General features: G+C 67.9%; 105 protein-coding genes and 3 pseudogenes (1 of these 108 running past the window's edge). 45 read left to right on the forward strand and 63 right to left on the reverse strand.

Features of this window, described 5'->3' with window-relative positions:
• The 3 genes from BST13_RS14790 to BST13_RS14800 form a co-directional block, all read right to left on the reverse strand.
• On the reverse strand, positions 1–1,794 hold a 1,794-nt coding region (locus BST13_RS14790; RefSeq protein ID WP_083164787.1), incomplete at its 3' end, for a DUF2207 domain-containing protein.
• 45 nt (positions 1,795–1,839) lie between these two features.
• Positions 1,840–3,840 (reverse strand): primosomal protein N', encoded by a 2,001-nt coding sequence (locus BST13_RS14795; RefSeq protein ID WP_083164788.1) that lies wholly within the window; start codon positions 3,838–3,840, stop codon positions 1,840–1,842.
• The gene (locus BST13_RS14800; protein WP_083164789.1) at positions 3,837–4,595 is read right to left on the reverse strand and encodes a lysoplasmalogenase; all 759 of its coding nucleotides are present in this window, start codon (positions 4,593–4,595) and stop codon (positions 3,837–3,839) included. The genes BST13_RS14795 and BST13_RS14800 overlap by 4 nt, the downstream gene beginning before the upstream one ends.
• On the opposite strand from BST13_RS14800, the gene BST13_RS14805 reads away from it, so the two are divergent.
• Both BST13_RS14805 and BST13_RS14810 read left to right on the forward strand, forming a co-directional pair.
• Entirely contained in the window at positions 4,558–5,508 is a 951-nt protein-coding gene (locus tag BST13_RS14805) for an alpha/beta hydrolase (RefSeq protein ID WP_083164790.1), read from the forward strand. The two genes, BST13_RS14800 and BST13_RS14805, sit on opposite strands and share 38 nt — an antisense overlap.
• 230 nt (positions 5,509–5,738) lie before the next feature.
• Complete coding sequence (locus BST13_RS14810; RefSeq protein ID WP_245839642.1) at positions 5,739–7,214, forward strand: flavin-containing monooxygenase; 1,476 nt, start codon at positions 5,739–5,741, stop codon at positions 7,212–7,214.
• A gap of 113 nt (positions 7,215–7,327) precedes the next feature.
• On the opposite strand, the gene BST13_RS14815 is transcribed toward BST13_RS14810, so the two are convergent.
• The 6 genes from BST13_RS14815 to mihF all read right to left on the reverse strand — a co-directional run bounded on the left by BST13_RS14815 (position 7,328) and on the right by mihF (position 11,970).
• The gene (locus BST13_RS14815) at positions 7,328–7,774 is read right to left on the reverse strand and encodes a hypothetical protein (protein ID WP_083164791.1); all 447 of its coding nucleotides are present in this window, start codon (positions 7,772–7,774) and stop codon (positions 7,328–7,330) included.
• Between the two features lie 238 nt (positions 7,775–8,012).
• Positions 8,013–9,212 carry a methionine adenosyltransferase gene (gene metK / locus BST13_RS14820; RefSeq protein ID WP_083164792.1) on the reverse strand — a complete coding sequence of 400 codons (1,200 nt, stop codon included), beginning with the start codon at positions 9,210–9,212 and terminating at the stop codon, positions 8,013–8,015.
• Between the two features lie 139 nt (positions 9,213–9,351).
• Complete coding sequence (coaBC, locus tag BST13_RS14825; RefSeq protein WP_083164793.1) at positions 9,352–10,599, reverse strand: bifunctional phosphopantothenoylcysteine decarboxylase/phosphopantothenate--cysteine ligase CoaBC; 1,248 nt, start codon at positions 10,597–10,599, stop codon at positions 9,352–9,354.
• Between the two features lie 50 nt (positions 10,600–10,649).
• Entirely contained in the window at positions 10,650–10,973 is a 324-nt protein-coding gene (gene rpoZ, locus BST13_RS14830; RefSeq protein ID WP_029372871.1) for a DNA-directed RNA polymerase subunit omega, read from the reverse strand.
• A gap of 87 nt (positions 10,974–11,060) precedes the next feature.
• Entirely contained in the window at positions 11,061–11,642 is a 582-nt protein-coding gene (gmk, locus tag BST13_RS14835) for a guanylate kinase (protein ID WP_083164794.1), read from the reverse strand.
• A 10-nt stretch (positions 11,643–11,652) separates the two neighbouring features.
• Entirely contained in the window at positions 11,653–11,970 is a 318-nt protein-coding gene (gene mihF / locus BST13_RS14840; RefSeq protein WP_003894434.1) for an integration host factor, actinobacterial type, read from the reverse strand.
• A 503-nt stretch (positions 11,971–12,473) separates the two neighbouring features.
• Here mihF and BST13_RS14845 point away from each other — a divergent pair.
• Together BST13_RS14845 and BST13_RS14850 are read left to right on the forward strand one after the other, a co-directional pair.
• A complete protein-coding gene (locus BST13_RS14845; protein WP_083164795.1) occupies positions 12,474–12,992 on the forward strand; it encodes a hypothetical protein in 519 nt (172 codons plus the stop codon).
• A gap of 115 nt (positions 12,993–13,107) precedes the next feature.
• Positions 13,108–14,172 (forward strand): DUF2330 domain-containing protein, encoded by a 1,065-nt coding sequence (locus BST13_RS14850; protein WP_245839638.1) that lies wholly within the window; start codon positions 13,108–13,110, stop codon positions 14,170–14,172.
• Here the strand turns inward: BST13_RS14850 and pyrF are convergent.
• From pyrF to BST13_RS14890, 8 genes are all read right to left on the reverse strand, one after another.
• On the reverse strand, positions 14,160–14,969 hold the full coding sequence (gene pyrF / locus BST13_RS14855; RefSeq protein WP_083164796.1) for an orotidine-5'-phosphate decarboxylase: 810 nt from the start codon (positions 14,967–14,969) through the stop codon (positions 14,160–14,162). The two genes, BST13_RS14850 and pyrF, sit on opposite strands and share 13 nt — an antisense overlap.
• The gene (gene carB / locus BST13_RS14860) at positions 14,966–18,307 is read right to left on the reverse strand and encodes a carbamoyl-phosphate synthase large subunit (RefSeq protein ID WP_083164797.1); all 3,342 of its coding nucleotides are present in this window, start codon (positions 18,305–18,307) and stop codon (positions 14,966–14,968) included. Before carB ends, pyrF begins: the two co-directional genes overlap by 4 nt.
• A 99-nt stretch (positions 18,308–18,406) precedes the next feature.
• Positions 18,407–19,561, reverse strand: a complete 1,155-nt coding sequence (gene carA, locus BST13_RS14865) for a glutamine-hydrolyzing carbamoyl-phosphate synthase small subunit (RefSeq protein ID WP_083164798.1) — start codon at positions 19,559–19,561, stop codon at positions 18,407–18,409.
• Entirely contained in the window at positions 19,558–20,058 is a 501-nt protein-coding gene (locus tag BST13_RS14870) for a PH-like domain-containing protein (RefSeq protein ID WP_083164799.1), read from the reverse strand. The genes carA and BST13_RS14870 overlap by 4 nt, the downstream gene beginning before the upstream one ends.
• Positions 20,055–21,368, reverse strand: a complete 1,314-nt coding sequence (locus tag BST13_RS14875) for a dihydroorotase (RefSeq protein ID WP_083164800.1) — start codon at positions 21,366–21,368, stop codon at positions 20,055–20,057. Before BST13_RS14875 ends, BST13_RS14870 begins: the two co-directional genes overlap by 4 nt.
• A complete protein-coding gene (locus BST13_RS14880; RefSeq protein ID WP_083164801.1) occupies positions 21,365–22,321 on the reverse strand; it encodes an aspartate carbamoyltransferase catalytic subunit in 957 nt (318 codons plus the stop codon). The genes BST13_RS14875 and BST13_RS14880 overlap by 4 nt, the downstream gene beginning before the upstream one ends.
• A gap of 16 nt (positions 22,322–22,337) precedes the next feature.
• Positions 22,338–22,895: a bifunctional pyr operon transcriptional regulator/uracil phosphoribosyltransferase PyrR gene (pyrR, locus tag BST13_RS14885; RefSeq protein WP_083164802.1), complete on the reverse strand. Its 558-nt coding sequence runs from the start codon at positions 22,893–22,895 to the stop codon at positions 22,338–22,340.
• 94 nt (positions 22,896–22,989) lie between these two features.
• Positions 22,990–24,333, reverse strand: a complete 1,344-nt coding sequence (locus tag BST13_RS14890) for an MFS transporter (RefSeq protein WP_083164803.1) — start codon at positions 24,331–24,333, stop codon at positions 22,990–22,992.
• 121 nt (positions 24,334–24,454) lie between these two features.
• Here BST13_RS14890 and BST13_RS14895 point away from each other — a divergent pair, with 121 nt between their 5' ends.
• Complete coding sequence (locus tag BST13_RS14895) at positions 24,455–25,669, forward strand: serine hydrolase domain-containing protein (protein ID WP_083164804.1); 1,215 nt, start codon at positions 24,455–24,457, stop codon at positions 25,667–25,669.
• 74 nt (positions 25,670–25,743) lie between these two features.
• Here the strand turns inward: BST13_RS14895 and BST13_RS14900 are convergent, their stop codons facing one another.
• Genes BST13_RS14900 through BST13_RS14925 form a run of 6 tightly spaced genes read right to left on the reverse strand, consistent with a single transcriptional unit; the run spans position 25,744 to position 32,453 of the window.
• Positions 25,744–28,443 carry a fumarate reductase/succinate dehydrogenase flavoprotein subunit gene (locus BST13_RS14900; protein WP_083164805.1) on the reverse strand — a complete coding sequence of 900 codons (2,700 nt, stop codon included), beginning with the start codon at positions 28,441–28,443 and terminating at the stop codon, positions 25,744–25,746.
• Positions 28,440–29,189: an ABC transporter ATP-binding protein gene (locus BST13_RS14905; RefSeq protein WP_083164806.1), complete on the reverse strand. Its 750-nt coding sequence runs from the start codon at positions 29,187–29,189 to the stop codon at positions 28,440–28,442. The genes BST13_RS14900 and BST13_RS14905 overlap by 4 nt, the downstream gene beginning before the upstream one ends.
• Positions 29,186–30,049, reverse strand: a complete 864-nt coding sequence (locus tag BST13_RS14910) for an ABC transporter permease (protein WP_083164807.1) — start codon at positions 30,047–30,049, stop codon at positions 29,186–29,188. The genes BST13_RS14905 and BST13_RS14910 overlap by 4 nt, the downstream gene beginning before the upstream one ends.
• Positions 30,046–31,464: an ABC transporter substrate-binding protein gene (locus BST13_RS14915; protein ID WP_083164808.1), complete on the reverse strand. Its 1,419-nt coding sequence runs from the start codon at positions 31,462–31,464 to the stop codon at positions 30,046–30,048. Before BST13_RS14915 ends, BST13_RS14910 begins: the two co-directional genes overlap by 4 nt.
• A 9-nt stretch (positions 31,465–31,473) precedes the next feature.
• On the reverse strand, positions 31,474–31,701 hold the full coding sequence (locus BST13_RS14920) for a 4Fe-4S dicluster domain-containing protein (protein ID WP_083164809.1): 228 nt from the start codon (positions 31,699–31,701) through the stop codon (positions 31,474–31,476).
• Entirely contained in the window at positions 31,698–32,453 is a 756-nt protein-coding gene (locus tag BST13_RS14925; protein WP_083164897.1) for a GntR family transcriptional regulator, read from the reverse strand. The genes BST13_RS14920 and BST13_RS14925 overlap by 4 nt, the downstream gene beginning before the upstream one ends.
• Before the next feature lie 231 nt (positions 32,454–32,684).
• On the opposite strand from BST13_RS14925, the gene BST13_RS14930 reads away from it, so the two are divergent.
• Positions 32,685–32,981, forward strand: a complete 297-nt coding sequence (locus tag BST13_RS14930; protein WP_095533558.1) for a hypothetical protein — start codon at positions 32,685–32,687, stop codon at positions 32,979–32,981.
• A gap of 185 nt (positions 32,982–33,166) precedes the next feature.
• Here the strand turns inward: BST13_RS14930 and nusB are convergent, their stop codons facing one another.
• Genes nusB through BST13_RS14945 form a run of 3 tightly spaced genes read right to left on the reverse strand, consistent with a single transcriptional unit; the run spans position 33,167 to position 35,339 of the window.
• Entirely contained in the window at positions 33,167–33,649 is a 483-nt protein-coding gene (nusB, locus tag BST13_RS14935) for a transcription antitermination factor NusB (RefSeq protein WP_083164810.1), read from the reverse strand.
• 14 nt (positions 33,650–33,663) lie between these two features.
• A complete protein-coding gene (gene efp / locus BST13_RS14940) occupies positions 33,664–34,227 on the reverse strand; it encodes an elongation factor P (protein ID WP_083164811.1) in 564 nt (187 codons plus the stop codon).
• Between the two features lie 26 nt (positions 34,228–34,253).
• Complete coding sequence (locus BST13_RS14945) at positions 34,254–35,339, reverse strand: M24 family metallopeptidase (RefSeq protein WP_083164812.1); 1,086 nt, start codon at positions 35,337–35,339, stop codon at positions 34,254–34,256.
• 33 nt (positions 35,340–35,372) lie between these two features.
• On the opposite strand from BST13_RS14945, the gene BST13_RS14950 reads away from it, so the two are divergent.
• A complete protein-coding gene (locus BST13_RS14950; protein ID WP_083164813.1) occupies positions 35,373–35,930 on the forward strand; it encodes a B-4DMT family transporter in 558 nt (185 codons plus the stop codon).
• A gap of 26 nt (positions 35,931–35,956) precedes the next feature.
• On the opposite strand, the gene aroB is transcribed toward BST13_RS14950, so the two are convergent.
• From aroB to aroC, 3 genes and pseudogenes are all read right to left on the reverse strand, one after another.
• On the reverse strand, positions 35,957–37,045 hold the full coding sequence (gene aroB, locus BST13_RS14955) for a 3-dehydroquinate synthase (RefSeq protein ID WP_083164814.1): 1,089 nt from the start codon (positions 37,043–37,045) through the stop codon (positions 35,957–35,959).
• A gap of 169 nt (positions 37,046–37,214) precedes the next feature.
• Positions 37,215–37,727: pseudogene (locus tag BST13_RS14960) on the reverse strand (shikimate kinase); the annotation flags it as partial.
• Positions 37,727–38,953, reverse strand: coding sequence for a chorismate synthase (gene aroC / locus BST13_RS14965; protein ID WP_083164899.1), 1,227 nt, complete (start codon positions 38,951–38,953; stop codon positions 37,727–37,729). The pseudogene BST13_RS14960 and the gene aroC, both read right to left, overlap by 1 nt.
• Positions 38,954–39,078: 125 nt before the next feature.
• Here aroC and BST13_RS14970 point away from each other — a divergent pair, with 125 nt between their 5' ends.
• Genes BST13_RS14970 through BST13_RS14985 form a run of 4 tightly spaced genes read left to right on the forward strand, consistent with a single transcriptional unit; the run spans position 39,079 to position 41,523 of the window.
• Positions 39,079–39,429, forward strand: coding sequence for a YciI family protein (locus BST13_RS14970; protein ID WP_083164816.1), 351 nt, complete (start codon positions 39,079–39,081; stop codon positions 39,427–39,429).
• The gene (locus tag BST13_RS14975; RefSeq protein ID WP_083164817.1) at positions 39,426–40,640 is read left to right on the forward strand and encodes an RNA polymerase sigma factor; all 1,215 of its coding nucleotides are present in this window, start codon (positions 39,426–39,428) and stop codon (positions 40,638–40,640) included. The genes BST13_RS14970 and BST13_RS14975 overlap by 4 nt, the downstream gene beginning before the upstream one ends.
• Positions 40,637–40,951 (forward strand): carboxymuconolactone decarboxylase family protein, encoded by a 315-nt coding sequence (locus BST13_RS14980; protein ID WP_083164818.1) that lies wholly within the window; start codon positions 40,637–40,639, stop codon positions 40,949–40,951. Before BST13_RS14975 ends, BST13_RS14980 begins: the two co-directional genes overlap by 4 nt.
• On the forward strand, positions 40,948–41,523 hold the full coding sequence (locus BST13_RS14985; RefSeq protein WP_083164819.1) for a carboxymuconolactone decarboxylase family protein: 576 nt from the start codon (positions 40,948–40,950) through the stop codon (positions 41,521–41,523). Before BST13_RS14980 ends, BST13_RS14985 begins: the two co-directional genes overlap by 4 nt.
• Positions 41,524–41,599: 76 nt before the next feature.
• Here BST13_RS14985 and BST13_RS14990 read toward each other — a convergent pair whose 3' ends face one another.
• From BST13_RS14990 to BST13_RS15015, 6 genes are all read right to left on the reverse strand, one after another.
• Positions 41,600–42,016: a prepilin peptidase gene (locus BST13_RS14990; RefSeq protein WP_425437020.1), complete on the reverse strand. Its 417-nt coding sequence runs from the start codon at positions 42,014–42,016 to the stop codon at positions 41,600–41,602.
• 515 nt (positions 42,017–42,531) lie between these two features.
• Entirely contained in the window at positions 42,532–43,359 is an 828-nt protein-coding gene (locus BST13_RS14995) for a shikimate dehydrogenase (RefSeq protein WP_083164821.1), read from the reverse strand.
• A 13-nt stretch (positions 43,360–43,372) separates the two neighbouring features.
• On the reverse strand, positions 43,373–44,620 hold the full coding sequence (locus tag BST13_RS15000) for an endolytic transglycosylase MltG (protein WP_083164822.1): 1,248 nt from the start codon (positions 44,618–44,620) through the stop codon (positions 43,373–43,375).
• The gene (gene ruvX, locus BST13_RS15005) at positions 44,613–45,143 is read right to left on the reverse strand and encodes a Holliday junction resolvase RuvX (protein WP_083164823.1); all 531 of its coding nucleotides are present in this window, start codon (positions 45,141–45,143) and stop codon (positions 44,613–44,615) included. Before ruvX ends, BST13_RS15000 begins: the two co-directional genes overlap by 8 nt.
• 4 nt (positions 45,144–45,147) lie before the next feature.
• A complete protein-coding gene (gene alaS / locus BST13_RS15010) occupies positions 45,148–47,838 on the reverse strand; it encodes an alanine--tRNA ligase (RefSeq protein WP_083164824.1) in 2,691 nt (896 codons plus the stop codon).
• 115 nt (positions 47,839–47,953) lie between these two features.
• Positions 47,954–48,343 (reverse strand): secondary thiamine-phosphate synthase enzyme YjbQ, encoded by a 390-nt coding sequence (locus BST13_RS15015; protein ID WP_211296096.1) that lies wholly within the window; start codon positions 48,341–48,343, stop codon positions 47,954–47,956.
• Positions 48,344–48,471: 128 nt separating this feature from the next.
• Between BST13_RS15015 and BST13_RS15020 the strand changes: the two genes are divergently transcribed.
• Both BST13_RS15020 and BST13_RS15025 read left to right on the forward strand, forming a co-directional pair.
• A complete protein-coding gene (locus BST13_RS15020; RefSeq protein ID WP_083164900.1) occupies positions 48,472–49,092 on the forward strand; it encodes an antibiotic biosynthesis monooxygenase in 621 nt (206 codons plus the stop codon).
• Positions 49,093–49,174: 82 nt separating this feature from the next.
• Complete coding sequence (locus BST13_RS15025; protein WP_083164826.1) at positions 49,175–49,480, forward strand: GlsB/YeaQ/YmgE family stress response membrane protein; 306 nt, start codon at positions 49,175–49,177, stop codon at positions 49,478–49,480.
• A gap of 8 nt (positions 49,481–49,488) precedes the next feature.
• Here BST13_RS15025 and BST13_RS15030 read toward each other — a convergent pair whose 3' ends face one another.
• The 4 genes from BST13_RS15030 to BST13_RS15045 form a co-directional block, all read right to left on the reverse strand.
• A complete protein-coding gene (locus BST13_RS15030; RefSeq protein ID WP_083164827.1) occupies positions 49,489–49,962 on the reverse strand; it encodes an SRPBCC family protein in 474 nt (157 codons plus the stop codon).
• Positions 49,959–50,309: an ArsR/SmtB family transcription factor gene (locus BST13_RS15035; RefSeq protein WP_083164828.1), complete on the reverse strand. Its 351-nt coding sequence runs from the start codon at positions 50,307–50,309 to the stop codon at positions 49,959–49,961. The genes BST13_RS15030 and BST13_RS15035 overlap by 4 nt, the downstream gene beginning before the upstream one ends.
• Positions 50,310–50,385: 76 nt before the next feature.
• Positions 50,386–51,720: a replication-associated recombination protein A gene (locus BST13_RS15040; RefSeq protein WP_083164829.1), complete on the reverse strand. Its 1,335-nt coding sequence runs from the start codon at positions 51,718–51,720 to the stop codon at positions 50,386–50,388.
• Positions 51,721–51,729: 9 nt separating this feature from the next.
• Positions 51,730–52,584 (reverse strand): DUF3097 domain-containing protein, encoded by an 855-nt coding sequence (locus BST13_RS15045; protein WP_083164830.1) that lies wholly within the window; start codon positions 52,582–52,584, stop codon positions 51,730–51,732.
• A 58-nt stretch (positions 52,585–52,642) separates the two neighbouring features.
• On the opposite strand from BST13_RS15045, the gene BST13_RS15050 reads away from it, so the two are divergent.
• The gene (locus BST13_RS15050; RefSeq protein WP_083164901.1) at positions 52,643–53,218 is read left to right on the forward strand and encodes a hypothetical protein; all 576 of its coding nucleotides are present in this window, start codon (positions 52,643–52,645) and stop codon (positions 53,216–53,218) included.
• A 7-nt stretch (positions 53,219–53,225) separates the two neighbouring features.
• Here BST13_RS15050 and BST13_RS15055 read toward each other — a convergent pair whose 3' ends face one another.
• From BST13_RS15055 to BST13_RS15075, 5 genes are all read right to left on the reverse strand, one after another.
• Entirely contained in the window at positions 53,226–53,588 is a 363-nt protein-coding gene (locus tag BST13_RS15055; protein WP_083164831.1) for a hypothetical protein, read from the reverse strand.
• A gap of 196 nt (positions 53,589–53,784) precedes the next feature.
• A complete protein-coding gene (locus BST13_RS15060; RefSeq protein ID WP_083164832.1) occupies positions 53,785–54,807 on the reverse strand; it encodes a zinc-binding metallopeptidase family protein in 1,023 nt (340 codons plus the stop codon).
• Entirely contained in the window at positions 54,800–55,714 is a 915-nt protein-coding gene (locus BST13_RS15065; RefSeq protein ID WP_083164833.1) for a transglutaminase family protein, read from the reverse strand. Before BST13_RS15065 ends, BST13_RS15060 begins: the two co-directional genes overlap by 8 nt.
• Entirely contained in the window at positions 55,711–58,386 is a 2,676-nt protein-coding gene (locus BST13_RS15070) for a circularly permuted type 2 ATP-grasp protein (RefSeq protein WP_083164834.1), read from the reverse strand. Before BST13_RS15070 ends, BST13_RS15065 begins: the two co-directional genes overlap by 4 nt.
• A complete protein-coding gene (locus BST13_RS15075; protein WP_083164902.1) occupies positions 58,386–61,784 on the reverse strand; it encodes a transglutaminase family protein in 3,399 nt (1,132 codons plus the stop codon). The genes BST13_RS15070 and BST13_RS15075 overlap by 1 nt, the downstream gene beginning before the upstream one ends.
• 158 nt (positions 61,785–61,942) lie before the next feature.
• Here BST13_RS15075 and BST13_RS15080 point away from each other — a divergent pair, with 158 nt between their 5' ends.
• Positions 61,943–62,707, forward strand: a complete 765-nt coding sequence (locus tag BST13_RS15080) for a GAP family protein (protein WP_083164835.1) — start codon at positions 61,943–61,945, stop codon at positions 62,705–62,707.
• Here the strand turns inward: BST13_RS15080 and BST13_RS15085 are convergent, their stop codons facing one another.
• Positions 62,708–63,652 (reverse strand): DUF389 domain-containing protein, encoded by a 945-nt coding sequence (locus BST13_RS15085; protein WP_083164836.1) that lies wholly within the window; start codon positions 63,650–63,652, stop codon positions 62,708–62,710.
• Positions 63,653–63,676: 24 nt separating this feature from the next.
• Here BST13_RS15085 and BST13_RS15090 point away from each other — a divergent pair, with 24 nt between their 5' ends.
• Complete coding sequence (locus BST13_RS15090; RefSeq protein ID WP_083164837.1) at positions 63,677–64,060, forward strand: MmcQ/YjbR family DNA-binding protein; 384 nt, start codon at positions 63,677–63,679, stop codon at positions 64,058–64,060.
• A 6-nt stretch (positions 64,061–64,066) separates the two neighbouring features.
• Here the strand turns inward: BST13_RS15090 and BST13_RS15095 are convergent, their stop codons facing one another.
• On the reverse strand, positions 64,067–64,537 hold the full coding sequence (locus tag BST13_RS15095) for a winged helix-turn-helix transcriptional regulator (RefSeq protein ID WP_083164838.1): 471 nt from the start codon (positions 64,535–64,537) through the stop codon (positions 64,067–64,069).
• Between the two features lie 95 nt (positions 64,538–64,632).
• Here BST13_RS15095 and BST13_RS15100 point away from each other — a divergent pair, with 95 nt between their 5' ends.
• Positions 64,633–65,817, forward strand: a complete 1,185-nt coding sequence (locus BST13_RS15100; protein ID WP_083164839.1) for a thiolase family protein — start codon at positions 64,633–64,635, stop codon at positions 65,815–65,817.
• A gap of 60 nt (positions 65,818–65,877) precedes the next feature.
• Here the strand turns inward: BST13_RS15100 and BST13_RS15105 are convergent, their stop codons facing one another.
• Both BST13_RS15105 and BST13_RS15110 read right to left on the reverse strand, forming a co-directional pair.
• Positions 65,878–67,506: a flavin-containing monooxygenase gene (locus tag BST13_RS15105; RefSeq protein WP_083164840.1), complete on the reverse strand. Its 1,629-nt coding sequence runs from the start codon at positions 67,504–67,506 to the stop codon at positions 65,878–65,880.
• 24 nt (positions 67,507–67,530) lie between these two features.
• Positions 67,531–68,448, reverse strand: coding sequence for an alpha/beta hydrolase (locus BST13_RS15110; RefSeq protein WP_245839639.1), 918 nt, complete (start codon positions 68,446–68,448; stop codon positions 67,531–67,533).
• 149 nt (positions 68,449–68,597) lie between these two features.
• Between BST13_RS15110 and BST13_RS15115 the strand changes: the two genes are divergently transcribed.
• Complete coding sequence (locus BST13_RS15115; RefSeq protein ID WP_083164842.1) at positions 68,598–69,329, forward strand: SDR family NAD(P)-dependent oxidoreductase; 732 nt, start codon at positions 68,598–68,600, stop codon at positions 69,327–69,329.
• Between the two features lie 3 nt (positions 69,330–69,332).
• On the opposite strand, the gene BST13_RS15120 is transcribed toward BST13_RS15115, so the two are convergent.
• Positions 69,333–71,081, reverse strand: a complete 1,749-nt coding sequence (locus BST13_RS15120) for a sigma-54-dependent Fis family transcriptional regulator (RefSeq protein ID WP_245839640.1) — start codon at positions 71,079–71,081, stop codon at positions 69,333–69,335.
• Between the two features lie 158 nt (positions 71,082–71,239).
• On the opposite strand from BST13_RS15120, the pseudogene BST13_RS15125 reads away from it, so the two are divergent.
• The 3 genes and pseudogenes from BST13_RS15125 (at position 71,240) to BST13_RS15135 (ending at position 74,942) form a co-directional block, all read left to right on the forward strand.
• Positions 71,240–72,736 (forward strand): annotated as a pseudogene (locus tag BST13_RS15125) (NAD-dependent succinate-semialdehyde dehydrogenase).
• A complete protein-coding gene (locus tag BST13_RS15130) occupies positions 72,733–74,001 on the forward strand; it encodes an iron-containing alcohol dehydrogenase (protein WP_083164843.1) in 1,269 nt (422 codons plus the stop codon). The pseudogene BST13_RS15125 and the gene BST13_RS15130 overlap by 4 nt, the downstream one beginning before the upstream one ends.
• Positions 74,001–74,942 (forward strand): 3-hydroxyacyl-CoA dehydrogenase, encoded by a 942-nt coding sequence (locus BST13_RS15135; RefSeq protein WP_095533559.1) that lies wholly within the window; start codon positions 74,001–74,003, stop codon positions 74,940–74,942. The genes BST13_RS15130 and BST13_RS15135 overlap by 1 nt, the downstream gene beginning before the upstream one ends.
• Here BST13_RS15135 and BST13_RS15140 read toward each other — a convergent pair.
• Together BST13_RS15140 and aspS are read right to left on the reverse strand one after the other, a co-directional pair.
• A complete protein-coding gene (locus BST13_RS15140; protein WP_083164845.1) occupies positions 74,939–75,388 on the reverse strand; it encodes a nitroreductase family deazaflavin-dependent oxidoreductase in 450 nt (149 codons plus the stop codon). The two genes, BST13_RS15135 and BST13_RS15140, sit on opposite strands and share 4 nt — an antisense overlap.
• Complete coding sequence (aspS, locus tag BST13_RS15145; RefSeq protein ID WP_083164846.1) at positions 75,385–77,160, reverse strand: aspartate--tRNA ligase; 1,776 nt, start codon at positions 77,158–77,160, stop codon at positions 75,385–75,387. Before aspS ends, BST13_RS15140 begins: the two co-directional genes overlap by 4 nt.
• A gap of 74 nt (positions 77,161–77,234) precedes the next feature.
• On the opposite strand from aspS, the gene BST13_RS15150 reads away from it, so the two are divergent.
• Positions 77,235–78,116 (forward strand): oxidoreductase, encoded by an 882-nt coding sequence (locus tag BST13_RS15150; RefSeq protein ID WP_083164904.1) that lies wholly within the window; start codon positions 77,235–77,237, stop codon positions 78,114–78,116.
• Positions 78,117–78,152: 36 nt separating this feature from the next.
• Positions 78,153–78,656, forward strand: coding sequence for an SRPBCC family protein (locus BST13_RS15155; protein ID WP_083164847.1), 504 nt, complete (start codon positions 78,153–78,155; stop codon positions 78,654–78,656).
• Here BST13_RS15155 and BST13_RS15160 read toward each other — a convergent pair.
• Complete coding sequence (locus BST13_RS15160; protein ID WP_083164848.1) at positions 78,653–80,155, reverse strand: carboxylesterase/lipase family protein; 1,503 nt, start codon at positions 80,153–80,155, stop codon at positions 78,653–78,655. The two genes, BST13_RS15155 and BST13_RS15160, sit on opposite strands and share 4 nt — an antisense overlap.
• 74 nt (positions 80,156–80,229) lie before the next feature.
• Here BST13_RS15160 and ypfJ point away from each other — a divergent pair, with 74 nt between their 5' ends.
• Genes ypfJ through BST13_RS15190 form a run of 6 tightly spaced genes read left to right on the forward strand, consistent with a single transcriptional unit; the run spans position 80,230 to position 86,298 of the window.
• Entirely contained in the window at positions 80,230–81,120 is an 891-nt protein-coding gene (gene ypfJ, locus BST13_RS15165) for a KPN_02809 family neutral zinc metallopeptidase (protein ID WP_083164849.1), read from the forward strand.
• Positions 81,113–82,756, forward strand: a complete 1,644-nt coding sequence (locus tag BST13_RS15170; protein ID WP_083164850.1) for a DUF885 domain-containing protein — start codon at positions 81,113–81,115, stop codon at positions 82,754–82,756. Before ypfJ ends, BST13_RS15170 begins: the two co-directional genes overlap by 8 nt.
• A complete protein-coding gene (locus tag BST13_RS15175) occupies positions 82,753–83,277 on the forward strand; it encodes a DinB family protein (RefSeq protein WP_083164851.1) in 525 nt (174 codons plus the stop codon). The genes BST13_RS15170 and BST13_RS15175 overlap by 4 nt, the downstream gene beginning before the upstream one ends.
• 32 nt (positions 83,278–83,309) lie before the next feature.
• On the forward strand, positions 83,310–83,900 hold the full coding sequence (locus BST13_RS15180) for a TetR/AcrR family transcriptional regulator (protein WP_083164852.1): 591 nt from the start codon (positions 83,310–83,312) through the stop codon (positions 83,898–83,900).
• A gap of 23 nt (positions 83,901–83,923) precedes the next feature.
• Positions 83,924–85,480 (forward strand): flavin-containing monooxygenase, encoded by a 1,557-nt coding sequence (locus tag BST13_RS15185; RefSeq protein ID WP_095533560.1) that lies wholly within the window; start codon positions 83,924–83,926, stop codon positions 85,478–85,480.
• On the forward strand, positions 85,477–86,298 hold the full coding sequence (locus BST13_RS15190; protein ID WP_083164854.1) for a mycofactocin-coupled SDR family oxidoreductase: 822 nt from the start codon (positions 85,477–85,479) through the stop codon (positions 86,296–86,298). The genes BST13_RS15185 and BST13_RS15190 overlap by 4 nt, the downstream gene beginning before the upstream one ends.
• Before the next feature lie 113 nt (positions 86,299–86,411).
• Here the strand turns inward: BST13_RS15190 and BST13_RS15195 are convergent, their stop codons facing one another.
• Both BST13_RS15195 and BST13_RS15200 read right to left on the reverse strand, forming a co-directional pair.
• Positions 86,412–87,254 (reverse strand): acyl-CoA thioesterase, encoded by an 843-nt coding sequence (locus tag BST13_RS15195; protein WP_211296097.1) that lies wholly within the window; start codon positions 87,252–87,254, stop codon positions 86,412–86,414.
• Between the two features lie 29 nt (positions 87,255–87,283).
• Positions 87,284–88,129, reverse strand: coding sequence for an LLM class flavin-dependent oxidoreductase (locus tag BST13_RS15200; protein WP_083164856.1), 846 nt, complete (start codon positions 88,127–88,129; stop codon positions 87,284–87,286).
• 270 nt (positions 88,130–88,399) lie between these two features.
• Between BST13_RS15200 and BST13_RS15205 the strand changes: the two genes are divergently transcribed.
• From BST13_RS15205 to BST13_RS15230, 6 genes and pseudogenes are all read left to right on the forward strand, one after another.
• A complete protein-coding gene (locus BST13_RS15205; protein WP_083164857.1) occupies positions 88,400–89,629 on the forward strand; it encodes an amidohydrolase family protein in 1,230 nt (409 codons plus the stop codon).
• A complete protein-coding gene (locus BST13_RS15210; RefSeq protein WP_083164858.1) occupies positions 89,629–90,825 on the forward strand; it encodes an acyl-CoA dehydrogenase family protein in 1,197 nt (398 codons plus the stop codon). Before BST13_RS15205 ends, BST13_RS15210 begins: the two co-directional genes overlap by 1 nt.
• Positions 90,822–92,075 (forward strand): acyl-CoA dehydrogenase family protein, encoded by a 1,254-nt coding sequence (locus BST13_RS15215; RefSeq protein ID WP_083164859.1) that lies wholly within the window; start codon positions 90,822–90,824, stop codon positions 92,073–92,075. Before BST13_RS15210 ends, BST13_RS15215 begins: the two co-directional genes overlap by 4 nt.
• A gap of 114 nt (positions 92,076–92,189) precedes the next feature.
• Positions 92,190–92,567 (forward strand): annotated as a pseudogene (locus BST13_RS15220) (SRPBCC family protein); the annotation flags it as partial.
• Positions 92,568–92,623: 56 nt separating this feature from the next.
• A complete protein-coding gene (locus BST13_RS15225) occupies positions 92,624–93,244 on the forward strand; it encodes a TetR/AcrR family transcriptional regulator (RefSeq protein ID WP_158087153.1) in 621 nt (206 codons plus the stop codon).
• Positions 93,231–94,124 carry a haloalkane dehalogenase gene (locus BST13_RS15230; protein WP_083164861.1) on the forward strand — a complete coding sequence of 298 codons (894 nt, stop codon included), beginning with the start codon at positions 93,231–93,233 and terminating at the stop codon, positions 94,122–94,124. The genes BST13_RS15225 and BST13_RS15230 overlap by 14 nt, the downstream gene beginning before the upstream one ends.
• A 13-nt stretch (positions 94,125–94,137) precedes the next feature.
• Here the strand turns inward: BST13_RS15230 and BST13_RS15235 are convergent, their stop codons facing one another.
• A complete protein-coding gene (locus BST13_RS15235; protein ID WP_083164905.1) occupies positions 94,138–95,151 on the reverse strand; it encodes an Rv2578c family radical SAM protein in 1,014 nt (337 codons plus the stop codon).
• Between the two features lie 54 nt (positions 95,152–95,205).
• The gene (locus BST13_RS15240; RefSeq protein WP_083164862.1) at positions 95,206–96,240 is read right to left on the reverse strand and encodes a LacI family DNA-binding transcriptional regulator; all 1,035 of its coding nucleotides are present in this window, start codon (positions 96,238–96,240) and stop codon (positions 95,206–95,208) included.
• Between the two features lie 167 nt (positions 96,241–96,407).
• On the opposite strand from BST13_RS15240, the gene BST13_RS15245 reads away from it, so the two are divergent.
• From BST13_RS15245 to BST13_RS15265, 5 genes are read left to right on the forward strand one after another with little or no spacing between them, the layout of a single operon-like run.
• A complete protein-coding gene (locus tag BST13_RS15245) occupies positions 96,408–97,319 on the forward strand; it encodes a nitrilase family protein (RefSeq protein ID WP_083164863.1) in 912 nt (303 codons plus the stop codon).
• A 9-nt stretch (positions 97,320–97,328) separates the two neighbouring features.
• Complete coding sequence (locus BST13_RS15250; protein WP_083164864.1) at positions 97,329–98,459, forward strand: hypothetical protein; 1,131 nt, start codon at positions 97,329–97,331, stop codon at positions 98,457–98,459.
• A 1-nt stretch (position 98,460) separates the two neighbouring features.
• Positions 98,461–99,807, forward strand: a complete 1,347-nt coding sequence (locus tag BST13_RS15255) for an amidase (RefSeq protein WP_083164865.1) — start codon at positions 98,461–98,463, stop codon at positions 99,805–99,807.
• On the forward strand, positions 99,804–101,444 hold the full coding sequence (locus BST13_RS15260) for a fumarate hydratase (protein ID WP_083164866.1): 1,641 nt from the start codon (positions 99,804–99,806) through the stop codon (positions 101,442–101,444). The genes BST13_RS15255 and BST13_RS15260 overlap by 4 nt, the downstream gene beginning before the upstream one ends.
• Positions 101,441–102,259: an alpha/beta fold hydrolase gene (locus tag BST13_RS15265; RefSeq protein ID WP_083164867.1), complete on the forward strand. Its 819-nt coding sequence runs from the start codon at positions 101,441–101,443 to the stop codon at positions 102,257–102,259. The genes BST13_RS15260 and BST13_RS15265 overlap by 4 nt, the downstream gene beginning before the upstream one ends.
• Positions 102,260–102,446: 187 nt before the next feature.
• Here BST13_RS15265 and BST13_RS15270 read toward each other — a convergent pair whose 3' ends face one another.
• Both BST13_RS15270 and BST13_RS15275 read right to left on the reverse strand, forming a co-directional pair.
• Complete coding sequence (locus BST13_RS15270) at positions 102,447–103,499, reverse strand: class I SAM-dependent methyltransferase (protein WP_083164868.1); 1,053 nt, start codon at positions 103,497–103,499, stop codon at positions 102,447–102,449.
• Positions 103,500–103,584: 85 nt separating this feature from the next.
• Positions 103,585–104,019: a hypothetical protein gene (locus tag BST13_RS15275; protein ID WP_201028371.1), complete on the reverse strand. Its 435-nt coding sequence runs from the start codon at positions 104,017–104,019 to the stop codon at positions 103,585–103,587.
• Positions 104,020–104,167: 148 nt separating this feature from the next.
• Here BST13_RS15275 and BST13_RS15280 point away from each other — a divergent pair, with 148 nt between their 5' ends.
• Positions 104,168–105,829 carry a purine-cytosine permease family protein gene (locus BST13_RS15280; RefSeq protein WP_083164869.1) on the forward strand — a complete coding sequence of 554 codons (1,662 nt, stop codon included), beginning with the start codon at positions 104,168–104,170 and terminating at the stop codon, positions 105,827–105,829.
• Between the two features lie 52 nt (positions 105,830–105,881).
• Here the strand turns inward: BST13_RS15280 and hisS are convergent, their stop codons facing one another.
• Together hisS and BST13_RS15290 are read right to left on the reverse strand one after the other, a co-directional pair.
• Positions 105,882–107,156, reverse strand: coding sequence for a histidine--tRNA ligase (gene hisS, locus BST13_RS15285; RefSeq protein WP_211296098.1), 1,275 nt, complete (start codon positions 107,154–107,156; stop codon positions 105,882–105,884).
• A gap of 5 nt (positions 107,157–107,161) precedes the next feature.
• The gene (locus tag BST13_RS15290; protein WP_083164906.1) at positions 107,162–107,827 is read right to left on the reverse strand and encodes an MBL fold metallo-hydrolase; all 666 of its coding nucleotides are present in this window, start codon (positions 107,825–107,827) and stop codon (positions 107,162–107,164) included.
• A 133-nt stretch (positions 107,828–107,960) separates the two neighbouring features.
• Here BST13_RS15290 and BST13_RS15295 point away from each other — a divergent pair, with 133 nt between their 5' ends.
• The 3 genes from BST13_RS15295 to BST13_RS15305 are packed head-to-tail and all read left to right on the forward strand — an operon-like array spanning position 107,961 to position 110,910.
• Positions 107,961–108,827: a peptidylprolyl isomerase gene (locus BST13_RS15295; RefSeq protein WP_083164871.1), complete on the forward strand. Its 867-nt coding sequence runs from the start codon at positions 107,961–107,963 to the stop codon at positions 108,825–108,827.
• A gap of 3 nt (positions 108,828–108,830) precedes the next feature.
• Positions 108,831–109,847, forward strand: coding sequence for a peptidylprolyl isomerase (locus BST13_RS15300; protein ID WP_083164872.1), 1,017 nt, complete (start codon positions 108,831–108,833; stop codon positions 109,845–109,847).
• 4 nt (positions 109,848–109,851) lie between these two features.
• The gene (locus BST13_RS15305) at positions 109,852–110,910 is read left to right on the forward strand and encodes a SecDF P1 head subdomain-containing protein (protein ID WP_083164873.1); all 1,059 of its coding nucleotides are present in this window, start codon (positions 109,852–109,854) and stop codon (positions 110,908–110,910) included.
• Here the strand turns inward: BST13_RS15305 and BST13_RS15310 are convergent.
• On the reverse strand, positions 110,891–112,324 hold the full coding sequence (locus BST13_RS15310) for a cytosine permease (RefSeq protein WP_083164874.1): 1,434 nt from the start codon (positions 112,322–112,324) through the stop codon (positions 110,891–110,893). The genes BST13_RS15305 and BST13_RS15310 overlap by 20 nt on opposite strands.
• Before the next feature lie 108 nt (positions 112,325–112,432).
• On the opposite strand from BST13_RS15310, the gene BST13_RS15315 reads away from it, so the two are divergent.
• On the forward strand, positions 112,433–113,986 hold the full coding sequence (locus tag BST13_RS15315) for a helix-turn-helix domain-containing protein (RefSeq protein ID WP_083164875.1): 1,554 nt from the start codon (positions 112,433–112,435) through the stop codon (positions 113,984–113,986).
• A 4-nt stretch (positions 113,987–113,990) separates the two neighbouring features.
• Here BST13_RS15315 and BST13_RS15320 read toward each other — a convergent pair whose 3' ends face one another.
• Both BST13_RS15320 and BST13_RS15325 read right to left on the reverse strand, forming a co-directional pair.
• Positions 113,991–114,857 (reverse strand): polysaccharide deacetylase family protein, encoded by an 867-nt coding sequence (locus BST13_RS15320; protein WP_083164876.1) that lies wholly within the window; start codon positions 114,855–114,857, stop codon positions 113,991–113,993.
• A protein-coding gene (locus BST13_RS15325) for an NADH:flavin oxidoreductase (RefSeq protein ID WP_083164877.1) crosses the window boundary here: on the reverse strand, positions 114,854–115,343 show its end. Its footprint extends 638 nt past the window's final position; the window shows 490 of its 1,128 coding nt (coding positions 639–1,128); its start codon lies beyond the right edge, outside the window; it ends in the stop codon at positions 114,854–114,856. The genes BST13_RS15320 and BST13_RS15325 overlap by 4 nt, the downstream gene beginning before the upstream one ends.

The following is a 115,343-nucleotide window of genomic DNA, read 5'->3' on the forward strand; positions in this document are numbered from 1 at the left end:
GCCGCCGCCACCGCTGAACCCTCCGCCGCCGCTGCTGAACCCTCCGCCACCGGACGACGATGACGATGACTGTGCTGCGGTGTACGCGCCGATCGATGACGACAGCGCCGAATCGAAACTGTCGAAGCTCACCCCGCCGGATCCACCCGTCATGGCCCAACCGACGCTCGATGACGAGGAGTGGTACCAATCCGGTTGTGGGGCAACGTCTCCCGTGACATCCTGATATTTCTTGGCCCACAACGCCGCGGTCCCGGCGGCCACCGCGAACGGGATGTAGGCGGTGTAGAGATCCTTGCGCGCCGCGAAGTCGAACCGGGTTTCGGCCGAGTCGGTGGACAGCAGGCGGTGGAATCCGCCCACCCGCGACCAGAGTTCGCGTCCCGCGGCGGTGCGTCTGGTGCCCAGCCCGGCGCGCCACGACGGGGCCGTGACCAGAAAGAACACCGCGAACGGCAGACCCCACATGGTCACCCCGGCACCGAACCAGGTCAGGAAGCCGCACAGCGCCGCAACGAGGGCCACTGCGTTGGCGCCACGCAGCCACAGTTCCTCGGGACGTTTGACCATGAGATCGTTGTCGAAGGCCCACTTGCGCACGGCGGCAGCCATATTGGTCTTCGCCTTGTTGAGTTTCTGGCCGGAGGTCGCTGTCTTCCTGGCCCGGAACTCGCTGTTCTTGTACGAAACACCCAGCGCCTGTCCCACGGCGGCACCGACCGGGTCGACGTCGGCCCACGCCGACTGGCTGGCGAGGCCGCGGATGTTCCAGTGCTCCGCGCCGACCTGACGTAACTCGATCAGTCCGCGGTCGGCGAGATGGAACAGCGTCGCGGTCAGCCCACTCTTCGGAATCGTTTCGGTGCGGATGTACTCGGCCTGCACCGGGCCGATCCCGTCCGGCGGTGTGTACTGCAGCGGGAAACCAGGCGGTCGTTCCGAGGTCCGCCGCCACCAACCGAAGGCGGCCAGGCCCAGTGCCACCGACAGTGCCGCCACCCAGATCACTCCCGCCACCGATCGGCCCAGCACCTGATCCCACGTGTACGGCCAGGGCAGCGTGAACTGCGGCGGGGTGGGCACGTCGACACCGGCGCGCAGCGTGACGGGGGTGTGGGGATCCAGATCGACGGCGGTGAGCTGGACGGTGTCGCCCATGGTGGCCAGGTCTTTGCAGGCTCGGCCGACGCCATAGCCGACGCTGCACTGGGCACCGGTGGCCGCGCCCGGGAGGGTGAGGCTGACCCGGGCGCGATCGATCCGGTTGTTCCATGCCGGGGCGATGACGTTCCAGTAGAACGCCGAAGTGGAGTTGGGATTGCCGATGGATCCCGCAAACGTCTTGTCTGCGCCGATTCGTCCGGGGTCGAGGACGCCGTCGATGGTGTAGCGGATCTCGAAGATCTGGCGGCCGGAGTTCAGGGTGCGGTTCGGGTCGCCGATCTTGGCCACCGCGAACCGCCCACCGTCTTCGTCCAGCAGCTCATAGTGGGCCGGCGCCCCGTTGAGTCGGACCGAGGTGATCGTGGGCGGCTGGCGCAACCGCGGATTGTTCTGGTTGGCCACATCCCAGTAGCGAAAGATCCCGTGGCGTCCGCCGGGGAAGTCCGCGGTGATGGTCTCGACGGCGGTCAGCCTGCCGTCGGCACCGACCCTGAGATCCGCCGCGTAGTCGGTGATGAAGACCGGGTCGTCGGTCGCTGTGTCACCGCCGCCGCTGGGCCAGAAAGTGGGCCACAGCAGCCCGAACACGATGAGCACCAACGCGAGCGACCAGGCCAGAACCCGACGCATGACACCTCCCGTCCGGCGCATCGATGTGCTGGTGCGATGTCCGGCCTACCCTATGTGCAACGGGTCGATTTGCACACGAGAAGGCTCCTGTTCCCGGCGCGCACTGAGCACCGTCGTCGCCCGGCGTAGCGCCGCCGCCAGCGCCAATCCGTCGTTGCGCGGCACCCGGACCAGCATCCGTGTCACGTCGGCATCCGGGTCGACGCCGGGCGGGCGCCGGGCACCCGGCGGCAATTCGACCGGGCCGAGTAGTTCGGCCGAGTCGGGGAATTGCGCGGCTTCCAACAGGGCTGTCACCGCGGGTCCGGTGCCGTCGACGGCCGCCATGTGCACTGCCGGCGGCAACCCGACCTCGCCGCGGGCGTCGAGCTCGGCGTCGGCGTGGCCGACGGGATCCCAGCGGATCAACGACTGCACGGTGGGTATGGCCGCCTCGGCCACCACCGCGACCACGCCGCCGTCGCTGCGGGGCCGCACCAGGGCTGCGGCGGCCATCCAGCGCCGCAAGGTGTCCTCAGCGGCTCGCAGGTCCTGCCGGCCCAGCAGCGCCCAGCCGTCGAGCAGCAGGGCGGCGCCGTAACCGCCCTCGGCAACCGGTTCGGCGCCCGGCGTCGAGACCACCAGCGCGGGCCCGTCGCCCACGGCGGCCACGACGGCGTCGCCCCCGGAGGTGATCACGCTGGCCCCCGGGAAGGCGCGACCGAGTTCTTCGGCGGTGCGGCGGGCTCCGACGACGACGGCGCGCACGGCATCCGAACCGCAGCGCACACACCGCAGTGTCGGTTCGGGACGCCCACACCATCGGCATTCGGCGGCCGCGCTGTCGCGATCCGGCAGGGCCATCGGACCGGTGCAGTGCCTGCAGCGGGCGATCGTGCGACAACGCGCACAGGCCAGCGCGGGGACGTAGCCGCGCCGCGGTACCTGGACCAGCACCGGACGCTCGGCCTGCAACGCCGCACGGGCGGCCTGCAACGCCATCGACGGCAACCGGGCGGTGCGGGCGGCCGGATCGCGTTCCTGCGCATATCCGCTGTCCTCGAGCGCCACCACGCGAGCCGCGGCCGCTCGCACCACCGGCCGGGCCGCCACCAGGTCGTGGGCCCAGCGGGTGCGCACCAGGGCTTGGGCCTCGGCGGTGCGGGCGTAGCCACCGATCATTGCCGCACAACGCAATTGGTGTGCCCGCAGCATCGCCACCTCGCGGGCGTGCGGGTACGGTGCGCGCGGCTCGGCGAGGTTGTCGTCGCCGTCGTCCCACACCAGCACCAGGCCGAGATCCCGGACAGGGGCGAACACCGCGCTGCGCGTGCCGATCACCAACCGGGCATCGCCGCGCAGGACCGAGAGCCAGCGTCGGTACCGCTGCGCCGGGCCCAGCCCGGCCGACAATGCCGCCACCCGCGACGCCGGAAGATGCTGGAGCGCCGCGGCGTACAGCGCGTCCACGTCGCGCTGATCCGGCATGATCGCCAGCACGCCGTGGTCTGCGCACACCGTCACCGCCGCGGCCTCGGCCAGCCGCTGCGGCCAGTGCTCCCCCGGCAGCGCCTGCCACACCGCGCGCGCCGCACGGCCGTCCTGCAACGCCGTGAGGAACTGTTCGCCGCGTCCGTAACGGGCCCATGCGGCGGGATCCACGGCGGCCTGCGGCACCGGGTCAGGTTCGGCCGGTGTCTGTTTCTCCACCGTGGCGTGCCGCGGCGGCACCGCCAGGCGCAACACGTCGGCTCGAGTCCCGGCGTAGCGCGCGGCGACGGCGTCGACCAGCCGCCGAACCTCGGCGGTGAGCACCGATTCGGGCGACACCACGCGGTCCAGCCAGCCCAGCTTGCCGGTGTGGTCGGTGTCCGATCGGCGCTCCAGCAGGAACGCGTCGACCAGCCGACCGTGGAACCGCACCCGCACCCGGACCCCGGGCTGCGCGTCGTCGGACTGCTCTGCCGAGACCAGGTAATCGAACTCGCGGTCCAGATGCGGTACCGACAGCATCGGCAGGACTCGCGCGATGGGCTCGTGCTCGGCCGCCTGCCGGGTGGTGGTCACGGCGCCGGTGTACCAGAACGCCCTGACGTCCGGGCGAAGAACAACCCGGCAGTGATCAGAAGTAGCGACGCCGCGTAGGCCCACCAGATCGGGACCGCCAGCAGCTGGTCACCACGCACGAACTGGCTGATCCCGATCATCGAGTCGGACACCGCGAACGTCACGGCGCCCAGCGCTGTCCACGGGGTCGGCAGCTCGGCCAGCAGTGCCGTGCACACCATGGCGCCGAGCACTGCGATGTAGGCCGTCACCGGCACTGCCATTCCCTGCTCGAGCAGCCGGGGCCAGAACCAGACCAGCAGCGCCAGGCACGCCGTCACGGTGGCGGCGACCGCGACCAACCGCGGAGTCGTCCGGTGCGCGAGTGGCAACAACGCGGCCAGGAAACACAGGTGCGCGACCAGGAAGGCCGCCAGACCCAGGACGAACGACGGCTGCCACCACGGCATCGCGAGCAGGAAATCCCCCGCAGCCGAAAAACCCAGCGCCCCAACCAACCACCGGCGTTCGCGCACGATCGGATGGCCCAGCGCCGCGGCTGCCAGCAGCACCGCAGTCAGGGCCTTGACGGCGGGCTGCCCCGGGAACTGCCCGGTGAGGTCGGCCCCGGTCGGCAGGCCGGTCGCAGCCACGATCAGGAACACCCCGTAGCCCGCCCCGACGACGGCAGCCGCGACCCACAGCCACGCCGTGCGGCGGTGTGCGTACGGTGACGGAGTGTCTGTTGCTGACGAGAAGCCGGCTGTCGATGCCATCCTGCAGAAGGTACTGCAGGTGGTGCCGTTCCAACTTTCCACCGCCGACGGCGTCGAGGAGGCCCGACGGAAGTTCAAGGAATTGCCGCGCCGCGACGTTCATCCCGACGTCGTGACCGAGGACCTCACCATCGAGGGCCCGGCGGGCCCGATTTCGCTGCGGGTGTACCGGCCGCCGGCGGCCGACGCGACGACGCTGCCGGTCGTGGTGTTCATCCATGGCGGCGGCTGGTCGGTCGGTGATATCGACGATTACGACGGCATAGCCCGGCAACATGCGGTGGCCGCCGAGGCTGTCGTGGTGTCGGTGGGCTACCGGCTGGCGCCCGAGCACCCGTTCCCGGCCGCCGTCGACGACGCCTGGGCCGCCACCCGGTGGGTGGCCGCGCACGCCGCCGAACTCGGCGCCGACCCGGACCGGCTGGCGGTCGCCGGGGATTCGGCCGGTGGCAACCTCAGCGCGGTCATGGCGCAGCTGGCGCGTGACGCGGGCGCTCCGGCGATCCGATTCCAGCTGCTCTGGTATCCGGCCACCACCGGTGACACCTCGCTGCCGTCGTTCACCGAGAATGCCGACGCCCCGATCCTGGATCTGGCCGCGGTCAAGGGATTCACCAAGTGGTACGTCAGCAAGGACGTCGACCTGACCAATCCCCCGGCCACCCTGCTGCCGGCCCGGGCCGAGAGCCTGGCCGATCTGCCCCCGGCCTACATCGCCACCGCGGGCCACGATCCGCTGCGCGATGACGGCGCGCGCTACGCCGAACTGTTGCGGGCGGCCGGGGTGCCCGTCGAACTGCACGTCGCCGAGACCCTGGTGCATGGCTACCTCGGATACGTGGGTGTGGTGCCTGCGGCGACCGAGGCATCCGAGCGGGCGCTGGCCGCGCTGCGGGCTGCGCTGCACGGCTGACGTGAGCTGCCGTCCGCGGTAAAACGCGCTCGCCGGCACGCCGTGCGGTCGGCGCCGAGTCCCAAACTCCCGTCTCCGTGCCCGAATAGTGCCATTCTCAATTCCGGCTGTCCGCCCTACCGTGGACGCATGGGAGCACCGCCGCAGCGGCTGGACACATGGGACATGACGCGCGACGCGCGGCGATCATGGTCGGATTCGACGCGGGCAAGACGCAGGAGGGGGACGCGTTGATGGCCGATTACCACACTCTGATCGTGGGAGCCGGATTCTCCGGCATCGGCGCCGCGGTCAATCTGGACAAGGCCGGATTGGCCGACTACCTCATCGTCGAGGCCGGCGACGGCGTCGGCGGAACCTGGTTCTGGAATCGGTATCCCGGTGTGGCCGTGGATATTCCGTCGTTCTCCTACCAGTTCTCGTTCGAACAGTCGCCGAACTGGTCGCGGACGTACGCGCCGGGACGCGAGCTGCGCGCGTACGCCGAGCACTGCGTCGACAAGTACCGGCTGCGGTCGCGGATCCGGTTCAACGTCGAGGTGTCTGGTGCGGTGTTCGATGGCGACGAAAACGTTTGGCGCGTCGAACTGAACACCGGCGAGATCATCACCGCACGATTCCTCGTCAACGCCAGCGGTGTGCTCACCATCCCTAAACTCCCCGACATCGACGGCGTGGACTCCTTTTCCGGTGTCACGATGCACACCGCACGGTGGGACCACACCCAGGACCTGACGGGCAAGCGCGTGGCGATCATCGGAACCGGCGCCACCGCGGTCCAGGTGATTCCCGAGATCGCCCCAATTGTTCAGCAGCTCACCGTTTTTCAGCGCACGCCCATCTGGTGTTTCCCGAAATTCGATGTGCCGCTACCTACTGCGGCACGCTGGGCCATGCGAGTGCCCGGCGGGCGGACCGTCCACCGCCTGCTCAGCCAGGCCTACGTCGAATTCACCTTTCCGCTGGCCGCGCAGTACTTCACCGTCAATCCGTTCGCCAAGCGGGCCGACGCCGCGGGCCGGGCATACCTGCGCCGCGAGGTGCGCGACCCGGTGCTGCGCGACAAGCTCACTCCCCGCTACGCCGTCGGCTGCAAACGGCCCGGATTCCACAACACCTACCTGTCGACGTTCAACCGCGACAACGTCACCCTCGTCACCGAGCCGATCGACAAGATCACCGGATCCGGCGTCGCCACCGCCGACGGGACCACGTATGACGTGGACGTGCTGATCCTGGCGACGGGCTTCAAGGTGATGGACGTCGACGCGATGACGTTCGACATCACCGGGCCCAGCGGCCAGACGCTCAGCGCATTCTGGGAAGAGCACCGCATGCAGGCCTACGAAGGTGTCAGCATCCCGGGATTCCCGAACTACTTCACCGTGATGGGCCCATACGGCTACGTCGGGTCCTCCTATTTCGCCCTCATCGAGGCCCAGACCCACCACCTGGTGCGCTGCATCGCCCAGGCCGACCGGCGGGCCGCCCACCGCGTCGAGGTGCGGCAGGAGGCCAACGACCGCTATTTCGCCGAGATGATGCGCAAGCGTCACCGCCAGATCTTCTGGCAGGACAGCTGCACCAACGCCAACAGCTACTACTTCGACCGCAACGGTGATGTCCCGCTGCGGCCGGCCAGCACGCCCGAGGCGTACTGGCGCAGCCGCAGCTTCGACCTCGACGACTATCGGTTCACCGGATAGCTTTCTCCCGCGAGTTTCTCCGGCTGGTTTCTCCGGCTGGCTTCTCCGGCGAGCAGACGTGAAAGTCCGCGACACACCGGTTTTCGGGGACTTACACGTCTGCTCGGCGAGGGTCAGTGACCGCTGGACTGCTGGTTCGGCTGGTTAGCGCCGTTGTACTGGTTCTGTCCGCCGTACTGGTTGCGTTCGTTGGGCCGCTGCTCCTGCCCGCCCGGGCGCTGCTGCACAGTCTGCGTGGCCGTGGACGTCTCGGTCTGAGTCTGCGTCTCGGTTTGCGTGGCGGTGGCGGTGTCGGTTTGCGTGACGGTATCGGCCGGCGCCTGCCCCTCCTCGTGGTGGCGCGGTGCGGCACCGCCCCCACCGCCTGACGAACTGCCGCTGTCGTTGGCCGCGGTGGTGGTAGTCGGAGTAGTTGTGGTCGTCGTGGTCGTGCTGGATGTCTGCGGCGCTGAGCCGTTCGAGCCGCACGCCACCGCGAACGCGGCCGCCAGTGCGGCCATGCCGAGTGCGAGGGCGGCGCGGCGGCGCCAGGTCGTTGTCGACTCAGGTTCCATCGTCATCGCATAGATTCCTTCCGGTCGGGTTCGTTGAGCAACCGGGATATCTTGATCAATCGCGATGGGAAACCCTTAGGGTCCAGCTATGTTCACGCTGTGTGGCCTAGCGCACAGCAAAGGTGCCAATCAAGCGCCAACAGACGTCAAAGCCCCCGAACACCGGCGTGTCGGGGGCTTTGACTGGGGGTCCCTCCCGCTTGCGGGGGACTGCTCGCCGAGGGAAGCCTCGGCAGAAGGGGTATTAGACCGAAGCCTTCAGGTCGTCGACCTTGGTGAGCTGCTCCCAGGGCAGTTCGACATCGGTGCGGCCGAAGTGGCCGTAGGCCGCGGTCTGGGCGTAGATCGGGCGCAGCAGGTCCAGGTCGCGGATGATGGCGCCGGGCCGCAGGTCGAACACGCTGCTGATGGCCTTCTCGATGCGTGCGGGGTCCACGGTCTCGGTGCCGAAGGTCTCGACGAACAGACCCACGGGCGCCGCCTTGCCGATCGCGTAGGCCACCTGGACCTCGACGCGCTCGGCCAGCCCGGCTGCGACGACGTTCTTGGCCACCCAGCGCATCGCGTACGCCGCGGAGCGGTCCACCTTTGACGGATCCTTGCCGGAGAACGCGCCGCCGCCGTGGCGGGCCCAGCCGCCGTACGTGTCGACGATGATCTTGCGGCCGGTCAGGCCGGCATCACCCATCGGCCCACCCAGTACGAACTTGCCGGTCGGGTTGACGAGCAGTCGGTAGTCGGATGTGTCGAGGGACTCGTGGCCGAGATCGTTGAGAACCGTGTTGACGACCTTCTCCCGGATGTCCGGGGTGAGCGTCGCGTCCAGGTCGACGCCCTCGGCGTGCTGGGTCGACAGCACCACGGTGTCGAGCCGCACGGGGGTCTTGCCGTCGTACTGGATGGTGACCTGGGTCTTGCCGTCGGGACGCAGGTAGTCGAGCACGCCGTTCTTGCGGACCTCGGTGAGCCGACGGGCCAACCGGTGGGCCAGCGCGATGGGCAGCGGCATGAGCTCCGGGGTGTCGCTGATCGCGTACCCGAACATCAGGCCCTGGTCGCCGGCGCCCTGGGCGTCCAGCGGGTCACCCGCGCCCTCAACGCGGGCCTCGTGCGCGGTGTCGACGCCCTGGGCGATGTCGGGCGACTGTGAACCGATGGCGATGTTGACACCGCAGGAGGCCCCGTCGAAGCCCTTGGTCGACGAGTCGTACCCGATCTCCAGGATGCGGTCGCGCACGATCTTGGGGATGTCGGCGTAGGCGGAGGTGGTGACCTCACCGGCGACGTGCACCTGGCCGGTGGTGACCAGCGTCTCCACGGCGACCCGCGACTTCGGATCCTGCTCCAGCAGCGCGTCGAGCACAGAGTCGCTGATCGCGTCACAGATCTTGTCGGGGTGCCCTTCGGTTACCGACTCACTGGTAAACAGGCGGCCTTGGCTCACGGGTCCGCTTCCTTTCCGTTCACGTATCAAAACCTACAAAAAGCTTAGTTAGGCGAATTATATCTCTGCCCAGTTTGCACCCAAGCGTGTGGAACGCCGTTGCGCAAGGCTTACCCGCACCGAAATTCGGACGCCGGTTTCAGGCGCCGCAACTGCGCAGGAAAGCCGCGATCGAGTCCACGATACGGGTCGCCATCAGCGTCTTCGATCCGTGCTCCAGGGCGACTTCGGTGCCGTCGGAGCCCAGCAACCATCCGTCGTTGTGGTCGACCTCGAAGGCCCGGTTCTCCCCCACTGCGTTCACGACCAGCAGGTCGCAGCCCTTGCGCTGCAGTTTTGCCCGAGCGTGGAACAGCACGTCCCCGTTGGCGTCACCGGTTTCGGCGGCGAACCCGACGATCGCACGCATATTTGGCAATTGACCGTCGGCTCGCGCCCGGACGACACCGGCGAGCACGTCGTCGTTGCGGATCAGGTCGATCGAACTCGGCTCGGACGCGCCCTTCTTGATCTTGCTGGTCGCCACATGCGCCGGCCGGAAATCGGCAACGGCGGCCGCCATCACCAGAACGTTCGCGCCCGGCGCACGCTTGGACACCGCGTCGCGCAGCTGAGTGGCCGACCCGATGTGCAGCACCTCGACGCCGGCCGGGTCGACCAGTCCTGCGGTGTTCCCGGCGATGAGCGTCACCTCTGCGCCCCGCTGGGCCAGCACGCGCGCCATCGCATAGCCCTGCTTTCCGGAGCTGCGATTGCCGATGAACCGCACCGGATCAAGGGGTTCGCGGGTACCGCCCGCGGTCACGAGCACCTTCACCCCGGACATGTCGTACGGCAGAGCGTCGCCGCGGTCGAGCAGCAACTGCGCCAGGGTGGTGATCTCCTCGGCTTCGGGCAGCCGGCCGGCGCCGCTGTCCTGCCCGGTGAGCCGGCCCGAGGCGGGTTCGAGCACCACAGCGCCGCGGCGACGCAGCGTCGCGACGTTGTCGACGGTCGCCGGGTGGAACCACATCTCGGTGTGCATGGCCGGCGCGAACAGCACTGGACATCGTGCCGTGAGCAGCGTTGCGGTCAGCAGGTCGTCAGCCCGGCCGGCGACCGCTCGGGCCAGCAGGTCGGCGGTGGCCGGTGCGACGACGACGAGATCAGCCTCCTGGCCGATCCGGACGTGCGGAACCTCGTGAACATCCTCGAACACCCCGGTGTGCACCGGGTTGCCGGACAACGCCTCGAACGTGGCGGCGCCGATGAACCGCAGCGCCGACTCGGTCGGGGCCACCCGCACGGAGTGGCCGGCCTCGGTCAGTTGTCGGACAACGGTGCACGCCTTATAGGCGGCGATGCCGCCGGCAACTCCGACGACGATGCGCTTCCGCGTCGTGCTCATGCCATCTGCTCTTCGCCCGAGAGGCTCATCGACGCACGGCCCCGCCTACGTTATTCGCCCTCGGTGTGCTCGAGCAGATCCTCGTGGATCTCACGCATCGCGATGGACAGCGGCTTCTCCTGCAGGCCGGGCTCGACCAGCGGGCCGACATACTCGAGGATGCCGTCGCCGAGCTGGTTGTAGTAGTCATTGATCTGACGTGCGCGCTTGGCGGCGTAGATCACCAGGGCGTACTTGCTCGACGCGCGGTCCAGCAACTCGTCGATGGGCGGGTTGGTGATGCCCAGCGGCGTGTCGTAGGCGCTGACTGCGGACGAATCGATGCCCAGATCGTCCGCAGCGGTCAGCTGCGCATCGGCATGCGGGGTGCTCACGAAAAGGTCTCCTGGCGGTTATCAAGAATGCTTTTGGATTATTGGCGGGGTGGCCCGCGGGCCCGATCAAGTCGGACTGAGGCCAGGTCAGTTTTGGCCCACCAGCAAGGATACCAATTCGGCGCACGCCGAATCCAACTGGCGGTTCACGACGACCTGGTCAAAGTCGCCCTGAGCGGCCATCTCCGCCCGCGCCGTCTCCAGCCGGCGGGCCATCACCTCGGGCGTCTCGGTACCGCGCCCGGACAATCGGCTCACCAGTTCGTCCCAGCTGGGCGGTGCGAGGAAGACCGAGACGACCTCGGGCATCGCCTTCTTGACGGCCCTGGCGCCGGCCAGGTCGACCTCGATCAGCACCGGGCGGCCGGCTCGGGCGGCGTCACGCACCGGCTCCCGGGGTGTACCCGAGCGGTGCAGGCCCCCGTGGATCTCGGCCCATTCCAGCAGAGCGTCGGTCTCGATCAGTTTCTGAAACTGCTCGGGGCTGACGAAGAAGTAGTCGACACCGTCCACCTCGCCGGGCCGCGGGGCCCTGGTCGTGACGGAGACGGAGAAATACAAGTCGGGAACCCGCTCCCGCAGGCAGCGGACCACGGTGGACTTCCCGACGGCAGAGGGGCCGGACAACACCACGACTCGGGGCTGTCCGACCCCTCGGCCGACGCTCAACCTGTGCGCCTTAGGACTGGTCGAACTTCTCCAGCAGAGCCTTGCGCTGCCGGTCGCCGAGGCCGCGCAACCGGCGCGTCGGTGCGATTTCCAGTTCGGTCATGATTTCCTGCGCCTTGACCTTGCCGACCTTGGGCAGGGCCTCCAGCAGCGCGGAGACCTTCATCTTGCCCAAGACCTCATCGGTCTCGGCGTCGGTGAGCACCTGCTTGAGGTTGGTGCCGCCGCGCTTGAGCCGGTCCTTGAGCTCGGCTCGCGCTCGACGTGCGGCAGCAGCCTTCTCCAACGCTGCCGCGCGCTGTTCGTCGGTCAACTGGGGAAGGGCCACGGGTTCCTCCGTCTCCTGGCAATTCTTCTTCGGCCATCACTTGTTTTGATCGGCTGGAAAACAAACCAGCCAGCGACGACGACCGTACCCACGCGGGCTGACGAAAGCTAACCCCACCCCCTGGTTACAGCGCTAAAAGCCCAGCGTGTAGTGCGCCGCAACAGCCCGCGGGAAGCGGGCCTGGTATCCCCGCGGACACCTCGAACTCCGTCCGCCGCAGCGGATATCCCTGCACGTCAACGGTTTTCGCGCGCTCCGCAGCTGACCTGGTACAAGCACGGCGCCGTCACGACCGGGGACGACCAGCGGTCACACAGCGCCTCCGAGAAAATTTTCGCTGGTCACGGCGTGTCGGGCGTGTCGGCAGCGGCCGTGACAAGCCCGACAGGCCGGCGCCCATGTGACGCCTAACGCCCACATAACTGCCGCAAAGCCGATGCACAGCTTAGCTAAATAACGTCGCGAGAGTCGGGTACCACACTCCGTTCGGAGGGAAGCTGGACATGAATATCAAGCGACTGACCTGCGCTTCCGCCGCGACTGTCGCGGTCGGAGCGGCCACTCTCGCCCTCGGGGCGCCGGTGGCCTCCGCGCAACCGGGTCCGCCGCCGTGCAATTTCGGAAACTGCCAGGGCCCGGGCGGCCCAGGACCTGGCGGTCCAGGACCAGGCGGTCCAGGACCAGGCGGCCAAGATCACAGAGGCCCGGACAACGGCCCCGGAGATCCCGGACGCTGGCAGGGCGACCCGGGCGGACCCGATCGGGGACCCGGAAACTGGCCCGGCGGGCCTGATCGCGGGCCTGGAGGCCCGGGGGGCTGGCCTGGCGGTGACGACCACGGCGGCGATCACCGATGGGATCCTCCGCCTCCGCCACCGCCCGGCCTCGGCTGGCGCGGCATCGACCAGGGCCGCTGGGATCATCAGCCGTTCAACTACAACGGCAACTGGGTGACCCCGGTCTTCGATCCGGGCTACAACGCCTGGGGCTTCTGGTTGTTCGGCATCTGGATCCCCCTGTGATCGGGTGAGAGCCACCGCCAGGTGGCGTCGGGTCGCCGCATACGGCGGCCCGACGTCCGCGCGTCGAGCCCGGCGCATACGCGTCATCCAGCGGCGGCGGCACTAAGATTTGATCGTGATCCGGTCGGGGGTTGCCGTACTCATCCTGATGCTGGTCGGTCTGACGGCCAATGTCGCGGCTCCTGCGTGGGCCTGCGGCTGCGGCGCATACATCCCCGACACCGCGGGCCCGGCAGTGGTCAACGAACGCGCGTTGGTGGCCTGGAACGGGCACCGCGAGGACATCCTGATGTCGTTGAACGTGCGGGGGCAATCCAACACGGCGGCGTGGATCATGCCGGTGCCGTCCGCGGCCGACGTCACGCTCGGCGAGACGGGCATCTTCGACGAGCTCGCCCAGTTGACGGCGCCCCGCATCGAATACCGCGACTCGTGGTGGCCGTCGTTCGGTTGGCTGCACGGCTTCGGCAGCGCGGACGGCCTGGTGTCAGCCGCGGCACCCGGGCATCACGTCGACGTGCTCAGCAACCAGCGCATCGGCCCGTTCGACGTCACGCGGCTGGCGGCCGACGATCCGGCGGCCCTGAGCGCCTGGCTGACCTCGAAGGGATTCGCACACCCGGCCGGCCTGGACCGTAACCTGGCGCCGTACGTGGCCGACGGCTGGCAGGTGGTGGCGATCCGGCTCGTGCCGGACGCACGCGGGGCCACGTTGACCGGCGCCCTGCAACCGCTGCGGCTGTCGTTCGACGCCGACCGTGCCGTCTATCCGATGCGCTTGTCGCAATCCGCCAAGACCCCACAGTCGGTCGACCTCTACGTGCTGGCCGAGCACCGGATGGATCCGACGGCGGTCCCAGTGCCGGGTGACGATCCGACGCTCCAGTTCGCCGGGCACCTCGACTCCGACGCGGTCTCCGCCGACCTTGCCCCGTTCATCGGAGACGGCGCGTTCCTGACCCGCTGGACCAACGAGATCGGCACTCCGGCAAGTATTTCCGGAGACTACATATTCGCGGCCGCAGCCAGCGATACGCCGTATCAACAGGTGATCTACCGCGAGCGCGACCGCGGTGACCTCACCGGACTGGCGCTCGTCGCACTGGTTCCGCTGCTCTGTGCGGCCGGCACGGCCCTGATCGCCGTCCGGATACTCAAGTCCCGGCGTCAGGCCAGATAGGCCACCGCGTCGCGCATCCGCTCGGCGGCCGCCCGCAACTCGTCGACCCCGGGCCCTGCGCGCAACACCTCCCGCGACACCGCGGGCAGGAGCTGTTTTCCGCCCCCGAGCCCGCCCAGTGCCTCGGGACGGCCACCCTGCGCACCGACCCCGGGCACCAGGACGGGGCCGCCCAGGCTGCTCAGGTCGGGCGGTTCGGTGACCGTGGCACCCACGACGACACCGAACGCACCGGCCGCCGAGCGGTTCGCGTCGGCCACCGCATCGACGATCGACTGCGCGACCGTGCGGTCCCCCGCCATCGCACGCTGCACGCCTGCGCCTTCCGGGTTGGAGGTGGCGGCCAGGACGAAAACCCCGCGACCGTTTGCCGTCGCGGTGTCGAGCAACGGCTGCAGCGAGCCGAAGCCGAGATACGGCGAGGCCGTCACGGCGTCGGCCGCCAACGGGGAGTCGCCCGCCCACGCCGCCGCGTACGCCGCCATGGTGGAGCCGATGTCCCCGCGTTTGGCGTCGGCCAACACCAGCACCCCGGCGTCGCGCAGCGCCGCCATGGTGTCCTCGAGCACGGTGAAACCGGCTGAGCCGTAAGCCTCGAAGAAGGCGACCTGGGGTTTGACGATCGCGAAGTCGGCGAACGCCGTCACGCAGGTGTCGCAGAACCGGCGCAGCCCGTCAGGGTCGGTGTCCAGTCCCCAGGCCCGCAGCAACTCGGGGTGCGGGTCGATGCCGGGACACAGTGGCCCCCGGGCAGCGACCGCAGCCGTCAGCCGGTCCCCGAACCCGCCCGCGGTCACCGCGCCTCGAAGGAGCTGTGCAGCTCCTGCAGGCTCATCACGCCGATGTCGCCGCGGATGCCCGCCTCGATGCCCTGAACCGCCGCCGAAGCGCCTTGCACCGTGGTGACACACGGGATGTTCATCGATACGGCCGCCGAGCGGATCTCGTATCCGTCGACACGCGGCCCGGAGTTGCCGTACGGCGTGTTGATCACCATGTCGACCTCGCCGGCCTTGATCACGTCGACCGCCGACGGTAGCGGATGGGCCCCAGTTGCTTCCTCGAAGTGCTTGCGCACCTCGTCACACGGAATGCCGTTGCGGCGCAGCATCTCTGCGGTTCCTTCGGTGGCCAGCACGCGGAATCCGAGATCGGCCAGGCGTTTCACCGGGAACACCAGCGAGCGCTTGTCCCGGTTGGCCACCGAGACGAACACCGTGCCATGGGCAGGCAGCGATCCGTAGGCCGCGGTCTGACTCTTGGCGAACGCAGTGCCGAAGTCGTGGTCGATGCCCATGACCTCGCCGGTCGACTTCATCTCCGGTCCGAGCAGCGAATCGACCTGTGCGCCATCGGCTCTGCGGAACCGGTGGAACGGCAGCACAGCCTCCTTGACCGCGACCGGGGCGCTGCGCGCGATGGTCCCGCCGTCGCCGGTGCGGGCCAGGATGCCTTCCTCGCGCAGCTCGGCGATGGTGGCACCGAGCATCACCCGCGCGCAGGCCTTGGCCAGCGGAACGGCAGTGGCCTTGGACACGAACGGCACCGTGCGGCTCGCCCGCGGGTTGGCCTCCAGCACGTAGAGCACATCGTCCTTGAGCGCGTACTGCACATTGAGCAGGCCGACCACGCCGATGCCGTGGGCGATGGCCTCGGTGGCGCGGCGCACAGCCTCGACGTCGCTGCGCCCCAACGTGACCGGAGGCAGGGCGCACGCCGAGTCGCCGGAGTGGATGCCGGCCTCCTCGATGTGCTCCATGATCCCGCCGAGGTACACCTCGGTGCCGTCGCACAGGGCGTCGACATCGATCTCGATGGCGTCTTCCAGGAACCGGTCCACCAGCACCGGATGTTCCGGGGACAGCTGCGTGGCGCGGGTGATGTAGCCCTGCAGGGTCTCTTCGTCGTAGACGATCTCCATGCCGCGCCCACCGAGCACGTACGACGGCCGCACCAGCACCGGGTAGCCGATGTCGGCGGCGATCCGGCGGGCCTGCTCGAAGCTGGTGGCGGTGCCGAAGCGCGGGGCGGGCAGCCCGGCGGTGGTCAGCACCTCACCGAAGGCGCCGCGGTCCTCGGCCAGGTCGATCGCCTTGGGGCTGGTGCCCACGATCGGGACGCCGGCCTTCTCCAGCCGTTCGGCCAACCCGAGCGGGGTCTGCCCGCCGAGCTGCACGATGACCCCCACGACGCCGGGTCCGCCTGCGCCGGAAGCTTGTTCGGCGTAGTAGACCTCCAGCACGTCCTCGAACGTGAGCGGTTCGAAGTACAGCCGGTCGGCGGTGTCGTAGTCGGTGGACACCGTCTCGGGGTTGCAGTTGACCATCACGGTCTCGAATCCGGCCGCGCTCAACGTCGTGGCGGCGTGCACACAGCTGTAATCGAATTCGATACCCTGCCCGATCCGGTTTGGCCCCGAACCCAGGATCAGCACCTTGGGCTTGTCGGTCTGCGGCGCCACCTCGGTCTCGGCGGCGGGATCGAGCTCATAGCTGCTGTAGTGGTACGGCGTCTTGGCGTCGAACTCGGCCGCACACGTGTCGACGGTCTTGTACACCGGGTGGATGCCGAGACGTTCCCGCAGCGCGCGAACCCCGCTCTCGCCGGCCAATTCCGGTCGCAGCGCGGCGATCTGGCGGTCCGACAGGCCGCTGTGCTTGGCCCGCCGCAGCAGCGCCTCGTCGAGCACCGGGGCGTCGACGAGTTCGGCGCGCAGCGCGACCAGCGTGGCGATCTGGTCGACGAACCATGGGTCGACGCCGGAGGCCGCGGCGACGTCCTCGACGCTGGCTCCCAGGCGCAGTGCCTGCTCGATGTCGTAGAGCCTGCCGTCGGTCGGCGTGCGCAGGTTGGCGAGCAGCTCCTCGACCGTCAGATCCGAGTCGGGCGCTGTCCAGAATCCGGCGCGGCTGGTCTCCAGTGAGCGCATCACCTTGCCGAGTGCTTCGATGAAGTTGCGGCCCAACGACATCGCTTCGCCCACCGACTTCATCGTGGTGGTCAGCGTCGGGTCGGCCCCCGGGAACTTCTCGAACGCGAACCGCGGCGCCTTGACCACGACGTAGTCCAGCGTGGGTTCGAAGCAGGCCGGGGTTTCCTTGGTGATGTCGTTGAGGATCTCGTCGAGGGTGTAGCCGATGGCCAGCTTGGCGGCGATCTTGGCGATCGGGAAACCGGTGGCCTTGGATGCCAGGGCGCTGGAACGCGATACGCGCGGGTTCATCTCGATGACGATGAGCCGGCCGTCGCGGGGGTCGACCGCGAACTGGATGTTGCAGCCGCCGGTGTCGACGCCGACCTCGCGCAGGATCGCGATGCCGAGATCACGCATGACCTGGTACTCGCGGTCGGTGAGCGTCATCGCCGGAGCCACCGTCACCGAGTCCCCGGTGTGCACGCCCATCGGGTCGACGTTCTCGATCGAGCACACCACCACGACGTTGTCGTGGCCGTCGCGCATCAGCTCGAGCTCGTATTCCTTCCACCCGTAGATGGATTCCTCGATCAGTACGTTGGCGCTGGGCGAGGCGGCCAGGCCGTCGCCGGCCATCCGCTCGACGTCCTCGACGGTCGCGGCCATGCCCGAGCCGAGCCCGCCCATGGTGAACGACGGTCGCACCACGACCGGCAGACCGAGTTCGGCGACGGTCTCGCGGACCTCGTCCATGGTGAAACACACACGGCTGCGGGCGGATTCGCCACCGACCTTGGCGACGATGTCCTTGAACCGCTGGCGGTCCTCGCCACGCTGGATCGCCTCGAAGTCTGCGCCGATCAACTCGACGTCGTACTTCTCGAGCACCCCGTTCTCGTGCAGCGCGACCGCGGTGTTGAGCGCGGTCTGCCCGCCGAGGGTGGCCAGCAGCGCGTCGATCTTGTTGCCGCGCTCGGCCTGCTGCGCGATCACCTTCTCGACGAACGCCGGCGTGATCGGCTCGACGTAGGTGTGGTCGGCGTACTCGGGGTCGGTCATGATCGTCGCCGGGTTGGAGTTGACCAGGCTGACCTGCAGGCCTTCGGCGCGCAGCACGCGGCACGCCTGGGTTCCCGAGTAGTCGAACTCGCAGGCCTGTCCGATGACGATGGGGCCGGATCCGATCACCAGGACATGGTTGAGATCAGAGCGACGTGGCATTGAGTGCACCTCCGGTCGGGCGCGACGGTGCGCATTTGCAGGTGAAAATGGGGCGTGTCGAGGGACAGACACGCACGCTCGCGGTGCGGGGGGACATGGTTACTTCTCCCCCGCCATCAGATCGATGAACTGGTCGAACAGGTAGTTGGCGTCGTGCGGGCCCGCCGCGGCCTCGGGGTGGTACTGCACCGAGAACGCCCGGCCGTTGGCGAGCCGGATCCCTTCCACCACACCGTCGTTGGCGCAGGTGTGGCTCACCTCGGCCGGCCCGAAGTCGGTGTCGAATGTCTCGCCCGCCTCGCCTTCCAGCGCGAAGCCGTGATTCTGCGCGGTGATCGCAACCCGGCCCGTGTGGTGATCGATCACCGGGACGTTGATGCCGCGGTGGCCGAACACCATCTTGTAGGTGGCACGGCCCAGGGCCCGGCCCAGGATCTGGTTCCCAAAGCAGATGCCGAACAACGGGATTCCCGCGTCGAGCACATCGCGGGTGACCCCGACAATGTGGTCGGCGGTCGCCGGGTCGCCAGGTCCGTTGGACAGGAAAACCCCGTCGGGCTTGAGGTCGGCGATCGCATCGAAGCTGATCGACGACGGCAGCACATGGCTGCGGATGCCGCGGCGGGCGAAGTTGCGCGGGGTGTTGGTCTTGATGCCGAGGTCGACGGCGGCGACCGTGAAGCGGTGTCCGCCTTCGGGATCCACGACATAGGTCGCATCGGTGCTGACCTCACCGGCCAGGTCGGCGCCCAACATCGACGGCTGGCTGCGGACCCGGTCGAGCAGCACGTCGGCATCGGCCAACGCATCACCGCTGAACACCCCGGCCTTCATCGATCCGCGGGTGCGCAGGTGCCGCACCACGGCGCGGGTGTCGATGCCTGCGATACCGACGATGTCCTGGCGCACCAGCTCATCGTCGAGAGTCCCGCTGGCGCGCCAGTTCGATGCTCGCGGCGACGGGTCACGCACCGCGTACCCGGCCACCCAGATCTTGTCCCCGCGGCTTTCGCCGTCCTCGGTGTTCCACCCGGTGTTGCCGATCTGCGGCGCCGTGGCGATCACGATCTGCCCGTGGTAGCTGGGGTCGGTCAGCGTCTCCTGATAGCCGGACATGCCGGTGGAGAACACGGCCTCGCCGAGCGTCTGGCCGACGGCCCCGAATCGGGTTCCCGTGAAGATGCGCCCGTCCTCCAGCACCAGCACCGCGGTGCCGCCTGCTGATCCGCTGCCCTGTCCATATGTGTTCGTCATGCCTTCTCCTCAAGCCAGCGGTCGTACTCTGCGCGGTTGTCGGCGCGGAATCCGGTGTCGATCTCGGTGCCCGAGGGCAATTTCCACCGGATGGCCAGAATTCCGTCGTGCGTGAGCGCCTTGCCTGCGATGCCGCGCTCGGTGCGGATCGCGGTGATGGACTCCTGCGGGATCCAGATCGGCCCGGCGCCGACGCGCTGCAGCATGATGCCCTCGGGATAGCGGGTCAGCACGGCCTTGGCGCGGAATCCCAGGTCACCGGCGGCGACTTTGTCGTTCCAGTGCGGAACCAGTGTGGTGCCCACATAGAGCCCCTTGGTGGCCGGGACCGATGCGGCGCTCACCGTATCCGGCAGTGGCGGCAGGGTGCCGATCATGTCGGCCTGCCGCTGGACCCGATGCAACCAGCCGCGCAGCATCTGCCTGATCAGGAACGCGATCAGCAGGACGACCACGACCGCCATGACCAGCGAGGCGATGAGCGTAGGGGTGTTCACCGTCTCGTCTTCCCGTCGAGCGCCGTGATCCGGCCCCGCAACAGGGTCGCGGTCACCGTGGCGGGCAGTTCCATCTGCTCGAAGGGCGTGTTGTCCGAACGGCTGGCCAGATCGCCTCCGGCCACGGTCCATGTCGCGTCGGGGTCGACCACCGTCAGGTTGGCCGGCTCGCCGACGTCCAGCGGCCGGCCCTGATCCGGCAGGCCGACGATGGCCGCAGGCGCCTCACTCATCACCTTGGCGACGCCGCGCCAGGTCAGCAGACCCGGACGCAGCATGGTCTCGACCACCACCGACAGTGCGGTCTGCAGACCGAGCATGCCCGGCCGGGCCACCGAGAATTCGCAGCACTTCTCGTGTTCGGCGTGCGGGGCGTGATCGGTTGCCACACAGTCGATGACACCGTCGGCCAGGGCCTGCCGCAACGCCTGGGCGTCGGCGGCCTCACGCAGCGGCGGGTTCACCCGGTTGCGGCCGTCGTAATCGGCCAGCCGGGAATCGTCGAGCAACAGGTGATGCGGTGTGACCTCGGCAGTGATCGAAATACCCTGCGCCTTAGCCCATTTCAGCAATTCCACGGTGCCCGCCGTGGAGGCGTGACAGATGTGTACGCGAGCCTTGGCGTCGCGGGCAAGGATGGCATCACGCGCGACGATGGACTCTTCGGCCGATCGTGGCCAGCCCGCCAAGCCCAGCCGGGCGGCGTTGGGCCCTTCGTGCGCGACGGCACCGACCGTCAGGCGCGGTTCCTCGGCGTGTTGGGCGATGAGCACGCCCAGGCCCGACGCGTACTCCAGCGCGCGGCGCATCACCAGTGGATCGTGCACGCACAGACCGTCGTCGGAGAACATCCGCACCTGGCCCGTCCCCGCGGACATCAGTCCCATCTCGGTGAGCTGCTTGCCCTCCAGACCGACCGTGACCGCACCGACGGGGTGTACGTCGACCAGTCCGACCTGCTGCCCTCGGGCCCACACGTGATCGGTGACCACGGCGGTGTCGGCCACCGGATCGGTGTTGGCCATCGCGAAAACCGCCGTAAAGCCGCCCAATGCCGCAGCCGCAGAACCTGTTTCGATGTCCTCGGCGTACTCGCGACCGGGCTCGCGCAGATGGGTGTGCAGGTCGACGAATCCGGGCAGCAGTACCTGGCCGGCGGCCTCGATCACCTCGGCCTCCGGAGCGCTCAGTTCCGCGCCGATCTCGGCGATCTGCCCGTCGGCGATCAGGACGTCGACGGGCTCACCCTCGCCGTAGAGCCGCACGCCACGGATGAGCACCTGCGGGTTGGCCTGCACGCTCTTGCTCATACGCTGATCGCCTCCTGGTCCGCGCCAACCAACAGATGGAACAGCACTGCCATCCGCACGTGGACGCCGTTGGAAACCTGTTGCAGGACTGCCGATTGTGACGAGTCGGCCACCGGGAAGGCGATCTCCATGCCGCGCAGCATCGGGCCCGGGTGCAGCACCACCGCGTGGCCGGGCAGCATCGCCTGACGCTTCTCGGACAGCCCGTAGCGCACCGAGTACTCCCGCGCCGACGGGAAGAACCCGCCGTTCATCCGCTCGGCCTGCACGCGCAGCATCAGTACCGCGTCGGCGGCAGGCAATTCGGCGTCGAGATCGTGCGACACCGTGACCGGCCACCCGGTCACCCCGACCGGCAGCAGCGTGGGCGGTGCCACCAGCACCACCTCGGCGCCCAGGGTGGCCAGCAACGACACGTTGGACCGGGCCACCCGGCTGTGCAGCACGTCGCCGACGATCACCACGCGCTTGCCCTCGATCGAGCCGAGCCGCTGACGGATGGTCAGCGCGTCGAGCAGTGCCTGCGTGGGATGTTCGTGAGTGCCGTCACCGGCGTTGATGACGCTGGGCCCTCCCCCGCCCTCCTCGGCGGTCCACTCCGCGAGCTGTTGGGCCGCACCGGAGGCGGGATGGCGGATGATCAGGGCGTCGGCGCCGGCGGCCCGCAACGTCAGCGCGGTGTCGCGCAGCGATTCCCCTTTGGCCACAGACGATCCCGAGGCGCTGACGTTGATCACGTCGGCGCTCATCCACTTGCCTGCCACCTCGAAGGACACCCGGGTGCGGGTCGAGTTCTCGTAGAACATCGTGATGACGGTGCGGCCGCGCAGCGTCGGCAGCTTCTTCACCTCGCGGCCCAGCAGTGCCTCGCGGAACCGGTCGGCGTCGTCGAGGATCGCCGTCGCGTCCTCCCGGGTCAGCTCCGCCGCTGCCAACAGATGACGAGTCGTCATCGCAGCTGTCTCCTCTTCATCGGGCAATCACCACGGCATCGCGGTCGTCATGCTCGGCCAGCAGAACGTGCACGCTCTCGTTGCGTGCGGTCGGCACGTTCTTGCCGACGTAGTCGGCGCGGATGGGCAGCTCCCGGTGGCCACGGTCGACCAGCACGGCGAGTTGCACAGTGCGCGGCCTGCCGATGTCACGCAGCGCGTCGAGCGCCGAGCGCACCGACCGCCCGGAGAAGAGCACATCGTCGACGAGGATCACCACGGCGTCGTCGATGCCGCCGGCGGGGATCGACGTCGAGGCCAGGGGGCGCGGCGGTTTGAAGTTGAGGTCGTCGCGGTAGAGCGTGATGTCGAGCGCGCCGTGCGGCAGCGTCACGCCGGCGAATTCGTTGATCTTGGCGGCCAGCCGGGTGGCCAACGTCACACCGCGGGTGGGGATTCCGAGAAGTACGACGCGGGCCCGCTCGGTGGGATCGTCCAGCGCGGTCTTCTCGATGATCTGATGAGCGATCCGGGAAATGGTTCGGCCGACGTCCGCCGCAGACATCAATTCCCGGTCGGCACTTGAAGAGCCCATAAGGTGACCCTGACCTCCTTCTCCGCCTCTCGGGACGGATCGTTAAAGGACGTCGAACTGCCGCGTAGCTTATCAGGCGCCGAGAGCGGTCCTGTTATCCGGCGACAGCGGCGTCCTGTCCCAGTGCGGCCCCCTTCGTCTCGGGCAGCAGGGCCGTGCAGACGATGCTGACCACGACGAAGAAGGCGATCATCAGGCCCACCGCCCAGCTACCGAGGCTGGCCACCAGCGCACCGGCCACCAGCGGAGGGATGGCGCCACCGACGATGCCCGCGAGATTGAATGCCATCCCGGCGCCGGTATAGCGGTAGCGCGTGGCGAAGATCTCAGGCAGGAAGGACCCGATGGGTCCGTAGGACAGCCCGAAGATGCAGAAAATGCCTGCGATCGCGACCGCGAAGCCCACCGGGGAATGGGAGTCGATCAGCGGCATCACGACGAACGCCCACGGCAGGGCGAGCGCGAAGCCCGTGAGGATGATGCGGCGTCGGCCGTACCGGTCGCACAGCACCGCTGAGATCGCGGAGAAGGCCATCAGGGCCACACCGGCGAGCACACCGACGCCGAGGATGAGACTGCGTGGGTGCCCGATGCGGGTGCTGGCATAGCTCATCAGATAGGTGCCGCCGAGGAAGCTCATGGTGAAGATGCCGACCATGCAGCCCGCCGCGAGTGCCACCTGTCGGCTCTGGGTGCGGAACAGCTCGGTGAACGGGGCTTTCGGCACGCCTCCCGTGACCTGCTCGCGCGCGAAGACCGGTGTCTCGTCGATGCTCAGCCGCACATACAGCGCCACGATGAGCAGTACCGCGCTGAACAGGAAAGGCAGCCGCCAGCCCCAGTCGAGGAACACCGCGCTCTTCTCCCCGACCGTCACGCTGACGATGAACACCACCAGGTTGCTCACGGCCAGGCCTGCGCCCGCGCCCAGTTGGGTGAACATCCCGTACATGCCCCGCTTGCCGGCCGGCGCGTATTCGGCGCTCAGCAGTGCCGAACCGGCCCACTCCCCGCCGACCGCGAAGCCCTGCATGAGCCGCAGCGTCAGCAGGATGATCGGTGCGGCGATGCCGATGGTTGCCGCACTGGGCACCAGGCCGACGCACACCGTCGACAAGCCCATGATCAGCAGCGTCGCGACGAGAGTTTTCTTGCGGCCCAGGCGATCTCCGAAGTGCCCGAACACCGCTGCGCCGATCGGACGGGACAGGAAGGCCACCGCGAAGGTGCCCAGTGACGAGATGGTCGCCATCGTGGCACCCATGTTCGGGAAGAACACGTGCGGAAAGATCAGCGCCGCGGCGGTGCCGTAGATGTAGAAGTCGTAGAACTCGATCGCCGTGCCGATGAAGCTCGCGAAGGCCACCTTGTTCATCGGGCTGGGTGTGGAGCCGGCGACGGAGTTCGGGTCGCCGTCGAGTTGGTCCTGCTGGGTCATCTGCCTCTTCTCACGCCATGGTGTTCGCAGGGAAGTATCGCGCAGTCCGGTCGGATTCTCGTCAGGAATGCCCGGCGGGACCATGGCGACCCGCCGCCCGGGTGACGGCTAACGTGGCGGGGTGAACCTCGACGGCAATCAAGCATCCATCCGGGAGGCCATCGACGCCGGGCTGCTCTCCGGCGCGGTCACGCTGGTCTGGCAGTCGGGGAAGGTCCTGCAGGTCAACGAGCTGGGCTACCGCGACGTCGACGCCCGGCTGCCGATGCAGCGCGACACCATCTTCCGGATCGCGTCGATGTCCAAGCCGGTGACCATCGCCGCCGCGATGGCTCTGCTGGAAGAGGGCAAGCTGCGTCTCGACGAGCCGGTCACCGGGTGGCTGCCCGAACTGGCCGACATGCGGGTGCTGACCGAACCCCGCGGCCCGCTGGACCGCACCGAACCGGCCCGCCGACCCATCACGTTCGACGACCTGATGACCCACCGCAGCGGTCTGGCCTACGTGTTCTCGGTGCTCGGCCCGCTGAGCCGGGAGTACGGAAAGCTGCCGTTGCGCCAGGACCAGGACCGGTGGCTGGCCGCGTTGGCCGAGTTGCCGCTCGCCCACCAGCCGGGCGCTCGGCTCACCTACAGCCACGGCACCGACGTGCTGGGCATCGCACTGTCGCGGATCGAGGGCAAGCCGCTCGCGCAGGTGTTGGCCGAGCGCATCTTCGAGCCGGTGGGCATGACCGACACCGCGTTCTCGGTGACCCCCGCGGGGCGACGCCGCGCGGCGACGATGTACCAACTCGACAGCACGGCCGCCGAGGGAACGCTGTTGCGCGATGACGTGATGGGGCCGCCGCCGATCGTGGACCCGCCGTTCTGCACCGGCGGCTCGGGCCTGTTCTCGACCGTCGACGACTATCTGCGGTTCGCCCGCATGCTGCTGGCCGGTGGCACCGTCGACGGGGTACGGGTGCTCTCCGAGCAATCGGTCACGTTGATGCGCACCGACCGGCTGACCGCCGAGCAGAAGCAGTATCCCTTTCTGGGAGCGCCGTTCTGGGTGGGCCGTGGGTTCGGGCTGAACCTGTCGTTGGTGACCGATCCGGCGAAGTCTCGGCAGTTGTACGGGCCCGGCGGGTTGGGGACGTTCAGCTGGCCGGGCGCGTACGGCACGTGGTGGCAGGCCGATCCGTCGGCCGATCTGATCCTGCTGTACCTGATCCAGAACCATCCGGAGATGTCGGTGGACGCTGCCGCGGTCGCCGGCAACACCTCACTGGCCCGGCTGCAGTCGGCGCAGCCCCGCTTCGTCCGGCGCACCTACCAGGCCCTCGAATGCTGATGTTGAGCCTGCGGTGAGGGCGGCAACGTTCGAGCGGTCAACGCCCTCACCGCAGAGTCAACGCACGAGATCGCTCAGCCCGCCCGCGACAACGCGTGCCGCGCATACGCCCGGACATCGGCGTCACCGTCGTCGAGTGCACCGGTGAGCGCCTCCCGGGCTGCGTCCTCGGTCCCCACCCAGCGGCTCAAGCTGAGCACAGCGGCCTTGCGGACGTCGAGATGCTGGTCGGTCAACGCCTGCGAGAGCGAGGGCACCGCGACCGCGGGCGGTGCGCCGGCCAACGCGCGCGCCGCGCCCTGACGGATCTGCCAGGCCGACTCCCCCAGTGCGCGTTGCACATCGGGCACGTCGACATCGTCGCAGCCGACCGCGCCCAGCGACGCCAGGGCGGCCGCACGCACCAACGGGTCCGGGTCGGCAAGCAATTCGCGCACCGCGGCTGCGCCGGAACGCAGCGTCGCCAACCCGTTGGCGGCGGCGATCCGCACCTCCCGGTTGGTGTCGCGGGTCGCCTCGGACACCCCCGCTGCGTCGTCGACGGACACCAGGGCCCGCACCGCCTCGATCCGCACCCGGTGATCGGGGTCGGCAACCGCCGCGCGGTAGGCGTCGGCAGTACCGACCCGTCGGGCACTCAGCACGTACACCGTGACCGCACGCACCACCGGATCCGGTGACTGCAACCGGTCGGCGAACTGCGCGGGCGCAGGCAGCACCTCGACGAGTTCCCGGACGCCGTCGGCGGTTTCCTGCCGCACCGCGGCATCCTCGTCGTCCAGGGCGGTGATCAGTCCCGCCTGGTAACCATCGGGCAACTGCTCGACCAACGTGGCGACCGCGGTGCGCCGCACCCCCGGATCCTCGTCGGCCAGGTAGTCGCCCAGCTCCGCCAGCGACGGCTCCTGCAGGGCCAGCACGGCGGCGATCCGCGGTGACGGCGGCTGCACCGGAGCCTCGGTGCGCACGCGTGAGCGCGGTTCGGCCGGAGCCCTCCCGCCATGCAGTTCGGGCTGCTCGACCGGCGTCACGGGATGATCGGACGGCAGATGCTCCAGCCCGGGCACCGGCACGAAATACGGTGCCACCGGCCGCTTGACGAACCGCATCGTGCCGTCGGCGTCCTTGTACAGGTTCAGGTGGTAACGCCATCCCCGGTCATCACGGTCGGGCAGGTCGGCACGCTCGTGGTAGAGCCCCCAGCGCGATTCGGTGCGGGTCAGCGACGAGCGGGCCGCCATCTCCGCGCAGTCGCGGATGAACGACACCTCGGCGGCACGCATCAGTTCATGTGGGGTGCGCGCGCCGATTCCGGCCACCTCACCGGTCATCCGCTCGAAGGTCTGCACCGCGATCGACAGCTTGGTCGCCGTCTTGGGCGGTGCCACATAGTCGTTGACGAAACGTCGCAGCTTGTATTCGACCTGAGGCTGGGGCGGGCCGTCGGGTTGGCGCAGCGGCCGGTAGATGAGCTCGTGCGCCTCGGCCAGCTGATCCGTCGGAAGCTGTTGCGGCAGTTCAACACCGGTCAGCGTGGACGCTGCGTGCTCGCCGGCGAGATCACCGTAGACGAAGGCCCCGATCATGTAGTTGTGCGGCACGCAGGCCAGGTCGCCCGCCGCGTACAGCCCGGGCACCGTGGTGCGGGCATGTTCGTCGACCCACACGCCCGACGCGGAATGTCCACTGCACAAACCGATCTCGGAGATATGCATCTCGATGTCGTGGCTGCGGTAGTCATGTCCGCGGTTGGCGTGGAACGTGCCGCGGGTGGGCCGTTCGGTGGTGTGCAGGATGTTCTCGATGGCCGTGAGCGTCTCGTCGGAGAGATGGCTGAGCTTGAGGTAGATCGGGCCACGGGCCGATTCGATCTCCTGCTTGACCTCCGCCATCATCTGGCCCGACCAGTAGTCGGAGTCGACGAACCGCTCGCCGAGAGCGTTGACCTGGTAGCCGCCGAACGGGTTGGCCACATACGCGCACGCCGGCCCGTTGTAGTCCTTGATCAGCGGATTGACCTGGAAACACTCGATACCGGAGAGCTCGGCCCCGGCGTGGTACGCCATCGCGTAGCCGTCGCCGGCGTTGGTGGGGTTCTCGTAGGTGCCATACAGGTAACCCGACGCGGGCAGCCCCAGCCGCCCGCACGCCCCGGTCGCCAGGATCACGGCCTTCGCCGCGACGGTGACGAATTCCCCTGTGCGTGTGTTGAATGCGGCAGCCCCGACCGCCCTTCCGGTGTCCGGATCGGTCAGCACGCGCACCGGCATGAACCGGTTCTCGATGCGGATCTTCTCGCGCATCGAGCGTTGCCGCAGGACGCGGTACAGCGCTTTCTTGACGTCCTTGCCTTCGGGCATCGGCAGCACGTAGGACCCCGAGCGGTGCACGCGGCGCACCGCGTACTCACCGTGTTCGTCTTTCTCGAATTTCACGCCGTAGCGCTCGAGCCGCTGCACCATGGCGAAACCACGGGTCGCGGTTTGATAGATGGTGCGCTGGTTGACGATTCCGTCGTTGGCCCGGGTGATCTCGGCGACGTAGTCCTCGGGCACGGCCTTGCCGGGGATGACGGCGTTGTTCACCCCGTCCATGCCCATGGCCAGTGCACCGGAATGCCGCACGTGCGCCTTTTCCAGCAGGAGCACCTGCGCACCGTTCTCGGCCGCCGTCAGCGCCGCCATCGTGCCTGCGGTACCGCCGCCGATCACCAGCACGTCGCACTCGAGGCGCAGCGCGTCGGCGATGTCGGGGATGACGGTGGATTCGCTCATGATTGCTCCAGTGCGGCAATGATCTCGGCGCGCAACGCCGAGCGTCCAACATGGTCGGTACGGGGTTCGGGCACCTCCAGCAGCGCGCGCAGCGGTTGGCCGGCGCGGCCGAGGACGGCGACGCGGTCCCCCAGGGTCAACGCCTCGTCGACATCGTGGGTGACGAAGACGATCGTGGTCGGGTGGGCCCGCCAGGTGTCGATGAGCAGCCGCTGCATGGCGGCGCGGGTTTGGGTGTCCAGCGCGGCGAACGGCTCGTCCATCATCACCGCTCGGGGCGCACCGGCCAGGCCACGTGCCAACTGGACCCGTTGGCGCATGCCCCCGGAGAGGCTCTTGGGCAGGAAGTCGGCGAAGCCGGTCAACCCCACCTCGTCGATCCACCGCTCGGCGCGGCCGCGGCGGCCGGCCTTGGGCTCACCCCGAAGTTGCAGTGCCAGTTCGATGTTGGACCGCACGGTGCGCCACGGTAGCAGGGCGCTGTCCTGAAACACCATGCCCCGATCCCGCGAGGTGGTGGTGACCGGCACGTCGTCGGCCAGCACCTGGCCTGCGTCGGGACGCAGCAGCCCGGTCAACGCGCGCAGCAGCGTCGACTTGCCGCAGCCCGACGGTCCGGTGAGCACCAGGATCTCGCCGGGCTGCACGGTCAGGCTCAGTCCATCGATGACCGGGCTTCCGGTGTAGGACAACGTGATTGCGTCGAGTTCCAGGCGCATACCGGCAGTCACGGTAGGAGTGCTCATCGGGTCGTCTCCTCTGCGCGCGGGAGCCACCGGGTGGCGCGACGACCGATCAGCTCCACCGCCGCTGCCGTGCCGAAACCCAGCACGCCGATGGTGATGATGCCGACGAACACGTCGGGATAGTTCAGCACCGTGTACGCCTGCCACGTGCGGTAGCCGACACCGAGGCGGCCCGAGATCATCTCGGCTGACACCACGCAGATCCACGCGACACCCATGCCCACCGAGAGCCCGCCGAACAGGCCGGGCAGGATGCCCGGCAGCACGACGAGCCGCAGCACGTCGAGGCGTCCACCTCCCAGAGTGCGCACCGAGTCCTCCCAGATGGTCGGCAGGGCGCGCACCGCGTGCCGCACGCTGACCATGATCGGGAAGTACGCCGCCAGGAATGTGATGAACACGATTCCGGCCTCGTCGCTGGGAAACAGCAGGATGGCCACCGGCACCATCGCGATGGCCGGGATCGGCCGGGCCAGTTCGGTCAATGGACCGAGGATGTCGGCGAACAGCGTTGAGCGGCCCAGCAGGATGCCGGTGATCACGCCGACGACCGCTGCCAGTCCGAAACCGGTGAGAATCCGGATCAGCGATTGGCCCAGATCCAGCCAGTACTGCTCGGCTCCGACCCGGTGCGCCAACGCCGCCGCGATCTCGGTGACGGTCGGCAGGGTGTCGAAACGCAGTCCGGCGCGCACGTGGTTGGCCGTCAGCACCTGCCACAGCCCGACGGCGGCGAGCACCGACGCCACCCGCACCAGGCGGTGCGGCCACGGGGAGGCGGTGCGGCGACGGTTCACCTCCCGGGGAGCAGCGGCTGGGGTCGAGATACCCGAGACCGGGACGGCGTCGGTGGCAGTCATACCGCACCTGCCAAGGCCTGCTGGTAGTCGACGACGGCGCTGCCCGGGTGCGCATGGGCGTAGCGCTGTGCGCCCGCGGTGGTACCGAACGGCAGGTAGTTGGCGCCGTCATGGATCCAGACCGCCTTGTCGGCGAACCACCGGGTGCCCAGTTCGGCATCCGGGACATAGGCGGCGCGGACCTTCGCGCCGCGGGCCTGGGCGTCGCGGATCGCCTTGAGCAGGCAGGTCGGATTGGCTGCGGCCGTGGTGCTGTCAGTGCCGTCCAGCCACAGCTCACTGGCCGTCGCCGGATTGTCGACGGGCGCCTGGCACAGCTCGTCGGTGCCGCCGAGCACCGACGGATTCGCCGCCGACTTCAGTGCCGCGTCGTAATCCTTGCCGCGGGCGGCGTACGCGGCACGCAGCGGACCATCCTGGACGAACCCGGTGACGTCGAGGTCGGCGAAGGTGCCGATCGATTTCAGGTACGGCACATCACCTTTGAGTGCTGCCACGAGCGACGGCTTGAGTGTGGTGTCGAATGACGTGCCGCCGGGGCCGTTGTAGAGGTAGACCACCTCCTGCGGCAAGCCGCTGCCGTCGGCCACGATCTTCGCCGCCTCAAGCGGTTTCGAGTTGAGGAAGTCGGTCGCGTCGAGCTGGGCCTGCAGAAACGCGTCGAGCACCTCCGGATGCTCAGCGGCGTACGCACGGCGCACCACCACACCGTGCAGGGTCGGGTAGTTCAGCTCGGCCCCGTCGTAGAGCAACCGCGCCTTGCCCTGCTGCACCAGCAGGCCGGGCCACGCGACGAACTGCGAAAGAGCTTGGACCTGACCGGATTCCAAGGAAGACGCGCCGACCTGTGGCTGCTGGTTGAGCACCTCGACCCCGGTCTTGGGATCGATACCGTCCTTGCCGAGCGCCTGCACCAGCATGCCGTGCCCGGCCGATCCGACGCTGGCCGACACCTTCTTGCCCGCCAGGTCGGCCAATGTCTGTGCTGGTGAATTCGGGGCCACCACAACCATGTTCAGCCCGCCCTTGGGGTTGTACCCGGTGACCGAGACGATCTCGGTCTTGGCGCGCTCGTTGGCCTGCGTCTTCGAACCGTTGATCAGCATGGGGTAATCGCCCATCGAACCGATGTCGATCTTCTCGGCCACCATCTGCGCGGTGATGGGTGCGCCGGTGTCATAGTCCTGCCAGGTCACGTTGTACTTGGTGCCGGTGCGGGTGGTGATGTCGGCCAGTCGTCGTTCCAGGTAACCCTGGGCGCGCAGCAGTGTTCCGGCCGTGACGGTGTTGATGGTCTTGGACTGGTAGCCGACGACGACGTCGACGGTATTTGCCGACTTCGTCGCCGAGTCCAGCGAGCAACCGGCCGAGGCGAGCGTGACGCCGACGGCAAGGGCGATCAGGGCTGTTTTCACTTCGGTCCTCTAACGGATCAGGTAGGGCATGTTGATGTGGACGGCGCCGGTGGGGCAGCGGGCGGCGCACGGCCCGCAGTACCAGCACTCGTCAACGTGCATGTAGGCCTTGCCGTTGGTGGGGTTGATGGCCAGCGCGTCAAGAGGACAGACGTCGACGCACAACGTGCAGCCCTCGATACACAGCGACTCGTCGATCGTCACCGGGACGTCGGCGCGCTGATTGACCAGTGTCATGTATCGCTCCTAAACAGGTTGCCGCGCATGGTGATTCGGTCACCACGCATCCGGATGTATTCGAGGTCGACGGGCCTGCCGTCGTCGAGGCTGGTGAGCCGCTCGGCCATCAAAAGCGCCGACCCGGCAGGCACCTGCAGGGTGGCCGCAGAATGCGGATCCGCCGAAACCGCTTCCAGCGCAAAGGTTGCCCCGCCCAGCCGCTGCCCGCTGACCTGCTCGATGAGGGAGAAAACATCGTTGGTCTCCAGCGGATAGCTGATCACCTGCTCCCCGATGTCGGGGACCAGGTACGTAAGGTCCAGCGACACGGGGAGTTCGCCGAGGTACCGCAGCCGTTCGATGTAGACCACCTGGGCGCCGGGTTCCAACGCCAGCTTGCGGGCCACGGCCGGCGGGGCTGCCAGGTGCAGCACCGCCCGGACCTCGTTGCGGACGTCGCCGTAGTCCTTGAACGTCTCTTTGAGTCCGACGAGCGCGTCGAGGCCGTGGTCGTACTTGCGGACCGCCACGTGGGTGCCGACCTTGGTGCCGCGGTCGATCAACCCTTCGTTCTTGAGCACGGAGAGGGCTTCGCGCACGGTGTTGCGGGAGACGAAGAACTCCCCCGCCAGTTCTGCCTCGGTGGGCAGGCTGCCCGTGTACGCCCCTTCGTAGATTTGGTGGCGCAGTACGTCGGCGACCTGACGGGCCTGGTCGGCGCGGGGACGCCGGATCGGCACCGGGCCGGGATGAGGTTCGGGCTGCGACACGCAAACACGGTAAGGGCGCGTATCCGGCCCCCGCAGTGCGGCGAATCCGCTGCCGGCGCAGGTTAACTGATTGCGCCGCCTGACAGCGTCCCGCACCTGGTCAAACCCGGTACCGGCCGGGTATTGCGCCACCTGCCGCGAGGCAAGAATTTACAATCGCGCTGATCGAAACGCGGATGCACCGCTTATGGTGACAACAGATGCATTGAACAACGGTCCAGGGAGGGCACCGTGAAGACACTGCAGCGCGCCGCCGTGCTCGTCGTCGCGGCATTCGTTCCGATGGCATTCACCGCGGCGGTCACGCCCGCGGTGAGCCGGGCAGACTGCGACAACGGCTCGTGGTGGGATCCCGTGACAAACAGTTGCCAGGCGCCGCTGGTGCCCAATTGCCCGGACGGCTGGTGGGATCCCGTCGCCAACACCTGCCGGCCCGCGATCAGCAGCACGCCGCTGGGGTGTGACAACGGCTGGTGGTGGGATCCCGTCGCGAACGTGTGCCGGCCTCCGGTTTTGCCGCCCCAGTAGCGATTTCGTCGCTCGCACATCTGAAGTACTTCGGCCACGAGGACATTTACCACATCCGGCGCTGCTGCAATTACCGTTGCACAGCGCTCGGCGAGCGCCGGTGACGACGAGCGCGCGAGCGTGCGCGTCATGCCAACCATTTACGGCATGTTGGCCGGCAGACACGCACGCTCGCGGTGCAAGTGCTAACCGTCCTGGGAACCCGTCCCACGGACAGCCTGGGCGGCCGCCCGGATCTGCGGGGTCACCAGCATCACCTGGCCGAGGACACCGTTGACGAAGCCGGGTGACTCATCCGTGGAGAGCTCCTTGGCGAGCTCCACGGCCTCGTCGACGGCGACCGGTTCGGGCACGTCCTCGGCGTGCAGCAGCTCCCATACCGCCACCCGCAGGATCGAGCGGTCCACGGCGGGCAACCGCTCCAGCGTCCAGCCCTGCAGGTGCGCAGAGATCAGGTCGTCGATGTGGGCGGCGTGTTCGGTCACGCCGCGCGCCACCGTCACCGTGTAGGGGTTGAGCGCCGACACCTCGGGGTCGTCCTCGGCCAGCGCGATGCGGCCGTCGGCCACCGCCTCCGGCGTCAGACCACGCGCCTCCGCCTCGAACAACACATCCACGGCGCGCTTGCGGGCCTGGTGACGGCCACGGTCGCCGCGACGGTCAGACATCCCGCGCGCCCCGGCTAGGCATTCACGCGGCCGAGATAGCTGCCGTCGCGAGTGTCGACCTTGAGCTTGTCGCCGGTGTTGATGAACAGCGGCACCTGGATCTCGGCGCCGGTCTCCATGGTGGCGGGCTTGGTGCCTGCGCTGGAGCGGTCTCCCTGCAAACCAGGCTCGGTGTGGGTCACCTCGAGCTCGACGGAGACGGGAAGCTCGAGGTACAGCGGGGCACTCTCGTGGAACGCGATCTGCACGGGCATGCTCTCCAGCAGGAAGTCGGCGTTGCGGCCGACCAGCGCCTCGGGCAGCGGGTGCTGCTCGAAATCCTCGGAGTCCATGAATACGAAATCGCTGCCGTCGCGGTACAGGTAGGTGGCGTCGCGACGGTCGACGGTGGCGGTCTCCACCTTCACACCGGCGTTGTAGGTCTTGTCGACCACCTTGCCGGACACCACGTTCTTGAGCTTCGTCCGCACGAAGGCCGGGCCCTTACCCGGTTTGACGTGCTGGAATTCGACGATCTGCCACAGCTGGCCGTCGATCTGCAGGACGAGCCCATTCTTGAAGTCGGCAGTCGATGCCATGGTTCGGGTAGCTCCTAGCTTTCAGTTCACAGGATGGCCAGTTCTTTGGGGAACCGGCTAAGCAGTTCGGGTGCCGTTTCTCCGACGACCAGGGTGTCCTCGATACGGACACCGCCGCGATCGGGCAAGTAGACACCTGGCTCAACGGTCACCGCAGCGCCAGCAAGCAGTGTACCGGCGGCCGTGGCGTTGATTCCGGGCGCTTCGTGGATCTGCAATCCGACACCGTGCCCAAGGCCGTGACCGAAGTTCTCGGCGTACCCGGCGTCGGCGATCACCTGCCGCGATGCCGCGTCGACCGCGCTGAGCGACACCCCCGGTGCGAGAGCTTCACAACCGGCCTGCTGGGCCGTCGCCACCAGCTCGTAGATGTCGCGCTGCCACTGCGCGGCCTGGCCCAGCACGAAGGTGCGGGTGGTGTCGGAGTGATAGCCCGCGACCAGCGCACCGAAGTCGATCTTGACGAAGTCGCCTGCGGCGAGCACCGCGTCGGTGGGCCGGTGATGCGGGATCGCCGAATTGGCCCCCGTTGCGACGATCGTCTCGAAGGACGGGCCGTCAGCGCCATGCTCGAGCATCAGCGCTTCCAGTTCGTTGCGGACCTGACGCTCGGTGCGACCGGGCCGAAGCCCACCCCGGGCCACCAGATCGGTCAGCGCGGCGTCGGCTGCTTCGCAGGCCAGTCGCAGGATGGCTATCTCGCCGGCATCTTTGACCTCCCGCAGCGCTTCGACCATGCCGGGCGCCCGAACCAGCTCGATGCCGTCGCCTGCGGCCTTGCTCAACGCGGCGTACGCGTCGACGGTCACCACGTGACTCTCGAAACCCAGCCGGTGCACCCCGTCGGCGGCCGCCCGCCGGGCCAGGCACGGCGCGCACGCCCGTTCGATGATCGCCTCGGCGTCCGGGCACTGCGCGGCGGCTTGCGTGCGGTAACGACCATCGGTGGCCAGCACCGGCGTTTCGTCGTCGACGCGCACCAGCAGCGCCGCATTGGACCCGGTGAACCCGGACAGATAATGCACATTGACCAGGTCTGTTACCAGCATGGCGGGTAGATCGGCTGCTTCCAGCCGGCGCCGCAGCCGCTCCCTGCGCTGGGAAATAGTCACGGTCTGTGACGCTACTCGCTACGCTGTGCCCTCATGAGTAAGTGGTTACTGCGCGGAGTGGTGTTCGCAACGGCGATGGTGATCGTGCGCTTGCTGCAGGGTGTACTGATCAACGCGTCGCCTCAGAACGCCATGTGGTTCAGTATCACGCTGGTAGCGGTGTTCACCATCGCCGTGTTCATCTGGGGCTATGTCGACGGCGGCGCTGACGCCCGGCGCAATCCCGACCCGGACCGTCGCGCCGATCTGGCGATGACCTGGCTGCTGGCCGGGCTGTTCGCGGGCGTCGTCAGCGGCGCGGTGTCGTGGATCATCGGCTTGTTCTACAAGAGCATCTACGTCGAGGCGCTGCTCAACGAGATCACGACGTTCGCCGCGTTCACCGCGCTGCTGATGTTCCTGGCCGCGGTCGCCGGGGTGACGCTGGGCCGCTGGCTGGTCGACCGCAAGGCACCGCCGGTCGCCAAGCACGACCACGTCGGGGACGAGCGGGCCGACACTGACGTGTTCGCCGCGGTCAACGCCGGAAGCCCGTCGGAAGACACCGAGAAGACCGGCCCGGTCGAGCTTCCCGACCAGCACAGCAAGTAACGCCGTTGCGCCAGTGGCGCGGAGCCTCAGTTCTCGGGGTCCCGCGCCACTTCTGCGTACGCGGCCGCCAGCAGTGACGGATCGGGTCCTTCCAGCCGCCCGGGTTTGCCCAGCCCGTCGAGGACGACGAACCGCAACACACCCGAGCGGTTCTTCTTGTCGCCCGCCATGTATTCCAGCAGCTCCGGCAGCGCGTCGCCGTCATAGCTGACCGGCAGCCCGAGCGCCGTCAGCACCGCGCGGTGCCGGTCGGCGGTCTTGTCGTCGAGCCGGCCCGCCAGCCGGCCGAGTTCGGCTGCGAACACCAGACCGACCGACACCGCCGCGCCGTGGCGCCACTTGTACCGCTCGCGCCGTTCGATGGCGTGTGCAAGCGTGTGGCCGTAGTTCAGGATCTCGCGCAGCTGCGATTCCTTCTCATCTGCCGCGACCACCTCGGCCTTGACGGCGATGGCCCGCCGGATCAATTCCGGCAGCACCGTGCCGGTCGGGTCCAAGGCGGCCTGCGGATCGGCCTCGATCAAGTCGAGGATCACGGGATCGGCGATGAACCCGGCCTTCACGATCTCGGCCATGCCGGCCACGATCTCGTTGCGGGGCAACGTTTCCAGGGTCGCCAGATCGACGAGGACGGCCGCAGGCTGATGGAACGAACCCACCAGGTTCTTGCCGGCATCGGTGTTGATACCGGTCTTGCCGCCGACCGCCGCGTCGACCATGCCGAGCAGGGTGGTGGGCACGTGCACGATGTCCACGCCCCGCAACCAGGTGGCCGCAGCGAAGCCCGCGACGTCGGTGGCCGCTCCCCCGCCGAGACTGACGATGGCGTCCTTGCGGCCTATTCCGATGCGGCCCAACACTTCCCAGATGAACCCGACGACCGGCAGCTCCTTGCCGCCCTCGGCGTCCGGGATTTCGATGCGGTGCGCGTCGATTCCCTTGTCCGCGAGGTGACTTCGAATGGCCTCAGCGGTCTCGGTGAGCGTCGGCTGGTGCAGGATGGCGACCTTGTGCCTGCCCTCCAGGGTGCGCGCCAGGTCACCGAGCAGCCCGGTGCCGATGATCACCGGGTAGGGCGGGTCGGTCAGAACGTCGACGGTCACAGGCTCAGTCATGGTGTCGCTCCGCGTTGCGCGCGGCCAGGGCCGCGGGTGTGGGTATGGCAGTCGAGTCGGTGTGAACGGCAGTGGCGCCGGCCGAGTCCTTGTCGGCGCCCGAGGTGGCCGGGCCCCGCCGCCAGCGTGGACGGCGCCGGCGCCGCGGCTTCACGGGCACCGGCTTGGGTGGCTGAGTGTTCTCCAGGCGCGCGACGACGGTGCGGACCACGGCGCCCGGGTTGCGCCGATTGGTGTTGATCCGCATGGTCGACACACGCCGGTAGATGGGTACGCGCTGCGACATCAGCGCGCGGTACTTCTCGCCCCGGTCACCCCCGGCCAGCAGGGGCCGGTTGCTGTTGCCGCTGGTACGGCGTATTCCTTCGGAGGCGCTGATCTCCAGGTAGATGACGGTGTGACCGTCCAGTGCGTCACGCACCCCTTCGCTGGTGATCGCGCCACCACCCAGCGACAGCACGCCGTCATGGGTGGCGAGGGCCTCGCGGATCACTTCTTCCTCGATCCGCCGGAACTCCTGCTCGCCGTCGTTGGCGAAGATGTCGGCGATGGCGCGGCCGGTGGTCTCCTCGATCACCGCATCGGTGTCGAGCATGGTGACGCCGAGCGCCTTGGCCAATCGGCGCCCGATGGTCGATTTCCCTGAACCCGGTAGGCCGATCAGTACCGCTCGGGGCGCCATCAGCCCAGGGCCTGCGCCGCCGGTTCGCGCTCAGCGTCGTCCGGACTTGCTCCTCGCGTGCTCACTGCACGCAGGTAGGCGTCAATGTTGGCTCGGGTCTCCGCCAGCGAATCCCCGCCGAACTTCTCCAGTGCGGCACGGGCCAGCACCAGCGCCACCATGGTCTCCACGACCACACCGGCAGCCGGCACCGCGCATACATCGGAGCGCTGGTGGATTGCGACGGCCTCCTCACCGGTGGCCATGTCGACGGTGGCCAGCGCCCGCGGAACCGTCGAGATGGGTTTCATCGCGGCGCGCACCCGCAGCGCCTGGCCGTTGGTCATGCCGCCCTCCAGGCCGCCCGCGCGGTTGGTCGACCGCAGCACACCGTCCGGGCCGGGGTACATCTCGTCATGTGCCACGCTGCCACGGCGGCGCGCGGTTTCGAAACCGTCGCCGATCTCGACGCCCTTGATCGCCTGGATGCCCATCACCGCGCCGGCAAGCTGGCTGTCGAGGCGGTTCTCCCCGCTGGTGAACGAGCCGAGGCCGATGGGCAGCCCGGTGACCACCACCTCGACGATCCCTCCTAGGGTGTCGCCGTCCTTCTTGGCAGCTTCGATCTCGGCGATCATGGCGGCCTCGGCGTCCTTGTCGAACGCACGCACCGGGCTGTCGTCGATGGCTTCGAGGTCCTGGGGCTGCGGCGGCGGGCCCGCATACGGCGCCGATGCGCCGATGGAGATCACGTGCGAGATGACCTCGACGCCGAGCGCTTCCCGCAGGAATGCGCGGGCGATGGTGCCTGCGGCCACCCGGGCGGCGGTTTCGCGGGCGCTGGCGCGTTCGAGCACCGGGCGGGCATCGTCGAAGCCGTACTTGAGCATGCCTGCGTAGTCGGCGTGGCCCCGCCGCGGCCGGGTCAGCGGCGCGTTGCGCGCGACGTCGAGTTGGGCATCGTCGACCGGGTCGGGGGCCATCACGGTCTCCCACTTGGGCCACTCGGTGTTACCGATCTCGATGGCGATCGGGCCACCCAGGGTCAACCCGTGCCGGACCCCGGCCAGCATGGTGACCTGGTCCTGCTCGAACTTCATCCGGGCCCCGCGGCCGTAGCCGAGACGACGGCGCTTGAGCTGCGCCCCGATGTCCTCCGAGGTGACCGGAACACCGGCCACCATGCCCTCGACCATGGCCACCAGGGCGCGGCCATGCGATTCACCAGCTGTGGTCCAACGCAACACGCTTGTCATTCTCCCACGTCGGGTTTTGCCCGCGGAATCCCTGGTCGAGCGTCGAGGATTGTCGTATCGCGGGCGCTGCCGATCGTCTTGATTGTAGAAACCGCAAATACCATGGAGAAGGGTTCATGAAATACGTACTGATGTTCGTCGAAACCGAGCAGTTCACCCGCGATATGGCGGCGATGAGCGACGCCGAGCGCCAACGCGCCTACGAGCGGGTCAACGAGTGGTTCGCCGCCAACGCCGAAAAGTTGCGCGGGGGCAGCAAGCTCAAGGCCGCCGAGACCGCGACGACGGTGCGTCTCGACCGCGGCGAACCGGTCGTCATCGACGGCCCTTTCGTCGAGGGCAAAGAGGTGGTCAGCGGTTACGTCGAGATCGAGGTCGCCGACCTGGACGAGGCGCTGCACGCCGCCAAGACCTGGCCGGGCTGTCCGGTGGTGGAGGTCCGCCCCATCGCTTTCGAGCCGATGTGACCGATGCGGTCAATGACCAGTTGGCCCACGTGGTGCGCGAGCACGCAGGCCGGCTGGCCGCGTCGCTGATCCACGTCACGGGCGATTTCGCCACCGCCGAAGACCTCGTCCAGGACGCCGTGCTGGCTGCGCTGCGGCACTGGCCGGTCGAGGGCATCCCGTCGCGTCCGGACGCCTGGTTGTTCACCGTCGCCCGGCGCCGTGCCCTCGACCTGCTGCGGCGCGAACAGAACTACCTGACAAAACTGGCGCAACTGCAGTGGCCGGTGCAGCCCGAGCCCGACGAGCGGCTGCAGCTGATCTTCACGTGCTGTCACCCGGCGCTGCCGCGGCAGGCGCAGATCGCTTTGACGCTGCGGGTGGTGTGCGGGCTGACCACGGCGCAGATCGCCCGGGCTTTTCTGGCGCACGAGACGACGATGGCGCAGCGGATCACCCGCGCCAAGCAGAAGATCACGCAGGCCGCGATCCCCTACCGGGTTCCCGCCGCCGATGAGCTGGGCCCACGGCTCTCCGAGGTCCTCGCCGTGATCTACCTGTTGTTCAACGAGGGCTACCTGTCCACGGCCGAACGGGCACAAGCCCATGACCTGGTCGACGACGCCGAATGGCTGGCGTCGCTGCTGGACCAGTTGATGCCGACCGAGCCGGAGGTCGCCGGCCTGCTCGCGCTGATCCGCCTGCATCGCGCGCGGGCCGCCGCTCGCTTCGATGCGGACGGCAACCTTGTCCAGCTGCAACACCAGGACCGGTCGCGTTGGGACTCCGAGGCCATCGAACAGGCTGTCCGGGTGCTGACCCGCGCGGCCGCGCAGCGACGCCCCGGCCCGTACCAATTGCAGGCCGCCATCGTCGCCTGCCACGCCGAGGCCCAGCGTTGGGAGGACACCGACTGGGAGCAGATCGTCCTGCTGTACGACATGCTGCTGCACCTCGAACCGTCGCCTGTCACGCGACTGCACCGCACCATCGCGCTGCGGTTTCGCTCGGGACCTGAGCCGGCGATGGCCGAATTGGACCTGCTGGCAAGCGATCTCGGCCATTATCACCTGTATCACGCCACACGGGCCGACCTGCTGCGCGATCTCGGCGACCCCGAGGCCGCCTGCGCCGCGGACCGCCGCGCCCTCGAACTCACTGACAATCCCGCCGAACAGGCGGTCCTGCAAGCACGCATCGCCTGTGCTCAGCGAAAGGAATCTGCACGATGACCGACATCACCCGACTACGCGGCGAGCTGATCGCCCGCATCCTCGGCAGCACCGGCACCGCACCAAAAGTTCTGCGGCAGAATGCCTTCGAAAACACTGATCTCGACGAGCCGATACGTAGCCTGGTCGAGAAAGTCGCCCACCACGCGGATGCGGTGACCGACGACGACATCGCCGCTGCCCGCTCGACGGGCCTGGACGAGGACCAGATCTTCGAAATCGTGGTCTGTGCTGCGGTGGGCCAGGCCGACCGTCAGTACGCCAGTGCGCTTGACGCGCTGGCCCGGGTGACCGGAGGCGATCGGCGATGAGGCTCGACATCTTGGACAACGGTCACCCACTGGGCACCAGGGCGCTGCTGAAGATGATTCGCATGGTGTCGCGCCAACCGGTGGTCGACGCCGTCAAGCTCGCGCTGTACCGCAAGGACTTCTACGGCGCTGGCGATCTCACCCATGAGGCCATGCGCGGGCCGTCTGAATGGTCGGTGGGCGACCGGGAATTGATGGCGGCCTACATCGCTCATGCCGACGCGTCGCCGTTCTGCGTCGCCGCGCACACCGCTACGTCGGGCCAGTGGTACGGCGATCCGGACAAGGTCACGGCCGCCCTCGCCGATCTCGACACCGCACCGATCGATGAGCCGCTGCGGGCGACACTTCGCCTGCTGGGCAAGCTGTCTCAAGCGGATTCCGTCGACGATGACGACATCCGCGACGTGCTGTCCGCCGGCGTCTCTCCCGCACAGATCGAGGACGCCCTCGCAGTTGCCTTCGCGTTCAACATCACTGCACGGTTGGCCAATGCATTCGATTTCGACCTCGCGACGCCCGCCGCAATGGAGGCCGGCGCCAAGTACCTGCTCAAACGCGGTTATCGCTGACCCGCCAGACCGCCCAATGTGAAGTTGTTGGCGAGATTTCGACGAATCTTCGCAAACAACTTCACATTCGGCGGGACTACAACACCACCAACCCGATCGCCGCCGCAGTGGCCACACACATCGACGGACCGTGCGGCACAGTCGGTATGCCGCGGATCGCCGCGCCGGCAGCCAGCACCGCGGTGAGCAGCGGTGCACCCAGCGCCGCCAACACCCACACGTCGGGCCCGAAGATTCCGGTCAAGGCACCGACGCCGACGGCGAGTTTGACGTCACCGCCGCCGAGGGCGGCCGGCGCGGCCAGATGTACGAGCAGGTAGGCCACCACCAACGCGACAGCACCCGCGATGGCTGCGGCGCCGTGTCCGAAAAGGACTGCAGCAGAAAGGATCACGGCACTGCCGGGCAGCGTCAGCCAGTTCGGCAACCGCTGTTGCCTAATGTCGTAGACACACAGCGCCAGCAGCCACGCCAACACCACGCCGACAGCCAGCACCCCCATTTACCGAGCGTAACCAGCCCTGCAGCCCTAACGATGCGCCAACTTCGCGCGAGGTGCCGAAACCAGGCGTGACACAGTCGAAGCCACGCGCATGCCGGCCACCGGCAGCTCCGGCCATCTCGGCGGAGCGCTGGTCTGCACCTGCGGGCGCGCCATGACGACGTGATCAGGGCGGACCTCGCGCATCAGGTGGGCGTTCGACGTAACCGGCCCACCGACACCGCTCACCGTTTTCGACCTGAGGGTCGCGTGTAGGCGCCTGCGACAACCCTGGCGTCAAAACCGTTGACGCATTTCGTCCTAACCACAAGTTATGCCGAGGATTGCGGTTACCCAGTGGCTGCAATCCGAGACGTAATCACCGCCACACCCACTGCCTACCGCGAGCGTGAACCCTCTGCGAGTTTGAGCGCTGGATTTCGCAGCCAGTTCACACTCGTGGATCAGCGATACTGTCACTGGTCAGGTGGGCTGGACTGAATTCGTCTTGAGTTCCGGCCCTAGCGTCAGCCGAAGAGGGCGGCTCGCATGACGGCCTTGGGTGCGGTCAGCCCGGTGAACAGCTCCACCTGGGTGACGGCCTGGTTCAGCAGCATGTGCAGTCCGCTGATCACCTCGCCACCTGCGGCCTGTACCGCCGCGGCCAGCGGGGTCGGCCACGGGTCGTATATGGCGTCGAGCAGCCGCGGAACCCCGGCGAGCACCGGGGCGTATGGCGCGGCGGCGTCGGCCGGGATGGTGCTGACCGCGACGGCGCAGCCGGCGACCACGTCGGCCAGGTCGGCGCCGTCGAGATCACACCAGCTGCTCTCGACGCCGCGTCGCGCCGCCAGGTCGACCAGCGGTGCGGCCTTGTCGGCATTGCGGGCCACCACCGTGATCCGTTTGGCCCCGAGCTCGGCCAGCCCGAGCACCGCGGCCGGGGCGGTGCCGCCGGAGCCGACGACGATCGCCGCGCCGGCGACCGTGCCGAGCGCACCCGTCACACCGTCGATGTCGGTGTTGTCGGCCCGCCAGCCGCCGGGAACTCGCACCAGTGTGTTCGCCGAACCGACGAGCTGGGCGCGTTCGGTGTGTTCGTCGGCGAATCGCAGGGCGGCGAACTTCCCGGGCATGGTGACCGACAGGCCGACCCATTCGGGTCCGAGCCCGGACACCAGTGCCGGGAGTTGCTCGGCCGTGCACTCGATGCGGTCGTAGGTCCAGGCGGGCAAACCCAGCGCCCGGTAGGCGGCCAGGTGCAGCTGCGGAGAGCGCGAGTGGGCGATCGGTGAACCGAGGACCGCAGCTTTGCGCGCTGTGACGCGTACGGCGGCGGGCCGCTTATCGGGCACGGCGGCGGGCCGCCTATCGGGCACTGTCAAGGACACCGTTGTGCCGTGCGAGTTCGATGTTGGCCAGGTGCTGGTTGTAGTCCCGGGTGAACAGGGTGGTGCCTTGCATGTCGATGGTCACGAAGTACAGCCAGTCGCCCGGCGCGGGATGCTCGGCGGCGTCGAGAGCCTCGGCGCCCGGTGAGCAGATCGGGGTTTGCGGAAGCCCTTCGCGGACATAGGAGTTCCACGGCGTGGGCTTGGCCCGGTCCGCGTCGGTGGTCGCCACCTCTTGGCGGTCGAGCGAATAGTTGACCGTGGAGTCGAATTCCAGTTTGCGGTGCTCGGCGAGCCGGTTGTAGATCACGCGGGCGACCTTGGAGAAATCCTGCGGCTTGGCTTCCCGCTGCACCAGCGATCCGACGGTGAGGATCTGGTAGGGCGACATGTTCATGGCCGCGGCGGTGTCCAGCAGCCCACCTTGGGTGTAGACGGTGGCGCTGGAGGTGATCAGTGTCGACAGGATCGACTGCGCGGGCGCCGCCGGGTCGATGTTCCAGGTGCCCGGCGCGATGAGACCTTCGATCCGGCGATGGTCGGCGCCCATCGCCCCCACGGGCCCGGCCGCCCACTGCGGAATCGCCAGCGCGGCCACGGGTGCCGACCCGGCGGCGGTGCGCAGGTCGTCGACGGACACGCAGCGCTGGACGCCGTCGAGGTTCACGCACGACGCCTTCGAGATCAGGCTGAAGATGCCATCTGTGACGGCGTTGGTCTTGACGTCGGCGATGTCGTCGAGCTGACGTCCTTCGGGGATGGTGAGCTTGCCCACCCGGTTGCTCGGATCGATCAGCCGCGCAACGGCGTTGGCCGCGGGAATCTCGGTCCGCACCTTGTAGTAGCCCGGTTGGATCTCCGACATGGCGGAGTTGTGCTGGGCGGCGTCGACGAACGCCTTGACCGTCGCGACCACCTTGTGGTCGTGCAGCGTCTTTGCGATCGCGGTGGTGGAGTCGCCGTCGTGGACCTGGATGACCAGGTCGGACACGCCATCACCGGCGTAGTCGTTGCTGTTGCTCCCTGAGAAGCTGTGCCACAGCTTCGAGCCGAGGAACACCGCGGCGATCGCCACGACGATGAGCAGCGCCAGCGACGCGGCTCGGGCGATGCGGCGACGACGGTTGTTGCGGGCCTGACGCAGCCGCTCGGCGCGGCTCATCCCCCTGCGCGGTGGCCCCACCGCGACGGGCTGCGCCCGATCAGCACCCCACTTGTCAGACATCCATGCCCTCTCCGCGGCCGTCGTCACGCGCGGCCAGGACCGCCCGCCGCTGATCCAGCCAGCTCTGCAGAATGCCCACTGCAGCCACCTGGTCGATCACCGCTTTCTGTCCCTTCGCGCGGACCCCCGCATCGCGCAGCGATCGTTGTGCGGAGACGGTGGTGAGGCGTTCGTCGGCCAACCGCACCGGCGTCGGCGTGATGCGACGTGCCAGCTGGTCGGCGAGCTCGATGGCGTCGAGCGCCGACGTACCCGCCCGATCAGCGAGGGTGCGTGGCAGTCCGACGATCACCTCGACGGCCTCGTACTCGCTGACAATGCCTACCAGCCGGCGCAAATGCTTCCCGCCGGCCTTGTCACGCCGGTCCCGCAACACCGTCTCCACCGGCGTCGCCAGAATACCGTCCGGGTCGCTGCTGGCCACGCCGATGCGAACCGTGCCCACGTCGATGCCGATACGTCGGCCGCGGCCGGGGTCGTCGTCCCCCGGGCGGTCCGGCAGCCTTTCCCCGCTGCTCGGCACCGGGCTAGCTCCGGCCGATCTCGGTACGCAATGCGGCCAACGCCGCGTCGATACCCGCCGCCCCCTTACCAGAACCCTGTGCCAGATCGGCCTTGCCACCGCCGCGACCGTTCACCGGCGCGGCAAATTGTTTCACCAGGTCGTTGGCCCGCAGCCCGAGATCCTGCGCTGCCGGGTTGACCGCCACCACGAACGGGACCGAGTCACCCTCGCCCTCGGCGATCAGCGCGACGACGCCCGGGTCACTGCCGAGCTTGCCCTTGATGTCGCCGACCAGGCTGCGCAGGTCGCCTCCAGACATGCCTGCGGCCATTCGCTGCGCCACCACCCGGACCTTGCCGATCAGCTCCGCGCCTGCCGCGGCGTTGGCGGCAGCGGCCCTGGCGTTGGCCAGGCGGACCTTGTCGAGTTCTTTCTCGGCGGCCTTGAGCCTCTCGACGAGCGTGGCCACGCGGGCGGGGACTTCTTCGGACGGCACCTTCAGCGACGACGCCAGCCCGGCCATCAGGGCACGTTCTTTGGCCAGGTGCCGGAACGATTCCAGGCCGACGTAGGCCTCGACCCGGCGCACGCCGGAGCCGACCGACGACTCGCCGAGAATCGTCACAGGGCCGATCTGTGCCGAGTTGTGTACGTGGGTGCCACCGCACAGTTCGAGCGAGAACGGCCCACCGATTTCGACCACCCGCACCTCGTCGGGATAGTTCTCGCCGAACAGTGCCATGGCACCCATGGCCTTGGCCTTGTCGAGTTCGGTGTTGAAGGTGTGCACCTCGAAGTCGGCTTCGACCGCTTCATTGGTGACTTCTTCGATCTGTGAGCGCTGGTCTTCGGAGAGCGCGCCCTGCCAGTTGAAGTCGAACCGCAGATAGCCCGGCCGGTTCAACGAGCCGGCCTGGACGGCGTTGGGGCCCAGCACCTGTCGCAGCGCCGCGTGCACCATGTGGGTGCCGGAGTGCCCCTGGGTGGCGCCGTGCCGCCACTTGGGATCGACCGCCGCGGCGACGGTGTCGCCCTCGACGAATTCGCCGGATTCGACGTTGACCCGATGCGCCCAGAGCGTCTTGGCGATCTTCTGGACATCGGTGACCGCGGCCCGGGCCGTCTCGGAGCTTCCGGTTCCGGAGATGACGCCCTCGTCGGCGATCTGCCCACCGGATTCGGCGTAGAACGGCGTGCGGTCGAGGATCAGCTCGACTCGATCGGCCTCGAGACCCTCGTGTCCGACCACGGGAACCCGCTTGCCGTCCACGAAGATGCCGAGAATCCTTGCCTCGGAAGTCAATTCATCGAAGCCGGTGAACTCGGTGGGCCCGGCGTCAACCAGCTCGCGGTAGGCGGTGAGGTCGGTGTGGGCTTGCTTGCGGGCCGCCGCGTCGGCTTTGGCACGCGCCCGCTGCTCGGCCATCAGACTGCGGAACCCTGCCTCGTCGACCGTCAGACCCGCCTCCGCGGCCATCTCCAGGGTGAGGTCGATGGGGAAACCGTAGGTGTCGTGCAGGGTGAACGCGTCGGCGCCGGACAGCGTGGACTTTCCGGCGGCGCGCGTCGACTTCGCGGCGTCGTCGAACAGTCGCGAGCCCGAGACCAGGGTGCGGTTGAACGCGGTCTCCTCGGCGACGGCGATGCGGTTGATGCGCTCGAAGTCGGTGACCAGTTCGGGGTAGGACGGCCCCATCTCGTCGCGCACGGTGGCCATCAGCCGGCCCATGATGGGTTCCTCGACACCGAGCAGCTTGGCGGCGCGGATGATGCGGCGCAGCAGCCGACGCAGCACGTAGCCACGGCCTTCGTTGCCGGGGCTGACCCCGTCGCCGATGATGATGGCCGCGGTGCGGCTGTGATCGGCGATGATGCGGTAGCGCACATCGTCCTCGTGGTTGCCGACGCCGTAGCCGCGGGGAGCGATCGAGGCGACCAGGTCGATCACCGGGCGCACCAGATCGGTCTCGTAGACGTTGTCCACGCCCTGAAGCAGGCACGCGATGCGCTCGACGCCCATGCCCGTGTCGATGTTCTTGCGCGGCAGCGGGCCGAGGATCTCGAAGTCGTTCTTCGAGGTGCCCTCGCCACGCTCGTTCTGCATGAACACGAGGTTCCAGATCTCGATGTAGCGGTCCTCGTTGGCCTCGGGCCCGCCCTCGATGCCGTATTCGGGGCCGCGGTCGTAGTAGATCTCCGAACACGGACCGCACGGCCCGGGGATGCCCATCGACCAGTAGTTGTCGGCCATGCCGCGGCGCTGGATGCGCTCGAGCGGCAGCCCGGCCACCTCCTGCCACAGACCGATGGCCTCGTCGTCATCGAGATAGACGGTGGCCCAGAGCCTTTCCGGGTCGAATCCGTAGCCGCCCTCGGAGACCGGGTTGGTCAGCAGGGTCCAGGCCAGCTCGATGGCGCCCTTCTTGAAGTAGTCGCCGAACGAGAAGTTGCCGGCCATCTGGAAGAAGGTGTTGTGCCGGGTGGTGATGCCGACCTCGTCGATGTCGGGCGTCCGGATGCACTTCTGCACGCTGGTCGCGCGGTCCCAGGGCGGCGTGCGGGCACCGAGGAAGTAAGGCACGAACTGCACCATGCCCGCGTTGACGAACAGCAGGTTGGGGTCGTCGAGGATGACCGACGCGCTCGGCACCTCGGTATGGCCCGCTTTCACGAAATGATCGAGGAAGCGCTTCCTGATCTCGTGTGTCTGCACGTCGCCTCTGCCCTCGTCTTAGTAGATGGTCGCTGTGGGTACCGGTCGGCGTTCACCGCGAATAATTCGACCGCCTTACATTACCGGTCAGCGCGGTCGCCCTGAACAGCGCTGGTCAGGCGGCGAGAAAACTCAGGCGTACCGACCGCTGCGGGTTGTCCCGGTTGAGATCGACCAGCACGACGCTTTGCCAGGTGCCCAGAAGCGGCCGTCCGGCCTGGACGGGCACAGTGACCGATGGAGATACCAGCGCGGGCAGCACATGGTCGGCGCCGTGGCCGAAGGATCCGTGTGCGTGCCGGTAGCGGTCGTCGCGCGGCAGGAGCCGCTCCAGCGTGTCGACCAGGTCGTCGTCGGAGCCGGCACCGGTCTCGATGATCGCGACCCCGGCGGTGGCGTGCGGCACGAAGACGTTGCACAGCCCGTCTCCGCGCCCGTCGCAGAAGCTCGCTACCGCGTCGGTGAGGTCGACGATGCGGCGCCGGGTGGTGTCGACGTCGATCACATCGGTGTCCATTCGTCCCAGCCTACGAGTCGCCCTGCGGGCCATTGCAAGTCGTGATCGCGCGGAGGAAGGTGGTGATGGAACCGGTGGCGCCACCGGGGCGCTGCCCCGACAAGAGGGGGTGGATCGTGTTCGCACGCTCTACCACGATCACGGCGCACAGCGAGGCCATCGACGCGGGCATCGCGCACGTTCGCGACGAGGTCATGCCCGCCGTCGATGCGATCGACGGGTGTGTCGGCCTGTCGCTGATGGTGGACCGGGAATCCGGCCGCTGCATCGCCACAACGGCGTGGCGTTCCCGCGACGCAATGCAGGCCAGCGCACCGATCCTGGCACCGATCCGGCATCGCGCGGTCGAGGCTTTCGCGGGCAGCGCGACGATCGACGAATGGGAGATCGCGGTGGTGCACCGCGAGCAGTACGCCGCGCCGGGTGCCTGTGTGCGGGCCACCTGGTTGCAGGTGCGTCCGGAACTCTTCGACCGGGCCATCGACTATTACCGATCCGCGGTGCTCCCGGCCCTCGACGAGCTGGCCGGGTTCTGCAGCGCCAGCCTGATGCTCGACCGCATCACCGGGCGGGCGGTGTCGTCGGCGACATTCCGCGACCAAGAGGCGATGGATGAAAACCGCGACCAGGCGCGATCGCTGCGCACGACCCGGCTGCGGGATCTCGGAGCGGATCAGCTCGACGTCGGCGAGTTCGAGTTGGTATTGGCCCATCTGCGGGTTCCAGAACTGGCCTGACGCGTCAGCTGAATTGACGCAGCCGTTTGCGTGGTGATCAGCCGGGGTATCTCCCCTCCAGTCTGCAAGCCTTGGAGGAGAAATGACCATTACCGGCATCGTCAGCGCAATCCTGATCGGCATCGTCGTGGGCATCATCGGCCGACTGCTGGTGCCCGGCCGGCAGCCCATCGGATTCTTGGTGACCGTCCTGGTCGGCATCGTCTCGGCGTTCATCGGCACCGCCATCGCGCGGGCGCTCGGGATTCCGACCGAGACCAACGGTGTCGACTGGCTCGAACTGCTCGTTCAGGTGATCGTCGCGGCTCTCGGCGTGGCCCTCGTGGCGTCGTTGATGGGCCGCCGACGTGGCTTGTTCGGTGGCCGACGGTCAGGGTTGATGCGCTAGCCCGCCGGCTACGGCCTCACCAACAGCGCGTCCAGCCGTTCGTAGCCCTCGATCATGCCCGATTCCATGCCCGAGGACAGCAACGCGTCCCGGGCTTGGGTATTCGGGCAGATCGACCGGCCGCGCAACCTGCTGCGACCGGCGCCAAGGTCGTCGAACCACATGAATTCGATGTTCACCATGTCCGGTGCGCCCTCGAATTCGAAGGTCTGGATGATCAATTCGCCCGAGCGCACGGTGTGAAACACGCCGTTGAACCGGTACTGCTCGCCGTCCCGGGAGTGCACGTAGCGGTAACCGCCTCCGGTCCGGAAGTCCCAGTGTTCGATCGCCATCGCGATGTCGTGCGGGCCCAGCCACTGGGTGACCAGATCCGGCTCGGCGTGGGCACGGAACAGCGCCGCGACGGGCGCCTCGAATTCCCTGGTGAACTCCATCGCAAGGGTGTCGACAGGGACGGTGAGATCGAGTGTCTTGGTCATTTCTTGTCCTCCTGTTCGATACCGGCCAGCAGGGCGTCCAGCCGGCGGTAGCTGCGTTCGGCATTCAGTCGGTAGCCGTCGATCCACGCGGTCAGCCGTTCCAGGGCGGCCGCGTCGAGGTGTACGGGCCTGCGCTGCGCGTCTCGGGTCCTGGTCACCAGGCCTGCCTGTTCGAGAACCTGAATGTGTTTGGACACAGCCTGTTTCGTGATGTCGAACGGCTCGGCCAATTCGTTGACGGTCGCCGGGCCGCGGGACAACCGCGCCACGATCGCCCGCCGCACCGGGTCGGCCAATGCCAGAAAGGCACGATCCAATCTGGCGTCACCGTCGTCGTCACTCGCCAATAATCAATCTTTCTGTTGATCAATCATTTGGTTGATTACCAAGGTAGAAGGTCTCGCCGATGGTGTCAAGAAGATTTCAGCGCTTGCGACGGACGATGGCGCGCAATTTGTCGAGCCGGGTGGTGATCTCGCGTTCGACGCCCCGACCGGTCGGCTGGTAGTAGTCCGCCAGGACCAGATCGTCGGGCGGATACTGTTGCGGCACAACGCCGTCGGGATGGTCATGGGGATACCGATAGCCGACGGCGTGGCCGAGCTTGGCAGCGCCGGAGTAGTGGCCGTCGCGCAGATGCGGTGGCACCGGCCCGGCCTTACCCGCACGGATGTCGCCCATCGCCGCGGCCAGCGCGGTCGTCACCGCGTTGGACTTGGGCGCGGTCGCGAGATGGACGGTCGCGTGGGCGAGCGTCAACTGTGCTTCGGGCATGCCGATCAACTGCACGGTCTGGGCGGCGGCCACCGCGATCTGCAACGCACTCGGATCGGCCATCCCGATGTCCTCGCTGGCCAGGATCATCAACCGGCGCGCGATGAATCGCGGATCCTCCCCCGCCACCAGCATCCGAGCCAGGTAGTGCAGCGCCGCGTCGACGTCGGATCCGCGCATCGATTTGATGAACGCACTGACGACGTCGTAGTGCTGATCGCCGTCGCGGTCGTAGCGCACGGCGGCCTTGTCCAGCGACTGCTCGATGATCTCGACGGTGACCCGCTCCCCCGGCTCCGACGCCACCTCCAGCGCCGTCAAGGCACGCCGGGCATCACCGGCCGAGAGCTGCACCAGCAGGTCGACGGCCTCGTCGGTGACCTCGACCGCGCCGCCGAGGCCCCGCGGATCGGTGATCGCGCGGCGCAGCACGCTCTCGATGTCCTGCGGGGTCAACGGTTGCAGCTGCAGGATCAGCGAACGCGAGAGCAGCGGAGCGACCACGGAGAACGACGGGTTCTCGGTCGTAGCGGCGACCAGCAGCACCACCCGGTTCTCGACCGCCGCCAGCAGCGCATCCTGCTGGGTCTTGGAGAAGCGGTGCACCTCGTCGATGAACAGCACGGTCTGGCCGCCGTGCACGGCCGAGCGCCGCGCGGTGTCGATCACCGCGCGGACCTCTTTGACGCCGGCCGACAGCGCCGAGAGCGCCTCGAACCGGCGTCCGGTGGCCTGTGAGATCAGCGAGGCCAGCGTGGTCTTACCGGTACCGGGCGGGCCGTAGAGGATCACCGACGCCGCGCCGGAACCCTCCACCAGCCGACGCAGCGGTGAACCGGCCCGCAGCAGATGCTGCTGCCCGACGACCTCGTCGAGGCTGGCCGGACGCATCCGCACCGCGAGCGGGCCCGTGCCGGGCGGGGCCAGGGCGCCGGGATCGCCGGGCCCCGGGTCGCCGGGCACATCGAACAAACTGTCGGACACGTGTTCTGCTTACCACGCCGCGTCGTCGAGCGACTCCGGCGCGGTCACGAAATCGATCAGCTCCTCCACCCGGCCGATCAGCGCGGGTTCCAGGTCGTTCCAGTCGCGCACCTGACCCCGGATCCGCTGCCAGGCCCGCGCGGTGTCCGCCTGCGTGGCATACGGCCAGCGCAGCGCCTGGCAGATGCCTTTCTTCCAGTCCGTGCCGCGGGGAATCTCGGGCCACGCGGTCAAGCCGAGCCGGGCCGGTTTGACGGCCTGCCAGATGTCGATGAACGGGTGGCCGACCACCAAGGTGTGCTCGCCGCCGGGGCCGCGCCGCACCGCTTCGGCGATGCGAGCCTCCTTGGAGCCGGTCACCAGGTGGTCGACCAGCACACCGAGCCTGCGGCCGGGGCCTGGCGCGAACTCCTCGACGATGCCTGCCAGATCGTCGACGCCGCCGAGGTATTCGACCACCACGCCCTCGATGCGCAGGTCGGCGCCCCACACCTGCTCGACGAGTTCCGCGTCGTGGCGACCTTCGACATAGATGCGGCTGGCCAGCGCCACACGTGCCTTGGCGCCTGCCACCGCCACCGAACCCGATGCCGTCCTGGCCGGCGCGGCGGTCCGCTTCGGCACCGTCAGAATCACCGGCTTGCCGTCGATCAGGAACCCGGGCCCCATCGGAAATGCCCGTACCTTGCCTCTGCGGTCCTCGAGTTCGACGCGCCCACCCTCGATGCGCACCACGGCACCCACATAACCGCTCTGCGCGTCCTCAACCACCAGACCCTTTTCCGCGGGCTGCTCGGTGGACCGGGTCAGCTTGGGCGTGTGCGGGTTTCGGGACAGGATGTCGGAACCGTAGCGATCAGTCACGCGGGCGATCCTAAAAACGTCCACGGCAGGAACGTCGTTGCGACATACCATCGTGACCGTGCTGTTAGACCGGGCGACCGCCGACGGCATCGCCGAGGGGACCATCTCGCTGGTGCTGCGGCGCTGGGACAAGCCGCGAGCCAAGCCGGGCGGAACCCAACGCACGCAGGCCGGCACCATCCGCATCGAGTCGGTCACCGAACGCTCAGGTGGTTATCGGGTCACCGCTGCGCAGGCCCGTGCCGCGGGCTATCCCGACGCGGCGACCGCGCAGGCACAACTCGACCGCAGGCCCGCTGCGCACACGTATCTCATCGGAGTGTCCTACGCGGGCCCCGACGAGCGGCCCGAGCTGGCCGCCGACGATGCGCTCACCGACGCCGACGTGGCTGCGATCACCGCACGGTTGTCCCGGTGGGACGCCGCGACCGAACCGTGGACCCGGCAGTATCTGGAGTTGATCGCCGGCAACGAAGCCGTGCGAGCGCCGGATCTCGCCGCCCGCGTCGGCCTGGACGTCCCGCGCTTCAAACGACGGGTGCGCCAACTCAAAGGACTCGGGCTCACCATCAGCCTCGACGTCGGATACCGGCTCTCCCCGCGCGGCGGCGCATACCTGCGGGCCAGCGCTTAACCCTTGGCTACATCCACGTCGATCCAGGATCCTCCTGATAGGAATGCCTGCGCTCGGCACTTCGGGCGGTGTCGGCACGCGCTCGCCGGAGCTCCTCCGCGACGTGCCGGTAGCCGTCCTGGGGGAAGTCGCCGCGTCGACGACGCAGACGCCGCGCCTCGGGGCGCGAACGAGGAGCAGCGGGATTCTGGTCTGCTGCAAGTCGCGCCATCGCACGATCCTGTCTGACGCCTCGCACAAACCTGTACATCACGGTTGCCACGGCACTGACGGCGAGAATCACCGCGGCGGGGACCGCCTGGCCGGTGAGAACCAGCCGAAGCAAGCCGCCCACCGCCACGATCACGATGAGCGCATCCCTGATCCTCATCAGAGAAATTTACGCCCGGCCTCGCATCTACGGAACATCTGCTTCCCGCTCCGCGTCGCAGTCGGAGGCCAGCACCGCGGCCCGATCCGGCATGCAGCCGAAGGCGGATCTGAATCCGACCTCGACAGACGGGCACCCGACGGGTTGTCCACAACCTGGATTTCGTCCACAGGCCAACCAGCACCTGCGAATCCGGCTACGCGGTGACCTCGTCGATGACGGTGTGCACGAATCGCATCTTCTCCAGCACTGCCGGCGGCAGCACGAACGGGTACAGGTCGGCGTGGCCCATCGACCGGTTGACCATGTTCAGCGCCCATGACAGCGGCAGCCACATCTCGATGATCGTGTCGAAACCGCTGGGGCCCAACACCCGTCGATCGAACGTCGCCCCCGCCGGGGCGAAGCCGAACGCCGCGGCGGTGTCGAGCGTGTCGCGGATGTGGAGGTAGTGCGCGAAGGTCTCGGCCCAGTCCTCGGCGGGATGCATGGTGGCGTACGACGATACGTAGGTGTCCTCCCAGCCCGCCGGAGCACCTTCTGCGTAATGACGGTCCAGCGCAGCTTGATAATCCGCGTCGGGATCGCCGAACAGCTCGCGAAACCGCTCACCGTAGTCGGCCGACGGGGCGATGAGCCGGTAGAAGTAGTAGTGCCCTATCTCGTGACGGAAATGTCCCAGCAGGGTGCGGTACGGCTCTTCCATGGCGATGCGCAACTGCTCGCGGTGCACGTCGTCGCCTTCCGCGAGATCGATGGTGATGACACCGTTCTGGTGCCCGGTCATCACCTGCTCACGCTCGCTGGAGAGCAGATCGAACGCCAGCCCGAACTGCGGGTCCTGGCTACGGCTGACGATCGGCAACTGTAGCTCGTGCAGTTCGGCGATCAGCCGACGCTTCGCCATCTCGGCTTCACCGAATGCCGCCAGGGCAGACGTGTCGCTGTCAGCCGGCCTGGTGCGAGTCAACGCGCACGACGCACACAACGGGTCACCACCGACCCGGACCAACCAATTACATTGAGCCACATGTAGGTTGGCACACAGCTGATACTTCTCCTCGTCGACGGCTCCGGCGTGGCCGGCCTGGTCGGTTTCGGTGATCACCAGCAGGGCCATGTCCCGCAGCGAGAACCCAAGCGCACTGCCGCATGACAGACACAACGAATTCTCGAACGCCAACCGCTGACCGCAAGTCGGACAATTGAAGTCACGCACTGAGCACACCCCCCGTGTACGGTGCCACGTCGACGGAAACCTCGATCACACTGCTTTCCGAATCGGTATAGATGATGCCACGCAGCGGCGGTACGTCGGCGTAGTCGCGGCCGAAACCCGCGACGATGTAACGCTCGTCGACCATCTGATCGTTGGTGGGATCGAGCCCGAGCCAGATGTCCTGGGGAGTCCACACCGAGGCCCAGGCATGCGTGGCGTCGACGCCGATCATGCGTTCCTTACCGGGCGGCGGGTCCGTCGCCAGGTAACCCGAGACGTAGCTGGCGGCCAGGCCGTTGGCCCGCAGGCACGCGATGGCCAGCCGGGCGAAATCCTGGCAGACGCCTTCGCGGGCCTGGAGGACTTCGGCGACTTGAGTGGACACCGTGGTGGACCCCGACCGGTAGGTGAAGTCGGTGAAGATCCGCGAGTTGAGATCGCGCAGGACGTCGATCAGCGCCCGGCCCGGCACGAAACTCGGTGCGGCATAATCGCGTACCGCGTCGGTGATCTCCGGCGGCTGCAGGTCCAGGGTGAACTCGGTGGCCAGCGCGCCGTCGCCGCCGACCGGTCGCGCGATCTCCCACGGCGCGCGTGCCGAACCGCCGGCGTAACGCTCCGGCGCGGGCGGGTCCACCTCCACCACCGACCGGGCGGTGATGCTCAGCGTGCGGTGCGGCTGCAGGACATGAAAGTACGAACTGATGTTGCCGTATGCGTCGCGGCTGGTCGAGCTGTCGGCGGCGTCGGGTTGGATCGTCAGCTCGTGGTAAAGCCGCCGCTGCCAGGGCAGTTCACGCGGGGTCAGGAAGGCGCGACCGTAGGAGCTGGTGACGTCGTCGGAGTACCGATAAACGGTTCGGTGGGTGATGTCGTAGCGACGGGTCGCGGCACCGGGTGCGGTCATGATGGCACCAAACGTCTTTCGTCGGGCCCCCACAGAGGCTGCATGCCACCGGGCAGCGAGAGGTGCGCGGCGGTGATGACGCCCGAGAGGTCCCGCAGATCGCTGTGCATACCGTCGAGCAGTTCGGCCAGTTCGCAGCGCAGGCCCTCGGCCGTCGCGATCTCCAGGTCGGCCGGATCGACCCGACGCAGCCGGGCGCCGATCTCGTCGACCAGGCGCTCGGATCGCGACGAACCCGACGCTCCCGGAAGGGTTTTGAGGTCGGCACGGAGCCGGTCCAACTGGTAGACCAGCGAACGCGGATTCTGCGGGTCGAACAGCATGAGTTCGGCCAGTGCCGCGATGCTGACGAGCCCGGGGTTGCGCCGCCGGTAGATCACCGACGATTCGCAGGCCACCAGGGTCGATTCCATCACCGTACGTTCGGCGCCCGGGCTACGCACATCGGTCAGGGTGGCGCGCAGCAGGGCAGTCAGGCCCAGTCCTCGTTCGATGCGTTTGCCGACATCCATGAGGCACCAGCCGATGTCCTGCACCATGGACTCGGCAGCCACCCCCGCCAGCGCCAGCATGCCCGACAACGTCCGGCTGTGCGCCGTCGCGAGGTAGGTCTCGCCGGCGGTCTGCGAATCCGGCGGGGATGCCGATGCCCGCAACACCGCGCGTTCGACGCCGGCCAGCACCATCCAGGTGTCGTTGGACATCTGGTCACGCACCGACCGGGCGGCCAGGCCCAATCGCTCCACCGATTGGGCCAGTGAACCGGGCCGGTGCCGGTCAGCGGTGACCGCCCACAGCGTGGTCGGCGCGATGGCGATCGTCTCGTGATCGTCTGCGTCCGCTCCGGTATCGGAACCGGTGATGGCTCCGACGGCCGCGAGTAGCACAGGCACGCACTGGCTTTCCGGGGTGTCCTGGCGGTAGCGGTATTCGTGGTAGCGCTCACGGGTGACGGTCAACAACCGCGCCATCTGTTCGGCGCGCTCGGCGTAGCGGCCCATCCAGAACAGGTCGGACAGCACGCGGGGCGAGCTGACGGACTCGGTTCGGCTCGGTGTCATCGTCGGGCCGACATGCTCGGCGGGTGCCGTCGGGATCTTCTCGGCAGTCACCCGCGTCGGGGTGCGCACCCAGACATCTTTGGCTGCAACGGTGTCCAGCTGGTACGCGGCGTTGCCGGGGGCCAGCAGATAGCCGAGACCGCCGATCATCGGCGCGTAACCACCACGCTGCGCGACGGTGAACAGCCGCATGCCCACGCTGCTCGCCGACAACCCATCGGCCCGGTGATCGCTTGGCGCAGAGGAGAACTGCGGCAGCCCCTGGCCGACCCAACGCCACGGCGCGGCCTCCACCCGGGCGGCCAGGATGTCCCGCTGGGCGGTCGACAGCATGGGCCCGACGATCGACTCGACACCGTCGACGGAGCGGATCATCAGCGAGGTCAACTTGGTGAGCAGGTGCGAGCGCTCCACGTCGATACCGCCCCAGTACAGCGGTGTCGTCTGCAGTTGCGGGGTCTCGTCGAGCAGCAACTGGGCCAGGTCAGGCAGAAACCGCAGCAGCCCAGGGCTTTCCAAGACACCGCTGCCCAGGCTGTTCACCACGCTGACCGCGCCGCGCCGCAACACCTCGACCAGCCCCACCACACCCAGGCGCGAATCGGGCCGCAGGTCCAGCGGGTCGACATAGTCGGCGTCGATGCGGCGCAGCACGACATCCACCCGTTTGAGCGTGCCCAGCGACCGCATCCACAGCTTGCCGTCACGCACCACCAGATCGGCACTCTCCACCAGCGGAAAGCCCAGCATGCTCGCCAGATACGCCTGATCGAAGGCCGTCTCGGAATGGATACCCGGACTGAGCACCACCACCACCGGCTCCTCGGCCGCCTCGGGGGCAACGTCGATCAAGGCAAGCCGCAGCGCCTGGGCCCAGGGCGACGCCGGCCGCGGCCCGATGCGCTCGTAGAGGTCAGGGATCGCATGAGCGATCACCCGCCGATCGGCCAGCGCATAGCCCGCTCCCGAGGGCGCCTGCGTCCAGTCGGCATTGACCAGGAACGAGCCGTCGCCACCGCGGCTGACATCGCAGCCGTGCAGGAACAGTTGGTGACGACCGGGCACTTCGATGCCCCGCGCGGCCCGCACATATCCGGGGTGGGCGAAGAGCAGCTGGGCGGGCAACGTGCCGCTGGTGATCGACCGCCGGGGTCCGTAGAGGTCGGCGAGCACGGCGTCGAGCAGCCGGGACCGCTGCACCAAACCCGATTCCAGTGTGTCCCAGTCGGCCGACGAGATCACCAGGGGCAGCCCGTCCAGATGCCACGGGCCTGGCATCGTGCCTTCCGGGTCGGTGACCACCTCGCCGTGGCGATCCACCTGGATGTAGTTGATGCCGTCGTTGTCGACAAGGCCGCGCACCACACCGCGCAACTGGTCGAGCCCGTCGCGGCCCCGCTCTCCGACGCACTCGGCAAGCTCCCGCCAGGCCGGGCGGACGTTGCCCGCGGCGTCGAGGAACTCGTCGTAGCCCGCCCCGGATCGTGCCCCACGCACCTCGAAGAGCGCCTGCTGTGCCCGGGTACGGCGATATCTCGCGAGCACACCGTCGACATCAGTGCTCACACCACCGGCAGCGGCGTCCGGCGAGCCGTTTGCGCGAAGAACCATTACTGCAGAACGGTACGCACCCGCCGTAGGTCCAGGACGCCCGGCGCGCCCACATCGGTGGACTGGCGCGCCTGCTTCTCCCGGATATCCGACAGGTCGAGCCGACCGGGCGTGAAGCCGGTGGCCTCGAACCGCCTGCCGCGCCGCGACTCTGCCTCGACCGCGTTGACCGGCGGCGTGTCGTAGGACCGCCCGCCCGGATGCGCGACGTGGTATGTGCAGCCGCCGCGCGAGGTGCCGGTGGCCATGTCGACGAGCTCGAAACGCAGCGGGGTGTCGACCGTGATGGTCGGATGCAAGGCACTGGGTGGCTGCCAGGCCCGATACCGCACCCCACCGACCTGGACGTCGGGAGTATCGGTGGCCAGCAGGGGGATCGGGTGGCCGTTGGCGGTGACCACGTAGCGGTGCCGGTCCGCGCCGACCAGTCGGACCTGTATCCGCTCCACCGACGAGTCGACGTAGCGGGCGGTGCCGGTTCCGGTTGACTCCTCCCCCAGCACATTCCACGGTTCGATGGCGCCGCGCAGCTCGATCTCCACACCGCCGAACACCGCGGTACCGATCCGTGGAAACCGGAACTCGGTGAACGGATCGAGCCAGCTGGTGTCGAAGTCGATACCGTGGGCCCGCAGATCGGCGGCCACCTCGGCGATGTCGTGGATCAGGAAGTGGGGCAACAGGTATCGCCCGTGCAGGTTGGCCCCGTGCCGAATCAGCGGGGCCCGCAGCGGCTCATCCCAGAACCAGGCCACCAGCGAGCGCACCAGCAGCGACTGCACCATCGCCATCTGGACATGCGGCGGCATCTCGAAGCCACGCAGCTCGAGCAGGCCGAGCCGACCGCGGGCGCTGTCGGGGCTGTAGAGCTTGTCGATGCAGAACTCGGAGCGATGCGTGTTGCCGGTGATGTCGGTGAGGAGGTGGCGCAGGGCCCTATCCGTGACCCACGGAGCGACGCTTGCGGAGCGACCATGATCGCGAGCGACGCTTGCGGAGCGACCATGATCGCGAGCGACGCTTGCGGAGCGACCATGATCGCGAGCGACGCCACTGGTCGTGAGCCGGGCGATCTCGGCGAACGCGATCTCCAGCTCGTAGAGGGCCTCGGAGCGCCCCTCGTCGACCCGGGGTGCCTGCGATGTGGTGCCGACGAACCGGCCCGCGAACAGATACGACAGCGACGGGTGCCGCTGCCAGTAGGTCAGCAGCGAGACCAGCAGATCGGGTCGGCGCAGCAGGGGCGAGTCGGCCGGTGTCACCCCGCCGAGGGTGATGTGGTTGCCACCGCCGGTGCCGCCGTGACCTCCGTCGACGTCGAAGGACTCCGTGGAGAGCCGAGCCTGCCTGGCCTCGTCGTAGAGGGTCTGTAGCTGGCTCAGCTGCTCATCGAAGCTCGCGGTGGGCGCCACGTTGACCTCGATGACACCCGGGTCCGGGGTGAGGGTCATCGAGGTGATCCGTGGGTCGGGTGGCGGGCCGTACCCCTCGATCACCACGGGTGTACCGGTCTTCGCCGCGGCGGTCTCGAGCCGCCTCACCAGGTCGACGAAGTCGTCGAGAGTCTCGGTGGGCGGCAGGTACAGATACAGGTGGCCGGAGCGGATCTCGGCCACCAGCGCGGTGGTCGGCGCATCGTCGGCATCCTCGACGTCAGCGGTAACCGGCTCCGGCGGCTGGGCGCGCAGCTCTGCCCGGCGCAGCAGCGGGTCGGCGTCTGGCGCCGGGCGCGGCGGCTTCCAACTGATCGAGTTGAGCGGCAACCGTAGCCCCGCCGGTGAGTCGCCGTCCAGGAGCACGATGCGGCCGCGACGCAGTTTCCAATCGGCGCTCGCCCAGCCCGTGTCGTCGTCGCGGCGGTGCAGCGGCAGCACATGCGCGGTCGGTTCGTCGACCGAGGCGTCCAGCCTGGCCAGTAACGCGGCCCGGGCCTGCGCGGTGTCGTCGGCGAGATCGTCCAGGGCTGCCACCGGATCGCCCTCGGGTCGGCGGACCGCGTTCGCCAACCGGCTCAGCGGGTCCTCGTAGGCGGGCCGCACCTGTGTGAGCGGCAACCCGAGGTCCTCGGCCACCGCGGCGAGCAGCCGGTACCCCGCGTCGTCGGCGATGTCGTCGCGGCCCCCGGCCCACGGGTCGGCCAACAGCGCGGCGTCGTTCCACAGCGGCTCGCCATCGGTGCGCCAGAACAATCCGATCTGCCAGCGCGGCAACGGTTCTCCCGGGTACCACTTGCCCTGGCTGCGCTGCACCAGTCCGGTGGGCGCCCACACCTTTTTCAGCCGGGCCGCCAGCGCGGAAGCGCGCTCTCGCTTGTGCGGGCCGTCGGCTGCGGTCGTCCACTCGGGATCGGTCTGGTTGTCGATCGAGACGAAGGTCGGCTCGCCGCCCATGGTGAGACGCACGTCGCCGTCGGCCAGGCGTTGGTCGACCTTCGCTCCGAGTGTGGTGATCGCCGCCCACGCGGTATCGGTGTAGGGCAGCGTGACCCTGGGGTCCTCGTGCACGCGGGTGACCACGTTGGAGAAGTCCAGGGTGGATTCACAGGGCCCGACCGCTCCGGTGATCGGCGCCGCCGATTCCGGATGCGGCGTCGCCGACAGCGGGATGTGTCCCTCGCCCGCGAACAATCCCGATGTGGGGTCGAGACCGATCCAGCCCGCGCCCGGCACGTAGACCTCAGTCCAGGCGTGCAGATCGGTGAAATCGGCGGCCGGTCCGGATGGCCCGTCGAGCGCCTCCACGTCAGACGTCAGCTGCACCAGGTAGCCGGAGACGAACCGGGCCGCGAGGCCCAACTGACGCAGGATCGACACCAGCAACCAGGCCGAGTCGCGGCATGAGCCGATTCCGGTGCGCAGCGTCACGTCCGGTGACTGCACTCCGGGTTCCATCCGCACGCTGTACCCGACGTCGGCGGTGACGGCCCGGTTGAGCGCCACCAGGAAATCGATGGTGCGGGTCTCCGGCGGCAGCGTGAAATTGCTCACCCAGGCCTGCGCCAATTCGCCGGGCCCGGAACCCTCGCCGGATTCGTCGACTGCCCGCAGGTAAGGCTTGAGATCCTCCAGCAGCGCCTTGGGGTAGTCGAACGGAAACGTCTCGGCGTAGTCCTCGATGAAGAAGTCGAACGGGTTGATCACCTTGAGGTCGGCGATCAACCCGACGGTGATGGTCAAGCTGCGGGCTCGGTTCGGAAAGACCAGGCGCGCAACGAAATTGCCGAACGCATCCTGTTGCCAGTTGATGAAGTGGTCGGCTGGTTCGACGGTCAGCGAGTAGGCCTCGATGGGAGTACGCGAATGCGGCGCGGGGCGTAACCGCACGACGTGCGGGTGGACTTCGACCAGCCGGTCGAAGGTATAGCTGGTGCGGTGCTCCAGCGCCACTTTGATACTCATCCGCAGATCCCACCACAAGGTGAACGGCGCCGCATCGCGTGCGATACCCGGGGGCGAACCACGTCGGATGATCCGCTCGGACCATGCCGCACGGGCCACATCCAGCGCGCGCTGGTTCAATCAGCAGGAGATAGCTGACGAAAGGATGGCCTGCCCGCATGTGGAGCACGGTGTTGGTGATGGCACTCGTGGCCGCGACCGACCCGTTGCGCATCGGGGTGATCGCCTACATGGTGTCGCGGGCGCGGCCCGTACGGCTGTTGCTGCCGTTCTTCCTGGCGGGTTTCACCTCGAACGTGGCCGTCGCCGTGGCGGTGGTGTTCGTGTTCCGGGAGAGCGCGCTCGGCGACCGCACGGTGCACCCCGGCATCGAGATCACGATCGGCGTGCTGGCGGGCCTCATCGCGGTGCTGTCGGCCACCGGCCTGCTGGAACGGCTGTTCCACCGGGTCCGCAACAAGCGCGTGGCCGTGCCCGCCGGGGTCGGCGACCACACGGGTGATCCGACGACGGATTCCTCGCCCGCCGACGAGGTGCAGCCGCCGACGCTGGATTCCCTGCCGGTGATCTCGAAATTGCCCGAGAGCATCAAGGCCGCGCTGCGTGGCGAGGCCGCATGGGCTGCGGGACTGCTCGGTCTGAGCAACGGTATTCCCTCGCCGTACTACCTGGGCGCCATCGCGGCGGTACTCACCTCGGGCACGCCGGTGGGCCAGCAGTTGAGCGCACTGCTGACCTTCAACCTGGTGGCCTTCTCCGGGGCGCTGATTCCGATCCTGAGTTTCTGGATCGCGCCTGAGGCCACCCGCTCGGGCGTCGAGCGGTTGTACGCCTGGATGAAGTCCCATCACCGGCTGGTGGTCGCGGTGATCGCCGGTGCGGTCGGTGTGTTCTTCGTCGGCTTGGGCATCAGCCACTTGTGATCACACGCGGGCAGAACGCCGTCCGCCGGGTTCTTTCGCCGTCTGCAGCCGGCGGTACACCGCCAGCACCAGCACGCCGGCGATCGTGATGCCGACGAGGTTGACGGCAAGTTGCGCGACCGACTGCGCAGCGATGTCCCAGTCCCCCATCGTGGCGGCCACCACCGCGAAGCCGGCCGCGGGCACCGTCGTGACCGAGATGAAGACACCGACCAAAGCCGCTGATTTGGCCGATACCAGGGACAGCATTCCCGCCGCACCGGCCAGCAGCGCCACGACGAACGAAAACGGCCCGACCTGGAAGATGAAATCGACGCCGTGCAGCTCGCGCGTGCTGGTCAGTTCCACCCAGCCCAAGGCCTCGAACCCCAACGTGGCACCTGCGGTGACGGCCATGGCCACCGGAAAGCCGATGAGCAGCGCCGCGGACGCGCGTCGCGCCAGTGACATTCGGCGGCGCACCAGTGCGACGGCAACGGCGGCAAGGGGTCCGAATTCGGGGCCGACCACCATCGCACCGACGACGGTGACCGGCGAGTCGGTGAGCACGCCGACGGCGGCGAGCAGGCACGCGATGCACAGAAACAGCAGGAACGTGATGTTCAACTGGGATTCGTCGCGAGTACGTGCCACGAGCTCGTCCCAGACCACGGCATCGGCGGCGTCACCGTCGGCGGCATCCTCGGCATGGTAGGCAGCACTGGACAACACGGTGTCGAGCACTTCCAGCGTGATCGCGCCGAGGTTCTGCACGTCGAGCGACTTGAGCCGCTCCACAACGTCATTAGCGGTTTCCCGGGCGATGTCGGCGGTGATCTCGTCGCCGGCCGGGTCCACGGCCGCGTTGGGATGCAGCACGATGTGGGTGGCCCCGGGCTCTCGTTGCAGGACATTGAGGATGGGATTTCGCAGTTCGGCAGGTGCGATCACGCGGAGGTGCAACACGGCCCGAGAGTAGCGTTCGAGTGCATGGTGGATTGGGATGACGTGGCCCGGGTGGTGGCCGCACTACCGGAGACCAGCCAGACCTCGCCGCGGACGTGGCGGGTGCGCAAAAAGCTGGTGGCCTGGGAGCGGCCGTTGCGCAAGGCGGATTTCGAGGCACTCGGTGACGACGCGCCCGATGGCGACATTCTCGGCGCGCGGGTACCCGACGAGGGTGTGAAGTGGGCGTTGATCGCCGACAGTCCCGACATCTACTTCACCACACCACATTTCGACGGCTATCCGGCAATCCTGGTGCGGCTGGCGGCAATTGACATCCCGGAGTTGACCGAGCTGATCACCGAGTCATGGCTGACTCAGGCGCCCAAGACCGTGGCGAAGAAGTTCCTGGCTGACAGTCAGGGGTAGTTTCGGTCAGCCCTTGTCGATTCGGACGACTAGTTCGTCGGGTGGTACCAGATGCCCTTCCTGGCACCGTACCTCGACCGTGGCCTCGGCACCGCAGCCGGCGTGAGCCAGCCGTAGCGGTGAGTCGTTGGGCACGTGGCGGCGCCCCCATTCGAACAGAGCCCACACCACTGGCATGAAATCCCTGCCGGCCTGCGTCAGCACGTACTCGTCGCGCACCCGCTGCCCCGGCTCCTGATATGGCCTGCGCTCCAGCAGCCCGGCCTCGACCAGGTCACTGAGCCGTGCCGACGCGGCGGCCTTGGTGACGCCGACCCGTCGCCAGAAGTCGTCGAACCGGGTGGTGCCGTAGTACGCCTCGCGCATGACCAGCATCGCCGTTTTGGTGCCGACGAGGGCCATCGTCTTCTCGATCGGGCAGCGCCCTACAGCCGACCAGGCATCACGGTCGGCGAGTGCGCCTTGCAGGACTGTCATGCACATCACTCTATCGCTGGGTTGTTGGAACTGAACCTAGGTGTTACATCTGAGTATAGATAGCAGTACTCAGCGGCGAGGCTCAGGAGGCAGTCATGTCCGGATATTCAGGCCGGGATGCGGTGATCGTGGGTGCGGTACGCACTCCGATCGGCAAAGGCAAGGCGAACGGTGCCCTACACGGGGTGAAATCGGCAGATCTGCTCGCCCACAGCTTGCGCGAACTGGTCGATCGCACCGGAATCGATCCGGCGCAGATCGACGACGTCATCAGCGGCGCGGTGACCCAGGTGGGCGACCAGGCCGCCAACATCGCCCGCAACGCTCTGCTCGGCGCCGGCTTCCCGGAGAGCGTTCCGGGGACCACCGTGGACCGGCAGTGCGGCAGTTCGCAGCAGGCCGTCAGTTTCGCCGCGCAGGGTGTGGTGGCGGGTGCCTACGACATCGTCATCGCCGCCGGTGTGGAGTCCATGGGACGCGTACCCATGGGCACCAACATCCTGCCCGGCAGCGATCCGTTCGGCGACGCTTTTGCCCAACGCTACTCCGAAGGGCTTGTCCCGCAAGGAATCAGCGCCGAGCTGATCGCCGCCAAGTGGGGGTTCTCCCGCGCTCAGCTCGACGACTTCTCGGCAGGCAGTCACGAAAAGGCCGCGGCCGCCACCAAGGCCGGCCTGTTCGACAACGAGCTCGTCCCGATCGCCGGACTGACCACCGACGAGATCATCCGGCCCGGCACCACCGTCGAGACGCTGGCAGGGCTGAAGCCCGCGTTCTACAACGAGGCCTATGCAGCGCGCTTCCCGCAGATCAACTGGGAGATCACCGCAGGTAACTCGTCGCCGCTGTCCGACGGCAGTGCTGCGGTGATGATCACCAGCAGCGACACCGCCAAGCGCCTCGGCCTGCGACCGCGGGCCCGCATTCACACGGCAACAGTGGTCGGCTCGGATCCGCTCTACATGCTGACCGGCGTCGTCCCCGCCACCGAAAAAGTCCTGGCCCGTGCGGGTTTGACGGTCGCCGACATCGACCTGTTCGAAGTGAACGAGGCGTTTGCCCCTGTCGTGCTGGCCTGGGCGGCCGACACCGGTGCGGACTTGGCGAAGACCAACGTCAACGGCGGTGCCATCGCCATCGGGCATCCCCTGGGCGCCAGCGGTGCACGCCTCATGACAACGCTGATCAACGCGCTCGAACAGCGCGGAGCCCGCTACGGCCTGCAGACCATGTGTGAGGCGGGCGGCATGGCCAACGCCACCATCATCGAGCGGCTGTAGGTATCGGCCGACGAGTGTTCCCGGTCGTCAACAGCGCGACCGGGAACACCCGCATGTACGTCAGACAGGTTGCCGCACCCGCGCGTCGGCCAGGAACGATTCGTAACCGCTGTCCTCCACCTCACGGCAGAACCGTTGATAGACCTGTCCCCCACCCATGTAGACCAGGAACTCCTCCGGTTTACCGGGCACGTTCTCGCCGAGGAACCACGCCTTGGCCTTCTTACCCTCGGCGTACATCACGGTCGCCTTGCCGGCGCGCTCCGTCTCGGCCGCCCACCACTGTTCGGCCTCGGGCGTGGCTTCGAGGCGTTCGACGCCGTTGTCCCGGGCCCAGCGCAGCGCGCGTTGCAGCCACTGGGCGCCCAATTGGATCGGCACGACGAGGTTGGAGTACGGCGTCTGCGGGCCGAGCGACATGAAGAAGTTGGGGAAACCGTGGGCGCCGATGCCCAGGTGTGAGCGCAGACCATCTTGCGTCCACTTGTCGCGCAAGGTGATTCCGTCTCGCCCGATGATGTCGATGTTGGTCAGGGTTCCGGTCATCGCATCGAATCCGGTGGCGAAGATCAGCACGTCGAGTTCGTACTCGCGGTCACCGACCACCACCCCGCGCGGCGTGATCTCAGTGATCGGCTGCGAGGCCGTGTCCACGAGGTGCACGTGGTCGAGGTTGAACGCCGCGTAGTAGCCGTGGCCCGTGGGCACGCGCTTGCCGTTGAACGAATACGTGGTAGGGCACAACAACCCGGCCGTGGCAGGATCCTTGACGATCTCCCGGATCTTGGACCGGATGAACTCCGATGCCAACTCGCTGGCCTCGGGATTGGTGGCCAGATCGTTGAAGCATTCGTTGGCGAAGTGGAAACCGCCCTCGTTCCACTTGCTTTCGAAGATCCGCCGCCGCTCGTCGCCGTCGACCTCGAGGGCACCGAATTCCGCCGGTTCCATCGCGACCCCGAACGGATGGTTGGCCGCCTTCTCGTAGATGGCGTCGTAATTCGCACGCAACCACTGCATCTGTTCGTCGGTCACCGGGTCGTTGGTGGTCTCCACGACAAAGTTCGGTGTCCGCTGGAACACGTAGAACTCACCGACCTCTGGGGCGATCGTCGGCACCACCTGGATACCCGACGCGCCGAGCCCGATCAGTCCAACCCGCTTGCCCGCCAGGTCGACGCCCTCACGCGGCCAGTGCGCGGTGTGGTACTTCTGGCCGGCGAACGTGTCGATACCCGGGATGTCGGGATAGATCGCCTGTGAGAGCACACCCATCCCGCTCACCAGATACTTCGCCACCAGCGGCTGCCCATCGGCGGTGGTGACCACCCAGACGTTGGCATCCTCGTCGTACCGGGCCGATTCCACCCGCACGTTGAGCCGGATATCGCGACGCAGGTCGAGTCGATCGGCGACGAAGTTGAGGTACTCCAGCACCTCTTCACCCGCCGGATAGCGTTGCGACCACGTCCACTCATCGCGCACCTCCTTGGAGAAGGAGAACGAGTAATAGCTGTATTCGCTGTCGGTCCGCACGCCCGGATAGCGGTTGGCCCACCAGGTTCCGCCGACGCCGTCCTGCGCGTCGAGTACAACGGTCCGCAGGCCGATCTCCCGGAGATGATGCAAGATCGCCAGCCCGGAGAAGCCGGCCCCGATGACGATGGCGTCGAAGTGGTTGCTGTTCATGGGTAATCCTTCTCGTGCGTCGGATCAGACGGTCAGTGGTTTGGCGGCGCGATACCACGCGGCCATCGCGGCGATGGAGGCGTCTGCGGCCGACAGTCGGCCCGCCAGCAACGGGAACACGTGCTGCTCACCGGATGCCACGTCGAAGGTGACGTCGACCCCGGCCCTGCGTGCCCGCTCCGCCAACCGGGTGGCATCGGCATACAGCGACTCGGTGTCCGACGCGGTGATGTATATCCGCGGAAAACCGGTGAAGTCGGCATAGAGCGGGTTGACCAGCGGGTCGGTCGGGCTCGCGCCGCCGGACAGATAGCGATCGATGTTGCCCTGCAACCCTTCCCGGGTGATCAGGAAATCGGTGTCGTTGTTGGACTCGATGGTGCTGCCGCTGTTCTCCATGTCCAGCCACGGCGAGATCGCGATCACCCGACCGGGGGTGGCGCCGCCGTCGCCGATGAGCTTGAGGGTGGTGGCGATGGCGATGCTCGCACCCGCGCTGTCGCCGACGAACGTGATATCCGCCGGCGCGGTCCCACCGGCCGCCAGGGCCTCGAAAACCGCAGTGGTGTCTTCGATCTGAGCGGGATACGGATGCTCGGGCGCACGCCGGAAATCGGCGACGAAGGCGTATGCGCCGAACGCCCGCGCCAAATGCCCGGCCAGCTTGCGATGGCTCGCCGACGAGCCGAGCGCGAACCCACCGCCGTGCAACACGACCAGCATCTGTCCTGAGTCGGCATCCAGTGGTTTGACGAGAATCCCGGCAACGCCACCGATTTCGGTCGACTGGTAGGTGACGTCCTCGGGTTCGGCGGTGGCGCGCTGCCAATCCTCGAACACCCAGCGCATCAAGCGCAGGGACATGTCGGGGTGGGCGACGAACTCCTGGGTCCACTCCGCGTAGATGGCACCCAACGGGTCTTTTGGCTGGTTGATCGACATGGCCAAAGTGTGGGCCGAGTCACCGTGCCGGCCCGTCAGGTGTCGCAAAATGACGCACCACTGTCTCAGCGTGACGCACCCCTGCCGGCTGCGGCCTGCCGGCGGTTGGCTTCTGGCCAGGTCGGTCGCACATCGAAGGAAGGCGTGAGATGAATCGTTTGGACGGCAAAGTCGCCATCATCACGGGTGCATCCCGGGGTATCGGCCACGCCATCGCCGAGGCCTTCGCCCGCGAAGGCGCGGTGACCATCGCCACCGGACGGTCAAAGACCGACGAGTCACTCGGCCCGCGATCGGCAGCAATCACATACCGACAACTCGACGTCTCCTGCGAAGACGACTGGGCGTCGGTGGTGACGGAAACCGTTGCCCAGCATGGCCGTATCGATGTCCTGGTCAACAACGCAGGCATCATCGCCTACCAGGGGCTGCACGAGCTCTCGGTCGCCGACTGGGAGCGCGTGGTGGCCACCAACCAGACCGGCACCTGGCTCGGCATGCGAGAGGTCATTCCTCACATGGTCGCTCAGCGCAGCGGGTCGATCATCAACATCTCGTCGATCTGGGGTTCGGCCGCGGTGTCCGGCGCGCACGCCTACCACGCCACCAAGGGTGCGGTGCGCAACATGTCGAAGAGCGCCGCGATCAGCTATGCGAAGCACAATGTTCGGGTCAACTCGCTGCATCCCGGCTTCATCCGTACCCCGCTCACCGACGCCCAGGAGCCCGAGATCAACGAGTACGTCGTCGGGCAGACGCCCATGGGCCGTGCCGGCACGCCTGACGAGATCGCCTACGGTGCAGTGTTTCTGGCGTCCGACGAAGCGAGCTTTGTGACGGGATCGGAATTGGTGATCGACGGCGGATACCTGGCCCAGTAGATCTCAGCCGGAGATGTGGTAGGTCTTCATCTTCCGGTGGATCGTCGCGCGCGATACGCCGAGCAATGCGGCCGCGCGCGACCGATTGCCGTCGGCTTCCTGCAGCGCCCGACGGATGGCCTCCATCTCGGTGCGCTCGATCATCGACCAGGCCCGCCGGCTGCGCAGCGAGTCGGGCAGATCGTCGACGTCGACGGTGCCGCGCGTGCCCGATGCGGCGACCGAATCGACGGCACCACGCAGTTCGGTCAGGTTCGCCGGCCAACTCGCGGCCTCCAGCGCCTGGCGTGCCCCGTCGCTCAACACGAGTCGCAGTCCGGGAAGCCGTTGCGCCACAAAAGCATTCCAGAGCACGCCGATATCGGAGACGCGTTCTCGCAACGGCGGCACCCACACGGCAGGCACGCCGAGCCGCGCGGCCGCGGTCTCGGCATCGCCGGGACTGGCCGCCGTCATGGTGAGCACGATCGGCAGCTGCCCCTGGTGAGTGTCGACCAGCGCACGTACCGCGGCCACCGCCTGCCCGTCGAGGTGTTCGGCGCCGCGGATGACGACCGTGCCGCTCGACTCGGCGGCGCGCACCGCGTCGCCGAGTCGCTGCAGCCAGGCCTGCTCGCCGGCGGTCTGCCGCTCGGCGGCGTGCAGGATCGTCGCGCCGTCGAACCGCGCGCCCGCGACGAACGGCCGGCCCAGCGCCACAGACGTCTTGCCGGTGCCTGTTTCACCGGCCACCAGCACCGCGCGGCGCGCGGCGATCTGCCTGCTGACGTGGTGCGCCACCGCGCGCCACGACTTCGACTGCCCCACCAGGCCGTTCGACAGCGCGGCACCGGATACCGTGACGCGCGGCGCGGGCCGCAGTGCGGCGACCACGCCTGCGCCGCCGTCGAGTGCGGAGACGTCGATCATGGTGGGGCCGACGGAGAGTTCCGCGGTCACGCGGGTGTCGCGCCGGACGCCGGTGCAGAGGTGGTTGATCACGTCGACGTCGGTCTGGGTGAGTTCTCCGGCACGCCTGCTGCGCATCGTGAGGCCGTCCGGGCCTAACGCGACGACCGGGCCGGTGTGGCGGGCGGACGCGTCGAGGAACGCCGCCAGCATGGCCCGCGCGGCCGGCTGCGCGACATCGAGGACGTGCTGCTCGAGTTGGGCGGCAACGGAATTGGTCAACGGCAGCAGCAGACCGCTGCGCTCGCTGATGGCCGTCGACACCGTCACCACGGCCAGCAGCTTGCCCGAGATCGGGTGCCACACCGGCGCGCCCGTGCACAGGGCGGTGCGGTAGAGGTCCGCGAAATGTTCGGCGCCGGATATCTGGATGCTCTTGCCCGAAGCGATCACCGTGCCGACGCCGTTGGTGCCGACGGTGTCCTCGGCGAGCACCGCTCCGCGCACGGTGCCGAGGCGATCGAGCTGGTTCATCGCCGACGCGTCGTGCGACCAGCGCTGCAGAATGCGCCCTTGCGCGTCGGCCAGCAGCAGCCCCATTCCCGAGTCGCCGAGATCCTCGGCCACCCGCGCCATCGGCGCCTGGAACATCTCCAGCAGGTGGTTGTCGAGCAGGTCCTCGTCGACTTGCGGTACCGCGCGGACATTGGCCGGGGCGCCGAGCGCCTGCTTCGACCGCAACCAGGAATCCAGCAGCTCGGCCGGCACGGCACGGCCTGGTTCGGCGGCGGTCAGGAACTGCGCGCGAATGTCCTCGATGCGGGCTGCGTTGCGCCGTGCGGACACCACTACTCCTTGCGTCACGCTGACTCCTGGCGCGACGGCGGGAAGGTCCGCACGGCGCGCGGAGGTGCGATCCGGATCACACACCCTACCGTAATCCGGTCCGCGCGCCCGGCCGGAACTGTCTCAAAAAGAGGCAGTGCCATGATTCTTCGCGCCGGGCTCCTACGTTGACCACCATGACGACCACCCTGGCCAACTCCCCCGACACCGCCACCGTGCGCGGTCACTGCGTACCCACCGGACTGTTCATCGACGGGCATTGGCGCACAACCGATTCAACGTTCGATGTGATCGATCCGGCCACCGCTGAGCCGATCGCGCAGGTGTCCGACGGCGGCGCAGCCGACGCGTTGTCGGCCCTGGACGCCGCGCATGCGGTACGCGCCGCCTGGCGTCAGGTGTCGCCCCGCGACCGCGCCGACCTGTTCGGCGCCACCCACCGGCTGCTGCTCTCCCGCGCGGACATCTTCGCTGAGGTGATGACCGCCGAAAGCGGCAAGCCGCTCGCGGAATCGCGGGCCGAGTTCGCGCTGTCCGCCGAGTTCTTCCTCTGGTACACCGAACAGATCGCGCACCTGCACGGCACGTACGCGCCCGCGTCGCACGGCGGCTACCGCGTCGTGACGTCGCACCAGCCGGTCGGCCCCGCGCTGCTCATCACGCCGTGGAACTTCCCGATGCTGATGATCGCGCGCAAGGCCGGCGCCGCACTGGCCGCCGGCTGCCCGGTGATCGTGAAATCCGCCAAGGAGACACCGCTGACCTGCGCGTTGTTCGTCGAGACGCTGCGCGAAGCCGGGTTCCCCGATGGCGTCGTCAACCTCGTGCACACCACATCCTCGGCGGCGGTGTCAGCCGCACTGATGGCCGACCCGCGGCTGCGCAAGGTCAGCTTCACCGGCTCCACCGGGGTCGGATCCACACTGCTGGCCCAGGCCGCACCCGGGATCGTCAACGCTTCCATGGAACTCGGCGGCGACGGACCGTTCATCGTCCTCGACGACGCGGATGTCGAACTCGCCGCACAACAGGCCGTGGTGTGCAAGTTCCGCAATGCCGGGCAGGCGTGCGTGGCCGCCAACCGCATCATCGTGCACCGGGCTGTGGCCGACGAGTTCACCAAGCGATTCGTCGAACTCACCGAACAGCTCACGGTCGGCAACGGATTCGACGACGGCACCGACGTCGGGCCGATCATCTCCGCGGCGCAACTCGACGGCGTCACCGAGCTGGTGGCCACCCTGCGTGAGCTCGACACCGAGTTGCTGACCGGCGGTGCGGCGTTGCCCGGCACGGGATACTTCTTCGCCCCGACCGTCTTCCGGGTGGCGGGGCGGCCGGCGGAGCTGTGCGACCGCGAACTGTTCGCCCCGGTCGCCACGATCTACGAGGTGGAGTCCACCGCGGCGGCCATCGAGTTCGCCAACGACACCCGCTACGGCCTGGCCTCCTAGGTCTTCACCCGGGACCTGTCGCGCGCCCTGGCCGTCGGGGAACGCCTCGACTTCGGCATGGTCGGCATCAACCGCGGCATCATGGCCGACCCGGCCGCCGCGTTCGGCGGCATCAAGGCGTCCGGCCTGGGCCGCGAAGGCGGCCACGACGCGATCTATGACTACCTCGAACCCAAGTACCTGGCCGTCACCGTGAACGAGGAAGAGGGATTGGCATGAGCGCACCGACGACCACCATCGAGCCGCGGCGCACCGAGAACTCACTCGGGCTCGGGCTGCTGCGCCAGCCCACGACCGTCCTGTTCGGGCCCGGCCAGCGCAGGCAGATCCCGCAACTGGCAGCCGGCATCGCCGAGCGGGTGCTACTGGTGACCGACGCCAGGATGGCCGAGAGTCCCGAATTCGCCGCCCTCGTCGACGGCCTGGCCGAACGGGGCGTGACGACGATGGTCTACGCAGGCACCGAGCCGGATCTGCCGCGCCGCAACGTCGTCGACATCACCGACCGGTTCAGCGCATCAGCCGTCGACGCGATCATCGGCATCGGTGGCGGCTCCTGCATGGATCTGGCGAAGGTGGCGTCCGTCGTGCTCGCCAACGGCGGTGACGTTCGGGACTACTACGGCGAGTTCGTGGTGCCCGGCCCCGGTTGCCCCGTCATCACCGTGCCCACCACCGGCGGCACGGGCGCCGAGGTCACCTGCATCTCGGTGATCTACGACGAGGACAAGGGCATGAAGGTCGGGGTGGCCAGCCCGCATCTGGAGGCGTACGCGGCCGTCATCGATCCCGAGCTGACACTGACCTGCCCGCCCGGCCTGACCGCGGCCGCCGGGGCGGATGCGCTGTCGCATCTCATCGAATCGTTCACCGGACGGGCCAAGAACCCGTCCGCCAACGACCTCGCGACCAAGCTGTACGCCGGCAAGAACCTGCTCGCCGACACCTACGCACGCACCGGCCTGGCACTGCTCAACACGTCACTGCCCGCCGTCGCGGTCCGGCCCGGCGACCTGCAGGCCCGCTCCGACACGCTGTTCGGGGCGTACTGCGCCGGGATGGCGATCAACACGGCGGGCACCGCGGGAGCGCACGCCATCCAGTCGCCGATCGGCAACCTCACCCACACCCCGCACGGATTCGGGATCAGCGCCCTGTTGCCCTACGTGATGCGCTACAACCTGCCCACCCGCGTCGCCGAGTTCGCCGAGATCGGCCGACTCCTCGGGGTCGCGGTGCCGACGGATCCTGAGCTGACCCAAGCACATCGGGCGATCGAGCGGATCGAGGAGATCCTGGCGGCCCTGGGCGCCCCGCTCGACCTGCGGACGCTGGGCCTGCAACCGGGCGATTTCCGGTTCGTCGCCGATCAGGCCATGCTGGCCACCCGGTTGACGGCCAACAATCCGCGGGATCTCACCGCGGATTCGATCGTCGGCATCCTCGAGCGCGGCTACGACGGCGACCGGTCCTGGTGGCAGTGATGCCGGAGCAGTCCCCTCCTGTTGCAGTGCTCGGCGCCGGCTCGATCGGCGTCTCGTTCGCAATCCTGTTCGCCCGCAACGGTTCTCCGGTCACCCTGTACGACCCGGTGGTGTCAGCACACGAGCGCGCCCGAGCGGAGCTGGCGCAGCGCCTCGAGCAGTTGCACGCCTACGGCCAGCTGCCCGACCCGCAGGCGGTGAGCGATTGCGTCCGGTTCACCACCGAGCTGCCCGACGCGCTGTCTGGAGCAGGTTTCGTGCAGGAGTGCGCGCCCGAACGGCTCGAGCTGAAACGGCCCCTGCTCCACGACGCGGCGTCGCACACCGCCGACGACGTGCCGATCGCCAGCTCGAGTTCGGCGATTGTGCCCGGCGAACTCGTCAAGGACATGCCAGCCGGGCTGGCCGAACGGGTCCTGGTCGGCCACCCGGGCAACCCGCCGGCCCTGTTGCCGGTGATCGAAGTGGTGCCATCGACCGTCACGGCGCCCGCGGTCACCGACCGGGCCATGTCCATGTACCGGTCGGCGGGCCTGCGACCGGTGCTGGTGCGGCGGGAAGTCGAGGGGTTCATCTTCAACCGGTTGCAGGGCGCCCTGCTACGCGAGGCCTACTGCCTGCTGCGCGACGGCGTCGCCGACGTCGACGACATCGACGAGGTGGTCCGCAGCGGGCTGGGCCGCCGCTGGAGCGTCATCGGCCCATTCGAGACTGCGGACCTCAACACACGCGGCGGGCTGCAGTCGCATGCCGAGAAGTTGGGACCCGCCTACGCACGCATGGGTGCCGAACGCGGACAACACGATCCGTGGACCGCAGACCTGGTGGCCGAAGCCACCGCGCAGCGCCGCCGGCTGCTGCCACTGGCGGACTGGGACGCCCGGGTCCGATGGCGCGACGAACAGCTGATGCGGCTGCAACCGATCTGGGATGACGCCTAAGCGCGGACCAGCTCGAACAGCGGGATCACCCGGCTGGTCTTGGACTGGTATTCAGCGAATGCCGGTGCCAGCTCGGTCAGCTTCGGGTACGTCGCGTTGCGCTCGCCGACGGGCAGCTCACGCGCGGTGGCATCGTAGGTCTCGCCGCCGACCTCGATGCGCACCTGCGGATTGGCCCGCAGGTTGTGCACCCACGCCGGATCTTTGGGCGCGCCCGCATACGAACCGACGATGAGCATCTTGCCCTCGACGGTGACGTAGGCCAGCGGGGCCAGCCGCGGCTTGCCGGACTTGGCACCCGTGGTGTGCAGCAACAGCAAGTTGCCACCCTCGAACTGTCCACCGACCTTGCCGCCATTGGCGCGGAATTCCTCGACCACGCCACGGTTGAACGCATCGAGCGCGGCCTGGTCGCTGAACAGCTTCTCCTGGTCTATTTCGGTCATGCCTTTTCCAGCTTCTCCGGCTTGGCGTCTATTCCGGATTCCTTACGCTGCTGCTCGGTGATGGGTGCCGGCGCGTCGGTCAGGGGGTCTACGCCACCGCCCGACTTCGGGAAGGCGATGACCTCGCGGATCGAGTCGACACCCGCGAGCAGCGCGGTGACACGGTCCCAGCCGAAGGCGATGCCGCCGTGCGGAGGTGCACCGAAGGCGAACGCGTCCAACAGGAATCCGAACTGCTCCTGAGCTTCGTCGTGGCTGATTCCCATCATCGCGAACACCCGCTCCTGCAGGTCGCGGCGATGGATACGGATCGACCCGCCGCCGATCTCGTTGCCGTTGCAGACGATGTCGTAGGCGTCGGACAACGCGTTGCCGGGGTCGGTGTCGAAGGTGCCCTCCGACTCGGGCTTCGGCGCGGTGAAGGCATGGTGCACCGCGGTCCAGGCGCCCGACCCCACCGCGACGTCACCGGAAGCCGTGGCCTCGTCGACCGACTCGAACATCGGGAAGTCCACCACCCAGGTGAATGCCCACGCGTTCGGGTCGATGAGGTCGAGCCGCTTGGCGATCTCGATGCGGGTGGCACCGAGCAGGGCCCGGGCGCCCTTGGCCGGACCCGCGGCGAAGAAGATGCAGTCACCCGGCTTGGCGCCGACGTGCGCGGACAGCCCGTCACGTTCGGCGTCGGTGAGGTTCTTGACCACCGGGCCACCGAGCGTGCCATCTTCGCCCACCAGCACGTACGCCAGCCCCTTGTGCCCTCGCTGCTTGGCGAACTCCTGCCAGCCGTCGAGCGTGCGGCGCGGCTGCGACGCCCCGCCGGGCATGACGACGGCGCCGACATACGGCGCCTGGAACACCCGGAACGTGGTGTCCTTGAAGTACTCGGTGCACTCGACGAGTTCCACACCGAACCGCAGGTCGGGCTTGTCGGAGCCGAACCGGCGCATCGCCTCGGCATAGCTGATCCGCGGCAGTGGCAGCGGCAGGTCGTAGCCGATCGTCGCCCAGACGGCCCGCAGCACCTCTTCGGCGATCGCGATGACGTCGTCGGCCTCGACGAAGCTGAGCTCCATGTCGAGCTGGGTGAACTCGGGCTGCCGGTCGGCACGGAAATCCTCGTCGCGGTAGCAGCGCGCGATCTGGTAGTACCGCTCCATCCCGGCGACCATGAGCAGCTGTTTGAACAGCTGAGGGCTCTGCGGCAACGCGTAGAACGAGCCGGGCTGCAGGCGCGCGGGCACCAGGAAGTCGCGGGCGCCCTCCGGCGTCGACCGCGTCAGCGTCGGGGTCTCGATCTCCACGAAGTCGTGGTCGGCCAGCACGGCGCGCGCGGCAGCATTGACCTTCGAGCGCAAGCGAATTGCATTGCCCGGGCCCTCACGACGCAGGTCCAGGTAGCGGTAACGCAACCGGGCTTCCTCACCGGCGGTCTCGTCGAGCTGGAAGGGCAGCGGTGCGCTCTCCCCCAGCACCGTCAACGACGTGGCGTTGACCTCGATCTGGCCGGTCGGGATCTCGGCGTTCTCGTTGCCCTCCGGGCGGACCTCGACGACCCCGGTCACGGCGACGCAGAACTCGGCACGTAGCCGGTGCGCGGCGGCCAGCACGTCACCCTCACGGAACACCACCTGCGACACACCGGACGCGTCGCGCAGGTCGATGAAGATGACGCCGCCGTGGTCACGACGACGCGCCACCCAACCCGCCAACGTCACCGTCTGACCGGCATCGGTGGCCCGCAACGAACCGGCGGCATGACTGCGCAGCACAAATACTCCTCATTAAGACGGGTGGGACGAGTGACCAGTCTAGAGAGTGGGTCGGCACCGGTAACTTGGCGATCGTGAACTCCCCCATCGCGGTCGTCGGACCCGGTGCCATCGGCTCGGCCGTAGCGGCATATCTGCACGCCGGCGGGAACCGGGTCGAGGTGTACGGACGAACCCCGCGCGAGTCGATCGAGGTGCGCCCGGACGACGGCGAGCCGATCATCGTGCCGGGTCCGGTGCGCACCGATCCGGACGCTGTCGAAGGGCCTGCCGCGGTGGTGTTCCTCGCGGTCAAGGACACGCAGAACGCCGCGGCCGCGACGTGGCTGGCCCGGCTGTGCGGCGCCGACACCGTGGTGTGCGCACTGCAGAACGGCGTCGAGCAGGTCGAGCGGGTCGGCCGATACTGCCCGGCCGGCACCGTGGTGCCCGCGGCGATCTGGATCTCCGCCGAGACGATGCCGCAGGGCTGGGTGCGGCTGCGCAATCCGCTACGCCTCGTGCTGCCCGACAATGCCGCCGCCCGTGCGGTCGCCGAGCTGTTCGCGCCCGACACTGTGGAGTTGGATCCCGACTTCCTCAGGGCGGCGTGGCGCAAGCTGCTGGTCAATGCCGTCGTCGGACTGATGGTCCTGTCCGGCCGACGCTCGGGGATGTTCCGGCGCGACGACGTCGCCGCCCTGGCCCGCGGGTACCTGGCCGAATGCCTCGCCGTCGCCCGGGCCGAGGGGGCGACGCTGGGCGACTCCGTGATCGACGAGATCGTCGACATGCTCGCGCGGTCTCCGGAGGACCTGACCACGTCGATGCTGACCGACCGCGAAGCCGGCAGGCCGTTGGAGTGGGACATCCGCAATGGCGTGATCCGGCGCAAGGGCGCCACCCACGGACTGCCCACTCCGATCAGTGACGTGGTGGTGCCGCTGCTGGCCGCGGCCGGCGACGGGCCGGGCTGACCGATCAGTAGACACCTTGCCCTAGGGTGTCTACCCATGGCCCGTACCTACGACTGCGAGCGCGTCGACCTGGACTTCATCGACTCCGCGCCGTTCCGCTTCGTCAGCACGGTCGACCTGGCGATCACGCCCGAGCAGCTCTTCGAGGTGCTCGCCGACGAGACATCCTGGCCGCACTGGGCGACGGTGATCACCAACGTCGAGTGGACCAGCCCCGAGCCCCGCGGCGTCGGCACCACCCGTACCGTGTCGATGCGCGGCCACATCACCGGCCACGAGGAGTTCCTCGCGTGGGAACCGTTCTCCCACATGGCGTTCCGCTTCAACACAACCACCTCCGATGCGATCTCGGCGTTCGCGGAGGACTACCGCGTGGTCGAAACCGCCGACGGCGCTCACCTGACCTGGGTGATGGCGATGAAGCCCAGCGGCATCGCCGGACGGCTCGGGATGACTTTGGGGCGGCCCGTCATGGCCTGGTTGTTCCAGCGGTTCCTGCACAATCTGCGGCGCTACACCGACAAGCGGTTCGCCGGCTAGTACAGGCCTTCCCACGCCATACGTCTGACCGTGTCGGGGTCAGAGACCGTCTCGTCGCGCGTCGAGCGGATCACCCGGGTCAACCGGCGGGCGGTGTCGTACCGCGGCCAGTCCTGGAAAATTCGGTCCTCCTCGCGTGCGGGGCGTTCCGCCGTCGCGAAATCCAGCCACGTGCGCTGCATGCGCCGGCCCACCGACGGCTGCACCCGGCGGCCCAGCGGGTGCAGTTTGCGACCCAGGTACGAGCTGTAACTGTGCTGGATGTGGACGATCTCGCTGCCGTGGGTCGCGCCGAGCCCCAGCACTTTCAGAGTCCAGGTGGTGTGGTCGAACCGGTAGGCGTGAGTGGGCGCGTGAGCGCTGTAGGCATCGGCGAATGCCCACGTCGGGGCGCCGAACATGACGTCGGAGCCGATCGCGATCAACGCCCTGCGGCGCGGGAACTCCGGGTAGGCAGCCAGTACCCGGGCTTCCGCGTCGGGATCGGTGCGCGCGAAAAAGGCATGGATGCCCGCCCGGGTGGTCGGCAGCATCGGCGGCTTGCCCCAGGCGAACATCGAGGCCTCATGGCTGTTGGTGCCGATGATCAACGGCACCTGGCCCACCGCGCCGGTCCGGGCAGCCTCGATGGGATGCGCAGGGAGCAGATCGACGCCGTAGGTCAGCCCGTAGGCCAACGTCGGTGTGCGCTGCGCACTTTCCAGCTGCAACTGCCCGGCTGCGCGACGCAACTGCCGCTGCGGCAAGGTCTTGACCACTTCGGCGCCGACGCCCAATGCGGCGAGGAACCGCCGCGCCTGCCGAGCGCGAGTATCGCGGTCGGCGATGAGCGGCAGCGCCGGGCTCTGCGCGATCGCGCGGGCGAACAGTCCTGCCGAGGCCGGGCTGGCCAGCAGCGCCAGTACCGAGGTGGCACCGGCAGATTCGCCGAACACCGTGACCCGCTCTGGGTCGCCGCCGAATGCGGCGATGTTGTCGCGCACCCAGCGCAGCGCCGCCAGCTGGTCACGCAGACACAGGTTGTCGTCGAAGCCGGGGCCCAGGTCGCTGAGCTCGAAACCGCCGAACACCCCGAGCCGGTAGGTGACGTTGACCACCACCACATTGCCGTTGGCGGCCAGCCGCGACCCGTTGTAGAGCTGCAATTGACCCGCGCCGTACACGAACGCGCCACCGGGAATCCACACCATCACCGGCAGCGAACCCGTCGTGTCGGGCGACCACACGGTGACGGTCAGGCAGGCTTCGTCGCGGATCTTGGGATCGTCGCGACCGCCACCGACGAACGACCGGCCTTGCGGCGGCAACGGCCCGTGCTCGATGGCATCGCGCACACCGGTCCATGGGGACAGTGGTTGCGGGGCCAGAAACCGGCGCTGCCCGATGGGTTGCTGGGCGTAGTCGACACCTCGCCACACCCCGACACCGCCCTCGACGGTGCCACGGAGCCGCCCCAGCGAGGTGTGGGCGATGGTCGGATGTTCCGCGACGACGGACACGTCTGAATCCTAGTGTGGCAAGCTGGACACGCTGTCGAGTACGACCTACCGGCGAATTGCGATGGAGCGACGCGATGACCTTCAACGAGGGTATGCAGATCGACACGAGCACCACATCGACCGGCGGCGGAGGCCGTGGTCCCGGTCGTGGACTGGCCATCGGAGGTGGTCTCGGAGGCTTGCTGGTGGTCGTGGTGGCCATGTTCCTCGGCATCGATCCCGGCACCATCCTGCCGCAGCAACAGCAAATCGACACCGGCGGCGCCCAGACGCAAGGCATCGATCTGAGCCACTGCAAGACCGGCGCCGACGCCAACAAGTACGTGGAGTGCCGCGTCGTGGCAACCGGGAACTCGGTCGACGGCGTGTGGTCGCAACTGCTGCAGGGCTACACGCGCCCGCACATGAAGCTGTTCACCAATCAGGTGAACACCGGCTGCGGACCTGCGACCACCGAGGTCGGGCCGTTCTACTGCCCTGCCGACAAGACCGCCTACTTCGACACCGGCTTCTTCCAGGTGCTGGTCGACCAATTCGGTTCCAGCGGCGGACCATTGGCGCAGGAATACGTGGTGGCCCACGAGTATGGGCACCACGTGCAAGACCTGCTGGGTGTGCTGGGCCGGGCCCAGCGGGACCCGGAGGGCGCGACCGGCGCAGGCGTGCGCACGGAACTGCAGGCCGACTGCTACGCCGGGGTATGGGCGCACTACGCGTCGATCACCAAACAGGAGAGCACCGGGGTGCCGTACCTGGAACCGTTGAGCGACAAGGACATCGCCGATGCACTGTCGGCGGCCCAGTCGGTCGGTGACGACCGCATCCAGAAGGCGGCGACGGGCCGGGTCAACCCCGAAACGTGGACGCACGGATCGTCCGCACAGCGGCAGAAGTGGTTCACCGTGGGCTATCAGACCGGTGACCCCAAGAAGTGCGACACGTTCGCTGCGGCCAACCTTGGTTAGGGCACAGAGCGCGGCAGACGCTGTCGCGGAACGTTACCTGCAGACCTACGCACAGTTGGATCCCTGTGCGGCAACCGAACTGGGCATCAAGAGCTCGGACGCCGAGTACGACGCCGAGATCACCGACTACTCCCCCGACGGCGTCGCCGCCCGCGCCGACGCTGCCCGTGCCACGCTGCGCGAGCTCGCCGGCATCACCCCCGTCGACGATGTCGACGCGGTGACCGTCGCGGCGTTGACCGAACGGCTCGGTGTGATCGTCGAACTGAACGACGCCGGGTTGGATGTAGGCGAGCTGAACGTGATCGCCTCACCCCTGCAGTCGATGCGCGATGTGTTCGACCTCATGGCCACCGACACCGAAGACGATTGGGCAGTCATCTCGCGGCGCCTGTCGCAGGTTCCCGACCGCGCCGACGGGTACGCCCGCGCCCTGCGGACCGCGGCGGCCAACGGGCACGCTCCGGCCGGCCGCCAGATCACCCGAGGTATCGAACAAGCGGCACGGATCGGCCAGTTGTTCGTCGGCATGGCGGCCCGGGCACCTCTGGAAAACCCTGTGCTGCACCAGGAGTTGCAGGACGGGGCCGAAGCCGCCGCCGCGGCGTACCTCCGGCTGGCCGCGACCCTGCGTGACGACATGGCTCCGCATGCCCGTCCGCAGGATGCCTGTGGCCGTGACGCCTACCGGCTGTTCTCACGGTCGTTCCTCGGCGCGGAGGTCGACCTCGACGAAACCTACGCCTGGGGTATCGAGCTGCTGGAAGCGGTTGTGGCCGAACAGGTGTCGATCGCGCAGGAACTCTATCCAGGAGCCACGGTCGCCGAGACGTTGCACCGCCTCGATGACGAACCGCGCTACGTACTGACCGGAACCGATGCGCTGCAGGCCTGGATGCAGGAGCTCTCCGACCGTGCGGTGGATGCGCTTGCGGGAACGCATTTCGACATCGCCGAACCGCTGCGCCGCCTGGAGTGCCGCATCGCACCGACCCAGACCGGCGGCATCTATTACACGGGCCCGTCGGAAGATTTCAGCCGCCCGGGCCGCATGTGGTGGTCGGTGCCGCCCGGTGTCGAGCGGTTCCACACCTGGCAGGAGACCACCACTGTTTTCCACGAGGGTGTTCCCGGGCATCATTTGCAGATCGGCCGTGCCGTGGCGTTGGCCGACCAGCTCAACCGGTGGCGGCGGCTGGGCTGCTGGGTGTCCGGGCACGGCGAGGGCTGGGCGCTGTACGCCGAGCGGCTGATGGCCGAGCTTGGTTGGCTCGACGACCCCGGCAACCGCATGGGCATGCTTGACGCACAACGGTTCCGGGCTGCCCGCGTCGTCATCGACATCGGTGTGCACTGTGGCCTGCCCGCACCCGACGGCGCGGTCTGGGATGCCGAGCGGGCCTGGAATTTCCTCACCTCACACTCGGCCATGGCCCCGGAGAATCTGCAGTTCGAACTCGACCGGTACCTGGGCTGGCCCGGTCAGGCGCCGTCGTACGCGATCGGTCAACGGATCTGGCAGCAGCTGCGCGACGAGGCACTGCGAGCCGGCTCGTCGCTCAAGCAGTTCCACAGCCGCGCCCTGGATCTCGGCGGCCTGCCGCTCGACGTGCTCCGATCGGCGCTCTCGACATGACCGGGCCGATCGAGCCCGACAGCAAGGACTGGACCTGGGTGCTCACCCGGCCGTGCCCGGAGTGCGGGTTCGACGCCTCCGGCGTGCCACACACCGAGGTGGCCGGGCGCATCCGCGCCGACGCCGCGGCCTGGGTGGCCCGCCTACAACAGCCCGGGGTCGCCACCAGGAGCCGACCCGACCGATGGTCGACGCTGGAATACGGCTGTCACGTACGCGACGTGCACCGCATCTTCGCCCACCGCGTCGAACTCATGCTCACCGAAGACGATCCGCAGTTTCCCAACTGGGATCAGGACGCCACCGCCGTCGCCGACGACTACGCGTCCCAGGATCCGGGGCGCGTGGCCGGCGAGCTGTTCGACGCGGCCGGCGTGGTGGCCGACCTGTATGACCGGGTGCCCGACGGGTCCTGGTCGCGGCGCGGCGTGCGCAGCAACGGCAGCACATTCACCGTCTCCACGATCGCGCTGTATCACCTGCACGACATCGTGCATCACGCCCACGACGTAACCCATTGACCACTTTGAACACATATCGTTAATGTGTTCAAATGCCCGGAGCAGACCGGACGGTGTCGTCCACGCTGCTGAAAGCCACCGCTGACACGCTACGGCGTTACGGCCCACGGCAATTCAGCCTCACCGCGGTAGCGGAGGCAGCCGGCGTGTCCCGCGGTACCGTGCATAACGCGCTCGGCAGCCGCGACAACGCCATCAAAGTGGCGCTCGACCACCTGGCGTCGGCGTTCATCGAGACCATGGCCGCCGCCCTCGATCGCGAGGAATCCCTGACAGATCAGGTCGCCGCCGCGGCGGCACTCATCTGCGCGCACCGGCAGCAGTCCGACTCCGTCGCCACCCTCGGCTTCAACGAGAGCATCCTCGTCCTGCTGCTGCGCAACACCGGCGACGACCTCATGCGGCGCTCCATCGAGCTGTGGAAACCCCGGATCCGCGCGGCCCAGCAGCGCGGCGAAGTCGGCGCCGACATCGCACCGGCGCGCGCCGGCGAATGGATCGTTCGGTTGCTCCTCAGTTTCGAACTGCTCCCGCAGATCGGGGTCAACCTCGACAGCCCCCGCGCCGTGAAGCGTTTCGTGTCCGACCACGTCGTCGTCGGACTGACCGGAAGGCAGCCATGAGCCGTTCGCCGTTAGCTCCTCGCGTGGGCGCACCAGACTACGAGGTCGCGATCATCGGCGCGGGCCCCGGTGGCATCGCCGCGGCACACCTGCTGCGCCAGAAGGGCATTCACGACTTCGTCATCATCGAGCGCGGCGACGACTTCGGCGGTACCTGGCGCGACAACCACTATCCCGGCCTCGCCGTCGACATCCCGACACTGTGGTATCAGCTCTCGTTCGCCCCGAACCCGCACTGGAGCAGGTTCTTCGCGCCGGGGCCGGAGATCTACCGCTATCTGCGGGACACCGCCACCGAGCTCGGTCTCTACGAGCACCTGCACGCCCGCGCCGAGGTGATCCGGCAGCAGTGGGATGACGAGCGTGGATTGTGGCACTTGCAGATCCGCGACCGTCCGCCCGTCACGGCGCGCTTCGTGATCAGCTCCGTCGGCGGCTACGTCAACGCCAAGGACACCGTCGGCATCACCGGGGTCGACGATTTCGCCGGCACCATTCTGCGGCCGAACGCCTGGGACGACGCATACGACACCCGCGGCAAGCGCATCGCGGTGATCGGGACGGGTTCGTCCGGTGTGCAGATCACCGGCGCACTGTCCGCCGAAGCGGCCAATCTCGATGTCTATCAGCGCACCCCGGCCTGGGTGTTGCCGAAGATCGACTTCACGATCACGCCGTGGATGCGTCGGTTGTTCCGAGTGCCCGGGGTGGTTCCGGCGGCGAACGCGGCCGGACGGCTCGCGATGGACGTCTTGATGGTGGCGCCCATCGTGCACGTGTTCTCCCGGCTGCCCGACACGGTGCTGCGCCGCCTGATGCCGCTCTACGACGGCTGGTCGCGGCTGCTCTACCGGTTGCTGTTGCGGGCCGTCGTGGACGATCCCGCCACCCGGCGAAAACTGGTGCCACGCTATGGCATCCTGGCCAAGCGGCCGGTGATCTCCAGTGCATTCCTGCCTGCGCTGAACAATCCGACCACTCATCTGATCACCACGCCGATCGACCGGATCACCGCCACCGGCGTCCGCACCGTCGACGGCGTCGACCACCCGGCCGACCTGCTGGTGCTGGCCACCGGCTATGAACTGTGGATCGACCCGGAGACCTACCGGACGGGCACTGTCCTGGGCGCATGCGGCTTCGACCTGGCCCAGTACTACCGGGCGCACGGTCTGCACAGTTACGCCGGGACGGCGCATCCGCGGCTGCCCAACCGCTGGGAGATCGTCGGCCCGCTGGGCTTCGTCGGATTCGCCTGGCCCGACTACGTGGAGACGATGGCAGCACATGCCGTGCGGATCATCGACGAGACACGCCACCGGGGCGCGCAGATCGTCACCGTCAGCCCGGACGCGTTCAACCGGTGGAACGCCCGGATGAATCGTCACGGCCGGGTCGCCCACCTCTACTACACCGCCGCCTCCGGCTTGCACACCTACTTCGTCAACTCGCAGCACGAAACCCCGTACTACCGCCCGCAGACCATCATCGGGTCCCGCCAATTCGCGCGGCACTCGCCGCTGTCCGACTACCAGTTCACCAATGTCCACGCCGCGATATCCGAGGAGCAACCGGCATGACCGATACATCTCTGGCCAGTCGGGTCGCCTACGTCACGGGAGCCGCACGCGGGCAAGGGCGTTCGCACTGTGTGCGGCTGGCCCGTGCCGGAGCCGACATCGTCGCGCTCGACGCCTGCGCACCGGTGGCCGAGGCCAACGGTTATGCCCCGGCCACGTCCGACGACCTCGCCGAAACCGTCGCGCTCGTCGAAGCTGAAGGTCGCAAGGTGCTGGCTCGTGAGGTCGACGTGCGCGATGCCGATGGTCAGCGCCGGTTGGTGGCCGACGCGGTCGAGCAGTTCGGCCGGCTCGACATCGTGGTCGCCAACGCGGGTGTGCTCAATTGGGGCCGGCTGTGGGAGATCTCGGCCCAACAGTGGCAGGACACCCTCGACATCAACCTCACCGGGGTGTTCAACACCGTGCAGGCCGTCGTGCCCGCGATGATCGCGGCGGGTAACGGCGGATCGATCATCACCGTGAGCTCGGCGGCCGGGGTCAAGGCCGTGCCCGGCTGCGCCCACTACTGTGCCAGCAAGTTCGGCGTCGTCGGCCTCACCAACGCGTTGGCAGTCGAGTTGGGCGAGTTCGGCATTCGGGTGAACTCCATCCACCCGTACGGCACCGACACGCCGATGGGCAACGACGTGTCGATGTATCAACTGCTGCAGGACCACCCGCAGTACATCCACAGCTTCTCCCCCGGTGCGCTGCCGACGGAGTCCCTCATCGCACCCGACGACATATCCGACATCGTGGTGTGGCTCGCCGGCGATGCGTCGTCGTTGCTCACCGCAGCCCAGATCCCCGCGGAGAAGGGCTATCTGAAGATCTGATCCCCTACCGAGTCCCCTGCCGGGCCATTCCCGCGAGCAGACACTCGGGTCCGCGACACGCCGCGTTTCCGGTACCGCCACGTCTGCTCGCGCAAGGGAACTCGCGGCAGGCGTTACAGCCGGGAGTGGGCGGCGATGGTGGTGTCGGTGGTCCGCAGCGGGCGGATCATGCCGTCCTGGCTGAACGACGCGATGAGTTCCCCCTCTTCGGTGTGCACGGTCCCACGCACGTAGGACATGCCGGTGCCTACCTGCGTGCTCTCGTGGCTGTAGAGCAGCCAGCCAGCCCAGCGGACGGGTTCGTGGAAGCTCACGGTGACAGTCATGGGCGCGGTCGACACCGTGAGGTGCGCCTGCGCCGTACCGATCCCTGCATGGGCTCGCATTGTCGTCGAAATGCCGAGGTGGCCGGTGAAATACGCGATCAGGGCCTTGGCCAGGTCATCGCGGGTCGGAATCGGGTCATACCGCAGCCAGGCGTAGAGCTCGGGCGGCCCGACCTCGTCCGGGCTGTTGACGTCGACGACGTCGACCAGACGCAGCTCCCGGCCTGCCATCGGCATGTGCGACGCATTCGCCTCCGCCGGCGCCGTGACCGCGGGCCTGGGCAGGTGATGGCGGATGACATCAGCCGACGGCACATCGGCGAAGGCCGTGAAGGTGATGCAGCGCTTGCCGTTCTGCGATGCGGTGACCACAGCGGTCGCGGTGGAGCGCCCCTCGCTGATGACGTCGATGTCGAGGTCGACTGCGGGCCCAGCCAGCACGGCGCGGGCGAACACGGCGTGCACCGACCGCACCGACTTGTCCGGAAACCGCTTGGCGACAGCGACGATGGCGGCCGCCAGGATCTGCGTGCCCTCCACCACCTGACGCTCGTCGGCGCCCGCGATCCCGGTCTGGGCGACGAAGCGATTTTCGCCGACCAGCTCGGCGTCGAACAGGTCGAGCAACATCTGCACGGTCCACTGGGCGGTCTCGGTTGTCACGGTCGTCCCTCTCTGATCACGGTCTCGGCGAATTCGGAAAGCGTCTGCGGCGCAGCGAAATCGCTGAACCATACGTAGAAGCGCTCGATGCCCTGGGCGGCCAGACCTGCGAAGTGGTCGGTGAGCTCACTGGCATCTCCACACACCAGGCCCGACCCCAGGTGGCCGAACAACCGGGTGCTGCGCTCGGTGATCGCCTGCCGGTCAGCGCCTCGGCCTGCGAAACCGACCATCTGCTGCAGCGACGCCCGCGCGGAGCCTACGGTCGGCAGCAGTGCGGGCAGCCGGTCGAGTTGGTGCGAGGGGATGTTCCACCAGTCTGCGTGCGCGCGCACGAGTTCCATCGTGCGACGGCCGGTTCCGCCCAGCAGCAACGGAATTGGCTGCGACGGCCGAGGTAGGGCGGCATCCTCGCCGTCACCCCAGTACATGCCGAGCAGCTCCAGCGTGCGGCCGAGTCGACGTACGCGCGCGCCCGCGTCGTCACCGTCGTCGATCCCGAATCGGGTGAACTCCTGCGGCCAGGAGCCCGAGCCCAGGCCGAGTTCGAACCTGCCGTCGCAGGCCGCCGACAGCGTGACCGCCTGCTTCGCCAGCACCGCCGGATGCCGGAAGGCATCACACAGCACCAAGTGCCCGATCCGCAGGCGTTCGGTGTGCGCCGCCACCCAGGTCGCGACGGTCATGGCCTCCCAGATGTCCTGGTGCGTCGCACCGGGAGCCTCCAGGTGGTCGATGAAGGCGATGCCGTCGAACCCGACGGCATCGGCCACGCGAGCGCGTTCCACGATGTCGGGAATGCCCAGCCGCACCTGGGGCAGGAACAGAAACCACTCGGTCATTGCTGCCACACAGTAATCTCAACCCCGCCTATCGCCTCTACAAAATCGGTAATGTCATTCTCGTCAGTGCAGCATGATCGAGCCGATCCCGCAATGACCGCACTCTCATGCCCGCTCTCCGACGGTTTGGTGCGCAGGGCCCTCAGAACGTGAGTTGACCTGGGCGTTTCAACACCTGCCATGCGCAGCTCCCGCGGTCTCGTACGTGACACATCCGCGTGGTAACGTCATTATCGATTTTGACGAACATGACTCTTTCAGGAGGCGAACATGCCGTCGCGCATCCTCGATTACCCGGTGTTCGACGCCGACAACCACTTCTACGAACCCAAGGAAGCGCTCACCAAGTTCCTGCCGGACAAGCGCAAGGGCGTCATCGACTACATCGACGTGCACGGCCGGACCAAGATCATGGTGCGCAACCACATCAGCGACTACATCCCCAACCCGACCTTCGAGGTGGTCGCCCGCCCCGGCGCGCAAGAGGAGTACTTCCGGCACGGTAGTGGCGGCAAGAGCTACCGCGAGGTGATGGGCAAGCCCATGAAGGCCATCCCCGCATTCCGCAATCCACAAGCGCGCCTTGAGGTCATGGACAGCCTCGGACTCGACTACACGCTGATGTTCCCCACCCTGGCGAGCCTGGTCGAGGAACGGCTCAAGGATGATCCCGAGCTGATCCACGACATCATCCACGCTCTCAACGAGTGGATGTACGAGACTTGGCAATTCGACTACGAGGGCCGCATCTTCTCGACCCCGGTGATCACGTTGCCCATCGTCGACCGCGCGCTGGAGGAGTTGCAGTGGTGTCTTGAGCGCGGCGCCAAGACGGTCCTGGTGCGGCCTGCCCCGGTACCCGGCTTCCGGGGAACCCGCTCGTTCGGCACCGAGGAGTTCGACCCGTTCTGGCAGGCCTGCGTCGAGGCCGGCATCCCCGTGGCCATGCACGCCTCCGACAGCGGATACGCGCAGTACCTCAACGACTGGGAGCCTGCCGACGAATTCCTGCCGTTCAAGCCGACGTCGTTCCGGATGGTGGCGATGGGTAAGCGGCCCATCGAGGACACCATGGCCGCACTGGTCTGCCACGGTGCGTTCACCCGCAACCCAGACCTTCGCGTGCTGTCGATCGAGAACGGCGCGTCCTGGGTGCCCTACCTCTTCTACCAATTCAAAGACGTGTATTCGAAGATGCCGCAGGAGTTCCCGGAGGATCCGATCGAGGCGTTCCGGCGCTGTGTGTACGTCGCGCCATTTTGGGAGGACGACTTCAAGAAGATGTCCGAACTGCTCGGCATCGACCGGGTCATCTTCGGTTCTGACTGGCCACATCCGGAGGGGCTGGCCGATCCGATCAACCTGGTCTCCGACCTCGAAGCCCACGGGCTCGATGCCGAAGGTGTCCGGAAAGTGATGGGCCGCAACATGGTCGAGCTGTTCAAGGTGGAGAACAAGGTGGTCTACCGGCCCGACGTGCCCGCGCTGGTCCTGACCTGATGACGACCAATCCGGAACAACTGCTGTTCGCCTCGACGGCGCGGGCCTTCCTGGACAAGGAAGCCTCCCTGGGCACCGTACGTGACCTGCATTCCCGCGAAACCTCATTCGAGAACACCTGGTGGCAGCGGGCCGCGGAGCTCGGCTGGGCCAGCCTGCTGGTGCCCGAAGAGCTCGGCGGCGGAAGCGTTTCCGGTGACGGGCTGGCCGACCTGGCCCTGGTCGCCGAGCAGGCCGGCCACACCGTCGCGCCTGGGCCGTTACACGCGGTGAGTGTGGTACTCGCGGGGTTGGTGGAGGCGGACGCGAGGAGCAATTCAACGGATGCGGACGCGAGGAGCAATTCAACAGAGGCGCACGCGGGTCACGAGGAGCTCATCGAGGCGCTGGTCTCTGGCGAGTCGATCGCATCGTGGGCTGTCTACGAGCCGCGACGACCGTTCGACCCCACAGTGGCAAGAACCTCAGCTACCCCCAGCGCGGACGGCTTCCGGATCGACGGGGTCAAGGACCGGGTTGAGGCGGGGACGCAGGCCGACGTGTTCCTGGTGGTCGCCGAATGCGACGGTGTGCCGCGACAGTTCGGCGTCCCGGCCGACTCGCCAGGGGTGAGCGTGACGGTGCAGAAGTCAGTCGACCTCGTGAAGACCTATGCCCGAGTGCAATTCGACGGTGTCGAGGTCGGCACATCCGCTGCGGTCGGTACGGCCGAGCAGACCCCGGCGATCATCGAACGGCAGCGTCAGATCGCCCTGGTGCTGCAGTGCGCCGAGATCGTCGGCATCCTGGACGCGGTGCTGGCGCTGACCAATCAGTGGCTGCTCGACCGGCACAGCTTCGGCCGCCCGTTGGCGTCGTACCAGGCGCTCAAGCACCGCTTCGCCGATATGAAGATGTGGTTCGAGGCCTGCCGCGCGACCACGGCCGCGGCCGTGACTGCCGTCGGCGCACACTCACCTGATGCGCCGAAGCTCGTCAGTGTCGCGAAAGCCTATGTCGCCGAACGTGCTCCGGTGATGCTGCAGGACTGTGTGCAGTTGCACGGCGGGATCGGCGTGACGTGGGAACACGATCTGCACCTGTATCTGCGGCGAGTTGCCTTGCACCGGGCGATGTTCGGCTCACCCGAAGACCACCATCGCGCCGTGTATGGGTTGAGCCGTAAACGGCCGGGAGCACTGGAGACACAACCATGACCCAGACGGCGGTCACCACCGAATCTCTGGCCGATTTCACCACCCGCGCGCGGGCGTGGCTTGCCGAGAACATGCCGCCCATCGACCCGGACGATCCGCCGTTCTCGGTGCGTGCCGAAGCCGCTTCGTGGGAGCGGGCGAAGGAACTGCAGAAGCGGCTCCACGAAGGGGGCTTCGCGGGCATCTGCTTCCCCCGTGAGTACGGCGGTCTCGGCCTGGACTACGCATATCAGAAGGCGTTCAACGCCGAATGCCGCTGCTATGAAATGCCGTTGATCCTCAACACGCCGTCGTTCACGATCTGTGCGGCGACCATCCTGGACATGGGCAGCGAAGAACAGAAGCGCGAGCGCATTGCGGCCGCCATCCGCGGCGACGAGATTCTGGTGCAGCTGCTCAGCGAGCCCAACGGTGGATCCGACCTGGCCGGCGTCATCACCCGCGCCGACCGCGTCGGCGACAAGTGGATCATCAACGGCGCCAAGACCTGGAGCACCAGCGCCTTTGCCGGCGACTACGGGCTGATGCTGGCCCGGACCGACTGGACCGTGCCCAAGCACGAGGGCCTGACGATGTTCCTGGTACCCCTGGACGCACCGGGCATCACGATGCGCCGAATCAAGGAAGTCAACGGCAACGAGGAGTTCTGCGAAGAGTTCTTCGACGGCCTTGAGCTCGGCGACGACGCCGTCGTGGGTGCGGTCAACGACGGCTGGACCGTCGCGTCACGTCAGTTGCATCACGAGCGGCGTGCGGTCGGGGGTGGATCGGAATTCGCCAGCGGGACCGGCGCCGAGAACGCCAACGAGATGCCGCCGGACCACATCGGGATCGCCGAGGCCACCGGGCAGGGTGACGACCCGCGGGTGCAGGATCTCGCGGGCCGGGCACTGGTCCGCCGCACGGTGAAACAGCAACTCATCGACCACGTTTCGGCGTCGATCGCCAACGGGTCGCTGCCTCCGAACGCGGGAACGCTGATCCGCCTGTTCCATGCCGAGACCACCGAGCTTGAGGTGGACACCGCGCTGGCCATCGCCGGGACCGCGGGCGTGGTGGACGAAGGTGGCGAGCTCGAACGCCTGCTCGACATCGGGGTGCGGTATCTCTCGCGACAGACCGGCTCACTGGGTGGCGGCAGCTCGGAGATGGCCCGCAACGTGATCGGCGAACGCGTGCTGGGGTTCCCGCGGGAATACGCCGCCGACCGTGGGGTGCCGTTCAATCAGGTCAAGCGCAACAAGGGCTGATCATCCGGCCTTGAGCCCGGCGTACGGTGGGGAGCACACGACCCAGGGGGAATTGTCATGCCCACCATTCACGTGGAGCGAGTGATCGCCGCACCGCTGTAACAGGTCTTCGACTGGTTGGCCGACCCGGCCGCCATCGGCACCGCGCCCTTGGTGCTCAAAGCCGGCTGGGCGAAGGGTTCGTCGGGCCCGGCCGTCGGTGCGGTGCGAGCAGTGACCGGAGCCGGTATGTGGTTTCGCGAGGAGATCACCGCCTACGACCGTCCGAACAGCTACTCGTACTTGATCATCAGCTCGTTTCCGCCGTTCGATCATGACGGCGGCACACTGACTTTCACGCAACGTGGTGAGGGCACGCACGTCGACTGGCTCACCAACTACACCCATCCGGCCCGCATCGGCGGCAAGGCGATGGAGGCCGTGAGCTCTCGACTACTGCCCTGGAACTTCCGCGCCATCCTTGCCAACTGCGCCAAGGCGTTGGAACGCTAGGGCAGCCGCCAAACCCTTCACATGATGCCCATCATGCGGTTAGCATGATGGTCATCATGCGAGAAGCAGCGACCAAGCGCGCCGACAGCAAGCGCGAGTCCCAAGACCGGATCCTCGATGCCGCCGCACGCCGACTCCGCGAAGAAGGTCTGGGCGGGGCAGGGATCGCCGCGGTCATGCGCGACGCCGGGCTGACGCACGGTGCGTTCTACTCCCACTTCAGCACCAAGGACGAGCTGGCGAGTGCGGCCTTCGGCCACGCCATCCGCACCGGCCGCCCGCACTGGATCAAGCCGTCGCGCGGCGAATCCTGGCGGGCCCGCCTGACGAGCTTGGCGAAGCGCTATCTCACCCCGGCTCACCGGGACGAGCTGGCCAGCAGCTGCGCCTTCGCCGCTCTCGGGTCGGAAGCGGCCCGGGGCTCCGCGGAGTTCCGCAGCAGCTACGAACGCGAACTTCGCGCATCGCTCGCGGCAATCTGCGGCGACGATGCCGCCGACGACGAGCGGTTCGACGATGCCATCGCGTTGATGGCCCTCTGCGTCGGCGGGATGACCCTGTCACGTGCCGTCGCCGACCCGCAGTTCTCCGCGCGCATCCTGCGGAGCGCGCAGGCCGCCGCCGCCAAAGTTGCCGAGGATCAACCACATCGAGGAGAACCACATGGCCGGCGCTGAGCCGTACGGACAGTTGCAGTACCGCGAGATCAACGGCCGTCGCATGGCCTACCTCGACGAGGGCGGCGGCACCGCCGCATCGGCCATCGTGTTCCAGCACGGCAACCCCACCTCGTCGTACCTGTGGCGCAACGTGATGCCGCACCTGGAAGGGCTTGGCCGACTGGTGGCGTGCGACCTCATCGGCATGGGCGCATCCGACAAACTCGACGATTCCGGGCCCGACCGTTATCACTATGCGGAACAACGCGAATACCTCTTCAAACTCTGGGATTCCCTCGACCTCGGCGACCGTGTGGTTCTTGTCCTCCACGACTGGGGCTCGGCACTCGGATTCGACTGGGCCAACCAGCATCGCGACCGCGTGGCCGGCATCGCCTACATGGAAGCCATCGCCACGCCGATGACGTGGGCGGATTGGCCAGACCAGGTGCGGGAGGTGTTCCAGGGCTTCCGCTCGCCCAACGGAGAGTCGATGGTGTTGGAGCACAACATGTTTGTCGAAGGCGTACTGCCCGGTGCCATCCTGCGCACACTCACCGATGCCGAGATGGACCACTACCGCGCGCCGTTCCGCGAGCCGGGTGAAGGCCGCCGCCCGACGCTGTCGTGGCCGCGCAACATCCCGGTGGAGGGCGAGCCTGCCGACGTGGTCGCCATTGTCGAGGACTACGGCAGCTGGCTTGCGGCCAGTGATATCCCGAAGCTGTTCGTCAACGCCGAGCCCGGCGCCATCATGCGCGGGCGCATCCGCGAGTTCGCCCGGACCTGGCCGAACCAGACCGAAGTGACGGTCGCCGGTTCGCATTTCATCCAGGAAGACAGTCCCGACGAGATCGGGGCCGCAGTAGCCGAATTCGTGCGCAAGTTGGCCAGGTAGACGCGGCGTCCCCTCAGAACAGTGTGGGCTGCGCCGGTGCCGCGGCCTCGGATGCGGCACTGACGGGTGCCGCGGGTTCCCTGCCCGTCAGCCCGTAGCGCGCGAGTAGCGGTGCCACCCGGCTACGAAGCGCGCTGCGGTAATCCTGCGGCAGGTAGGCCCTGCGCCCGTACAAGCGCTCATATTCGGGCACGAGTTCGGGGTGCGACTGTTGCAGCCACTGCATGAACCAACCACGATTCGATCCACGGAGATGGAGGCCGAACACAGTCGCCCCGGTCGCACCGGCCGACGCGATCTGGCTGAGCAACGCGTCGAGTTGTTCCGCGGAGTCGGTCAGGTACGGCAGCACCGGCGCCACCATCACATGGCAGCCCAGCCCTGCGTCACGCACCGCAGAGATCAGGGCCAGCCGCGCCTGCGGCGACGGAGTGCCGGGTTCGACGTCACGATGCAGATCCGGATCGCCCACTGCCAGGGAGATCGCCACACTGGCCCCGGGCCCGTGGTGGGCCGCGTCGGCGACCAGCGGCAAGTCCCGGCGCAGGAGCGTGCCCTTGGTCAGTATCGAGAAGGGAGTCCCGGAATCTGCCAGTGCGCCAATGATTCCCGGCATCAACGCATACCGGCCCTCGGCGCGCTGATACGGGTCGGTGTTGGTGCCCAACGCCACCGCCTCCCGAGTCCAGGAACGACGGCGAAGCTCGCGGCGCAACACCTCGACCACGTTGGCCTTGACCACAACCTGGGTGTCGAAATCCACGCCGGAGTCGAAGTCGAGATACTCGTGCGTCGGCCGGGCGAAACAGTACCGGCAGGCGTGCGAGCATCCCCGGTACCCGTTGACGGTGTAGCGGAACGGGAGTGCTGATGCCGCGGGAATCTTGTTGAGCGCCGATTTGCACAACACCTCGTGGAAAGTGATGCCTTCGAAGTGTGGGGTGCGTACGCTGCGCACGAACCCCAGCCGTTGCAGGCCGGGTAGCGCGCCGTCGTCGACCCGCACCCCCTGCCCGTCCCAGCGCATCCATCCATCGAACATCCGTTCGATCAGAATGTCAAGCATCCTGGACGGCCCGTGTCACGCCAGGCTGGAACACCTCACGTCGGCCGTCGACTTACGTACCACCAGAACAGGTTTCGTGCGCCGCTGACCTCCCGGCCGTCCCGCCAGCGCGTCAGCGAGCAGTTGCACGGCATCGCAACCCATGTCGAACGCATGTGACTCGACCGACGTCAACGGCACGTGCATCTCTGCAGTGAGCGCGATGTTGTTGAAACCGATCAGGGACACGTCCTCACCGACGCGCAGGCCATGAGCGCGGATCGCGCCTGCGGCACCGATGGCAGCGAAATCGTTGACCGCGAACAGTGCGGTCGGCGGCGACGCGGTGGCGAGCAGCCGATCGGCGGCGGCATGGCCGCCCTGGCTGTCCAGGCCCGAAAACACGATATTGTCCGCGGGGACGTCGATGCCCGCCTCGCGGAATCGGTCGACAAAGCCTGCAGGCCGGTCGATTCCGGTGCTTGCGTGTGCCAGGCCGGCGATGACGCCCACGCGGCGGTGCCCCAGCTCGAGCAGGTGCTCGGCCGCCAACCGGCCACCGAGATAGTTGTCGCAGGTTGCCGCGGGATAGTCGGCGACGCTTCGGTTCACGAGCACGAAGGGCACCTCACGCGTGGTGAGCTCGTCGAGAACGGTGTGGTCGTCGGCCCGCACATCGCCGAGGATGAGCCCGTCGACACGGCGGTCGAGCATCATCTCGATCCGCATGCGCTGCCGGTCGGGTTCGTCCTGGGTGTTTGCGACGAACGCCGTCAGGCCCCGCTCCGCAGCGGCGGATTCGATGCCCTCGTAGACCGTGGCGAGCACGACGTCGCTGAGTCTCGGGACCAGCACGCCGATCAAGTTGGTGCGTTTGGTGCGCAGGCTCGCCGCGTGCGGATTCGAGCGGTAGTTCACCTCGGCCGCACGTTGACGGATCCGTTCGGCGGTGGCTCCCGAGGCTGCACGTTCCCCTGCTCGCATGCCGTTGAGCACGCGCGCGACAGTCGAAACGTGCAGACCGAGGTCATCGGCGATCGACTGCAACGTGGCCTGTTTCGACTTCCCCACTTCACTCTCTTCTGTTTGCTGAGACAAGGGCGTGCGGCCAGCTCTTGACAGTGACGCGCAACACGGAGCAGTATAGCCCGAACGTTCGGCCCGAACGTTCGGGCAAATGGGCCGGACGTGTCGAGTCCCTCGACTCGACTCCGACAACAATGGGACAAGGACGCGTAATGCCTGATCAGAACGCCTCATCCGCCGATCACCGGTACAGCCCAGCACGCGTGGCCGTCGTGCAGTTCAACCCCCAGGTCGGGGTGGAGAACCTCAAGGCCAACTCCGAAGCGGTCTACGAACGCCTCAACGCAGCGGTAGCTGAGGGCGCAAACCTCATCGTGCTGCCCGAGCTGGCCACGACGGGCTACACCTTCGAATCCCGGGAAGAGGCCTATGCCCACGCCGAACCCGTGCCGTCGGGTGCGACGGTCGCCGGCTGGGTGGAGTTCGCCGCACGCCACGACGTGTACATCGCCGGATGTCTGCCCGAACTCGACGGCGTCGAACTCTTCGACACCGCCGTGCTGGTCGGGCCGGACGGCTACATCGGCAAGTACCGCAAGACCCATCTGTGGAACGAGGAGAAGCTGTTCTTCTCCCCCGGCGACCTCGGGTACCCCGTGTTTCCGACGCGCATCGGCAGGATCGGCCTGCTGGTCTGCTGGGATATCTGGTTCCCGGAGACCGCGCGGATCGTCGCGCAACAGGGCGCCGACATCATCTGCATCCCAACCGGCTGGGTCTGGACGCCGCCGCCCCTGTACGACGCGAGCGGCACCTGCATGGCCGCATACCTGACCATGACGGCCGCGCACGTCAACAACGTGTTCATCGCGACCGCCGACCGGATCGGCACCGAACGGACGTCGGGCTTCATGGGCAACTCGCTCATCGCGGGGACCAACGGCTGGCCGATCGACCGGATCGCCGGGCCGGACGAGGACACCATCATCTACGCCGACATCGACATCACGGCGTCCCGCGGCGCACCGATCTGGAATCAGTTCAACGACCTGCACCGCGACCGCCGCACGGATCTCTACGATCAGCTGCTGGGTTACCGCGGCGGCTCGGCGCTGCCCCGCTAGGGCCGCGCCATGACATCCGCGCCGTCGACACGGTCCCGAAGCGGCTCCCTTCCCCTGTGGCCGCTCATCGCCGCCGTCTGCCTGGTTGCCGTTCTACTGTGGAACGGCAGCCTGCGGGCATCGGTACCGCTGCTCGACGTGATCGCCTCTGCGGCAAGCGAACCCAACTTCTACAGCAGTGCACTCTCGGGTCTGGGGCTACTGGCCGGTGGCGCGCTGGCACATTGGCTGCAGACCCGCAGGCAGACGGCCCAAGGCTTCGCGCAGGCCTGCGGCTCGGGGATGTGGGTTCCGATGCTGGCCAGCGCCCTGCTCGGGGTGGCCGTCAGTGCCCTGGTCTGGGGCTGGACCCTGTCACCGGGCACCTGGCAGCCGCTGTTCGCGCCCTTCGTGTCGGTCTCTCCGACCATCGTGCTGATGTTCGGCTCCGACATCCCGACGGTGCTCACCGGCGGAGTGCTCGGCGGGCTCGTCACACCCGGGCTGTCGGTGCTCGGCGCGAGCGTCATCTGCCCGAGGCTCGGCCTCGCCCCGGTGGTGGGTGTGACGGCAGGCATGGCGTTGGCGGCGGTGCTCGCCTTCACCGTATGCCGGTACCTGCCCTGGCTGCCCGCGCCACTGCACTTGCGCCGCCCGCTCGAACCGGCGCCGACCACGGCACCGCAAAAGCGTGGTCCCGTCTGGGTTTTGCGCCGCAGTCTGGCCGATTTCTCCGAAGCGCAGTTCTTCGGCAGCGAATGGGCGAGCCTCGGGTTGATCGCAGGCGCGCTTTTCGCCTACCTGCTGAACCCGGCGGCACCGGCCTACGGGTCGGGACTGCTGCCGCAGATCCTGGCCGCTCAGGCGGTCACGGCCGTCGTCGCGGTGACCGTGTGGCGCGGATGCTGGGCTCGTCGGCCGTTTTATCCGACCTTCGTCCCGGTCGTGTCCGTCGCCCCGGCGTGCGTGCTGGCCTACGGCGGCAGCCTGCCTTCGGTGCTGGCCGGTGCCGTGCTCGGCGCGGTGCTCAGCCCGCCGCTGGCCGCGGCGATCTCGGCACGACTGCCCGCCGACTTTCATCCCTTCATCGGGAACGTGGCCGCGATGGCGGTGGCCACCGCATCGATCGTCCCTGCCCTGCAACTACTTCCAGGAATCTGACATGACCGAAATTGCCGACCCCGCCGTGTTGAACGGCTACTTCCGCGACCGCGACCTCCGCGCCCTGGCCGCGGAGCTCCGTGCCGGCCATACGACGAGCGCGGAACTCGTCGAACACAGCCTGGCCGCGATCACCCGGCTCGATCCGATTCTCAACGCCTTCACCGCCGTTGATGCCGAAGGGGCCCGCGCCGCGGCCCGCACCGCCGATCAAGAGCTCACCCAGGGACGCGACCGCGGTGTGCTGCACGGGATCCCGGTATCGGTCAAAGATCTCCTCGACATCGCCGGGCAGGTCACCACGTCGGGCTCCCTCGTGCATCCCCACCTCGCGGCGGCTGATGCCGAATGCGTCCGCCGACTGCGTGCCGCCGGGGCGGTCATCGTCGGCAAGAACGTGCTACACGAGTTCGCCTACGGCGCCACCGGTGACCGCTCTGCGCACGGCCCGTCCCGAAACCCCCGCAATATAACCAAGATCAGCGGCGGCTCGAGTGGCGGCAGCGCCGTCGCCACCGCCGCGGGCATGGTGCCGCTCGCCGTCGGAACCGACACCGCGGGTTCGGTACGCGTACCCGCGGCGCTGTGCGGTGTGGCCGGCTTCAAACCCGGCTACGGGGCGATCCCCACCACCGGAGTCCGGCCGTTGGCAGCGTCGCTCGACCATGTCGGTATCTTCGCGACGACGGCGTCGGGACTGGCGGATGCCTACGCCGTCATGGCCGGCCACCCGGTGCACCCGAACGACGCCACGGCGCGCGTCGGCTGGCTCGATCCAGAGTCCTTCGGCCCATGCGACCCCGAGATCGTCACCTGCGTACGCGACGCCCTCGAACGTGCCGGCATCGATGTCGGCGGCACCGCCGGGCTGCCGTTCTCGGCAGGCGAGGTGTTCTCGGTGCTGAGCATCCTGCAGGCCAGTGAGGCCTACGCCGAGCATGTCGACGACCTGGCCGACCATGAGCACACCATCGACGCCGAAGTGGTCGAGCGTCTGCTGCGGGGGCGCGACACCCCGGCATGGCAATACGTGCGCGCCGGCCGGCAGCGCGACACGCTGCGCGCTGCGGCCGCCGAGTTGTTCGACCGCTTCGACGTGCTCGCGATGCCGACCGTCCCGACGGTGGCCACCGACCTCGATCAGCGTGCACACGAAATCGACGGCCACGCAGTCGAAGTGCGCTCGGCGCTGTTGTCCTTGACCTGCCCGTGGAACCTCACCGGCCATCCCGCACTCAGTGTGCCCGCGGGGAGCGTGTCGGGCCTGCCCGTGGGCCTGCAGCTCATCACCACCCCGGGCAACGAAAACCTGTTGTTCGAGTTGGCTTCCCGGGTCGAACGGTCATGAACATCGACTACACGCCGCTGCTGCCGACCGGACCCGACGACACGGACTACCGCAGGCTCGACACCGAACCCCTCGGCGTCGCGAGGGCGGCGGGCCGGGAATTTCTGGACGTCTCCCCCGCCGCCCTTGAACAGTTGGCGTTCGAGGCCTACCGCGACGTGTCACATCTGTTGCGTACCAGCCACCTTCGGCAGGTGGCCGCGATCCTCGACGACCCGGAGTCGTCTGCCAATGATCGCTACGTCGCCACCGAGCTGCTGCGCAACGCGAACATCGCAGCGGCGGGTGTACTGCCCATGTGCCAGGACACCGGGACCGCCATCGTGCACGCCTGGCGCGGGCGACACGTATTGACCGACGGGCGCGACGCCGAGCATCTGTCGCGGGGCATCGCCCGCGCGTACACGACGCTGAACCTGCGTTACTCGCAACTCGCGCCGCTGTCCATGTTCGACGAGCGCAACACCGGGTCGAATCTGCCGGCCCAGATCGAGATCCTCGCCGACGGTGACGACGCATATCGCTTCCTGTTCATGGCGAAAGGCTGCGGAAGCGCCAACAAGAGCTTCCTGTTTCAGCAGACACCGGCGCTGCTCAACCCGACCGACCTGCTGGATTTCATCGTTGCGCGCGCCGCCGAGATCGGCACCTCGGCGTGCCCGCCTTACCACCTGGCGGTCGTGATCGGCGGCACCAGCGCCGAATTCGCCCTCAAAACCGCGAAGCTCGCGTCCGCACACTACCTGGACAGCTTGCCGTCGGCAGGTTCCCTGGCCGGCAATGGTTTTCGCGATCGCGGTTTCGAACAGCAGATCCTCACGGCCACCCAGCGGCTGGGGATCGGAGCGCAGTTCGGCGGCAAGTATTTCTGCCACGACGTCCGGGTGGTCCGGCTGCCCCGCCACGGGGGTTCACTGCCCATTGCCCTGGCCGTGTCGTGCGCGGCAGACCGGCACGTCCTGGGCACGGTCACGCGTGACGGTGTGTTCCTCGAACAGCTCGAAACCGACCCGGCCCGGTTCCTGCCGGACGCGGTACCGGAATCCGACCATGACGTCGTCCGCATCGACCTCGACCAGTCCCTGGACCACACCCGCGCCCAACTTTCCGGTCATCCGGTCGGCACCCGGGTCTCGCTGAGCGGAACCATGGTGGTGGCACGGGATCTGGCGCATGCCAAGATCCGCGAGCGCCTGGATGCGGGTGAGCCGTTGCCGGAGTATCTGCGTCGTCATCCCGTGTACTACGCCGGGCCCGCCAAGAGACCGGAGGGATATCCGTCGGGGTCGTTCGGACCGACGACCGCGGGGCGCATGGATTCCTACGTCGAGCAGTTCCAGGCGGCGGGCGGTTCGCTGGTGATGCTCGCCAAGGGCAATCGCTCCGACGCGGTCCGGCGGTCCTGTCAGGCACATGGCGGGTTCTATCTGGGATCGATCGGCGGGCCCGCCGCGCGCCTGGCCCACGACTGCATCACATCGATCGAGACTCTCGAATACGGCGAACTGGGCATGGAAGCCGTACTCAAGATCCGCGTCGAGGATTTCCCGGCGTTCATCGTCATCGATGACAAGGGCAACGACTTCTACCACCGCGACAACCGCACCCTGCTGACGATCGGAACTGCGCCACAATGACTTTCACTCAATCGGAGACCCGGCCTTTCACCGTGGAGCGCGGTGGGACCACGCTGACCGCCGAAATCCGTCCCGGCCAGGGCACACCGATACTCGTCGTGCCCGGCGTCATGGCCGACGCAGCCACCTGGCGCTCCGTCGTAGCCGCGATCGATCTGCCGAATCCCGTGGTCACGATCAACCGGCGCGGCCGGTCCCCGAGCGGCGGGCTCGGAGCCGACTATTCGGTGCAGGTCGAGATCGAGGATCTGCGCCACACGATCGACTCTCTCGGCGCGGTACATCTCGTGGGCTGGAGCTACGGGGCGCTCATCGCCTTGGAAACCGCGATCGGGTGCGCGGCGGTCCGTTCCTTGACGGCGTACGAACCCGTCGGCGCGCCCTTCGCACCGGACGCGGTCGACGTCATCCGGGCCGCCACAGCCGTGGGCGATCTGGACCGCGCCGTCGAACTCGTCAACACCGCCGTGTCCGGATTCTCCGAGGACTACGTGGCAGAACTGCGGCGGACCCCGGCCTGGCCGGTCCTGCGGCAACTCGCCGAGCCGTTGGGCGAGGAACTGGCCGCCATCAACGACTACCGGCCGTCGTGGAAAGACTATGCGCGCCTTCAGATCCCGGTGACCCTGATCCTCGGGGCACGCAACGAGGGCCTGGCACCATACGGGACCGCGTTCGCGCCCTTTGCGGCCGCGCTCGCACACTCACGCGTGGCCCGACTGCCCGAGCAGGGTCATCTGGCGCACGTGGAAGCCCCCGCGGAACTCGCCGCCGCCATCGCGACCGCGGTCGGGCAGGCAGAGGGAGACGCGTAGCGCTGGGTGCGCCGGTGCCGCGGTTTCGGGTACGGCACCGGCGCCCGCCGTGGGCGGCTCGCCCAGTCGATCCGTACCAGGCCACCGATGGGTGGCGCCACGGTACGAAGCAGGCAGCGACAGCCGGCGAAACCGATTCTGTCGCACGCCTTCTATCGAACAACTGTTCGAGCCATTTGTCAAACCGCTACGGCCGTGCCTCGAACACCAGATTGAACGGCGTCTGGGCAGCACGGCGGAATCGCGTGAAGCCGCCGTCGTTCACCATCACCTCGGCCAACCGGCACTCGCCGGCCTGCGCACCCAAGGCCGGGCCCTTCTGCGCGAGTGACACGGGCACGCACACCAGTGAGGACGCCCCGTAGAACACCCTGCCGACCGGATTGAGATTCTCCGCCACGCTGTCCCCCGCGAACGGTTCGACCAGCAGGCAGTGACCGTCGGGCTTGAGCGCCTGCCGAGCGTGCCGCGCCGCACCGGATGGGTCGGCCATGTCGTGCAGGCAGTCGAAGAACGCGATCAGGTCATAGTCGTCGCCCAGATACGTGGTCGCATCAGCCACTTCGAAGCTCACATTGCCGACGCCGGCTTCGTCAGCGCGCTCGCGCGCGGTCTCGACGGAAGGACCGTGGTAGTCGATGCCGACGAACTCCGAATTCGGAAATGCCTGTGCCATGAGGATTGTGGTGACACCGTGCCCGCACCCCACGTCCGCGGCCCGACCGCCGGATTCGAGCTTCTCGACAGCGCCATCGAGCGCAGGCAGCCACGATGACAGCAGGTTCGCCCTGTACCCGGCCCGGAAGAACCGTTCGGTGCCGCGGAACAGGCAGGGATGGTGTTCACCCCATTCCATGCCGCCGCCGGTGCGGAAGTTCTCGAGGGCCCGGTCCTTGATGTGGAACAGGTCCTCGATGACCGAGTAGCCGCCGGGCAGATCGACCGGGCCGTCAGGATTGGCCAGGCACAACGCCTGCTCGTCGTTGAGGTGGTAGGTGTCGGTGTCGCCGTCGTAATCGACGTATCCGCCCGCGCACTGATTGCCCAGCCATTCCCGGATGTAGCGCTCGCTGGTCCCGGTGCGCTCGGCCAGTTGACCGGACGTCAGCCGTTCCCGGGCGAGCGCCGCATACAGTCCGAGCTCGTCACCGATCAGCACCAGAATGGCGCTCATCGCGGCGCCGAGGTCGCCGACCGCCTGACCCAGAAATGCGTTGAGTTTGCCTTCGTCGACGGCCATCGTGAGCTCCTTCGCCTGCGGCCGCGCACCAAACTGCGTGCAGGTTGAAGGTACTCCCGCAGGCGACCGAGGAGCTAGTGGCGAACTACCACTGGCCGAGCTGGCACCGCGGGCTGTAGGGGTGATCGTTCTGCGTGGCGATCTGGCCGTCGACGGAGATCTCGCAGTGCGCGTTGGGAGCCTCACGGCCGCCGTGCGTGGTGCTGCTGATCGTGAAGATCGCCCACTGCGGGTCGGCGAGCGTGGTGTCGAAAACCCAGGGGTTGTCCGGCCCGACGTTCACAGAAGCCTTCTGCAGGTACTTGTACGGATCGGCGTTGTAGACGTCTTTGTTGGGCGGCTGCGTCGCCAGGTAGTAGAGGTCGAAATCGTAGGGAGCACCGGACGTCAGCGTGTAACGGACCTGGTGTCCGGCCGCCGGATCGGCGTGCGCCACCGAAGTACCGACGGTCTGCCCCACCGCAATAGATGCTGCCGCGACCGCCAACGCGGCTCCGACCCTGCTCGTCACGTTTCGCATGTTCCTCATATCGAGGCACGCTACCGGGTTGTTACAGATGTGACATGCCCACGGGGCCAGGCAGAGCGGGTGGACGGGTTCACAAAACTGTTCACGCCGGGAACATGACCGTCATCGCCGGGTAACAAGCCGCTCCTAATTTCGCCGCATGACACAAGAGCTTGGGAGCAAGCCACCGGACGAGTTGGTCGAGGACGACCTCGACACGATGACCGCCACCAGGGAGACCCTGGAGGACTACACCCTGCGGTTCGCGCCGCGCAGCTACCGCAAGTGGTCGACGCGCGTCGTCGGCATCTCCGCGTTGGGGGGCATCGCTTATCTGGCCGACTTCGCGATCGGCGCCAACGTCGGGATCTCGTACGGCACCACCAACGCGTTGTGGGGCATCCTGATCTTCACGGTCGTCATCTTCCTCACCGGGTTCCCGGTGGCCTACTACTCGGCGCGCTACAACATCGATCTGGACCTCGTCACGCGCGGCAGCGGGTTCGGCTACTACGGCTCGGTCGTCACCAACGTCATCTTCGCGACCTTCACCTTTATCTTCTTCGCGCTCGAAGGGTCGATCATGGCCCAGGGCCTCAAGCTGGGCCTGCACATCCCGTTGTCACTGGGCTACGCCGTGTCGACGCTGATCATCTTCCCGCTCGTCATCTACGGCATGAAAGTGCTTTCCACACTGCAGGTTTGGACGACACCGCTGTGGCTGATCCTCATGGTGGCACCGTTCGTCTATCTCGTCGTCACCCATCCCGAGTCGGTCGGCCAGTTCTTCGCCTACCAAGGTGAGAACGGCAAGGGCGGGTTCGACCTCGGTTCGACGCTGCTGGCCGCAGGTGTCTGTCTGTCGCTCATCGCCCAGATCGCCGAGCAGAACGACTACCTGCGCTTCATGCCACCGCAGACGCCCGAGAACAAGCGCAGTTGGTGGACCTGGCTGATCCTGGCCGGCCCGGGCTGGGTGTTCTTCGGCGCCATCAAGCAGATCGTCGGCCTGTTCCTGGCGGTGTACCTGATCGCCAACGTCGCCGACAGCGCCGGGATCGCGAACCAGCCCGTGCACCAGTTCCTGGAGATCTACCAGAACTTCCTGCCGGGTTGGCTGGCGATGACACTGGCCGTCGCCCTGGTGGTCATCAGCCAGATCAAGATCAATGTGACCAACGCGTACTCGGGCTCGCTGGCCTGGACCAACTCGTTCACCCGCGTCACCAAGCACTACCCCGGACGCATCGTGTTCCTCGGCGTGAACCTGCTGATCGCCCTGATCCTCATGGAAGCCGACATGTTCAGCTTCCTCAACACGATCCTGGGCTTCTACGCCAACTGCGGCATGGCCTGGGTGGTGGTCGTGGCCAGCGACATCGTCTTCAACAAGTACCTGCTCAAGCTGTCACCGAAGGAGCCGGAGTTCCGCCGCGGCATGCTCTACGCCTTCAACCCGGTGGGCTTCGGGTCGATGCTGCTGGCGGCGGGCCTGTCGGTGCTGGCGTTCTTCGGCGGGCTCGGTGAGACCGTGCGACCGTATTCGCCGCTGGTGGCAATCGGGCTCGGCATCGTGCTTCCGCCGATCTTCGCGATCGCCACGAAGGGCAAGTACTACCTGCGGCGCACCGACGACGGCATCGATCTGCCGATGTTCGACGAGTTCGGCAACCCGTCCGGTGAACACCTCAAATGCCATGTGTGCCATCACGATTACGAGCGGCCCGACATGCTCAAGTGCGAGACCCACGACGCGTTCGTGTGTTCGCTGTGCCTGAGCACAGACAAGGTCGCCGACCACGTGCTACCGGCGCAGAGCTAACCCGTCGCACCGCGAGCGGCGTGTGGAGAGTCAGACACGCACGCTCGCGGTGCTAGGCCAGGCGCGAAAGCAGGTCGGCGACAACGACATCGGCGGCGACGTCGACCTGCTCACCGGTCGCGAGGTCCTTGACGCCGATGGTCCCTGCCTCGATGTCGCGGTCGCCTGCCACGAGCGCGTACTTGGCGCCCGACCGGTCGGCCGCCTTCATCGCGCCCTTGAGACCGCGGTCGCCGTAGGCCAGGTCGACGCGCACCCCGGCGGCCCGCAGCCGGGCGGCCAGCTTGACGAGCTCAAGCTTGGCGGCCTCCCCGAGCGGCACGCCGAACACCTGCACGCCGAGCTGGGCACCGGCCGCGGTCTTCCCTTCGGCCTGCAGTGCCAGCAGCGTGCGGTCGACGCCGAGCCCGAAACCGATGCCCGAGACGTCCTGACCCCCGAGCCGGCGCATGAGCCCGTCATAGCGGCCGCCGCCGCCGATACCCGACTGCGCCCCCAACCCGTCGTGGACGAACTCGAACGTCGTCTTGGTGTAGTAATCCAGCCCCCGCACCATGCGCGGGTTGATGACGTACGGAATGCCGAGCGCGTCGAGGTTCGCCTGGACGCTTTCGAAGTGCTGCTTCGCTGTATCGGACAGGTGGTCGAGCATCAAGGGCGCGTCGGCGGTCATCTCGCGCACCTCGGGCCGCTTGTCGTCGAGCACGCGCAGCGGATTGATCTCCGCGCGCCGCCGGGTCTCCTCGTCGAGATCGAGCTTGAACAAGAAGGCCTGCAGCAGCTCGCGGTAGGCCGGGCGGCAGGTGTCGTCGCCCAGCGAGGTGAGCTCCAGCCGGAAGCCATCGAGCCCCAGCGACCGGAAGCCGGAGTCGGCGACCGCGATCACCTCGGCGTCCAGCGCCGGATCGTCGACACCGATGGCCTCGACGCCCACCTGCTGCAGCTGGCGATAGCGTCCCGCCTGGGGCCGCTCGTAGCGGAAGAACGGCCCCGAGTAGCACAGCTTGACGGGCAACGCCCCGCGGTCGAGCCGGTGCTGGATGACCGCGCGGATCACCCCGGCGGTGCCTTCGGGACGCAGCGTCACCGAGCGCTCGCCGCGGTCGGCGAACGTGTACATCTCCTTGGACACGACGTCCGTGGACTCCCCCACGCCGCGCGCGAACAACGCGGTGTCCTCGAAGATCGGCAGCTCGATATCGCCGTATCCGGCGCGGCGCGCCGAGCTCAGCAGCCCCTCCCGCACCGCGACGAACTGCGCGGAATCCGGCGGCAGGTAGTCGGGGACGCCCTTGGGAGCCTGGAACGCGACAGGCGAAGCGGAAATCTCAGTCACAGAGTCAAACCTTCGAGAAATGGATTGGTACGGCGTTCGTACCCGATCGTCGAGCGCGGACCGTGTCCAGGTAGTACCACGGTGTCGTCGTCGAGCACCAACAGTTTTGTCACGATCGACCCCAGCAGGTCCCGGCCACTGCCGCCGGGCAGGTCGGTGCGTCCTACCGACGACCGGAACAGCGTATCGCCAGTGAACACCACATCCGCCGGGCCACCAGCCAGTCGGAAGACCACCGAACCCCGGGTGTGCCCCGGCGTGTGGTCGACGACGACAGTCAGCTCGCCGAGCTCGACCTTGTCGCCGTCGCGGTCCAGCTCGACGAGTTGACGCGGTTCGGAGAACAACACCCCCAGCGCCAGCTGCGCCAGCCGGGGCCCGAATCCCTTGATCGGGTCGGTCAGCATGAACCGGTCCTCGGGATGGATGTAGGCCGGGCAGCCGTAGGTGTCGGCCACCTTCTGCGCCGACCAGATGTGATCGATATGACCGTGGGTGAGCAGAACCGCCGCCGGGGTGAGCCGGTTTTCGTCGAGGATTCGCCGCAGCGGCCCCATTGCTCGCTGACCTGGGTCGACGATGATCGCGTCAGCTCCGGGCCGCGGCGCCACGACATAGCAGTTGCACGCCAGCAGCCCGGCCGGAAATCCGGTGATCAACACGTTGCCAGTTTCCCACGCCGGAATCACACCTCCTGTTCACGCGGGTCGACAGGCCCATGGCCGGCATCACCTGGCACACTCGATGCGAATCGGAACATCCCCTGACGTGCACACGAGGAAGAGGACGAACGCGGTGCCCACCAACGAACAACGACGAGCGGCGGCCAAGCGCAAGCTCGAACGCCAGCTGGAGCGTCGCGCAGCCCAAGAGCGCAAGCGCCGCCTGCTGACCATCGTCGGCGCGGTCGTGGCCGCCATCGTGGTGATCGGCGCAGGCGTCGGGCTGTACGTCGCCAACCGGGATTCGGGCAGCACCACAGCCTCTGCCGCCACCACCACGCCGTCGGCAGCGGCGGAGCCCGCCGCCAACGGCCAGCTGCCTGCGTTCGTGGCGCCGGCCAACCTCGGCGCGGACTGCCAGTACCCGGCGGCCGGCGAGGCCAGCAAGAAGGTGAACCCGCCGCGCACCGGCAAGGTGCCCACCGATCCGGCAACGGTCAGCGTGAGCGTGACGACCAACCAGGGCAACATCGGCCTGCAGCTGGACAACGCGAAGGCACCGTGCACCGTCAACAGCTTCGCGAGCCTGGCTCAGCAGGGCTACTTCAACGACACTCCGTGCCATCGGCTGACCGCCGGCGGCCTGTCGGTGCTGCAGTGCGGTGATCCGACCGGCAAGGGCACCGGCGGCCCGGGCTACCAGTTCGCCGACGAATACCCGGCCAACCAGTACCAGCCCGACAACCCAGCGCTGCAGCAGCCGGTGCTGTACCCGCGGGGCACCCTGGCCATGGCCAACGCCGGCCCCGGCACCAACGGCAGCCAGTTCTTCCTGGTCTACAAGGATTCGCAGCTGCCGCCGAACTACACGGTGTTCGGCAAGATCGACGCGACCGGCCTGGCCACGCTCGACAAGATCGCCGCGGCCGGTGTGGCCGGCGGCGGTCAGGACGGCAAGCCGGCCACCGACGTCGAGCTGAAGTCCGTCCTGCTGGACTAGCCCATGACGACTCCTCCGCCGGAGGGCGGATACCAGCCCGGATATCCGCCCCCGCCGGTCGGGTACCCCCAGCCGCCGCGGCCGACCAACGGCATGGCGATCGCGGCGCTGATTTGTGGATTCCTGTTCGCGCCGCTCGGCATCATCTTCGGGCACATCTCGCTGTCACAGATTCGCCGCACCGGGGAACAGGGCCGCAGCCTCGCGATCGTCGGCCTCGTGCTGGGCTATCTCTTGACTGCGCTGACCGTGCTCTCGGTGGTTCTCGTGGTGGTGGCCAGCGTGTTCACCGCCGGTTTCCTCGGGCAACTCAAAGGGGCGATCGACAGCAGCGCCACGGCGTATCCCTCCCCGACCGCGCAACCCACCGGTCCGCCACCACCGACAGGGACGTTGCCGCCGTCGCCGTCACCACGGGCCAACGCCGGCTCCAATTGCCAATACCCGGCTTCCGGTGCGGCAGACAAGCCGAATACGCCGCCGCGCGCTGGCACGGTCCCCACCGTCCCGGCCACCGTCAGCGCCAGCATCACCACCAACCAAGGCAACATCGGCCTGCAACTCGACAACGGCAAGGCGCCGTGCACGGTCAACAACTTCGCGAGCCTGGCCCAACAGGGCTTCTACGACAACACCCCGTGCCACCGGCTCACCTCGGGCTCGCTGTCGGTCCTGCAATGCGGTGACCCCACGGGCAAGGGCACCGGCGGCCCCGGTTACGAGTTCGCCGACGAGTACCCCGTCGATCAGTACCCACCGGGCGACCCTGCGCTGCAGCAGCCGATCCTCTATCCGCGCGGCACGTTGGCCATGGCCAACGCCGGGCCCAATACCAACGGCAGCCAGTTCTTCCTGGTGTACCAGGACTCTCAGCTGCCGCCGAACTACACCAAGTTCGGCACCATCGATGCCACCGGGCTGGCCACCCTGGACAAGATCGCCGCAGGCGGAGTTGCCGGAGGCGGGCAGGACGGGCAGCCGGCCACCCCGGTGACCATCACCTCAGCTCGGCTGGACTGACCCGATGTATCCGCAGCAACCACCCGCCCGGCCCACCGCGGTACCCCGACTTCTCGTGGTGCTGGCTCTCCTCCTGGCGATCCTCGGCTACGGGCTGGCGGTGTTCGCCAGCAGGAGCATCTGGCAGACCCGGGACGCCACCCGGCTGACCTTCTCCGCCCGGACCACGGACGGTGCACCGCCCACATCCGACGCGCTGGCCGCTGCGGCCGATGTCGTGCAGCGGCGGCTCGAGGGGCTCAAGGTCCCCGGTGCGTCGGTGACCGCCGACGGCACGAAGCTGGTGGCCACCGTGCCGGCCGGCGGGCCCGACGTGGTCCCGGACATCACCCGGATGGGCCAGCTGACCATCCGGCCGGTGATCCACGCGATGCCCGCGAAGCCCGGGGGTGCGCCCGCAACGCCGACCACGCCACCGAAACCCGCCGACCCGGCGAGGAGTGCCGACGAGAAGCAGCTGAGGCAGAGCACCAATCCGTCGATCCAGATCCTGGCGCTGCAGTTCCAGGCCACCCGCTGCGGCGACGACGACCAGCTCGCCGGCCACGACGACCCCAACCTGCCGCTGGTCACCTGCTCCACCGACGGCAACACCGTCTACCTGCTGAACAAGTCGATTCTCACCGGGGCGAATGTCCGCCGCGCCACGGCACACTGGGACGACCGCAACGGTCAGCACGTCGTCGACCTGGAATTCGATGGCTCCGGTGCGCGTACGTGGGCGGATTTCACGGCCGCCAACATCGGCGCCCAGACGGCCTTCACCCTCGACACCCGGGTGATCAGCGCCCCGGAGATCCGAGAGGCCATCCCGGGTGGCCGTACCCAGATCAGTGGCCGCTTCACCGCCGATGACGCACGCGAGCTGGCCGGCACACTGCAGTCCGGCATGTTGCCGGTGGTCCTCACCCTCGACTCAGCCGAGCCCGCAACGCTCACGGCGACAAGGTTTTCCACGTTGATGCGCGTGCCCATCATCGTCGCGGGGATCGACTTGCTGGCGGTCATCGTCGTGGCCACCGGATGGCTGATCCGGCGCCGCGCTACGCCGCCGCAGTTGTGACGGTGCGACGGCCCAGCGCCCAGTACAACCCACCGGCCACCACGCTGCCGGACAGCCAGGAGAAGTCGGTGTTGCCGAGCGCGGTGGCCACCGGACCCTGCATCGCCGGGACCAAACCGTATTGCCACGCCCAACCGGCCACAATCCCGGCGGCCAAGCTGACCAACCCGGCCATGTTCCAACGCGCACAACCGGATTCGCGTGCGGGCAGGTACAGGCCCGCAACGTCAAGGACACCGCGTCGCACACCCGCGTAGTCCACCACCATGATCGCGGCCCACGGGCTGATCCACACCAGGACGGACACCATCCAGTTGTCGAATGCCTGCGCGAAGCTGTCCGCCTCCACGAACACGGCCAACACGATCGACGCCACCAGCCCGGCACCCAATGTCACCTTCCACCGCGCCGCCCGAACACCGATGGACAGCGCCGCCAGCGAGCATGAATAGAGGTTCAGGATGTTCGTCGCGATGGGTCCGTGCACGAGCAAGAGCAGGACCGGCACCGCCATCACTCCGAACGTCGATACCACGAGCGCCGACGGATCACTGCCGGCACCGGCACTGGCCAGGCAGGCACCAAGCGCGGCCAGCCACACGGTCGGCACGTACATGCCCAACGCGGACGACCAGAACACCGACCTGGACGACGCCGACACCCGCACGAAGCGGCTGTAGTCCGATGCGTAGGGAATCCACGTCAGCCCCCAGCCGATGCCGATGGCGGTGAGCAATTGTGTAACCGCGGTGAACTTCTCCCCCGAACTCATCGCCTGCCCCGCCAACGACCAGTGCACGTCGGTGGTCACCAGCGCCAGAACCGTCATGACCGCCATCACCAGCGCCGTCGCAGGCACGGTGTACTTCTCGAAGCTGCGGATGGCGTAGAAGCCGTAGAGCGCCAACCCCAGCTGGGCAGCCATGATCACCGCTGCCACAACCACTTTCAGCCAGATACCACCGGTCAATCCGAATTCGCGGAGCATCGCCATCACGAGGTCGAGCACCACCCACGTGTTGACTCCCACCCATCCCATCGTCAGCAGGAACTGCACCAGGCCCGGCACGACCGCCCCCGACAAGCCGAACGCGGCACGCCCGAGCACCATCTGGTTCACCGCCGTGCGGTGCCCGATCACGTTGAACCCCCCGAACACCGCACAGCCGATGACATTGCCGACGGCCACCACGACCAGCGTCTCGACCAGGCTCAGGCCGAGAGTAATGCCCAGCGCACCGAGCACCCAGTTGATCGGTGCGATGTTGGCGCCACACCAGATCCAGAACAGCTCCCATGGCGAACAATCGCGGCTTTCGGCACCGATCGGCTCGATGCCGTGGGCATCGAACGGCACCCCGGCTGTCGGTGGTGGCGCGGCTGTGGTCAGCGGTTTGGTCGGTCGGGTCGACATCCAGGGCTCCTCACGTATCGGATTCCGCCCATCGAAACACCGCCGACATCCCGCAACGAGTGTATAAACATCCATGATCTATCAACACGATTGGATGTACGCACACCGATGTTGAGCCTGGGCGCGCTGATCGACGACACGACACTGGAGTTGACGCTGCTGGTGTCCGGCCCGCCGGGTGCCCTCGACCGCGAGGTGCTGTGGCTGCACAACACCGAGTTGCCCGACCCGTCGCCCTACATCCGTGCCACGGAACTGGTTCTGACCAACGGCCTTTGGCACAGCACGGTGACGTCGGACGACTTCGTCGCTGCCCTGCAACGGGCCCGGGCCTCGGGGTTGATCTACGGTCTGACGGACCAGACACCAACGGCCCCGGCAGATCTCGTCGAATCCTGCGCAGGCGCCGAGTTACCGCTGGCGACGGTGTCCATTGCCGTGCCGTTCACGGCCATCACCCAGGCCGCCGCCCGGATCCAGACCGAGGCCCGCCAGTCGGCGCTGTCCCGGTTGGTGCGTCGAGGCAACGCGCTGGCAAGTTCGATCTCCAGGGGCGGTGGCGCCCAGGGCATCCTTGACGTGCTCCGCCGCGATCACGATCTGCCGCTGCTGGTGGTCGACCGCATGGGCCGGCATCTCGCGGGCACCGTGGTGACCGATGCTCAGATCCACGTCGCCGCCGAGGCCCTGAACCGGCACCCGCCGCCGCTGGAACTCGACGTGCCCGGACTCGGCACTGCTGCGGTCTATCTCGTCGAGGGTGCGATGGGCGATATCGACGCGGGACTGTTTTGTCTGCGGCCGCTGGCGGCGCTGCGGCCGGCCGAACGAGATGCCCTCGAGCAGGCGGCGCGTTACCTCAGCCTCGAAGTCACCCGCCAGCAGGCGCTGCAGGCGATCGAATCACGCTTTTCCAGCGAGTTGCTCGAGATGGTGCTGTCCGGCGCGGCCCGCGCTCGTGAGGTCTCGGAACGGTTGCGCGCGTTCGGCATCGACCCGTCGGCGCCGCTGGCGGTCTACACCGTGGTGGTCGGAAACGACGAACTGCGGCCGCCCGGCTCGACCGACGAGATCGAGGCGTTCTTCAGCCATCGCGGCCTTGCCGCTGTGGTGGTGCCCGGCAGCCAGGACACCGTCGTGGTGTTCGGCTGGCACCAGGACTCCGCAGGCCTGGTGCCCCTGGCCGAACACTTGATCCAAGCCCTGACCACGCGGTTCCCCGCCGACCGCACCGTGGTGGGCATCGGGGATCTGGCCGCCGACGCCACCGGCCTGCGGGATCCGTTGATCCGGGCCAGGGAGGTCTGCCACGTAATGTGGCGCCGCTCAACCGAATCCCGCGTCGGCACCTATGCCGACGTGGGCACGCACCGCATGCTGCTCGGCCTGCACGACCGGTCGGTGCTGCGCCGGTTCGCCGACGACATCTTGGGTCCCCTGCGCGTTCACGACGAGCAACACGGCACCGAGCTGGAACGCACGCTGCGGACGTTTCTCGGCAACGACGGGCACTGGGCCAAGACGGCCGCAGCCCTCTTTGTCCATGTCAACACGCTGCGCAACCGCGTCACCCGGATCAATGAGCTGACGGGCCGCGACGTGACGCGCCTAGAGGACCGCGTCGACCTGTTCCTGGCGTTGGAGGCCGACGCGCAGAGTTGACGGGCTACACCGGATAGACGGCGGGGTCGACGAACGGCGGTGCCACCGTGCGTGGTTCGATCGCCGGGTCCGCGCACACCGCGTCGGCGACATCGCAGCAGCGCGCGAAGTGCACGTCACCGCACGCCAGCGCGTACTCGATGAACCCGCGCAGTGCCAGCAGACGGCCCGGGCGCCCCGAAAGGAACGGGTGGACACAGAGATTGAACAGGCAGCGATAGTGCCGCATGCCGTCCAACTCGGCGCGCCACATCTCGGCGACCTTCACCGGGGATTCGATCACCGATCCAATGTGGGGTTCTGGCAGGTAGGCATACTGCTCCCAGTCGTCCAGAGACCAGTGCACCGGCAACTCGACGATCGGCCCGGCATCGGTGGCGAGCCGGTATGGCCGGTCGTCGCCCATGAGCGACGAGTCGTAGCGCAGACCGTGTTCGGCGATGAGCCGCGGCGTCTGCCAACTGGCACCCCACAGTGCGGCACGGTGACCGGCGATGTCGATGCCCTGGGCGGCGAACACCGCCAGCGCCCGTTCGAAATCGGCGCGTTCCTCGGCGGCGGTCATGGCCACCGGCGACCGGTGACTGTAGGAGTGGTGGGCCACCTCGTGTCCGCGTTCGACGATGGACGCAGCCAGCCCAGGCCGGTGTTCGGCAACCCAGCCCGGCACGAAAAACGTGGCGGGAACACCCAATTCGTCCAGCAGATCCAGGATGCGGGGCACGCCGACATCCGGCCCGTAGGACTGGTGCGACATCGCCATCATGTGTGCGCCGAAGCGGTGCCCCGCGGCAAGGATCGGTGTCTCCGCGTCGACGTCGAAGGTCAGGGTGGCCACCGCGTTCGCGCCGCGGTGCCACGGGGCTGTCACCGGGCGGCCCGCCAGGCACGGGCGTTGGCGATCGTCGCCATCGGCGAGAGCATGCCGTGATCGAACGCGGTCAGCGCCTCCCCGGCCGAAAGACGCTGCGGCAGGTCGGGGTTCGCCAACGCCCCACGGCCGACCGACAACAGGTCGGCATGCCCGCCGTCGAGCACGTCGGCCGCCTGCGCGTGGTCATGCATGCCGCCGTTGGCCATCACCGGTAGCCCGGTCACCTCTCGCGCCACAGCCGTGATGGTGCGCCCGTCCGCCAACCGCGCGGTCTCGATGAAGTCGCGGCCCTCGCTGGCGATGTGCACATAGTCGGCACCGGCATCGCGCAGGGCACCGAAGATCACCTCGGCCTCCGCGATCCCACCCGGCCAGCGATACCCGAAGTCGTTGACCTTGGTCTGCGAAATCCGCACCCCGATCAGGAAGTCCACCCGAGCCCGGGCTCTGATCGCTGCCAAGATCTGCGCGGTGAGCCGAATG

Source organism: Mycobacterium aquaticum (genome assembly GCF_002086485.1).
Classification (GTDB): domain Bacteria; phylum Actinomycetota; class Actinomycetes; order Mycobacteriales; family Mycobacteriaceae; genus Mycobacterium; species Mycobacterium aquaticum.

Excerpts from the sequence above, each read along its gene's own strand:
- BST13_RS14800 (WP_083164789.1), bottom strand. The coding sequence starts at position 4,595 with ATGGCATCGACAGCCGGCTTCTCGTCAGCAACAGACACTCCGTCACCG.
- BST13_RS14815 (WP_083164791.1), bottom strand. The coding sequence starts at position 7,774 with ATGACGATGGAACCTGAGTCGACAACGACCTGGCGCCGCCGCGCCGCC.
- coaBC (WP_083164793.1), bottom strand. The coding sequence starts at position 10,599 with ATGAGCACGACGCGGAAGCGCATCGTCGTCGGAGTTGCCGGCGGCATC.
- BST13_RS14845 (WP_083164795.1), top strand. The coding sequence starts at position 12,474 with ATGAATATCAAGCGACTGACCTGCGCTTCCGCCGCGACTGTCGCGGTC.
- carB (WP_083164797.1), bottom strand. The coding sequence starts at position 18,307 with ATGCCACGTCGCTCTGATCTCAACCATGTCCTGGTGATCGGATCCGGC.
- carA (WP_083164798.1), bottom strand. The coding sequence starts at position 19,561 with ATGACGAACACATATGGACAGGGCAGCGGATCAGCAGGCGGCACCGCG.
- BST13_RS14875 (WP_083164800.1), bottom strand. The coding sequence starts at position 21,368 with ATGAGCAAGAGCGTGCAGGCCAACCCGCAGGTGCTCATCCGTGGCGTG.
- BST13_RS14880 (WP_083164801.1), bottom strand. The coding sequence starts at position 22,321 with ATGACGACTCGTCATCTGTTGGCAGCGGCGGAGCTGACCCGGGAGGAC.
- pyrR (WP_083164802.1), bottom strand. The coding sequence starts at position 22,895 with ATGGGCTCTTCAAGTGCCGACCGGGAATTGATGTCTGCGGCGGACGTC.
- BST13_RS14890 (WP_083164803.1), bottom strand. The coding sequence starts at position 24,333 with ATGACCCAGCAGGACCAACTCGACGGCGACCCGAACTCCGTCGCCGGC.
- BST13_RS14900 (WP_083164805.1), bottom strand. The coding sequence starts at position 28,443 with ATGAGCGAATCCACCGTCATCCCCGACATCGCCGACGCGCTGCGCCTC.
- BST13_RS14905 (WP_083164806.1), bottom strand. The coding sequence starts at position 29,189 with ATGAGCACTCCTACCGTGACTGCCGGTATGCGCCTGGAACTCGACGCA.
- BST13_RS14910 (WP_083164807.1), bottom strand. The coding sequence starts at position 30,049 with ATGACTGCCACCGACGCCGTCCCGGTCTCGGGTATCTCGACCCCAGCC.
- BST13_RS14920 (WP_083164809.1), bottom strand. The coding sequence starts at position 31,701 with ATGACACTGGTCAATCAGCGCGCCGACGTCCCGGTGACGATCGACGAG.
- nusB (WP_083164810.1), bottom strand. The coding sequence starts at position 33,649 with ATGTCTGACCGTCGCGGCGACCGTGGCCGTCACCAGGCCCGCAAGCGC.
- efp (WP_083164811.1), bottom strand. The coding sequence starts at position 34,227 with ATGGCATCGACTGCCGACTTCAAGAATGGGCTCGTCCTGCAGATCGAC.
- BST13_RS14950 (WP_083164813.1), top strand. The coding sequence starts at position 35,373 with ATGAGTAAGTGGTTACTGCGCGGAGTGGTGTTCGCAACGGCGATGGTG.
- aroB (WP_083164814.1), bottom strand. The coding sequence starts at position 37,045 with ATGACTGAGCCTGTGACCGTCGACGTTCTGACCGACCCGCCCTACCCG.
- BST13_RS14970 (WP_083164816.1), top strand. The coding sequence starts at position 39,079 with ATGAAATACGTACTGATGTTCGTCGAAACCGAGCAGTTCACCCGCGAT.
- BST13_RS14980 (WP_083164818.1), top strand. The coding sequence starts at position 40,637 with ATGACCGACATCACCCGACTACGCGGCGAGCTGATCGCCCGCATCCTC.
- BST13_RS14985 (WP_083164819.1), top strand. The coding sequence starts at position 40,948 with ATGAGGCTCGACATCTTGGACAACGGTCACCCACTGGGCACCAGGGCG.
- BST13_RS15000 (WP_083164822.1), bottom strand. The coding sequence starts at position 44,620 with ATGTCTGACAAGTGGGGTGCTGATCGGGCGCAGCCCGTCGCGGTGGGG.
- BST13_RS15025 (WP_083164826.1), top strand. The coding sequence starts at position 49,175 with ATGACCATTACCGGCATCGTCAGCGCAATCCTGATCGGCATCGTCGTG.
- BST13_RS15030 (WP_083164827.1), bottom strand. The coding sequence starts at position 49,962 with ATGACCAAGACACTCGATCTCACCGTCCCTGTCGACACCCTTGCGATG.
- BST13_RS15055 (WP_083164831.1), bottom strand. The coding sequence starts at position 53,588 with ATGAGGATCAGGGATGCGCTCATCGTGATCGTGGCGGTGGGCGGCTTG.
- BST13_RS15065 (WP_083164833.1), bottom strand. The coding sequence starts at position 55,714 with ATGACCGCACCCGGTGCCGCGACCCGTCGCTACGACATCACCCACCGA.
- BST13_RS15070 (WP_083164834.1), bottom strand. The coding sequence starts at position 58,386 with ATGGTTCTTCGCGCAAACGGCTCGCCGGACGCCGCTGCCGGTGGTGTG.
- BST13_RS15075 (WP_083164902.1), bottom strand. The coding sequence starts at position 61,784 with ATGAGTATCAAAGTGGCGCTGGAGCACCGCACCAGCTATACCTTCGAC.
- BST13_RS15080 (WP_083164835.1), top strand. The coding sequence starts at position 61,943 with ATGTGGAGCACGGTGTTGGTGATGGCACTCGTGGCCGCGACCGACCCG.
- BST13_RS15090 (WP_083164837.1), top strand. The coding sequence starts at position 63,677 with ATGGTGGATTGGGATGACGTGGCCCGGGTGGTGGCCGCACTACCGGAG.
- BST13_RS15095 (WP_083164838.1), bottom strand. The coding sequence starts at position 64,537 with ATGACAGTCCTGCAAGGCGCACTCGCCGACCGTGATGCCTGGTCGGCT.
- BST13_RS15100 (WP_083164839.1), top strand. The coding sequence starts at position 64,633 with ATGTCCGGATATTCAGGCCGGGATGCGGTGATCGTGGGTGCGGTACGC.
- BST13_RS15105 (WP_083164840.1), bottom strand. The coding sequence starts at position 67,506 with ATGAACAGCAACCACTTCGACGCCATCGTCATCGGGGCCGGCTTCTCC.
- BST13_RS15110 (WP_245839639.1), bottom strand. The coding sequence starts at position 68,448 with ATGTCGATCAACCAGCCAAAAGACCCGTTGGGTGCCATCTACGCGGAG.
- BST13_RS15115 (WP_083164842.1), top strand. The coding sequence starts at position 68,598 with ATGAATCGTTTGGACGGCAAAGTCGCCATCATCACGGGTGCATCCCGG.
- BST13_RS15130 (WP_083164843.1), top strand. The coding sequence starts at position 72,733 with ATGAGCGCACCGACGACCACCATCGAGCCGCGGCGCACCGAGAACTCA.
- BST13_RS15135 (WP_095533559.1), top strand. The coding sequence starts at position 74,001 with ATGCCGGAGCAGTCCCCTCCTGTTGCAGTGCTCGGCGCCGGCTCGATC.
- BST13_RS15140 (WP_083164845.1), bottom strand. The coding sequence starts at position 75,388 with ATGACCGAAATAGACCAGGAGAAGCTGTTCAGCGACCAGGCCGCGCTC.
- BST13_RS15155 (WP_083164847.1), top strand. The coding sequence starts at position 78,153 with ATGGCCCGTACCTACGACTGCGAGCGCGTCGACCTGGACTTCATCGAC.
- ypfJ (WP_083164849.1), top strand. The coding sequence starts at position 80,230 with ATGACCTTCAACGAGGGTATGCAGATCGACACGAGCACCACATCGACC.
- BST13_RS15175 (WP_083164851.1), top strand. The coding sequence starts at position 82,753 with ATGACCGGGCCGATCGAGCCCGACAGCAAGGACTGGACCTGGGTGCTC.
- BST13_RS15180 (WP_083164852.1), top strand. The coding sequence starts at position 83,310 with ATGCCCGGAGCAGACCGGACGGTGTCGTCCACGCTGCTGAAAGCCACC.
- BST13_RS15190 (WP_083164854.1), top strand. The coding sequence starts at position 85,477 with ATGACCGATACATCTCTGGCCAGTCGGGTCGCCTACGTCACGGGAGCC.
- BST13_RS15195 (WP_211296097.1), bottom strand. The coding sequence starts at position 87,254 with ATGTTGCTCGACCTGTTCGACGCCGAGCTGGTCGGCGAAAATCGCTTC.
- BST13_RS15200 (WP_083164856.1), bottom strand. The coding sequence starts at position 88,129 with ATGACCGAGTGGTTTCTGTTCCTGCCCCAGGTGCGGCTGGGCATTCCC.
- BST13_RS15205 (WP_083164857.1), top strand. The coding sequence starts at position 88,400 with ATGCCGTCGCGCATCCTCGATTACCCGGTGTTCGACGCCGACAACCAC.
- BST13_RS15210 (WP_083164858.1), top strand. The coding sequence starts at position 89,629 with ATGACGACCAATCCGGAACAACTGCTGTTCGCCTCGACGGCGCGGGCC.
- BST13_RS15215 (WP_083164859.1), top strand. The coding sequence starts at position 90,822 with ATGACCCAGACGGCGGTCACCACCGAATCTCTGGCCGATTTCACCACC.
- BST13_RS15225 (WP_158087153.1), top strand. The coding sequence starts at position 92,624 with ATGCGAGAAGCAGCGACCAAGCGCGCCGACAGCAAGCGCGAGTCCCAA.
- BST13_RS15230 (WP_083164861.1), top strand. The coding sequence starts at position 93,231 with ATGGCCGGCGCTGAGCCGTACGGACAGTTGCAGTACCGCGAGATCAAC.
- BST13_RS15235 (WP_083164905.1), bottom strand. The coding sequence starts at position 95,151 with ATGCGCTGGGACGGGCAGGGGGTGCGGGTCGACGACGGCGCGCTACCC.
- BST13_RS15245 (WP_083164863.1), top strand. The coding sequence starts at position 96,408 with ATGCCTGATCAGAACGCCTCATCCGCCGATCACCGGTACAGCCCAGCA.
- BST13_RS15250 (WP_083164864.1), top strand. The coding sequence starts at position 97,329 with ATGACATCCGCGCCGTCGACACGGTCCCGAAGCGGCTCCCTTCCCCTG.
- BST13_RS15255 (WP_083164865.1), top strand. The coding sequence starts at position 98,461 with ATGACCGAAATTGCCGACCCCGCCGTGTTGAACGGCTACTTCCGCGAC.
- BST13_RS15260 (WP_083164866.1), top strand. The coding sequence starts at position 99,804 with ATGAACATCGACTACACGCCGCTGCTGCCGACCGGACCCGACGACACG.
- BST13_RS15265 (WP_083164867.1), top strand. The coding sequence starts at position 101,441 with ATGACTTTCACTCAATCGGAGACCCGGCCTTTCACCGTGGAGCGCGGT.
- BST13_RS15270 (WP_083164868.1), bottom strand. The coding sequence starts at position 103,499 with ATGGCCGTCGACGAAGGCAAACTCAACGCATTTCTGGGTCAGGCGGTC.
- BST13_RS15275 (WP_201028371.1), bottom strand. The coding sequence starts at position 104,019 with ATGCGAAACGTGACGAGCAGGGTCGGAGCCGCGTTGGCGGTCGCGGCA.
- BST13_RS15280 (WP_083164869.1), top strand. The coding sequence starts at position 104,168 with ATGACACAAGAGCTTGGGAGCAAGCCACCGGACGAGTTGGTCGAGGAC.
- BST13_RS15300 (WP_083164872.1), top strand. The coding sequence starts at position 108,831 with ATGACGACTCCTCCGCCGGAGGGCGGATACCAGCCCGGATATCCGCCC.
- BST13_RS15305 (WP_083164873.1), top strand. The coding sequence starts at position 109,852 with ATGTATCCGCAGCAACCACCCGCCCGGCCCACCGCGGTACCCCGACTT.
- BST13_RS15310 (WP_083164874.1), bottom strand. The coding sequence starts at position 112,324 with ATGTCGACCCGACCGACCAAACCGCTGACCACAGCCGCGCCACCACCG.
- BST13_RS15315 (WP_083164875.1), top strand. The coding sequence starts at position 112,433 with ATGTTGAGCCTGGGCGCGCTGATCGACGACACGACACTGGAGTTGACG.